The 115,343-nt window shown below is 43.2% G+C and carries 98 protein-coding genes, 1 pseudogene and 1 riboswitch (1 of these 100 only partly in view); of the genes and pseudogenes, 70 read left to right on the plus strand and 29 right to left on the minus strand.

What is annotated here, in order from left to right:
• The 3 genes from NSQ20_RS17180 to NSQ20_RS17190 form a co-directional block, all read left to right on the plus strand.
• On the plus strand, positions 1-928 hold the 3' portion of the coding sequence (locus tag NSQ20_RS17180) for a sensor histidine kinase (RefSeq protein WP_036671421.1). Its footprint begins 296 nt before the window's first position; only the last 928 of its 1,224 coding nucleotides appear in the window; its start codon lies off the left edge, out of view; the stop codon is at positions 926-928.
• Positions 925-1,572 (plus strand): response regulator transcription factor, encoded by a 648-nt coding sequence (locus tag NSQ20_RS17185; protein ID WP_036615473.1) that lies wholly within the window; start codon positions 925-927, stop codon positions 1,570-1,572. Before NSQ20_RS17180 ends, NSQ20_RS17185 begins: the two co-directional genes overlap by 4 nt.
• 112 nt (positions 1,573-1,684) lie before the next feature.
• Positions 1,685-2,959, plus strand: coding sequence for a choline esterase (locus NSQ20_RS17190; protein WP_235193830.1), 1,275 nt, complete (start codon positions 1,685-1,687; stop codon positions 2,957-2,959).
• A gap of 220 nt (positions 2,960-3,179) precedes the next feature.
• Here NSQ20_RS17190 and NSQ20_RS17195 read toward each other — a convergent pair whose 3' ends face one another.
• Positions 3,180-3,539 carry a DUF3221 domain-containing protein gene (locus tag NSQ20_RS17195; protein WP_036671424.1) on the minus strand — a complete coding sequence of 120 codons (360 nt, stop codon included), beginning with the start codon at positions 3,537-3,539 and terminating at the stop codon, positions 3,180-3,182.
• Between the two features lie 173 nt (positions 3,540-3,712).
• Here NSQ20_RS17195 and NSQ20_RS17200 point away from each other — a divergent pair, with 173 nt between their 5' ends.
• The 3 genes from NSQ20_RS17200 (at position 3,713) to NSQ20_RS17210 (ending at position 5,322) form a co-directional block, all read left to right on the plus strand.
• Positions 3,713-4,015 carry an immunity 53 family protein gene (locus NSQ20_RS17200; protein ID WP_340030404.1) on the plus strand — a complete coding sequence of 101 codons (303 nt, stop codon included), beginning with the start codon at positions 3,713-3,715 and terminating at the stop codon, positions 4,013-4,015.
• 41 nt (positions 4,016-4,056) lie between these two features.
• On the plus strand, positions 4,057-4,788 hold the full coding sequence (locus NSQ20_RS17205) for a hypothetical protein (protein WP_036671428.1): 732 nt from the start codon (positions 4,057-4,059) through the stop codon (positions 4,786-4,788).
• A 66-nt stretch (positions 4,789-4,854) separates the two neighbouring features.
• Positions 4,855-5,322 (plus strand): Imm26 family immunity protein, encoded by a 468-nt coding sequence (locus NSQ20_RS17210; RefSeq protein WP_084650243.1) that lies wholly within the window; start codon positions 4,855-4,857, stop codon positions 5,320-5,322.
• A gap of 286 nt (positions 5,323-5,608) precedes the next feature.
• On the opposite strand, the gene NSQ20_RS17215 is transcribed toward NSQ20_RS17210, so the two are convergent.
• On the minus strand, positions 5,609-6,223 hold the full coding sequence (locus NSQ20_RS17215) for a TetR/AcrR family transcriptional regulator (protein ID WP_338706095.1): 615 nt from the start codon (positions 6,221-6,223) through the stop codon (positions 5,609-5,611).
• 176 nt (positions 6,224-6,399) lie between these two features.
• Between NSQ20_RS17215 and NSQ20_RS17220 the strand changes: the two genes are divergently transcribed.
• Positions 6,400-7,137, plus strand: a complete 738-nt coding sequence (locus NSQ20_RS17220) for an SDR family NAD(P)-dependent oxidoreductase (RefSeq protein ID WP_076317783.1) — start codon at positions 6,400-6,402, stop codon at positions 7,135-7,137.
• Between the two features lie 127 nt (positions 7,138-7,264).
• Here NSQ20_RS17220 and NSQ20_RS17225 read toward each other — a convergent pair whose 3' ends face one another.
• Positions 7,265-8,137 carry an AraC family transcriptional regulator gene (locus NSQ20_RS17225; protein ID WP_036671442.1) on the minus strand — a complete coding sequence of 291 codons (873 nt, stop codon included), beginning with the start codon at positions 8,135-8,137 and terminating at the stop codon, positions 7,265-7,267.
• Positions 8,138-8,345: 208 nt separating this feature from the next.
• Between NSQ20_RS17225 and NSQ20_RS17230 the strand changes: the two genes are divergently transcribed.
• From NSQ20_RS17230 to NSQ20_RS17265, 8 genes are all read left to right on the plus strand, one after another.
• The gene (locus tag NSQ20_RS17230; RefSeq protein WP_340030405.1) at positions 8,346-14,729 is read left to right on the plus strand and encodes a GDSL-type esterase/lipase family protein; all 6,384 of its coding nucleotides are present in this window, start codon (positions 8,346-8,348) and stop codon (positions 14,727-14,729) included.
• Between the two features lie 284 nt (positions 14,730-15,013).
• Complete coding sequence (locus tag NSQ20_RS17235; RefSeq protein ID WP_036615449.1) at positions 15,014-16,726, plus strand: histidine kinase; 1,713 nt, start codon at positions 15,014-15,016, stop codon at positions 16,724-16,726.
• A complete protein-coding gene (locus NSQ20_RS17240; protein WP_036615446.1) occupies positions 16,723-18,129 on the plus strand; it encodes a response regulator in 1,407 nt (468 codons plus the stop codon). Before NSQ20_RS17235 ends, NSQ20_RS17240 begins: the two co-directional genes overlap by 4 nt.
• A gap of 253 nt (positions 18,130-18,382) precedes the next feature.
• Positions 18,383-20,119 (plus strand): sugar ABC transporter substrate-binding protein, encoded by a 1,737-nt coding sequence (locus tag NSQ20_RS17245; RefSeq protein WP_036615444.1) that lies wholly within the window; start codon positions 18,383-18,385, stop codon positions 20,117-20,119.
• Between the two features lie 61 nt (positions 20,120-20,180).
• Complete coding sequence (locus NSQ20_RS17250) at positions 20,181-21,095, plus strand: ABC transporter permease subunit (protein WP_036615441.1); 915 nt, start codon at positions 20,181-20,183, stop codon at positions 21,093-21,095.
• A 13-nt stretch (positions 21,096-21,108) separates the two neighbouring features.
• A complete protein-coding gene (locus tag NSQ20_RS17255) occupies positions 21,109-22,002 on the plus strand; it encodes a carbohydrate ABC transporter permease (protein WP_051447395.1) in 894 nt (297 codons plus the stop codon).
• 22 nt (positions 22,003-22,024) lie between these two features.
• Complete coding sequence (locus NSQ20_RS17260) at positions 22,025-23,653, plus strand: alpha-glucosidase (protein WP_036671455.1); 1,629 nt, start codon at positions 22,025-22,027, stop codon at positions 23,651-23,653.
• Positions 23,654-23,705: 52 nt separating this feature from the next.
• Positions 23,706-25,373 (plus strand): alpha-glucosidase, encoded by a 1,668-nt coding sequence (locus NSQ20_RS17265; protein WP_076317780.1) that lies wholly within the window; start codon positions 23,706-23,708, stop codon positions 25,371-25,373.
• Between the two features lie 97 nt (positions 25,374-25,470).
• Here the strand turns inward: NSQ20_RS17265 and NSQ20_RS17270 are convergent, their stop codons facing one another.
• The 4 genes from NSQ20_RS17270 to NSQ20_RS17285 all read right to left on the minus strand — a co-directional run bounded on the left by NSQ20_RS17270 (position 25,471) and on the right by NSQ20_RS17285 (position 29,103).
• Entirely contained in the window at positions 25,471-25,752 is a 282-nt protein-coding gene (locus NSQ20_RS17270; RefSeq protein ID WP_036615433.1) for a GNAT family N-acetyltransferase, read from the minus strand.
• Positions 25,745-25,996 carry a (4Fe-4S)-binding protein gene (locus NSQ20_RS17275; RefSeq protein ID WP_036616061.1) on the minus strand — a complete coding sequence of 84 codons (252 nt, stop codon included), beginning with the start codon at positions 25,994-25,996 and terminating at the stop codon, positions 25,745-25,747. The genes NSQ20_RS17270 and NSQ20_RS17275 overlap by 8 nt, the downstream gene beginning before the upstream one ends.
• A gap of 270 nt (positions 25,997-26,266) precedes the next feature.
• Positions 26,267-28,021 carry a methyl-accepting chemotaxis protein gene (locus NSQ20_RS17280; protein WP_036615431.1) on the minus strand — a complete coding sequence of 585 codons (1,755 nt, stop codon included), beginning with the start codon at positions 28,019-28,021 and terminating at the stop codon, positions 26,267-26,269.
• Between the two features lie 242 nt (positions 28,022-28,263).
• Positions 28,264-29,103, minus strand: a complete 840-nt coding sequence (locus NSQ20_RS17285) for an alpha/beta hydrolase (RefSeq protein ID WP_036671461.1) — start codon at positions 29,101-29,103, stop codon at positions 28,264-28,266.
• Positions 29,104-29,254: 151 nt separating this feature from the next.
• Between NSQ20_RS17285 and NSQ20_RS17290 the strand changes: the two genes are divergently transcribed.
• Entirely contained in the window at positions 29,255-30,118 is an 864-nt protein-coding gene (locus NSQ20_RS17290) for a LysR family transcriptional regulator (protein ID WP_084650246.1), read from the plus strand.
• Positions 30,119-30,136: 18 nt separating this feature from the next.
• Here the strand turns inward: NSQ20_RS17290 and NSQ20_RS17295 are convergent, their stop codons facing one another.
• The gene (locus NSQ20_RS17295; RefSeq protein WP_036671462.1) at positions 30,137-30,541 is read right to left on the minus strand and encodes a VOC family protein; all 405 of its coding nucleotides are present in this window, start codon (positions 30,539-30,541) and stop codon (positions 30,137-30,139) included.
• A gap of 304 nt (positions 30,542-30,845) precedes the next feature.
• Here NSQ20_RS17295 and NSQ20_RS17300 point away from each other — a divergent pair, with 304 nt between their 5' ends.
• Positions 30,846-32,585 carry an ATP-binding cassette domain-containing protein gene (locus NSQ20_RS17300; protein WP_340030408.1) on the plus strand — a complete coding sequence of 580 codons (1,740 nt, stop codon included), beginning with the start codon at positions 30,846-30,848 and terminating at the stop codon, positions 32,583-32,585.
• A 70-nt stretch (positions 32,586-32,655) separates the two neighbouring features.
• On the opposite strand, the gene NSQ20_RS17305 is transcribed toward NSQ20_RS17300, so the two are convergent.
• The gene (locus NSQ20_RS17305) at positions 32,656-33,048 is read right to left on the minus strand and encodes a hypothetical protein (protein ID WP_036671465.1); all 393 of its coding nucleotides are present in this window, start codon (positions 33,046-33,048) and stop codon (positions 32,656-32,658) included.
• Between the two features lie 335 nt (positions 33,049-33,383).
• On the opposite strand from NSQ20_RS17305, the gene NSQ20_RS17310 reads away from it, so the two are divergent.
• The 5 genes from NSQ20_RS17310 (at position 33,384) to tenA (ending at position 41,775) form a co-directional block, all read left to right on the plus strand.
• Positions 33,384-35,342, plus strand: coding sequence for a beta-glucoside-specific PTS transporter subunit IIABC (locus NSQ20_RS17310; protein ID WP_036615420.1), 1,959 nt, complete (start codon positions 33,384-33,386; stop codon positions 35,340-35,342).
• 72 nt (positions 35,343-35,414) lie between these two features.
• Positions 35,415-36,857 carry a glycoside hydrolase family 1 protein gene (locus NSQ20_RS17315; protein ID WP_036615418.1) on the plus strand — a complete coding sequence of 481 codons (1,443 nt, stop codon included), beginning with the start codon at positions 35,415-35,417 and terminating at the stop codon, positions 36,855-36,857.
• Between the two features lie 17 nt (positions 36,858-36,874).
• Positions 36,875-37,726 (plus strand): PRD domain-containing protein, encoded by an 852-nt coding sequence (locus NSQ20_RS17320; RefSeq protein ID WP_036616055.1) that lies wholly within the window; start codon positions 36,875-36,877, stop codon positions 37,724-37,726.
• A 296-nt stretch (positions 37,727-38,022) separates the two neighbouring features.
• On the plus strand, positions 38,023-40,695 hold the full coding sequence (locus NSQ20_RS17325; RefSeq protein ID WP_340030409.1) for an endo-1,4-beta-xylanase: 2,673 nt from the start codon (positions 38,023-38,025) through the stop codon (positions 40,693-40,695).
• A 206-nt stretch (positions 40,696-40,901) separates the two neighbouring features.
• Positions 40,902-40,999: riboswitch (TPP riboswitch) on the plus strand.
• Between the two features lie 113 nt (positions 41,000-41,112).
• A complete protein-coding gene (gene tenA, locus NSQ20_RS17330) occupies positions 41,113-41,775 on the plus strand; it encodes a thiaminase II (RefSeq protein ID WP_083669638.1) in 663 nt (220 codons plus the stop codon).
• Positions 41,776-41,985: 210 nt separating this feature from the next.
• Here tenA and NSQ20_RS17335 read toward each other — a convergent pair whose 3' ends face one another.
• The 5 genes from NSQ20_RS17335 to NSQ20_RS17355 are packed head-to-tail and all read right to left on the minus strand — an operon-like array spanning position 41,986 to position 44,299.
• A complete protein-coding gene (locus tag NSQ20_RS17335; RefSeq protein ID WP_036615415.1) occupies positions 41,986-42,282 on the minus strand; it encodes a spore coat protein in 297 nt (98 codons plus the stop codon).
• Positions 42,283-42,293: 11 nt separating this feature from the next.
• Positions 42,294-42,494 (minus strand): hypothetical protein, encoded by a 201-nt coding sequence (locus NSQ20_RS17340; protein WP_036615413.1) that lies wholly within the window; start codon positions 42,492-42,494, stop codon positions 42,294-42,296.
• Positions 42,495-42,525: 31 nt separating this feature from the next.
• The gene (locus tag NSQ20_RS17345; RefSeq protein ID WP_036615410.1) at positions 42,526-43,662 is read right to left on the minus strand and encodes a zinc-dependent alcohol dehydrogenase; all 1,137 of its coding nucleotides are present in this window, start codon (positions 43,660-43,662) and stop codon (positions 42,526-42,528) included.
• Positions 43,659-44,045, minus strand: a complete 387-nt coding sequence (locus NSQ20_RS17350) for a spore coat protein (RefSeq protein WP_036615408.1) — start codon at positions 44,043-44,045, stop codon at positions 43,659-43,661. The genes NSQ20_RS17345 and NSQ20_RS17350 overlap by 4 nt, the downstream gene beginning before the upstream one ends.
• Positions 44,046-44,056: 11 nt before the next feature.
• Positions 44,057-44,299, minus strand: a complete 243-nt coding sequence (locus NSQ20_RS17355) for a hypothetical protein (RefSeq protein WP_036615405.1) — start codon at positions 44,297-44,299, stop codon at positions 44,057-44,059.
• Between the two features lie 188 nt (positions 44,300-44,487).
• Here NSQ20_RS17355 and NSQ20_RS17360 point away from each other — a divergent pair, with 188 nt between their 5' ends.
• The 5 genes from NSQ20_RS17360 (at position 44,488) to NSQ20_RS17380 (ending at position 50,125) form a co-directional block, all read left to right on the plus strand.
• Positions 44,488-44,772, plus strand: coding sequence for a hypothetical protein (locus NSQ20_RS17360; RefSeq protein ID WP_036615403.1), 285 nt, complete (start codon positions 44,488-44,490; stop codon positions 44,770-44,772).
• A 253-nt stretch (positions 44,773-45,025) separates the two neighbouring features.
• Positions 45,026-46,111: an L-dopachrome tautomerase-related protein gene (locus NSQ20_RS17365; RefSeq protein WP_174806471.1), complete on the plus strand. Its 1,086-nt coding sequence runs from the start codon at positions 45,026-45,028 to the stop codon at positions 46,109-46,111.
• A gap of 344 nt (positions 46,112-46,455) precedes the next feature.
• Positions 46,456-47,916 carry a spore germination protein gene (locus NSQ20_RS17370; protein WP_036615397.1) on the plus strand — a complete coding sequence of 487 codons (1,461 nt, stop codon included), beginning with the start codon at positions 46,456-46,458 and terminating at the stop codon, positions 47,914-47,916.
• A complete protein-coding gene (locus tag NSQ20_RS17375) occupies positions 47,913-49,028 on the plus strand; it encodes a GerAB/ArcD/ProY family transporter (protein WP_036615394.1) in 1,116 nt (371 codons plus the stop codon). Before NSQ20_RS17370 ends, NSQ20_RS17375 begins: the two co-directional genes overlap by 4 nt.
• Before the next feature lie 2 nt (positions 49,029-49,030).
• On the plus strand, positions 49,031-50,125 hold the full coding sequence (locus tag NSQ20_RS17380; protein ID WP_036615391.1) for a Ger(x)C family spore germination C-terminal domain-containing protein: 1,095 nt from the start codon (positions 49,031-49,033) through the stop codon (positions 50,123-50,125).
• A gap of 118 nt (positions 50,126-50,243) precedes the next feature.
• On the opposite strand, the gene NSQ20_RS17385 is transcribed toward NSQ20_RS17380, so the two are convergent.
• Positions 50,244-50,585 (minus strand): nuclear transport factor 2 family protein, encoded by a 342-nt coding sequence (locus NSQ20_RS17385; protein ID WP_036615388.1) that lies wholly within the window; start codon positions 50,583-50,585, stop codon positions 50,244-50,246.
• 28 nt (positions 50,586-50,613) lie between these two features.
• The gene (locus tag NSQ20_RS17390) at positions 50,614-51,408 is read right to left on the minus strand and encodes an SDR family oxidoreductase (protein ID WP_036615385.1); all 795 of its coding nucleotides are present in this window, start codon (positions 51,406-51,408) and stop codon (positions 50,614-50,616) included.
• 176 nt (positions 51,409-51,584) lie between these two features.
• On the opposite strand from NSQ20_RS17390, the gene NSQ20_RS17395 reads away from it, so the two are divergent.
• The 4 genes from NSQ20_RS17395 to NSQ20_RS17410 all read left to right on the plus strand — a co-directional run bounded on the left by NSQ20_RS17395 (position 51,585) and on the right by NSQ20_RS17410 (position 58,697).
• Positions 51,585-52,466: a LysR family transcriptional regulator gene (locus NSQ20_RS17395; RefSeq protein ID WP_036615383.1), complete on the plus strand. Its 882-nt coding sequence runs from the start codon at positions 51,585-51,587 to the stop codon at positions 52,464-52,466.
• A gap of 226 nt (positions 52,467-52,692) precedes the next feature.
• On the plus strand, positions 52,693-52,839 hold the full coding sequence (locus tag NSQ20_RS17400; RefSeq protein WP_200868520.1) for a hypothetical protein: 147 nt from the start codon (positions 52,693-52,695) through the stop codon (positions 52,837-52,839).
• A gap of 395 nt (positions 52,840-53,234) precedes the next feature.
• Positions 53,235-54,827 carry a glycoside hydrolase family 32 protein gene (locus NSQ20_RS17405; RefSeq protein WP_076317774.1) on the plus strand — a complete coding sequence of 531 codons (1,593 nt, stop codon included), beginning with the start codon at positions 53,235-53,237 and terminating at the stop codon, positions 54,825-54,827.
• 66 nt (positions 54,828-54,893) lie between these two features.
• On the plus strand, positions 54,894-58,697 hold the full coding sequence (locus NSQ20_RS17410) for a GH32 C-terminal domain-containing protein (RefSeq protein ID WP_340030411.1): 3,804 nt from the start codon (positions 54,894-54,896) through the stop codon (positions 58,695-58,697).
• Positions 58,698-58,803: 106 nt separating this feature from the next.
• Here NSQ20_RS17410 and NSQ20_RS17415 read toward each other — a convergent pair whose 3' ends face one another.
• Positions 58,804-60,465, minus strand: a complete 1,662-nt coding sequence (locus NSQ20_RS17415) for a PucR family transcriptional regulator ligand-binding domain-containing protein (RefSeq protein WP_339193465.1) — start codon at positions 60,463-60,465, stop codon at positions 58,804-58,806.
• A 202-nt stretch (positions 60,466-60,667) separates the two neighbouring features.
• Here NSQ20_RS17415 and NSQ20_RS17420 point away from each other — a divergent pair, with 202 nt between their 5' ends.
• The 7 genes from NSQ20_RS17420 (at position 60,668) to NSQ20_RS17450 (ending at position 68,549) form a co-directional block, all read left to right on the plus strand.
• Complete coding sequence (locus tag NSQ20_RS17420) at positions 60,668-61,927, plus strand: amidohydrolase family protein (protein WP_051447392.1); 1,260 nt, start codon at positions 60,668-60,670, stop codon at positions 61,925-61,927.
• A 23-nt stretch (positions 61,928-61,950) separates the two neighbouring features.
• Positions 61,951-63,171 carry an amidohydrolase family protein gene (locus tag NSQ20_RS17425; RefSeq protein ID WP_036615378.1) on the plus strand — a complete coding sequence of 407 codons (1,221 nt, stop codon included), beginning with the start codon at positions 61,951-61,953 and terminating at the stop codon, positions 63,169-63,171.
• Between the two features lie 333 nt (positions 63,172-63,504).
• Positions 63,505-64,437, plus strand: coding sequence for an ABC transporter permease subunit (locus NSQ20_RS17430; RefSeq protein ID WP_036615375.1), 933 nt, complete (start codon positions 63,505-63,507; stop codon positions 64,435-64,437).
• A gap of 17 nt (positions 64,438-64,454) precedes the next feature.
• A complete protein-coding gene (locus NSQ20_RS17435; RefSeq protein ID WP_339193470.1) occupies positions 64,455-65,336 on the plus strand; it encodes a carbohydrate ABC transporter permease in 882 nt (293 codons plus the stop codon).
• Positions 65,337-65,392: 56 nt separating this feature from the next.
• Entirely contained in the window at positions 65,393-66,886 is a 1,494-nt protein-coding gene (locus tag NSQ20_RS17440; protein WP_340030412.1) for an ABC transporter substrate-binding protein, read from the plus strand.
• A 16-nt stretch (positions 66,887-66,902) separates the two neighbouring features.
• A complete protein-coding gene (locus NSQ20_RS17445) occupies positions 66,903-67,865 on the plus strand; it encodes an amidohydrolase family protein (protein ID WP_036615371.1) in 963 nt (320 codons plus the stop codon).
• 477 nt (positions 67,866-68,342) lie between these two features.
• On the plus strand, positions 68,343-68,549 hold the full coding sequence (locus NSQ20_RS17450; protein WP_339193474.1) for a hypothetical protein: 207 nt from the start codon (positions 68,343-68,345) through the stop codon (positions 68,547-68,549).
• 147 nt (positions 68,550-68,696) lie between these two features.
• Here the strand turns inward: NSQ20_RS17450 and NSQ20_RS17455 are convergent, their stop codons facing one another.
• On the minus strand, positions 68,697-69,077 hold the full coding sequence (locus tag NSQ20_RS17455) for a hypothetical protein (RefSeq protein WP_076327486.1): 381 nt from the start codon (positions 69,075-69,077) through the stop codon (positions 68,697-68,699).
• A gap of 368 nt (positions 69,078-69,445) precedes the next feature.
• Between NSQ20_RS17455 and NSQ20_RS17460 the strand changes: the two genes are divergently transcribed.
• From NSQ20_RS17460 to NSQ20_RS17515, 12 genes are all read left to right on the plus strand, one after another.
• Positions 69,446-69,595, plus strand: a complete 150-nt coding sequence (locus NSQ20_RS17460; RefSeq protein ID WP_179086457.1) for a hypothetical protein — start codon at positions 69,446-69,448, stop codon at positions 69,593-69,595.
• 891 nt (positions 69,596-70,486) lie between these two features.
• A complete protein-coding gene (locus tag NSQ20_RS17465) occupies positions 70,487-70,654 on the plus strand; it encodes a hypothetical protein (RefSeq protein WP_155985137.1) in 168 nt (55 codons plus the stop codon).
• A 21-nt stretch (positions 70,655-70,675) separates the two neighbouring features.
• Positions 70,676-71,200: a DUF3841 domain-containing protein gene (locus NSQ20_RS17470; protein ID WP_340029327.1), complete on the plus strand. Its 525-nt coding sequence runs from the start codon at positions 70,676-70,678 to the stop codon at positions 71,198-71,200.
• A gap of 329 nt (positions 71,201-71,529) precedes the next feature.
• A complete protein-coding gene (locus tag NSQ20_RS17475) occupies positions 71,530-72,012 on the plus strand; it encodes a MarR family transcriptional regulator (protein WP_017688279.1) in 483 nt (160 codons plus the stop codon).
• Positions 72,013-72,032: 20 nt separating this feature from the next.
• Positions 72,033-72,608: a nitroreductase gene (locus NSQ20_RS17480; protein ID WP_340029326.1), complete on the plus strand. Its 576-nt coding sequence runs from the start codon at positions 72,033-72,035 to the stop codon at positions 72,606-72,608.
• A gap of 17 nt (positions 72,609-72,625) precedes the next feature.
• Complete coding sequence (locus NSQ20_RS17485; RefSeq protein ID WP_340030413.1) at positions 72,626-73,111, plus strand: nitroreductase family protein; 486 nt, start codon at positions 72,626-72,628, stop codon at positions 73,109-73,111.
• Between the two features lie 93 nt (positions 73,112-73,204).
• On the plus strand, positions 73,205-73,354 hold the full coding sequence (locus NSQ20_RS17490; protein ID WP_165789877.1) for a hypothetical protein: 150 nt from the start codon (positions 73,205-73,207) through the stop codon (positions 73,352-73,354).
• A gap of 369 nt (positions 73,355-73,723) precedes the next feature.
• Complete coding sequence (locus NSQ20_RS17495) at positions 73,724-74,590, plus strand: sugar ABC transporter permease (RefSeq protein ID WP_340030414.1); 867 nt, start codon at positions 73,724-73,726, stop codon at positions 74,588-74,590.
• A gap of 17 nt (positions 74,591-74,607) precedes the next feature.
• Complete coding sequence (locus NSQ20_RS17500; RefSeq protein WP_340030415.1) at positions 74,608-75,486, plus strand: carbohydrate ABC transporter permease; 879 nt, start codon at positions 74,608-74,610, stop codon at positions 75,484-75,486.
• 36 nt (positions 75,487-75,522) lie between these two features.
• On the plus strand, positions 75,523-76,680 hold the full coding sequence (locus NSQ20_RS17505) for an RND transporter (protein WP_340030417.1): 1,158 nt from the start codon (positions 75,523-75,525) through the stop codon (positions 76,678-76,680).
• Positions 76,681-76,720: 40 nt separating this feature from the next.
• A complete protein-coding gene (locus NSQ20_RS17510; RefSeq protein ID WP_340030418.1) occupies positions 76,721-78,052 on the plus strand; it encodes an extracellular solute-binding protein in 1,332 nt (443 codons plus the stop codon).
• A gap of 94 nt (positions 78,053-78,146) precedes the next feature.
• Positions 78,147-81,059: a hypothetical protein gene (locus NSQ20_RS17515; RefSeq protein ID WP_340030419.1), complete on the plus strand. Its 2,913-nt coding sequence runs from the start codon at positions 78,147-78,149 to the stop codon at positions 81,057-81,059.
• A gap of 168 nt (positions 81,060-81,227) precedes the next feature.
• Here NSQ20_RS17515 and NSQ20_RS17520 read toward each other — a convergent pair whose 3' ends face one another.
• Positions 81,228-82,172, minus strand: a complete 945-nt coding sequence (locus NSQ20_RS17520; RefSeq protein ID WP_340030420.1) for an NAD(P)-dependent oxidoreductase — start codon at positions 82,170-82,172, stop codon at positions 81,228-81,230.
• 397 nt (positions 82,173-82,569) lie between these two features.
• Between NSQ20_RS17520 and NSQ20_RS17525 the strand changes: the two genes are divergently transcribed.
• From NSQ20_RS17525 to NSQ20_RS17535, 3 genes are read left to right on the plus strand one after another with little or no spacing between them, the layout of a single operon-like run.
• The gene (locus tag NSQ20_RS17525) at positions 82,570-82,725 is read left to right on the plus strand and encodes a hypothetical protein (RefSeq protein ID WP_340030421.1); all 156 of its coding nucleotides are present in this window, start codon (positions 82,570-82,572) and stop codon (positions 82,723-82,725) included.
• Positions 82,685-83,431 carry an ABC transporter ATP-binding protein gene (locus NSQ20_RS17530; RefSeq protein ID WP_340030422.1) on the plus strand — a complete coding sequence of 249 codons (747 nt, stop codon included), beginning with the start codon at positions 82,685-82,687 and terminating at the stop codon, positions 83,429-83,431. Before NSQ20_RS17525 ends, NSQ20_RS17530 begins: the two co-directional genes overlap by 41 nt.
• Positions 83,415-85,043: a hypothetical protein gene (locus NSQ20_RS17535; protein ID WP_340030423.1), complete on the plus strand. Its 1,629-nt coding sequence runs from the start codon at positions 83,415-83,417 to the stop codon at positions 85,041-85,043. Before NSQ20_RS17530 ends, NSQ20_RS17535 begins: the two co-directional genes overlap by 17 nt.
• 266 nt (positions 85,044-85,309) lie before the next feature.
• Here the strand turns inward: NSQ20_RS17535 and NSQ20_RS17540 are convergent, their stop codons facing one another.
• The 3 genes from NSQ20_RS17540 to NSQ20_RS17550 all read right to left on the minus strand — a co-directional run bounded on the left by NSQ20_RS17540 (position 85,310) and on the right by NSQ20_RS17550 (position 88,323).
• Entirely contained in the window at positions 85,310-86,866 is a 1,557-nt protein-coding gene (locus tag NSQ20_RS17540) for a BCCT family transporter (RefSeq protein ID WP_036671491.1), read from the minus strand.
• A gap of 260 nt (positions 86,867-87,126) precedes the next feature.
• Entirely contained in the window at positions 87,127-87,552 is a 426-nt protein-coding gene (locus NSQ20_RS17545) for a MarR family transcriptional regulator (protein WP_036615356.1), read from the minus strand.
• Between the two features lie 132 nt (positions 87,553-87,684).
• Entirely contained in the window at positions 87,685-88,323 is a 639-nt protein-coding gene (locus tag NSQ20_RS17550; RefSeq protein WP_340030424.1) for a nitroreductase family protein, read from the minus strand.
• Between the two features lie 290 nt (positions 88,324-88,613).
• On the opposite strand from NSQ20_RS17550, the gene NSQ20_RS17555 reads away from it, so the two are divergent.
• Entirely contained in the window at positions 88,614-89,549 is a 936-nt protein-coding gene (locus tag NSQ20_RS17555; RefSeq protein WP_340030425.1) for an NADP-dependent oxidoreductase, read from the plus strand.
• 124 nt (positions 89,550-89,673) lie between these two features.
• Here the strand turns inward: NSQ20_RS17555 and NSQ20_RS17560 are convergent.
• Positions 89,674-89,784 (minus strand): annotated as a pseudogene (locus NSQ20_RS17560) (GlsB/YeaQ/YmgE family stress response membrane protein); the annotation flags it as partial.
• 68 nt (positions 89,785-89,852) lie between these two features.
• Between NSQ20_RS17560 and NSQ20_RS17565 the strand changes: the two are divergent.
• The 7 genes from NSQ20_RS17565 (at position 89,853) to NSQ20_RS17595 (ending at position 97,431) form a co-directional block, all read left to right on the plus strand.
• On the plus strand, positions 89,853-89,987 hold the full coding sequence (locus NSQ20_RS17565) for a response regulator (protein WP_340033037.1): 135 nt from the start codon (positions 89,853-89,855) through the stop codon (positions 89,985-89,987).
• Between the two features lie 131 nt (positions 89,988-90,118).
• A complete protein-coding gene (locus tag NSQ20_RS17570) occupies positions 90,119-90,598 on the plus strand; it encodes a HAMP domain-containing sensor histidine kinase (protein ID WP_340030426.1) in 480 nt (159 codons plus the stop codon).
• Between the two features lie 169 nt (positions 90,599-90,767).
• Positions 90,768-91,241 (plus strand): IS200/IS605 family transposase, encoded by a 474-nt coding sequence (gene tnpA, locus NSQ20_RS17575; RefSeq protein ID WP_100529447.1) that lies wholly within the window; start codon positions 90,768-90,770, stop codon positions 91,239-91,241.
• 357 nt (positions 91,242-91,598) lie between these two features.
• Positions 91,599-93,983 (plus strand): collagen-like protein, encoded by a 2,385-nt coding sequence (locus NSQ20_RS17580; RefSeq protein ID WP_340030428.1) that lies wholly within the window; start codon positions 91,599-91,601, stop codon positions 93,981-93,983.
• Between the two features lie 109 nt (positions 93,984-94,092).
• The gene (locus tag NSQ20_RS17585; protein ID WP_340030429.1) at positions 94,093-95,760 is read left to right on the plus strand and encodes a hypothetical protein; all 1,668 of its coding nucleotides are present in this window, start codon (positions 94,093-94,095) and stop codon (positions 95,758-95,760) included.
• A gap of 57 nt (positions 95,761-95,817) precedes the next feature.
• Positions 95,818-97,026: a hypothetical protein gene (locus NSQ20_RS17590; RefSeq protein WP_036613939.1), complete on the plus strand. Its 1,209-nt coding sequence runs from the start codon at positions 95,818-95,820 to the stop codon at positions 97,024-97,026.
• 51 nt (positions 97,027-97,077) lie between these two features.
• Positions 97,078-97,431 (plus strand): hypothetical protein, encoded by a 354-nt coding sequence (locus NSQ20_RS17595; RefSeq protein ID WP_036613938.1) that lies wholly within the window; start codon positions 97,078-97,080, stop codon positions 97,429-97,431.
• 268 nt (positions 97,432-97,699) lie between these two features.
• Here NSQ20_RS17595 and NSQ20_RS17600 read toward each other — a convergent pair whose 3' ends face one another.
• Positions 97,700-97,957 (minus strand): GlsB/YeaQ/YmgE family stress response membrane protein, encoded by a 258-nt coding sequence (locus NSQ20_RS17600; protein ID WP_024630063.1) that lies wholly within the window; start codon positions 97,955-97,957, stop codon positions 97,700-97,702.
• A gap of 154 nt (positions 97,958-98,111) precedes the next feature.
• Here NSQ20_RS17600 and NSQ20_RS17605 point away from each other — a divergent pair, with 154 nt between their 5' ends.
• From NSQ20_RS17605 to NSQ20_RS17615, 3 genes are all read left to right on the plus strand, one after another.
• Positions 98,112-98,819 carry a response regulator transcription factor gene (locus NSQ20_RS17605; RefSeq protein WP_036613937.1) on the plus strand — a complete coding sequence of 236 codons (708 nt, stop codon included), beginning with the start codon at positions 98,112-98,114 and terminating at the stop codon, positions 98,817-98,819.
• Between the two features lie 71 nt (positions 98,820-98,890).
• Entirely contained in the window at positions 98,891-100,255 is a 1,365-nt protein-coding gene (locus tag NSQ20_RS17610) for a HAMP domain-containing sensor histidine kinase (RefSeq protein ID WP_235200814.1), read from the plus strand.
• Positions 100,256-100,356: 101 nt separating this feature from the next.
• The gene (locus NSQ20_RS17615) at positions 100,357-101,061 is read left to right on the plus strand and encodes a hypothetical protein (protein WP_340030430.1); all 705 of its coding nucleotides are present in this window, start codon (positions 100,357-100,359) and stop codon (positions 101,059-101,061) included.
• Between the two features lie 122 nt (positions 101,062-101,183).
• Here the strand turns inward: NSQ20_RS17615 and NSQ20_RS17620 are convergent, their stop codons facing one another.
• Genes NSQ20_RS17620 through NSQ20_RS17630 form a run of 3 tightly spaced genes read right to left on the minus strand, consistent with a single transcriptional unit; the run spans position 101,184 to position 104,113 of the window.
• Positions 101,184-102,491 carry a HAMP domain-containing sensor histidine kinase gene (locus NSQ20_RS17620; protein WP_200868516.1) on the minus strand — a complete coding sequence of 436 codons (1,308 nt, stop codon included), beginning with the start codon at positions 102,489-102,491 and terminating at the stop codon, positions 101,184-101,186.
• Positions 102,466-103,164: a response regulator transcription factor gene (locus NSQ20_RS17625; RefSeq protein ID WP_036613934.1), complete on the minus strand. Its 699-nt coding sequence runs from the start codon at positions 103,162-103,164 to the stop codon at positions 102,466-102,468. Before NSQ20_RS17625 ends, NSQ20_RS17620 begins: the two co-directional genes overlap by 26 nt.
• On the minus strand, positions 103,151-104,113 hold the full coding sequence (locus NSQ20_RS17630; RefSeq protein ID WP_340030433.1) for a phosphatidylinositol-specific phospholipase C/glycerophosphodiester phosphodiesterase family protein: 963 nt from the start codon (positions 104,111-104,113) through the stop codon (positions 103,151-103,153). Before NSQ20_RS17630 ends, NSQ20_RS17625 begins: the two co-directional genes overlap by 14 nt.
• A 347-nt stretch (positions 104,114-104,460) precedes the next feature.
• On the opposite strand from NSQ20_RS17630, the gene NSQ20_RS17635 reads away from it, so the two are divergent.
• Complete coding sequence (locus tag NSQ20_RS17635; RefSeq protein ID WP_340030435.1) at positions 104,461-104,826, plus strand: nuclear transport factor 2 family protein; 366 nt, start codon at positions 104,461-104,463, stop codon at positions 104,824-104,826.
• A gap of 302 nt (positions 104,827-105,128) precedes the next feature.
• On the opposite strand, the gene NSQ20_RS17640 is transcribed toward NSQ20_RS17635, so the two are convergent.
• Positions 105,129-105,698, minus strand: a complete 570-nt coding sequence (locus tag NSQ20_RS17640) for a TetR/AcrR family transcriptional regulator (RefSeq protein ID WP_076327468.1) — start codon at positions 105,696-105,698, stop codon at positions 105,129-105,131.
• Between the two features lie 165 nt (positions 105,699-105,863).
• Between NSQ20_RS17640 and NSQ20_RS17645 the strand changes: the two genes are divergently transcribed.
• From NSQ20_RS17645 to NSQ20_RS17655, 3 genes are all read left to right on the plus strand, one after another.
• Positions 105,864-107,369, plus strand: a complete 1,506-nt coding sequence (locus NSQ20_RS17645; protein ID WP_076327902.1) for an FAD-dependent monooxygenase — start codon at positions 105,864-105,866, stop codon at positions 107,367-107,369.
• Positions 107,370-107,792: 423 nt separating this feature from the next.
• Positions 107,793-109,217, plus strand: coding sequence for a 6-phospho-beta-glucosidase (gene ascB, locus NSQ20_RS17650; RefSeq protein ID WP_340030436.1), 1,425 nt, complete (start codon positions 107,793-107,795; stop codon positions 109,215-109,217).
• Positions 109,218-109,350: 133 nt separating this feature from the next.
• Entirely contained in the window at positions 109,351-110,502 is a 1,152-nt protein-coding gene (locus tag NSQ20_RS17655) for an MFS transporter (RefSeq protein ID WP_340030437.1), read from the plus strand.
• A 113-nt stretch (positions 110,503-110,615) separates the two neighbouring features.
• Here NSQ20_RS17655 and NSQ20_RS17660 read toward each other — a convergent pair whose 3' ends face one another.
• Positions 110,616-111,368, minus strand: coding sequence for a MurR/RpiR family transcriptional regulator (locus tag NSQ20_RS17660; RefSeq protein WP_076250570.1), 753 nt, complete (start codon positions 111,366-111,368; stop codon positions 110,616-110,618).
• Positions 111,369-111,783: 415 nt separating this feature from the next.
• Between NSQ20_RS17660 and NSQ20_RS17665 the strand changes: the two genes are divergently transcribed.
• Positions 111,784-113,646 (plus strand): beta-glucoside-specific PTS transporter subunit IIABC, encoded by a 1,863-nt coding sequence (locus tag NSQ20_RS17665; protein ID WP_340030438.1) that lies wholly within the window; start codon positions 111,784-111,786, stop codon positions 113,644-113,646.
• 456 nt (positions 113,647-114,102) lie between these two features.
• A complete protein-coding gene (locus NSQ20_RS17670) occupies positions 114,103-115,266 on the plus strand; it encodes an MFS transporter (protein WP_076250661.1) in 1,164 nt (387 codons plus the stop codon).
• The last annotated feature ends 77 nt before the right edge of the window (positions 115,267-115,343 follow it).

A 115,343-nucleotide genomic window follows, 5' to 3' on the forward strand; every position in this document is an offset into this window, starting at 1 on the left:
TCATTCTCTCATTTTTGTAAGTCTATTGACGGCTTTGGCCGGTCAGAGTATTGGCGTATACGCTCAACGGATGAAGGTGCTTCTGGTATGTACCTTTTACTGTACCTTGTTTTCTGCCTCCCTGGTTTGGCTCGGGACTACCGAGGATTTGCCATCTACAGTACCATCGCTCTTCTTCATCATGTTTTTCGTAATCGGCTATGCTGCTTTGTTCTATAAACAAGTTCGTGCCAAATTGCGGACCCAGTCGTTTTTACGTGAATTGGAACGAGCGCACAGGAAAGTGGAGGAGCTAACGATTGCCAATGAACGTCAAAGGATGGCCCGTGATTTACATGATACCCTTGCACAAGGGCTGGCAGGTCTTATCATGCAGCTTGATGCCGTGGATGCGCATTTAGAAAATGATAATAACCATCGTGCCCACGAGATTGTTCAGTTGTCAAAAGCCCAAGCAAAGCGCACGCTTTCAGAAGCGAGAAGCGCAATTGACGACTTGCGTTCGTATTCTGCAGAGGTCATAGATATTTCTAAAGCAGTGAAGGAAGAGGCTGAACATTTCTCACATATAACAGGGATTCGTGTTGTCACTCGGTTATCGATGCCCCATCTGGTGGTGCCGAAGTTGATCTTCGAACATAGCTTACATATCATCCGAGAATGCTTGGCCAATACAGCTAAATATGCTAATGCTACGAATGTAGAAATCGTGGTTGCTGCACGGGAAAAGGAAGTCGAGCTAAACATAACGGATGACGGAATAGGGTTCGATACCAACCTCATCGAGAGACAATCCGGTAGTTATGGTTTAATTGGTTTATATGAACGAACTCGAATTATGGACGGGGAGATCGAAATTGAAAGCGGAAAGCAAGGAACCCAAGTTTCTGTTCGCATCCCATTACAGCAGGAGGAAACCAACGCATGACTATCAAGATTCTTATCGTGGACGACCATTTCGTCGTTCGGGAGGGACTTAAGCTGATCCTGGAAACCAATCAAAGGTACGAGGTAATTGCAGAAGCATCTAACGGTAAGGAAGCGATTCGACGGGTAGATACTTACAATCCGGACATAATTCTATTGGATTTAAACATGCCTGAAATGGGCGGCCTGGATACCATGACAGCGCTCAGAGCTAAAGGAATGGATATACCGATCATTATTTTGACTACATATAACGAGGATGAAATGATGATCCGCGGGCTGGCTTTAGGTGCTAAAGGGTATTTGCTAAAGGACACGGGAAGAGAGATGATATTTCGCTCGATTGATGCAGCGATGCGGGGGGAAACGTTGCTACTTCCGGAGATCAGCGAGAAAGTATTTGCTCACAAGACATCAGAAAAGGCGAAAGAGTCATCCTCCGCGAGGATATCTCTTACAGACAAAGAGCTGATCGTGCTTCAAGCAATTGCCCGTGGCTCTCGAAGTAAAGAGATCGGCTTTGATATGGGCATATCCGAACGGACTGTAAAGACTCATTTAACGAGTATTTACAATAAATTGGGTGTGGATTCGAGGTCGCAGGCCGTCGCCGTCGCCGTAGAGCGTGGAATATTGCATTTATAATCAAACATTTCATAGATTTGCCCGATCGTACACTTGGGTCTTGCCCTTTTGTACGATTTTTTATTTTTCTCATCCGTTTATGATAGTTGCATGAATACAAATTGGAGGAGAAATGATGAAAAAAAGACTGACAACGATTCTAGCAACTGTTCTCTCACTGACCATGCTCTCCGCTTGCAGCATCACTAATAGCGGGACTTCAACACAGGAGGAAATTCCGAAACCTGAAAATAACGTTGCTTCCGCACAGAATGAGTTTCCGAAACCAATGGGAAGTTATACGGTCGGGCGTACACAGATGGACTTCAAGTACACAGCATCAGACCAATCAGAAAGAGAACTGACAGCATTATTTTTCTATCCGTCCGACAGCAATGAGGGCAAACCAACGGCAGAGTATGCATTTCCGGAGTTTCATTCACTGAGGGATGAGCTTTTGGTTAGATTAGGGGGCACCGCGGGTGGTGAGCAGCTTTTTGATTCCAATTTCAAGACATGGTCTTACGACGATCTGGCCTTGTCTGAAAAGGAAAAACAATATCCGGTTTTATTCTTTGTTCATGGCGCAGGCGCTTACCCACAGCAAGGCACTTTGTTCGCACAAGACCTGGCAAGCGCCGGCTATATTGTGGTATCCATCGGCCATGCCGAAAGTGGCGTGTACAAACTTAAAGATGGACGAACGATGGGTATGTCAGAGAAATTTATGGACGAAGTAACGAAATACGGAATGGAAGCGGCCACCCTAACCCCACCTGAAATTGTGACAGAGAAGCTTGAGGAAGAAGAAGCTATTGAGATTGCTCGCAAATTAACTTCCGCGCCTGAAGCAGTCAAGTTTGCTAACTATGCCGTTTTACAGAGCGAGGATATTCGATATGTTGCAGATAACTTGTACAAAATGAATACAGGTGACATGGAATCTATGTTTAAAGGCAGATTGCAGCTTGATCTCGGTATGGGTGTGTTCGGACATTCTTTTGGAGGAACGACAGCGGCAATTGTTAGCCGTGACGATGACCGATTTGTCGGCGCTGTAAACCTTGACGGTAATATGTTAGGTGCCTTGGATAGTCATTTTAAGAAACCCTTCATGCAGCTCAGCACTGTACTTGCCTATAATACGAATGCATTTCTTCTTGAATCCAACAGCAAGGACACCTACTTTGCCATTATTGATAATGTAGTCCATGGTGACTTCTCCGATTCCTTGTTTACAACTACGGATAAAGCATCCAGAGGAACCCGGGACGCGATGGAACAGCGCAACATTATCACTTCTTATACAAAGGCGTTCTTTGATAAATATATGTTGAAAAAGGATGCGGATATTGATAGCCTTACCTTTGACGGCGTAGAGATGATTAAAAAACCTCAAAAGCCTTAGTATTGATTTGCCTGAATTTCGGGAGGGTTTATCGCGTAATAAAAGGAGAGAACCGGGTGGTCGGATTTAACTGCACGTGATTCAACTCTGATCTTGAAATTAAAATGATAAAGAGACCTTACTTTTGCTTTAAAACGTTAAGGTCTTTTTATCATTTGGGGAAATATATTTCGAATGAGAGAATGATACATAACTTAAAATAGTTCATATTTAATAAGTTTTAATCATTGATTTGTTCAATACTCACAACCGTTCTAATGGGTGGCGAGGGTTCTAGTTGGTCAAAGCCAGTAGTAATTCTTACTCTTTGCCCTACCTCAATTGTTTCATATGTTTCTCTATTGACCAAATAATACGAAGCTTCCTGGTCTTGTGCTAATTCTATAAAATCCTCAAGATTTCCATTCTCCAGGTCTTCCTTACTTACATTTTGAAGAACAAGGAATTTGTACTTGTCATTTTCATCTGTTTTAAATACTACAGTGCCCTTGAAAACTGGATAATTCTCTTTCTCATCCTTGTTAGAACAGCCCGAAAGTATAATCATACTAATGAAGATAAACAATATTATTTTTTTCATAATGACCTCCTTGATTTGAAATAAAGTTTTCCCCTTGTTTTTAAGTATACCCTACGTAAAAAAAGCAAATTATTACTATAAGGTAATTCATACGAAAAAAGTATGCAACATGGCATGAGAATTCCTTTAAATAATAAGTCCCTAGAGTAGAAAAAACAAAAAAAGAGGTCACGATGATGGATATCCTAAAATGGATTCAAAGCTGGTATTATGAAAACTGTGACGGTGATTGGGAGCATTCATACGGTGTGCGAATTGATACGGTGGATAATCCTGGTTGGTCTGTCGAAATCGATTTGACGGATACCTATTTAGAAGATGTGCCATTTGATTCGATTGAAGAAGAGAGAAATGAAGAAGATTGGTTCTACTGTATCGTGAGAGATGGAGTGTTTCACAGTGCAGGGGGAGCAAAAAATTTAGAAGAAAGGCTTAATTGCTTCAAAAATTGGGCTTCAAGTTTGGATAGAAGTTAATAATGCACTAACCATCGGGAGTAATCTAAGGAGAGAACCAGATGTATCTAAAAGAACTCAATTTGGATTTACCGTATATTGTAGATGATGAAAATATTGAATCTATAATGAAAAAACAAAAATGTGAGTACAACGAAGCAACAAAATTAGATTATGCGTTGAATTGGAAATGGAAAAGACGCTCTTTTAGTTTGGAAACTCGCTGTATTACAGCGATGTATGAACGTCTGTTGGGGAAATACAAAACGAAAGATTGTTGGAAAGTCCTAATAGATTGTGTAGAAAACATTACGGATGAACGTATTGTTAACGATTCTGGTGTGTGTTCGGTACCGATCCAATTTAGTTTGAATGACTTTAGTGGAAAAAATGAGTTGGAGAAAAAAAAGGCTACGCTTCGCCTGCTAATGGAAGGCATAGAGAAACTTGCTCTACGTAATAATTGGGATATTGATCCATTTAGGGAGATAGCTTTGCAAATAGAGGAGTTAGATTATGTAAATGAATGGACTTGGAAAAAAGACGTGAAGAGCCCTAATAAAGAGTACAATGCTAGAGTCATTTGTCATCATAATGTAGATAGCATGGATATATTCCTATCTATTTTACAACGTGATGGTACGCAAGTACATTTAGAGAAGGTCATATCAGAACAACCAGATGAATTTGCCTATGCTGAACATCTAGGTGAACTTACATGGGTATCTGATTTTGAAGTTGCTTTAATTAATAAAACTGGTACTGAAAAGTATTCTGCAACCCTGAATAATTAATACGCTGTTAAAACTTCCACTTAGAAGACTAGGTCGAATAAAAAAGAAATAGTAAAGGATAAAATAATGAAAAAAAGAGTTTCGGTGAAGATAGGAGATGTCTTCTCAATAAAACTAAATCAGGATTTGAATTGTTATGGACAAGTTGTTTCTGAAGGAAGAATATCAGATTGTATGATTGTATTTGATTTGATATCAATGGAACACCCAACAGTAAGTGAGATCACTTCTAATCCAATCATTTTCTTATTACAGACTGTAAACTCCAGGATTGAAGATGGTATCTGGAAAGTGATTGGTAATGCTCCAATACCTAGGATGACATTTCCCATGTACAAAGAGGAAACTGAAGATGGATATACATTGGTAGATCATAAGGGTGATATTGTGACTGAAAATCCCAGTGCTTCACAGATTGAAGTTGCCTCCGAACTGGAGTCTTGGTCACCTGTTAGTTTAGAAAAAGCAGTCATTGCTAGATTTGTAACTGGAGAATGGGACCCGTATTATAATGATTTAATTTATATAGAGTAGTCTATGTTCAATGGTCTAGAGAAAAGGACAAAGTCCGTTTACCGCTTGGGCTTGTATCTAATTAATTTTCACTTAGGCATGCATGTACCTTGAGGATTTTATTCCTCTCGTGTAAATGCATGCCTGTTTTTTTTATTTGTGCTGTAAATCCCTTGTGATTTTGCGTCCTGTTGGTGTCTGGGCATGTCCCTGAGTAATCAGGAGCATCTGCTCCATCTGCAACTAGCCTGTTATCTAAGGCAGACATATCGTTCATCGTGATGTTCACAAATCAACTTACTCGAGATCATGATTCAAACGTGTTACCGACATAATGAAAAGAGTGAATATGCGTTTTGGTGAGTTCAATCACGTTTTTGATAAATGCCTCGCGTGATTCACGATATCCGCTTAATATCCAATTGTTTAGTAGTCCAAAAAAACCGTAGGCGGTATAGTACTTGAAATAGTCCATGTTCACTGGGGAGTTGTTGATCGTCTCAAAGACAAATTGCTCCTGATAGATTTTGAGTATGGTTTGTGGAAAGCCTGTATGTAAACCGGGTAACGTATCATCGTATTGAATCAACTCGAAGAAGTCACGGTGTTCGTAGATATAATCCACGATTTGAAAAGATTCGGCATCCAGCTTGTTTGTTGAAACCTTTTGACCGTGCCAATAAGGTTTGCCTACTGCGCCCCTCAATCCTTCGAGTGTCATAATTAACAACTCTTCGGCGAGAATATATTTATCCTGGTAGTGTAAATAAAACGTGCTGCGATTATAACCCGCCTGATCAACGATGTCTTTGACAGAAACACCATGGAATCCTTTTTTCTTAATGAGCTGAATCAGAGCAGTTTTTAGGTGCTCCTTGGTTCGATTACGATGTTGAGATGTCACAATAAGTTCATTATTCATTCAAAAAAACTCCTATAAATATAGACATAGTTTTATAAAGTGTCTACGAGGTAGACACTTGGTCACATCTTAATGATTGGATTGTTACAATTTTAAGCATAGAATTAGTTTTGTAAACATCATACAGCACTATTTATATAGGCGTTATTCAAAATATTATACTGGGGGATTTATTCATGGGCAAACTTCAAGATAAAGTTGCAGTCATCACAGGAGGAGCATCCGGGATTGGCGCAGCGACAGCTCGCTTATTCGTTTCCGAAGGAGCTAAAGTGGTCTTGGTGGATCTAAATGAAGAAAAAGGCAAGGCGTTTGAGCAGGAACTGAAAGCGCTTAAAGCAGAGGCTCTCTTTATTAAAGCAAACATAACAAGTGAAGAAGAGGTTTCTGAGATTTTCAAACAAACCGTAGAAGCATTTGGTCAAGTCGATATCGTATTCAACAATGCGGGAATCGGACGTGTTCATCCTACGCATGAGCTTGATTATACCGAATGGCGCAATACAGTCAATGTTGATCTGGACGGCGTATTCTTGGTTGCACGTGAAGCGATTCGCGAAATGCTCAAAATTGGTGGAGGTACAATCGTCAACACGGCTTCCATGTACGGATGGGTTGGTTCACCTGGCTCTGCAGCCTACAATGCAGCTAAAGGCGGCGTTGTGAACCTGACTCGTTCGCTCGCGCTGGAGTATGCTGAGCAGAATATTCGGGTGAACTCCCTTTGCCCAGGCTTTATCGATACACCGATTATCCCGGAAGAGAGCAAACAAGCACTTTCAGCGGCAACACCAATGAAACGTCTGGGTCAAGCAGAAGAGATGGCCAAAGCCGTTCTGTTCCTAGCTAGCGACGATTCTTCATATATGACAGGAAATAGCCTGATCATAGACGGAGGATACACCGCTCAATAAGTGCAGCAAATATCGAAGCACACAAAGAACATATTTCCATTAAAAGTCGCTATTCTAGCGGCTTTTTTTATTGTATTGGTATAAGAGCAGTTCCCAATCCAAAGACGACTAGCAAACGGCGGTTCGGTTATTCATAATAGATGGCCTCATAAGGAAACTCTAACTTATTCAAGCGATATTCTTTGGGAGACATGGACATATATTGCCGAAAAACTTTGCCGAAATAGCTGGGACTCTCAAACCCGCATTGTTGACCAATCTGAGAAATCGGAAGTTCCGTTGTGCGGAGTAGTCGGATTGCAACCTCAATGCGTCTGTCTTTAAGATAGGCTAGCGGTGATGTTTTCTCGGATTTCTGAAATAACCTGCACAAGTAGTGTTTATTGATATCGCAATGGCTGGCTAGAAGATCCAACGTCAATGGAGATGCATAATTCTCTCGGATGAACTTTTTACATTTCTCAATCGTTGTTATGGATAGGGCACCGATATCCTTCTCCGCATCCCGACTCGTCTGTACCAGGATAAGCAACCACCGATAGATTTGCATGGACAAGCGATACTTGTCCGTAACCTTCTCTTGATGAATCAAATGGATAATTTGCCATAACTCTTGAATCAAGGGAGAGTCCGCGTTTCGTCGAATGACATGTCCCTCATTATCATGCATCATATCCCAAATTCGGTTAGCTTCATCCCCGCGAATGTTGATCCATATAAATTCCCATGGTTCGTTGTTCTCTTGTTTATAGTAATAGCAATGTTCTCCTGCAATTTTGACAAGTAGGGCATGTCCCTTCGGTAAAGGGAGCGTTTGATTGTCAATATCCAGATAACCCTGGCCATTAAGTGTGTATTGAAAAACGACATGCCCCGGGTCCGGTCTATCATCACTTGGACAACGATATTCCTCGCTAGAAACGATCTGCCATCCAATAGAGTCCAGTGTCATGATTGATGTATCGTCATTACGAAAAGCATAAGAAACCGTATGAACCATCGTTTCATCTCCTTCCTAAAAAAGTCAATTATCTTATATAATACGTCACATTTTTTAGATTGTCTGTCTTTTTTTAGACCTGTAAGATAAATGTAAGCGGTAACATAAAGAGGAGGTGGCTGTAAATTGTGTTCATATGACAACAAGCTGGGCAGGATCGAACTGATGATTCTAAAAATGAATTTTTAGATAAGGGGGAGTTAATCGAATGATCCGAAGAACTGTTTCCATCCAAAAATCGATGTTTGTATCTTTTTTAGCACTCCTTATGGTTATTTCACTGGCTGTTCCTCCGGCGCCGATACGTGCAGAGTCATCAAGCAGCCTGCCGGGTCGCCAAGCAGAGTATCTTAACCGGGGATTGGTTGCGGTTCTTGTAGACAACGGCGTTTTTTTAAGCTGGAGGTATTTAAACAACGATCCAGATGATATCGCTTTTAATATATATAAAAATGGAACCAAAGTGAACGCATCGCCCATAAGCGATGTGACCAACTATGTGGACACCACTGGTTTCGACAGCTCGCAATATCAGATCTCCACCGTTATTGCAGGCAAAGAGCAAATGCAACCGGAGGTTGTATCGGTCTGGCATAACGATTATCTGCCTATTCCGCTCGATAAACCGGCCGATGGCCGGACTAAGGATGGTGGAACTTACTCCTATTATGCAGGAGATGCTTCCGTAGCTGACTTGGATGGGGACGGCGAATATGAAATTGTCTTCCTGTGGAGTCCGAGCAATTCCAAGGACAATTCGCAGGCAGGTTATACCGGCAATGTGTATATCGATGCTATCAAACTGGATGGCACCAAGCTGTGGAGAATTGACCTGGGAGTCAACATCCGCGCCGGAGCGCATTATACGCAGTTAATGGTGTATGACCTGGATGGCAACGGAAAGGCAGAGGTTGTTGTCAAGACCGCGGACGGCACGAAGGATGGCCAAGGCACAGTCATTGGTGATGGCACGAAGGATTATCGCAACGACGGCGGATACATACTGTCAGGTCCAGAATATCTCACGCTGTTTAACGGTGAGACTGGCGCGGCTGTATCCACCGTGAATTATGATCCGCCAAGAGGCAACGTCAACGATTGGGGTGACGGCTATGGCAACCGTGTAGATCGGTTTCTTGGCGCGATTGCTTATCTGGACGGTACGAAGCCAAGTGTTGTGATGAGCCGGGGGTATTATACCCGCACAGTGCTTGTTGCTTATGATTATGTTGGCGGGGAACTCGTCAAACGCTGGACGTTCGACACAAACGAAGCAGGATCACAATATCAATCACAGGGCAACCATAATCTAAGTGTGCTGGATGTCGACAAGGACGGCAAGGACGAAATTATGTTTGGCGCCTTGGCCATTGATGATGACGGCAGCTTGCTGTACAGCACTGGACTCGGCCACGGTGACGCCATGCACGCCGGCCAGCTCGATCCGAACCGGGAGGGCTATCAGGTCGTAAGCGTGCATGAACATTCGGATGCAGCATACGGACTGGAGATGCGCAATGCAGCAACAGGTGAAATCCTCTGGGGTGAGAAAACAGGTTTTGACACCGGTCGCGGGATGTCGGCGGACATTGACCCGAACTATCCAGGTTACGAATCATGGGCCACGACCGTTACCAACGGGCAAAGTGTACCTGTAACCAATACCTATTCAGCAGCAGGAGAGGCTATCTACACTGTGGACGAAGGGCCCAAAACCGCCAATTTCGCCATCTGGTGGGATGGCGATCTTCAGCGGGAGCTGTTGGACCATGAGTGGGATAATGGCACAGCCAAAGGAATTCCGCTCATCTATAAGTGGGATTACCAAAACAAAAAGCTGAATGAAATCTTCCGGGCGACCGGTACGTTAACGAACAACCATACCAAAGGCAATCCGGCACTTCAGGCGGACATTCTGGGCGACTGGCGTGAGGAGCTTCTGCTGCGGAGCGAAGATAGTTCGGAGTATCGTCTCTACACAACGACCATTCCTTCAGACTATCGCATCCCTACGCTGATGCAGGATCCTGTGTATCGACTTGGCGTAGCCTGGCAAAATGTAGCCTACAACCAGCCGCCTCATACCGGCTTTTATCTTGGAGCGGAAGCTACAGCATTCCCTAAAGCCGATCTGGCGCTGACTCGCGAAGCTGAAATGCTGGAGCCGGTCTACCGATTTAATTTCGGTACAGAGACTGTATCAGGAAGTACGAACATACAGGATACGCTCTACGCACAAGATCCGGGATACGGCTTCAAGGATACAAGTGGTGTTACGGTAGGGGCAAATCAGGTCTCGGTCGCTACAGGTACGACATTTGCTGTTGACCTGCCAAATGCAAACTATAAGGTGACGCTGCGATTGGGCAATGATGCAAATGCCTCGAACGTTGGAGTCAAATCCGAATTCGTCCAGAAGCTTGCCTTAACCAATGTGACAGCAGGAGCACCACTGGAGTATTCCTATGATGTTGCATTGGTGGATGGACAGCTTGATCTTCTCTTCACGGGTACAGCCATAGACATCCAAGACGTCATCATCGAGAAATACCCAGAGAAAGCGGCTGGTGCGGCAACAACGATCTATATGGCTGGTGATTCAACCATGCAATCTTACAGTGAAGCGCAGGCTCCTCAAGAAGGATGGGGCCAACAGTTCGGACGTTATTTCTCCAATGGGGCAGTCGTCGTGAACGATGCGATCGGTGGCCGAAGCAGTAAATCGTTTATGGTAGACGGTCGTCTCGATACGACCCTGCAGCGAATTAAGCCGGGGGACTTCTTCTTCATTTCCTTTGGTCATAACGACGCGAGTGCAGGGATACCGGACCGTTACGCATCACCAGAGGACTATAAGATTTACTTGGCTCGTTATGTAAATGGTGCCAAACAGCGCGGCGCTACACCGGTATTGCTCACTCCGGTTGGACGCAGAGATTTCAACACGGTGACTCAAGAATTCAACGTCAGCTTCCCGGCATACGTTCAGGCTGCCAAAGAAGTGGCGAAGGAGCAGGACGTGCCGCTGATTGATCTCAGCAAGTTGAGTATTGCTTACTACGATAAAATTGGAAATACAGCTACGGAAAAAGTGTTCCTATATGCTAATCCGGGTGAATATCCAAAATACCCGAATGGGATCAACGATAATACGCATTTCAGCAGCTATGGTGCACAGAAAATTGCCGGACTCGTTGCTGGTGCAGTCAAAGACATGGAGCTGAGCATTTCATCACTGGTCATCGACCCGGATATTTCCGAGCCAGAACCAGAACCGGAAGCCCAGCTATATGAGGAGGACTTTGAAGGCGACGCTGCCAACTACCAGTATGCGATGGTCAATGCCACGGGTATTGCAGGAACCATGACGGGAACCGTTGTTGAACAGTCTGGAAATAAGGTACTGTCCGTCGCGGGTTCCGGATCGGGCAATCGGGCCAAGGTATTCCGTCTGTTCGATGCCGTAAACGGCGATCAGGTGAACGTGAACTTTGACTGGCAATCCGGTAATGTGAGTGCCTATCCATCAGAAGGTCATCTCACAATACAGGATTCTAACGAAAACGCCCTGTTCACGCTGTATACCAAGACCGGAAGCACCAAAATTCATTATTTTGTCGGTGCATATAACCCAGACTACGGCACAGGGGATACAGCCATACCCGAAGGGGGAACGGCTACAGATATTTCCAAGAACCAGTGGGTCAATGTGGATGCAACCGTTAATTTTGCCGAGAAGACATTGGATCTGACATTAACGAACCTAGCCGATCCGACAGTTACCCAAACGATTGCAGATATCTCGCTGAGTTCCGCCGCATATGCGGACAACGTCAGATCCATGCGGTTCCTGGGAACAAGAAAAGGCGGTGGAGGCACGTTGAACTGGGCTACCCAGATCGACAACGTGCGTATTGAAGGCACTCAGCTCTCTTCAGAGAGTGGCGATCAGACGGCCTTAATCGCTCTGTACGATGAGATTAAAGCACTGAATCTGTCGGATTATACAGATGCATCGAAGGCCGTGGTGAACCGGGCTTTGGCAGCTGCGGAAGCTATATTCAATAAGGAAGCTACCCAAGCTCAAGTTGACCATACGTTTAACATGCTAACTGTTGCGAAGGATTCATTGACAAGTGAACCGAGCGAAGAGACAAGTGAATACAAATTTGACTTTGGTGCCGGCAGCGCAGCCGACGGATACATCAAGGTAGATGCCAAAAGAGCGTACATTGAAGGCAACGGGTACGGTTTTGCCGATACTGCACTCACCAAAGATGAGAACCGGAAAACCGGAGATTTGCTCAAGGAAGATTTCACACGAGTAAACGGTACCTCTTTCCTGGTGGAAATGGAGCCGGCGAATTACCGGGTAACGATGACCATCGGGGATGCGGAGGAATTGACCAGCGCAAATGTCGTTGTAGAACAGATGACAAAGCTGCCGCTTACAAGCATTGCCAAGGGCGAATTCAAAGAAATCACGTATGAGGTTGCCCTGATTGATGGGGTCTTTAACTTCAACTTTACCGGAAATGCACCGAAGATCAATGCGCTGAAGCTGGAGCGACTGCCAGATCACAGTGCAAGTGATAAACCAGTTATTTATTTGGCCAGCGATTCCACGGTGGCCAATTACGCGGAAAACTATCGTCCGCAAGCGGGCTGGGGAGAAACGTTGGGTGAATATTTTGATCCAAATGAAGTCAGTATTGATAACCGGGCAGTTGGAGGTTTGAGCAGTAAAACCTTCCTGGTCGGTGGATATCTCAACGATATTTTACTCGACATTCAAGAAGGCGATTATCTGTTCATGCAGTGGTCTCATAATGATTCCACACCTTCACGTCCAGAGCGTTATCTTACGCCTGAGCAATTTAAGGTATATCTGAAAGAATACATTAACGGTGCTCTGCAGAGAGGTGCGATTCCGGTTCTGGTCACACCAGTGAACCGTCGTGATTTTACCGGAGAGGTGCTGAACAAAAGCTTCCCGGAATACGTACAGGCGATGAAAGAAACGGCGCAGGAAACGGAAACGCTTATCATCGATCTGAACCAAGCCAGTTGGGAGCATTTCCAGGAGCTTGGCACAGAAGGAACCAAATCGATATTCATGTGGGTAGGCACAACGGAAGACAATACACATTTGCAAATGAACGGTGCAATCAAGGTGTCTGAACTCGTAGCACGCCTTGTGAAGGAATTGAATATACCTTTATCTGATTTTGTTACGTTGGAAGGAGAATCTCCGGAGCAGAAGGCCCCGCATACTACGGCAACTGTGGAAGGAGAATTGCAGAACGGCTGGTATACTTCTCCGGCACAAGTAACCTTCACAGCAAGCGATGAAGATTCCGATATCGAAGGGACCTATTATCAAATTAATGGTGGCGAAACGGTGAGTGGCACACAGTTGACCCTAACTGAAGAAGGAACACATACCATCACCTACTGGAGCGTCGATGTTGACGGTAACAAAGAGAGCGAACAGTCTTTGTCCATATCCATTGATCTCGTACCTCCAACCATTGAAATTAATGGTCAAACCGAATACACCATTGATCAGCAGGTGGAAATTGGCTATACAGCCTCCGATTCGGTATCCGGTGTAGAAAAACCAGAGGGTGTGCTTCTCGACACTCCTGCGTATACACTGGAACCCGGACTGAACCAGGTTACGGCAACCGTCTCCGATTTGGCTGGGTGGGAACAGACGGTAGAATATAGTTTTGCAGTTATTACTACATTCGACAGCCTGATTAATCTGACCAACACCTTTGCTGATGAATCGATCGATCCTAATGCCAGCATTCTTGCTGATCAGCTCACAAACACGTTACAGCAGGCCAAACAGGCAGCAAACGATCGTGAAGGAGCAAAAGCGCGTCAATTGCTTGCATCCTACGGTAATGACGTTCAAGCAGTTAGAGGAACCGTATTTACGGATGAGCAGACAAGTGTGCTGATTAAGTGGGAGGAATGGCTCCATCAGACAACGCCACTTGCAAACGGTGCCCCAGGCACTCCGGTGTTATCTGATAATAATGGTTACGACACGGGGCTCAAAGACGGAGACTATACAATCACGATGAGTCTGTGGTGGGGGAATAACGGTAATCAGTTCAAGCTGTATGAGAATGGTGAACTGATTAAGGAAATTTCTCTGGTCGATCAATCCCCGTCCGCCCAATCTGTTCAAGTTGATATTACTGGAAAGAAAAACGGCACCTATATCTATACTGGAGAATTGATCAATGCACTGGGTTCAACCATGAGTGTTCCACTGACAGTCATCGTCACGGATGCTTCCCCGGGGCAAGCTGTTCTGTCGAACGACAACTGGGATGGTGACGGCAACTATAATGTCACCATGAATCTGTGGTGGGGAACAAACGCAACCGAATACGAACTTTACGAAAATGGAGTATTGATTGACACACAATCGCTGCAATCTCATTCTCCTGTTGCACAGTCTGCGGTTACCTCAATCTCTGGAAGGGTACCTGGAATCTACGAGTATGAAGCTGTACTTCGTAATTCTTCAGGGGAAACCAGATCACACAAATTAAATGTGACGGTACGAGAGTAGACTGAAATGTTCGAGCATTCCATTAACAAGAAGTGATACAACTGAAGTAAGGTACGCATACAAAAGTGCTATTCCTCATCATTTTGAGGAGTAGCACTTTTTATATGCGCACAGTATGAAAGCGTTTGACTTATTTGAATATCAATCTATAATGATGAAAGGAAATTGGACTTGGACGAGGCCTATGGAGAAAACGATAACCGGCATAGCTGTATGTATATCCATAGCAAGCTTCCATACGCAGGAGGCTTGCTGTTTCATTTTCAGAAGGAGAATAGGTTCCCATGACACTTAAAAAAAGAATATTTTTACTGTTCTTTCTCAGTGCGTTTATCCCCTTTATCAGTATATTTGCGATTTCTTATTATACGATCGACTCCATTTTCGCAAATAAGATCGATGATGGTATCCGTAGCAATTTACAGCAGGTGACATCCTCATTGGAGAATTCCATCACTAATCTGAATCATGTGACGCAACAATTATCTTACAGGGGTACTTTAGGCAAAAGAATGGATGAATTCTTGAATCCGTCCTCCGATATCTTCGAACTGATTGAGGCCAGGGACGAATTAAAAAACGAGTTAAGTGTTGTGACCTTCACCAATCCTAATATCGGATTGACCCTATATTACTTTCAAAAAGAAGGTACTACTCAGTTCGGCAACTTTCCGATCAAGGATCGTTTCTCTCCTGAGTCTCTGCCTGTGCTCTTCCAAACCTATGGCATTAAGTACTATGGCCCCCATATGAGTATGAACCGATTTGATGATCAACTCGTTCTGTCTGCTATGCGCAAAGTGCAACTATCCGAGAGGAACGACGTGTTCATTTACGTAGAATCAGGCTTTCGCCTCACTCAAGATATCTTGGGTTACAATCAATACAACGGCGCATTATCTCATCTCATCCTGGATGGTGAAGGCAACATTGTGTACAGCGAAATACCGGAAGCCATGAAGGTAGGGGAGAATTTCACCAGCTTAACGGTCGATCCTGCCAAGGACGGAATATCCCGCGGGTATCACTGGTTCAAGGAGGATTCCTCACAGAAATGGAGTGTCGTATCGGTCATTTCGCAGTCTCAATATCAACAGGAGAAAAACCAGTGGTTGCTTCAAATTTTGCTGGTCGCTTTATTTTTCCTCGGCTTTACCGTGTTTCTCGCTTGGCTCCTGTGGAAGATGGTGTACAAACCACTCGGTCTGTTCCATTCGGAGATCAATGGAATGTCCAAAAATCCACAAACAAAAGGGAGCCGAGCTCGCACTCAGATTCCCGAATTTGATTTTCTGTTGGGTGAATTTTCGAACATGCAGCATCAGATTGGTGACCTCTTCAAGGAAGTACAGCAGAAAGAGAAGATTCGTGCAGACCTGGAAGTGGAAAAGCTGCTCTATCAGATCAACCCGCACTTTCTGATGAATACGCTCGATACGGTGCACTGGCTGGCCGTCATGAACGGACAAGGGGAGATCGACAAGCTGGTACAATCGTTGAACAAGCTGCTCTATTACAATCTAGGCAAATTAGGGCAAGTATCCACCATGGAAGAGGAGATCGATGCGTTAAGACAGTATCTGATTTTGCAGCAAATTCGCTATGACTTTGAATTTGACGTCCGCATTACTGCAGATGAACAAGTGCTTCAAATTGCTGTGCCCCGCTTTATTCTGCAACCGCTGGTTGAAAATTCGTTATATCATGGATTAAGTGACGAAGGTTTTATTCAGATTGAAGTGACATGCACTTCAACGTTGAACATTATGATACAAGATAATGGTGCAGGTATGACTGAGGAAACCATTCATAATCTGCTGAACAATCGTGAAGCTGAACAACAAAAAGTAGGGATGGGCATCGGACTCAATTACGTTCACCGCATGTTGAAAGCACAGTACGGGGACCAAGCACAACTGGTGATTGAGAGTGAATTGGGAACAGGGACAAGCATACTGCTCGTATTGCCTATTAAAGGAGAAGATATCTCGGCATGATTAAGGTATTGATTGTAGATGATGATAAGCTGGTACGCAAAGGTATTAGCTCTGCGATGCCATGGAACGAGTTCGACATGGAGGTTGTAGGGGAAGCAAGCAACGGGGCGAAAGCACTGGATTTTCTGAAAACCCAACCGGTCGATCTGATGCTAACGGATCTTGCGATGCCCGTCATGTCAGGGATCGAACTGATGCGAGCTGCGAGGCAGCTCTATCCCGAACTTCATATCGTTGTGTTAACACTGCATCAGGATTTCGATTATATCCAGGAAGCACTAAGACTCGGAGCCATCGATTATATAGCCAAAGTGCAGCTGGAGAAAGAGCAATTCGAACATGTTCTGCAACGAATTCATACCCGAATTAACGGGTTGACAAGCACCATAAGAAAGATGCCTTCGCTGGATGAAATCAATGTCCATTATCGAAATGTGTATGCACTTGTTTCACAGGAGCGGAAATCAGAGCATAAGTGGCCAACGGAGTTAACTGCGCATGAAGATGAGATAAGGTGGGAGGTTGAGCGTAATAGCTGCATGTGGGCTGCACCCCCGTCCGAAGAGGATCAACTATTTCATCAATTGAAGGAATGCCTGCATCAAGTTCCCCAGTGTACGTTGTTAGTTTTGTCTGATGTACAAGAGCGAACATGGTCGCAAATCAAAAACTGGATTATGAGTTATACAGAGTCGTCTTTATTCTATGTTTACAACCCCAATAACCAAGTCATTACCATTTCCATGAATGAGGAAGATACATGTTCAAATGAACCGCAAGATGAGGACCTTGACCGGATTAAACAAAGTTGGTTCCAAACCCCATGGACCCACCATGAGAGTTACTATAACCAACTCATTGACCAGTTTATATCCTTACGATTACATAAAGGTCAGTTGATGGGATTGCTGTACTCAATCGTGATGGAATGGAACCGTATTTTTGCCCAAACTACGCTTGGAAGAATCGCGATGATCCATTCTTTCGAGTCTTGGTACGAGGTTGAAGAATGGATCAAACAGACTGCTGCAAGCATTCGAAAGGCTGATGAACAGACTTCGTACTCACAGGAAATCATCGATGCCGTGAAAAAAGCGGTGATGATCGTGCAGCAGGATTTGGAGCAGGCCTATACAGCTTCAGGTCTCTCCCAACAACTCAATATCAGCCGAAGTTATTTCAGTCAATGTTTCAAAGATTTGATGGGGAAAACCTTTAATGAGTACTCCCGCTTCATCCGGGTAGAGAAATCCAAAGAGTACTTGCTCAATACGAATAATACGATTTTCTGGATTGCGGAGCGAGTGGGTTATTCGGATGAAAAATATTTCAGCCGGATTTTCCGCGAACTGACAGGTCTTCTGCCAAGCGAATATCGGCAGCTAGGTAGAGGAAATAAATAGCCGACAGTCTCCTGTTTTAGGAGCTGCCGGCTTTTGTTTTTTGATCGAGAAGAGGGGTAGATAGACAAATGTTGGTCAGTAGGTAGGGTAAATGATCACAAGTTAACCATACTTCATAATACGGACTGAAAACTGTAACCATTTCTCTATCCAAACGGACGTGTAATCCCTATCTCGATTGGCCTTCACTTCATTTTATAATGAAAGCGCAAACAAATATATTGAACATCAGAATAAAGGGGAATCGAACTAGATGAGAACAAAATGGTCTATGAAAAGCAAGCGGATGACAAAGCGTCTGGCCGTGCTGTCCATGTCCGCCTTGATGGTTGCAGCCCTAGCGGCATGTGGAGACTCTTCCAATCCTCCTACTGCAGAGGAAGCAGGCAAATATGAGGTAACGCCGGGAGATCCGTTCAGTGCCTATAAAGACGAAATCACCGTAACCATGGGACGGGTAACCACAGCCAACCCAAAACTGCCGGCTGGTGATACCTATGAGAACAACGCATATACTCGGCTGGTCAAAGACACGTTTAACGCTCAGATTACAGATCAATTTGAAGCCAATGGTGAAGATTATAGTCGTCAAGTATCGCTTGCCATTGCATCCGGGGAATTGCCTGACATGATGCGTGTTGATTCCAAAGATGAACTGAAAGAACTGGTGGATAACGATCTGATTGAGGATCTGACGTCCATTTACGATCAATATGCTACGGATAACATCAAGCAGATGTACGATTCCTATGATGGACGTGCATTAGAAAATGCAACGATTGATGGACGTTTGATGGGACTTCCGGCGACTTCCCTGGATTCCGCACCAACGATGGTTTGGGTTCGTCAAGATTGGCTGGATCTGCTGGGGATTCAACTGGATGCAGACGGAGACGGTGCCCTTTCACTGGATGAAGTGGAGAAAACAGCGCTGGAATTCCTGAAAAGAGATCCTGGCCAATCCGGGAACCCGGTAGGTATTCCATTTGTGAACACGATGAATACAACAGATTATAATGGATCTGCTTATACGATGCTGGGTGTGGCCTCAACCGAGGGAGCTTTCCCGCAATATTGGATGAATGGTGAAGACGGCAAAATCGTGTATGGTTCCACGACAGAAGAAACGAAGAAAATGCTGGGCACCATGGCAGATTGGTTCAAGAATGGCATCATTGACCCGCAATTCGGAACCCGCACGTTTGATGATATTACCGCACTCTACGCCAATGGCCAAAGCGGTATTGCCTTTGGACCGTGGCATATCCCTGACTGGGGACTGATCAGTGCAAAACAGATGGATAAAAATGCGAAATTTTCGGCTTATACGCTGGAGGATGCAAACGGCAAGGTCAACGTGGCGCATGCCAACCCATCCAATCAGTTTATCGTGGTGAGAAAGGGATATGAACACCCTGAACTGGCGGTTAAGATTGTAAACCTGTTCTACGATAAATTGGCAAATGATAAAAATGCCGCAGCAACCATGCCGGAAGCTGCCAAGTATCAGGAGACCGGGGTAGACGGTTCAACGAGACCGTTTAATATCGAAGTCAATTCGGCTACATCGCTACTGGATGATTACTCTGACGTTGTTCGCGGGATTAAAGGAGAGATCAGCCTGGATGAGGTTCGCACTACAGAATCGAAGAACAATATCGGAAGCATCAAAACCTATTTGAGCGACATGGATACGGATGATGTGACTGCTTGGTCCAAATATCATTCGCGGATCAACGGAGTGGGACTAATCGACAAACTGACACAAGAAAACAAATTTGTCTGGATGACACCTGCTTTCTCTGGCACTACACCAAGCATGAAACAGACGTGGGCCAATCTGACAAAGTTGGAGCAGGAGTCGTTTATCAAAATCGTAACGGGTTCAGAACCGCTCGATTATTTCGAAACATTCGTGAGTAACTGGAAGAAACAGGGTGGTGATCAAGTCATTCAGGAAATTGAAGACGAGATCGCATCGAAAAAATAAACATCCATGAACAGTAGCAGGGCTGCGATACGCAGCCTTTCTTCAGAAAAGGGGTTCATCCATGAAACAGGGGAATTGGAAAGCGCGAGGGCGGCTCGGCCCAGGTGCCATGTACCATATGATGATGCTTCCGGGCATTTTGTTTTTGCTTGTATTCAGCTATGTTCCAATGGTCGGCATCATTACGGCGTTTCAGGACTATATACCGGCCAAGGGCATGTTTGGCTCCGAATTTGTAGGCCTGAAGCATTTTATGTATATGTTCAAGCTGCCGGATATCGCGCAGGTCGTCAGCAATACGTTGGTGATTGCGATTGGCAAGATTCTGCTCGGAACGATGATGGCCATCATTTTTTCTGTTTTATTAAATGAAATTCGTATCAAATACGTTAAAAAATCTGTGCAGACGATTGTTTATCTGCCGCACTTTCTATCCTGGGTTGTACTGGCATCGGTTGTTGTCAACATGTTCAGTTTGGATGGCATTGTGAATCAAATGTTGGCGTTCTTTGGCCTCGAAAATATTAATTTCCTTGGCAGCAACACCTGGTTCCAGCCACTGATTATAGGAACAGACGTATGGAAAGAGTTTGGTTACAGTTCCATCGTTTATCTGGCTGCGATTACGTCCATTGACCCCGGTCTGTATGAAGCCGCAGGCATGGATGGAGCCAGTTGGTGGAGAAAAGTGTGGCATATTACATTGCCAGGCATGTTACCTATTATTCTGCTCATGGGTGTAATGAGCCTGACCAACATTTTGAGCGCCGGTTTCGACCAAGTCTATAATCTGTATAACCCGGTTGTCTACGAGTCAGGCGACATTCTGGATACTTATGTCTATCGGATCGGTCTCGTTGGGCGACAGTATAGCTTCGGTACAGCTGTTGGTTTGTTCAAGTCCGTAATCGGCATTGTTTTGCTCTTGTCTGCCAACCAGTTGGCCAAAAAATATACGGATCGAAAAATATTCTAAGGAGGCCAAACCTGTGTCCTATTCTGCAAACTTCAAAGATCGAATTGGCCGGTTTGCCATCTATGCCATCGTCATCATGCTGGCATTGGTCTGCCTTCTTCCGTTATGGAATATCGTCGCCATTTCATTCAGCAGCAGCGAGGCAGTATCCGCGAACGCAGTAGGTCTCGTTCCGGTCAATTTTACAATAGCGGCTTATAGCAAAATTATTGATGATGCACAGTTCTGGCGTTCCTTTGGCATATCTGTTCTACGTGTCGCACTTACCCTTGTGCTTAACATGATTTTGATTATTTTGATGGCTTATCCGCTATCCAAATCGAAGAGGGATTTCAAAGGCAGAAACATTTATATGAATATCATGATTTTTGCCATGTTGTTCAGCGGAGGCATGATTCCGAGTTACCTGCTGATCAAAAACCTGGACATGCTGAATACGATATGGGCACTTGTTCTGCCAGGCGCTGTCCCCATATTCAGTGTCATTCTCGTGATGAATTTCTTCTCCGCTGTACCTAAAGCGCTTGAAGAGGCAGCATTCATCGATGGAGCAAATCCCATTCAGGTCTTGTTCAAAGTGTATGTCCCTGTGTCCATTCCTGCGCTGGCGACAGTCGCCTTGTTCAGTATCGTGGGTACATGGAATGACTTCTTCAGTGGTTTGATCTATATGACCAAAGTTAGCAACTACCCGCTAATGACCTATATTCAGTCCCTTAACGTGAATATTGCCGATTTGCTTCAAGCCGGCACGAATTCCAGCGAACTCAGTAATCTGACTGAAATATCGAACAAAAACCTGAATGCAGCCAAAATCGTAGTCGCTGTTATCCCGCTATTGCTGATTTATCCCTTGCTGCAAAAATACTTTGTGACGGGCATTGTCGTAGGATCGGTCAAAGAATAACCTTAGAAAGGTTGAATGGAACATGGAAAATAAAAAATGGTGGAAAGAAACCGTTGTATATCAAATATATCCACGTAGCTTTCAAGATCGAAACGGTGATGGAATCGGAGACTTGGAGGGCATAGTGTCCCGATTGGATTATTTGCAGCAACTCGGCATTGGTGCGATCTGGTTATCACCCGTGTGCAAGTCTCCTCAAGATGATTTTGGATATGATATTTCAGATTATCAGGACATCGATCCGATGTTTGGGTCTTTGGAAGATATGGAAACATTAATTCAGGAGGCCGGGAAACGAGACATTCGAATCATTATGGATTTGGTGTTGAACCATACCTCGGATGAACACTCCTGGTTTCAAGAAGCCAAAAAAGGTAAAGACAATCCGTACCATGACTACTACGTCTGGAGAGATGGTGTTGAAGGAACACCTCCAAACGACCTGGGGTCCACCTTTGGTGGTTCAGCCTGGGAATGGGTGCCTGAGATCGGGCAATATTACTTACATCTATTTTCCGTAAAACAGCCAGATCTCAACTGGGAAAACCCCAAAGTCCGGCAGGAGATATACAACATGATTAACTGGTGGATCGACAAGGGTGTGGGTGGTTTTCGCCTTGACGTGATCGACTTAATCGGTAAAGAACCGGATTTGAAGATTACGGGAAACGGACCTAATTTGCATAAATATATCAGGGAACTGAGCAAGGAGACGTTTCAAAAAGCGGAAGACCTGCTAACCGTTGGAGAAACATGGGGCGCCACTCCGGAAATCGCCAAACTGTACAGCAATCCAGACGGCAGTGAGTTTTCAATGGTCTTCCAATTTGAACACATCAGCTTGGATGAACAAGAAGGCAAAGGAAAGTGGGATCTTAAACCTTTGGATGTGATGGCATTAAAAAAAGTGCTGTCCAAGTGGCAGACGGAGCTCAAGGGTGATGCCTGGAACAGTCTATTCTGGAACAACCATGACTTGCCACGTATCGTATCTCGTTGGGGAAATGATGGAGAATTCAGAGTTGAATCGGCTAAAATGTTGGCTACCCTTCTTCATGGCATGCAAGGTACGCCTTACATATATCAGGGTGAAGAATTGGGTATGACGAATTTCCAATACGCTATCGAGGATTATCGGGATATTGAATTGCTCAACTTTTATAAGGAAAGAATGGGGAAAGGTTATCCTGAACAAAGCGTGATGGAGTCGATCTACGCCAAGGGCCGTGATAATGCACGCACACCTATGCAATGGGATACTTCCGATAACTCGGGTTTTACACAAGGGGAACCTTGGATTAAGGTGAATCCAAATTATAAGCATATCCATGCCGAGGAAAGTTTGAATAACCCTGAATCCATATTCCATTATTACCGGAAGTTAATCCAACTCAGAAAAGATCATGAAGTCATTGTATATGGTGATTATGAGCTGATCTTTCCAGAGAACCCAGACGTGTTTGCTTATACCCGAACGTTGAATAGTACGACAATTCTTGTGGTATGCAATTTCCAAGGATATACGACTGAACTTCCGCTTCAGGAGCAATTAACAGGGTCCTATCAGCTTTTGATAGCTAACTATACAGGTGAACTCTCGGAGAGCGAATTGCGTCCATATGAAGCCAGAATGTACCTTATCCATGATTAAAGCAAAATACGTTATATAATGTTCAGTTCTCAAGAAAGAAGGATTGTATTCAATGAAAAGAGTATGGTGGAAAGAAGCAGTAGCTTATCAAATCTATCCGAGAAGTTTTATGGATTCCAACGGAGATGGGGTTGGTGACATCAAGGGGATCATATCTAAACTGGATTATATTCAAGATCTCGGTATTGATCTGATATGGATCTGTCCGATGTATAAGTCACCCAACGATGATAATGGGTATGACATCAGTGATTACTGTTCCATTATGGATGAATTCGGCACGATGGCGGACTTTGATCAATTGCTGCATGAAGTTCATCAACGCGGCATGAAACTCATCATGGACTTGGTGATCAATCATACAAGTGACGAACACCCGTGGTTTATTGAATCCAGAGCTTCGCTGGATAACCCCAAACGGGATTGGTACATCTGGAGAGATGGGAAGAATGGAGACGAACCAAATAACTGGGAGAGCATCTTTGGCGGTTCTGCTTGGGAATATGATGAAGTCTCCGGACAGTACTATCTCCATCTGTTCTCCAAGAAACAACCGGATTTGAATTGGGCAAATCAGGAAGTTCGGAAATCCATATATGAAATGATGAATTGGTGGCTGGATAAAGGGATTGATGGTTTCCGTGTGGATGCCATCAGCCATATTCACAAAGAAGAGGGCCTCTTGGACATGCCAATCCGAGAAGGCGTCAAGTACATCTCCTCTTTTGAAAAGCATATGAATGTGAAGGGAATCCAGAGTTATCTGCAAGAAATGAAAGAGAATACATTATCCAGATATGACGTCGTGACTGTTGGGGAAGCGAATGGAGTTAAGGTGGAGGACCAAGAAGATCTGCTGGATTGGATCTGTGAAGTCAGAGGGAAATTTAATATGGTCTTTCAATTCGAACACCTGGACCTTTGGAAAAACAGTACAGACAGGCAACTGGATGTTCCCAAATTGAAAAACGTCTTGACCAAGTGGCAAAAATCACTGGAAGGCGTAGGCTGGAATGCTTTATTTATTGAAAATCACGATCAGCCTCGTAAAGTTTCATCTTGGGGAAATGATACGGAGTATTGGTATGAAAGTGCCACAGCACTTGGAGCCATGTACTTTTTCATGCAAGGAACCCCTTTTATATATCAGGGGCAAGAGATAGGCATGACAAACGTAGCTTATCCTTCCATAGCGGATTATAACGACATAGCCGACCGGAATTTATATCAGATCAAACGCGATGAGGGGATGTCGCATGAGGAGATCATGAACATCATCTGGGCTTCGAGTCGCGATAATTCCAGAACGCCGATGCAATGGTCTTCGGCCAAAGAGGCCGGGTTTACCAGCGGTGCGCCATGGCTAAAAGTGAATGACAATTACGTCCATATTAATGTAGAGAAACAACTCCAGGAACCAGGTTCCATCCTTCACTTTTATAAACAAATGATTCAGCTGCGAAAAGAGCATGATACATTGACTTATGGTATCTATGAGCTTCTGATGCCGGATCATCCGAGTGTATATGCATATACACGTACACTGGCAGATCAACAGGTGCTGGTAGTAATCAATCTTTCTGAACACATGGTGGAGCTTGAGGAAGATGAGCTTGGCCTCGACTTCTCAGAGATCTGGCTTACCAACTATGAGAATGGCATGCTGCCACTGATGTTGCGACCGTTTGAAACCATTGTTGGATTAAGCGTTAAAGTTTAAGTAGGATACGTAAAAAGGCGCCTATATCATGGTTTGAATGATATAGGCGCCTTTTATTGTTGTGTAATCACATGAAAATCAACTGCGACTATTAGTTTTATTGATGGAGAACATCCGCGTATTCAGAGATACGTTCGAAACGTCCCTTGGCAAACGGACATAGAGGTAAAATCTTAATACCGTTTTCCCGCGCGTATTCCACCATAGCTTTGATAAGTTCATCGCCAAGCCCTTGTCCTCGGTAAGCATTTTCCACCAAAGTGTGATCAATGATGTATAGCTCTGGACTCGAGATTACATAGGTCATCACCGCAGCAATGTCACCGTTATCTTGAATAAGAAATCTTTTATTGGCAGGTTCATGTTCTACGTTATGCATGTTCATCCTCTTTCTTTGTTGAATATTCACCGTCCAGAAGCTTATACGTCAATGCTCCGCTTGGACATGTGTCAATATGCCGGGCAATGGCCTCCGAAGTGTCACCATCAGGATCAACCCAAGGACGCTTGCTTAAATCAAAAACAGCAGGAAGGCCCTTTACACAAATACCGGAATGAATGCAAACATCCGAGTTAAACATAACCTCGATATCTTTACCGTAATATAATTTCTCTTTAACCATAATGCATTCACATCTTTCACTGTTGAGTTTGAGTTTGTTTACAGATCGATATCCCAGGCATCCATGGTAAGTCATGTCTGGCAGGCTCTTAATGTTCGAATTATAAATGAGGAATCATTATTAAGTCAACGTGATGAATCTCCTAATTCGTTGGTGGAAGCTGCTGATCAGAACCCTGAGTCCTCCGAAAAATTAACGCTCCAAGAAAGTTATGTTTCCGGCGGCGATTCTAAATTGTCATCTAACAACACCCTTAGCAAGATTGGGAACTTATTTAGTGACTTCGATCTGAAATTGATCGGAATATGATTTTAGGTTGCCTGCAAGACCAGCGAGTTCCCCGGAGATGTTCGACAGTTCGTTTGCCGATCGCTGCTGCTCCACAGCACTAGCCGTGACTTCTTCGGCCATGGCTGAAGTTTCCTCGGTTGCGGAAGCAATATAACTGAGATTCTGTTCCAACTCCTGACGAATAGAGTGCATGTCCATCGTCCGGCTGTCTAAACTCTGAGCCAACTCATGCACTTCGGTCGATAAGCGGCTAACCTGTCCAAATGCCTGGAGACAATCAGCGATCTGTTTCTCCTGTTCCTTAACAGCTACCATATTTGCATCAAAATGACTGCCCATCCGATGTATCTCTTGAACAAATGAACCCAGGATCTCATCAATCTCTTGGATCGAACGTTCGGATTGTTGAGCGAGCTGTCCCATTTCACCTGCAACGACTGCAAAGCCTTTACCCGCTTCTCCAGCTCGGGCAGCTTCAATTGAAGCATTCAGGGATAGAATTTGAGTTTGTTTTAAAATGTTGTGAATTTGACCGCTAATAGAGGAAGCGAGTTCGGATTGAGTCGTCAGAGACCTGGAAATATCCTGTTGATGCTCAACACGCTTGGCATTCTCTCTGCCCTTCTCAAGCAGAACCTCATGTTCACGTGTAACTTGTACTTGAACAGAAGATAGCTGCTCTGAAGTATAAGTAAACTGTTTCACATATGAACCTACTTCATCCATTATTTTGCCCAGATTCTCTGAATGCTGGACGGAGTGTTCTGTCTCTTCAGCCTGTTTCATTGAACCTATGGCAATCTCCTCAATCGCTCTGGAAAGTTCTTCGCTCTGACGCTGGTTTGTCTGAGCGGTTTCCGAAATATCTTTTGATGACTGCTGTAATGTATTTGAACCTTGCTGTATTCCCATCAGAATGTTCGTCAATTGGGCAACCATGATGTTAATCAAATCACTAATGTCACCGAGTTGATCATTGGACATGTGTGTGGATACGACTTTGAGATTCCCATCAGCAACCTGCTCGAGACTTGACTTAATATCGCGTACTTGTCTAAGAATACCTCGTACTACGAATAACATCATGACCAAAGAAAGAATCAGTACAACCACAAAAATCGGGATAATGGTCTGATAAGCATTATTCACAGATGTCGCGGAGACTTGATTCACTGCTCCAGCAGAAATATCAATGCCCAGATAGCCAATGACAGCACCTTGCGAATCCTTGATTGGTGTAAAGGAGGACAATAGCTGTCCCCAAGTTGGATCATCTACAATGCCTGTTGTGACGACTTCACCGCGTAACAAGCGTTCCTGAATCTGGGGATTGAATTCCATTGCAGTGCCGTAAGGACTATATTCCGTATCGTCCCAATTCGCTCCATCTACGGTGTAGATCCACCCGTCCGAAGTTTTGTTATACATATAAACATACAAGGCTCCCGATTGAAGCCTAACTTTAACGAGTTCGTCCCTAAGACTTTTATATTCGTTGCTCTCCTCTGAAGCAGGAGAAGATAATGTCTTAATTAATTCCGACTCCTGACCTAGTTGAGAGGCGGTATTCACAGCCAGCTGCTGATTGTTATGCTGCATGGTCATTAATGATGCATTTTCACTGGAGTCGATGGTTGCCCATATGATTAGACCGCCCATGGCCAGTAGCGGAACCAGAATAATCAAATACAGTTTGAACCTTAAATCCATCTTTTTTTTGCGAGTCTGTTTCACGTACGGTTCCCCCTTGGATGTAATAAAGTAAATATGGCTATTCGTATAACCCCATACTATTTATCGTAATATTGAAGGGGGAAATGAAGACTAATCCTAAATTTGTATATACATATACGCAGATTATAAACTAACAGTATGCAAGGACACCTTGCCATTAACCAAAAAAAGGCTCCACCAGCTTTATGCCAGTGGAGCGCTTAATTTTTCTCTTAGAGATTCTGTTCAATATACAAACCTACTCACGGATGTTTATTGCAGAAACGGTCGATATAATCAGAACATTGCCCCGGCTCATCTTCCATTACGAAATGACCAGCTTTGGGAATGACATGTAGGCAGGCATGGGGAATATCCTGGACAAGCCTCTTTGCGTACATAAGGGGCTGCCATTCGTCTTCTTCCCCCCATAAAATTTGAACGGGAACTTTCAGCTTGGGTAAATCTGTTCCATAGGATTCAGTATATTTTGCATTATAATGAGCTACCTGATGGGAGAAAAAAGAGGCTTTGCCCAATGAACCTGTATGGGGTTCCAGATATGCATCCAGTGCATTGCCAGTCATAAGCTCTTTATTATACACTGCCATGGATAATTGTTTCTTTAGCATGGTATCAAAATCAGCACGGGACATTTGTTCAACCTGTTCAAGCTGTTCTTCGATAATTTTCTTCCAGGTTGGTGAGGGCCACGAATCATAGCTGGGCATGTTGAGTAACGTAAGCGATTGTACACGTTCAGGCTGTTCCAAGGCCAGTTGGACTCCGACAATTCCACCTAGATCGTGGGCTGCGACATGTAAACGATCCATTCCGAGTTCGTCTAAAAGCTGACTAAACAGCGTATATTGTGCTGCCACAGAAGTATCTGCTTCGAGTGGTCTTTCGGATGCTCCATATCCAAGAAGGTCATGTACGTAGACTTTATACCCTTTTTGAACCAGCGCGGGTATTACTTTTCTCCATTCATAGCTATAAGAGGGTGTTCCGTGAAGGAGCCATATGGGAGAGCCTTCTCCGTATTGCTCATAAGCGATTCGATATCCATTAATCAAGATGGATGACGTTGCTACTGTTTGCATAGTGATTACTCCCTTCCATAAACGATTGAGATTAAAAATGAAATGGGCTCTTAATGAGCTACATTGAATATAAACGATTGCTTTACATTAGTTAAATTGATAGTTTATATGTAAACGATCAGTTTTAATGATGTTACAAAGAAGGGAGCCAATGATGGAAATACGTCATTTGGTCACATTTATTACAATTGTGGAACACGAGGGATTTACCAAAGCTGCTGAACATCTTGGATACGCGCAATCTACAATTACATTGCATATTAAGGCGTTGGAAGAGGAGATTAACTACCCTTTATTTGATCGAATTGGTAAGCGGGTTATTTTAACGGAGACCGGAAAAAAATTGTTGCCACATGCACAGAAAATGCTTGACCTGTATCACATGATTAAGGAAGTGACTGCTGCACAAGGTGAATTAACGGGTAATATCGTGATCAGTATTGGGGAAACGTTGTTGATCTATCGTTTTCCTCCTATTATTGAAGAGTTCAAAAAATTGCATCCCCATGTCAATATCGAATGGCACCAATTAGATTCCGTACAATATAAAGAGAATTTGATGCAAGGTAAAAGTGATATTTCCTTCATGCTAGGGACAGAGGTGCATGATCCCAATCTGTACAGTGAGAAATTGGCTGAGGAGCCCATGATGCTGTTGTACCCCAATTCATTTGAGCTACAACGCGACATCGTACGAAGCAATTTACTTTTTACCGAAAGAGGTTGTGGTTATCGCACATTGTTTGAACAATGCATTGAGGAGTATCAGATAGGGATTACTTCCAATATTGAATTCTGGAGTATTGAAGCTGTGAAACAGTCGATATTGAGCGGTATGGGTATATCCTTGTTACCTCGAATTACGGTAGAGAAGGAGCTGAAGGAGGAAAAACTTTCAGGTCAGCAGTACAAACAAAATCTAGCTACACAGTTGCTGTATCCCAAAAACAAGTGGATCTCTCCCCAAGTAGAAGCATTTATTGAGATCGTTAGAAAGCATGCCTCCCTCTGGTGAGCTCATTTCAACTGTCCTTTATAGCCTACCACTGAACCGTTGGATTGCTTCCTCGGTCACCGGCGTGAAGAGATTAACCAGATTACCGTCAGGATCGCGAAACAGCACAGCACGATTCCCCCACGGCATTGTGGTAGGTTCCTTTACCCACTCATCGACAAACGGCTTCAAGCGCTCGTATTCGGCATCGACATCGTGGACGTGGAACTCAATAATGACAGTACGATTGTTGGCCGCCACAGCGGAACCAGCGCCAAATAGTTGCACCGTCTTGGAGTGGCCGATCGCTAGAGTGCACGATGGCATAACGAGTTCGGCAAAGACAGGTGCAGGGCGTTCTGCAGAAACACCCGTGATTTTCTCATAGAACTCGACGAGACGATCCATGTCATCAGTAATGATACGCACAGAAGCAAAATTCACGAGATATCATCCTTCCTATAATAAGTAATACATTTTGGATCAAAAACACTTCATTTACTTTTACTCCTTTAAAATTGCTTACTCCAACTATACAAATACACTACTGACAACAGTATGTCAGTAGTGTTTTATGAAGTAACCACCGTCCACTAGCCATCATTCTATAGAAAGTATAGAGTTTCAAAGTGAGGGTAAGTGCTAAAAATCGATTGTACTTGGTGGTAAACAGTGTTACTCTAAAAGTCTGTGTTCGACAATATATCTAATATTAGCCACCAATTTAGTTGTAAAGAAAGGTAACACTATGATAAAAGTTGAAAACCTATCCTTCTCATTTCCACAAAAGGAACTATATAAAAACATTTCATTTACGTTTGAAGAGGCACAACATTGTGCTTTTATCGGAACAAGCGGCAGTGGAAAAAGTACATTGATCGATATCCTGATGGATCCGGAACTATATTTGTTCGAGGGCAAGTTAGAGATAGACCCCGATTGCAGAATCGGGTATGTGAGTCAGTTTTTGCAAGTAGACAAAACAAAAGAAATGACCGTTTTTGAATATATCGCAGAAGAATTCATCAAGATACAAGATGAAATTACAGCGATTTATGCGGAGATGGCCACCACATCGGATATGGATTCCCTGATGGAAAAGCTTCAATTGGCTTTGGATGCATTCGAGGCGATGGATGGGGATAATTACGAAAAAAACATCAATAAACAGTTAAACCTTGCCAACCTCATGAAGCTCAAAGATCTTAGTATATCCGCCGTAAGCGGCGGGGAATTCAAACTTATTCAAGTGATGAAGGAAATGCTGAATCGTCCAGACTTCATGATTATGGACGAACCTGATGTATTTTTAGACTTTGAAAACCTGAACGCGCTTAAAAAATTGATTAACACACACAAGGGAATGTTGCTGGTCGTTACGCACAACCGATATCTGTTGAACCATTGTTTCAACAAAATCATACACCTAGAAAACACAGAGCTCCAAGAGTTTGACGGGCGATATATCGATTACAACTTCTCACTGCTTCAGTCTAAGATCGAACTGCAAGAAATCGCAGTTGCTGAAGCTGAGGAAATTGAGAGATACGATCACATCATCGACAATCTTAGAGAGATCGCCACATATAATTCCGAAGCCTCCAGAGGCAGAGCGTTAAAAGCCAGAGTCAAGTTTCAAGAGAGATTGGAAGCACGTCGAATAAAAGAGCCATTTGTCGATATCAAACAGCCGAATATCCGTTTTGGAATCGATAAGGAAATGGAAGACACCGTTGTGGTTAACGTCAATAACTATAACGTTTCCTTTGACGAGTTGCTTTTGGAAAATGTGAACTTTGAGATCAAATCTACAGATAAAGTAGCCCTGATCGGTCCTAACGGTACCGGGAAAACGACTTTACTCCGAGAAATCTTTAAAAATAATCAGGATGCCATTGAAATAAATGCTGATGTTAAAGTGGCCTATTTATCTCAGGTTCAAGGCGAAATGCTAAAAGATTCGAATACCATCCTAAATGAATTCATTGATTCCGGCTTTCAAACGTATGATGAAATTAGATCGTATCTTCCAAACTATGGCTTTGAAGGAGAAATCCTTGATCAAAAGATTGAATCTTTATCTGGTGGAGAAAAAAATATGCTTCAACTGGCTAAAGTTTCTGCCAGTCAAGCCAACGTATTGCTCCTAGATGAACCGACAAGCCATCTGGACATCTATACACAAATCGCATTGGAGAAAGCCATTGAGGACTACAAAGGTGCGATTATCATGATTTCTCATGATTTCTATTCGGTTGTAAATGGTATGGATTATGTTTTAATTATCGAGGACAAAACGATTAGTAAAATGAGTATAGAAGAATTCAGACAGATGATTTATACGAGTCATTTTAATGAAAACTATCTAGAAAATGAACAAAAGAAAAAGTCTGTTGAAATGAAAATTGAATTGGCTTTAAAAGATACTAATTTTGAACTTGGAAAGAGTTTGGTTGATGAGCTAGAAAAGCTGATTAAGCTGCTTTAGACAAGGTGAATATTCCATAAATCTAAATCCCCCTGTATGTGGATTAATCCGCATATAGGGGGATTTACTTCTAGAAACAGCTAAACGAGCTGATTCGCTGCAGATCAATGCCGGTGTATAGCCAGAAGAAGCCATTCCAACGGAAGCCAGCCACCGAATTTCTACCTACAAATACCGGGTACATCCAGAAGCCGGGACCACGATCCGGCCAAATATATGTGTAACGAAACAGGCAGCCGGATATGGCTCTTGGATCTACCGCATATAACGAAGCGGGTTGCTGTGGAATGAATGATGGTGGCGGCCCTGTAGGTGCCTGCACGCCTTGTGGTCCGCCGCCTCCACCCCCGGGGAACGATGGCGGACCAGGAAATCCGCCTGGTCCGCCGGGTCCTCCTGGTCCTCCGGGACCCCCAGGGCCACCGAACCCTCCACCAGGTCCAAAAGGAGGTAAAAATGTCATATCACATCACTCCTGTTCATTAGTCTAATGTATTGTATGTAGGCAAATGAGAAGGGGAATGGGTGGAAGCCTATAGAAGGCTGCTAATAATCAAGTCGAATCAAGCAAATTAAAATGCAGAAAAATGTCGAATAAAGTGATTGCTAACTAATTTATTGTGTGATATTATGATCCAGTAAACGTTTACATCGATAACGAATTGAATATTAGCAGTGTTTGGCTGTTACTGGTAAAGCAGGCATGACCAAAATGATTTTGCATTTTCCTTATGTGAGTAGGGGAGGGCATATCGTTTTGGTCTTTTTTATATCCAAATTCAGAAATGAGGCATTGGTATGGATTATCGCAAGTTGGGACAAGAGATAACGGAATTGGTTGGGAAGAAAGAGAATATCGCTCGGCTTACGCACTGCGCAACTCGACTTCGGTTCGAACTGCACGACATCTCCAAAGCGGAGACAGAAAAACTCAAAGCACTTCCAGGTGTCATTACCGTTGTGAACAATGGTGGACAATACCAGGTCGTTGTGGGCAATGAGGTGCAGCAGGTCTACCGAGTTATCACTCAGCAGATGGGTTCGGCTACCCGAAGTGCGGACTCCAAATCGAATTCTGGCAAAAATAACGGACCAAAGCAAAAACAGAGCTGGATCTCCAGATTCATCAGCGTGATCTCAACAACATTTACTCCGGTAATTCCGGCAATCATTGGCGCAGGTATGATCAAAGCGATATTAGCCGTACTTGTGCTGACAGGCCTCGTAACGACGGAAAGCCAAAACTACTATATCCTTAATACCATTGCGGACGCGGCTTTTTATTTCATGCCTATTCTGCTGGCTTATGGAGCTTCCATTAAATTTGAAACAAGTCCCATTCTGGCGATGACAGTTGCCGGCGTGTTATTACACCCGGGATGGAGCGCCCTGATGGCGGAAGGAAAAGACGTGTTTTTCATCGGTGTGCCAGTTCGACTAACCGATTACGCGGGCTCCGTACTGCCGATTATTATCGTCGTTTGGCTCATGTCCTATATTGAACGTTTCGCGGATCGGGTATCGCCCTCAATGATCAAATTTTTCACGAAACCAATGATTGTACTATTGATTACAGCACCACTTGCATTGGTGGCGATTGGGCCTTTCGGAACGTACCTGAATGATCTGGTTGCGATGGGTGCAGAAGCGATCAATGCCAGAGCCAGTTGGCTGATTCCGTTGTTAATGGGAACTTTGCAACCATTCCTGATCGTAACAGGTACCGCATGGGCCATGACGCCGATTGCAACTAGCCAACTGACCAAAAATGGATATGAAATGATCAACGGTCCCGGAATGCTCGCGTCCAATATTGCTCAAGGTGGGGCCACCCTTGCTGTAGCATTGAAAACCAAAAACAAAAAACTGAAACAGCTCGCTGCTTCATCCGGTTTCACCGCTGTGCTGGGCATCACGGAACCATCCTTGTACGGTGTAACGCTGAAACTGAAGAAACCCTTAATTGCCGCAATGATCGGTGGTGGTGTAGCAGGGATATACGCTGGTCTGACCGGATTAGTACGTTATGCCTTCGTGTCTCCAGGGCTTGCCGCGTTACCTGCATTCATTGGCAGCAATCCGATGAACATCGTTCATGCCATTGTGACTTGTATGATCGCTTTTATCGTTACCTTTGCTCTGACATGGATCATTGGTTTTGAAGATCCAGTGGAAGATGAAGAAGAAGGAACTACCAACGTTAACGATGACAAGACACTTTCCGGGCAGCCTGTTCAAGACAACAGCCCAAGCACACAGTCTTCTACAATAACAAATGCAAATGTACCGAGCCAAAATGAATTACGTCCACTTACGATCGCCAGCCCGATGCAAGGGGAATTAGTCCATCTAGACCGTGTACCAGACGATGTCTTCTCTTTGGGATTACTGGGTAAGGGTGCTGCCATTATTCCTGCCAAAGGAGAACTGTATGCACCAATCGCAGGTGAAGTTACGGCTTTCATGGACTCCAAACATGCGGTCAAATTAAACGGTTATGATGGAGAAGAGGTGCTCATTCATATTGGAGTGGATACCGTCAACCTAAAGGGGAGACATTTTGACTCTTCCATTAAAGTAGGGGATCGCGTACAACGGGGTGACTTGTTGATCCGCTTTGATATCGATGCCATCAAGGCAGAAGGGTATGAAGTCATAACCCCGATCATTATCGCCAATTCGGATCGTTTCTCGGATATTAAGCTGGAGAAGCAGAATCCTGTGGAGGTTGGAGCAACCATTATCCATCTTTCGTAACAAACGTAATACGATACTTCATATGGTCCGTCATATATCATGATCAACATTTAAAATGAAGGAGTGCTTGAGATGTTATATCAACAGATCAAACCATTCCCCAATGAATTTCTGTGGGGAGGGTCTACCTCGGCCTATCAAGTGGAGGGAGCCTGGAACAAAGATGGCAAAGGCCTGTCCGTCATCGATATGTGTGATCATCCGGCTGGAACCGCCGATTTCACGGTTGCGAGCGATCACTATCACCGGTTCAGAGAAGACGTGAAGCTTTTTGCAGAGCTGGGCCTCAAAGCATATCGTTTTTCAATTGCATGGACTCGAATCTTGCCTTCAGGCACAGGGACTGTTAATGAGAAGGGACTCGATTTTTATCACCAATTAATTGACGAATTGCTGCTCCATGGTATTGAGCCCATTGTGACCATGTACCATTTCGACTTACCCTACGAGCTTGAGAAAACCGGAGGATGGAACAACCGGGGGACGATCGATGCCTTCGTCGAGTATGGGCGTATCTTGTTTGAGCATTACGGGCATAAAGTGAAATATTGGTTGACCATTAATGAGCAAAATACGATGATTCTTCATCCAGGTGCTATTGGTACACCAAAAGGCGGGCGTTTGCCATCCAATAAGGAACTGTATCAGCAAAATCATCACATGTTTGTAGCTCAAGGCAGAACGATGCGACTATTTCATGATATGCTCCCGCAAGGTAAGATCGGACCTGCTTTAAACATGACTTCCATGTACCAGGCAACCTCCAGACCAGCCGATGCAGTCGCTGCTCATAACTGGGAGACGATTCGTGGATGGGGTTTTCTCGACTTATCGGTGTGGGGACGGTATAATCCATTATTCTGGAGTTATTTACAGGAACGCGGCATCGAGCCGGTTATTGAGCAGGGTGACATGGAAGATATCCAGTTTGGCCGCCCCGATCTGGTAGCAATCAACTACTACTCGACGGCAACCATTGCCGCCAGTATGGGCGATGCGTCGGATGTTACAGCTCGTGCGGGTGATCAGCAAATTATGCTTGGCGAGCAGGGAGTATACCGGGCCGCGGAGAATCCTTATACGGAAAAAACGAAATATGGTTGGGTCATTGACCCGGTTGGCCTAAGGCTGACATTGCGTAAGGTATGTGAACGATATGGTCTCCCTATTCTAATTACGGAAAATGGTATTGGAGCCCCGGATGTACTTGAGGCAGATAACACCATTAACGATACGTACCGGATTGATTTTATCGAGAAACATCTGGAACAGATCAGACTGGCTCTAACGGATGGAGTAGATGTGATTGGTTATTGCCCTTGGTCCGTTATTGACTTGGTAAGCACACATCAGGGGTATGGGAAACGTTATGGAATGATCTATGTAAACCGCGGTGAACAGGATCTGAAAGACTTGAAGCGTTTGAAGAAGAAAAGCTTCTCGTGGTATCAAGAGGTCATTAAACAGAATGGCAGATGTATCGGAAATTCGGATCAGGCGGTCACGAAAGAATAAAGGATCGTGATGAATGCATGAGAGTAATCAAAATATTAAATAACAGCTTGCTTCTGATCAAAGATGAACAGGGGCAAGAAATGATTGTCATGGGAAAAGGGTTGGCATTCAAAGGCAAAGTCGGCGAGCGACTGGATGAAGAACACATCCAGAAACGATTCATTTTGCAAAATAATCCGTCTGCCCAGGCTTACGTACGAACCATCGAAAACATGCCAGATAAACATGTGAATGTCATAAACAAACTGATTACCAATGCAAAAGAAAAGCTGTCTCTTGACGATCAAATCTTCTTCACGCTTATGGATCACTTGTCATTTGCCATTGAACGATGGAAAAAAGGTGTAGCATTACAGAATCGCATGTTATGGGAGATCCAGAGGTTTCATCCTGTCGAGTTCGAACTGGGGGTTGAAGCTGTTCAGATGCTGAATCTAGAATTGGATATTGAACTGCCGGAGGAAGAAGCAGGGAATATCGCCTTTCATTTCGTGAATGCCCAAACACATGAGCAGAATATGGAGCGCACGGTGCAATCCGTTAAGATGTTAAAAGATATTTTTAACCTGATACAATACACCTTTGATATGCAATTGAACAAAAATTCCATTCATTATGTAAGACTTGTCACACATTTGCAATTCTTCATCCAGCGTTTACAAGAAGGACGTCTGGGCAATTCGGCGAAAGATTTTATATTTCAACACATGGTGAAGGAGCATCCGTTTGAATACAAATGCGCGGAGATGATTAAAACCTACGTGCAGAATATGCTGGATATCTCCATATCAAACGAGGAATTATTATATTTGATGATTCACATAGCTCGAATTGTGCAGGAGGATCAGGGTCACGAGGGACGATTATAAAACAAAGTTTATATGCCTGTTAGCAGACAGGAAAAAAGATACTTTCTAACGATGACCGTTTTCTCGTATTTTATCGGGAAACGGTCTTTTATTTTTGCAAATATGTAGCGGTTTTTTGATATCCCTTGCGAACGAACTCCAGCTTCCTAAACCCACATGAGATTACCAAGTGATAACATTTTATTGTAATTATTGTAAATTTGTTATATGTAAGCGTTATCCAAAGAGCTATAATCTATTTATCTGGATGTTAATCCGTTCAGAAATACTTAGACCAAATCAAGAGGAGGAATTGTATGAAACGGTTAGGTCAATGGAATATAACGGCCTTGGTTCTTGTGCTCGTACTCGCCATGCTTCCATTTACGAATGTCTCACATGCAGCCAAAGCAGTTACGGAAGTGGAGGGAGGTCATTTGAGTACAAACTTTGAAGACGGTACACTTCAGGGGTGGACTCCACGTACAGGTAACGAAAGGCTGACAGTGACACAGCAGGAAGCACACGAAGGTCAGTCCAGTATGCTGGTCGCCAACCGTGAGCGTTCCTATCATGGACCGATGTTATCCATGAAGGATCTGCTTAAGCGTAACCAAGAGTACGAAATTGCGGCATATGTAAGACTTACTCAGGAGCCCACCACGGATCAAACATTACAGCTCACCACATATAAAAAAACAACTGCCGAAAGCTGGAACCCAATCGGTAGCGTGAAAATTGCCAAAGCAGAATGGAATACATGGCACAAAATCACCGGAAAATTTCAGTATAGCGATGATCCCACTGAATTGAATTTGTTCATCGAAACACCCTACATCTCTGAAGATAGCGTAGATACGTTATCGTTCTATGTGGATGATGTATCATTTACTCTGGCCGAGCAACTGGAGATTGAAGAAGGGATTCGGTCTCTGAAAGACCTGTATCAAGATGATTTCCCCATTGGTGCAGCGGTGTATCGCTGGCAGTTGGAAGGCGCATATGGACAACTGCTCACAAAGCACTTTAACAGCTTGACCGCAACCTACGAGATGAAACCGAAGTACATGTCTCCTTCCGAAGGTGTTTATGAGTTCGAGGCAGCCGATCAATATGTTCAGTTCGCCGAGGAGCATGGTATGGGCGTACGCGCACATGCGTTGTTGTGGCATATTGATGCAGCAGAGTGGATGTTCAAGGATCCTCAGGGTAACCCTGCGAGTCGAGAATTACTACTTGCCCGGATTCAGGATTACGTTGAAACCGTCATGACCCGATACAAAGGTAAGATCTATGCCTGGGATGTGGTAAACGAGGCGATTGCGGATAGCAATGGTGATGCCAACGGTTTACGTAAAAGTCCCTTTTATGAACTAATTGGTCCGGATTATATTGAGAAAACCTATGAATTCGCTCGTGCAGCCGATCCGAATGCCAAATTATATTACAACGAATACTTCACGGAAATCTCTGAGAAAAGAGAGCATATGTATCAGTTGGTCAAACGACTGAAAGAGAAAGGGCTCATCGATGGTGTGGGTTTGCAATCCCACTATAACCTGGAATCCCCGCCCATCAAGGAAATTGAAAAAACGATCAGCATGTTCGCCGAACTTGGATTGGATATTCAGATCACGGAACTGGATGTGGATAGCGGAATTCCATTTGGTGAAGAGATGTCCGATGAAGTTGCAGTAAAGCAGGCGTATCGATATAAGGAACTGTTGGATTTGTACAAAAAACACAAAGACCACATTTCTTCAGTTACCTTATGGGGACTCCAAGATGAGAAGTCTTACAACAACCAGGCTATGCTGTTTGATTCAGCCCTGAAGGCCAAAAAGGCATACTGGGGACTCGTGGATGAATCCAGTTTGCCTGTGTTGACGCAGAGAGCCGTCTCACTTTCGGGTAAACCGGATATCAAAAAACAGACACAAGATCCGCTCTGGAACAAAGCGGTGTCTACTCCACTGAAGGGTGACTCTTCGGGATCAGCCAGTTTCCGCACTTTATGGGATCATAGTAACCTGTATATCCTCGTGGATGTACAGGATGCAAAGGCAGATGTGAATGACAGAGTAGATATCTTTGTTGATCTCAATAATGGCAAGACCACTTCATATGAAGCAGATGACCGACACGTAATCATTAAGCGGTCGGGCAAAGCTGAGGGTGTGGAGCAGCGTTCATATCGTGTACGCGAGACAAAAGCCGGATATCAGGTTGAATTGTCCATTCCGTGGGGTGGTATCCAAGTCGGATCAGAATATGAAGCCGGATTGGATATCCGTGTGACTGATGGCGGTTCAAGTGGGACACAACCTTATAATCCACTGTACTGGAATGATCGAACACAATCTCAGGAACAGGATACAAGCAAATACGGCGTGATTCAACTCGCCCCTATGCCCAAATCTGCACAAGCTGTGCAAGGGATTGTTCAGATTGATGGGAAGAAAGACACATCATGGAATAAGGCTGCACCATTTGAAGTAAAACGGTTGAACCAGAGCGAAGGTGCAGAGGCAGTGGCTCGCGCAATGTGGTCAGGTGAGTATCTATACCTGCTGATCGACGTCACTGATCCAAACATCATTACAGATAGTATCAACCCATGGGATCAGGATTCGGTTGAGATTTTCCTGGACGAGAATCACCAGCGCACACCGTATTTTCAATATGATGATGCCCAGTTCAGAATCAGTGCAGACAATGTGGGAACCTTTGCAGGGGGTGCCTCACCTGGACGCCTTGTAAGTGCTGTGAAGAAAACAAATAAAGGATATCTCGTAGAAGCCAGAATTCATTTACAATCATTGACGCCCAAAGCAGGAAATGTTCTCGGTTTCGAGCTCCAAATTAACGACAACCAGGGCGGAGGTAAGCAGAGCGTAGCCAAGTGGAATGATACGACCAATGAGAGCTGGAGAAATACTTCCCAGTACGGAATACTCACTTTTGTCGGAAAGAACAAACTCGGGCATTAAACCATCGGCAGTAGTTGCAAGAATAGAAACCATCATAACAGTGGCTGAAACTCAACCATTGTTGTGATGGTTTTCATCGTTTACATACGTCACCAAAGGTGATGAGGGGCGATACAATCTTCCTTGACTATATTTAACAGCCCTTGATATACTAAATGGATGTTATTTTATCTTTTATGGGAATAGGAAAGTAATCAACTACATACAACCGTTTGCGAGGGAGCCTTAACCGGCTGAGAGGGTGTTAAACCGACCTTACCTGATTTGGATAATGCCAACGTAGGGATGCAACGATGAAACACTGTACTTGGGTAGCTCATGCGAACCCCCTTGTTTTAGTGTATTTGTCTGCGAAACATCCATAGGATGTTTCGTTTTTTTGTTTTTAAATACGTACATTATGAATTGGAGGAACACATGTTGACTATTTCAGAGAGACTATATCAGGCAGCACAGCCTGTGTGGAAGGAATGTCTTGAGCATCCCTTTGTTAAAGGAATCGGAGATGGTTCCTTAACGGTTGAACAATTTCGTTATTATTTGCTGCAAGACTACTTGTACCTGTTCGATTATGCCCGCGTATTTGCACTAGGTATTGTCAAGTCGCACGACCCCAAATTGATGCAGTTTTTTAGTGAAAACGTAGATAACATCCTGAATGGTGAAATGAAAATTCATCGTTCTTATATGGAGCGATTAGGAATTACAGAGGATCATGTTTTCCAGGTAAAACCTGCCCTGAAAAATGCAGCCTATACTAACTATATGCTCTCTGTTTCCCATGCGGGTGGCATAGCAGAAGTACTTGTATCCATTCTGGCCTGCTCATGGAGCTATGCAGAGATTGGTCAAGTCCTTGCCCAAAAGCCAGGTGCAGCTGAGCATCCTTTTTACGGAGAGTGGATCACAGGATATGCTTCCTCTGAATACAACAGCAACAATCAATCCCTAGTGACGTTAACTGATAAGCTATTAGAAGGCTGTAGCGAGGGAACGTACCAACGGATGGAGGATATTTTCGTGATGTGCAGTCGCTTTGAGCTTGATTTTTGGGAAATGTCATGGAAGCTGGAGCCTTAAGTTCACTGTAGTCAATTAAAGTAGAGAGCAGCGGCCATAAACAGTCTCAGGATAGAAATAAGTAGAATACGTAAAGGAACGCTTGCAATAAGCGTGTTTCGTGACGATGCCAAAAAAAGGGCGGATAGTATCCGCCTTTTTTCATTGTTGAAATTCTTGACACAGGGACATTTTGTTCTCTGAAGTCTCTGGCTAAAATCAAAAAGGGTGTCAGGACGGAATGTTCATAGCAGTCTGAATGTTTTTCAGATCGAGCTGAATTTGCTCTGCAATATGGTAAGGGTGGTATAAACCATGCTGCACCATGTAATTTGATATCTTTTCATGAGAATCTATGGCTTCATCGAGCTGTTTCATCAAAATTTGTTTGATTTCGGGGGTGGCACATTCGGTCACAGCCATGGCGTAGTTTCTGACACCGCTCTTGGCGTTCATCAAAAAATCCATTGCGATCACGTCATCGGTCAGCGTATTAAGACCAGTCATGTGTTCTAATATTGGGTTCATTTTTTTATCTCCTATACAGTCGCTTTAGACAGCACTCCACCGAGCTCCTGAAGCTGCTGTTGTGATAAGATCGCATCTTGTTGCAAAATTTGCTTGAGCTCCGGGTCGGTTACCAGAGCTTGCATGGTCTTGGATTTAGTCATACAAACCGTCTTGAACGCAGCTATTTCATGTACCTCGAGAATCTCATGCAAAGCGTATGTGGAATCCATTCAGATTGTCCTCCCATGTATCTATTCATATTTAAGGCTTTAAGATGACTTTAATGCAATCGTCCGTTTTTGTATCGAACACTTCATAGCCCCGTTTGGCCTCGCTGAGCGGAATGACGTGCGTAACAATGTCGCCAGGGTCCACTTTGCCAGACGTAACCAACTCGTACATGTATGGCATGTAGTGAATGACCGGAGCTTGTCCGGAACGGATATTCACGTTTCGCTGCATGATATCACCGAGCGGGAATCCGTTATAACGTCCGCCGTATACCCCAGTGACTTGAATGGTGCCACCTTTGCGAACAGCCTGAGATGCAATGATAAATGCGCTCATGGTGCCGCCTTGCAGTTTCATACCGCTGGCTAGAAATTCAAGATCGCTCATCTTGCCGTCCATTCCTACCGCATCAATGACAACATCGGCGCCGCCTTTGGTCATTTCCTTGAGAGTGTTCCCAATATTCTTATCCTGTTCGAAGTTTACTATTTCCACATTGTTTGTTCGCTTCGCATGCTTTAAGCGGTAATCGACATAGTCGACGGCTATGACCCGCTTAGCTCCTTTCAGCCAGCAGAACTTCTGGGCTAGGAGTCCGACCGGGCCGCAGCCGAGCACAATGACCGTATCTCCATTTTTAACGCCGGCGTTATCTACGCTCCAGAATGCCGTCGTCATGGCATCGGCGATCAAGCTTAGCTTTTCGTCCGGTTGTTCGCAGTTTTCAGGGATCTTAAAGTGGGTAAAATTAGCAAATGGGACCCGTAAATACTCCGCTTGCCCGCCGGGATATCCGCCGGTCGTTCCGGAGTAGCCGAAATATGCGCCCATATCCCCGTGTTCGTTGGAATTGTCACATTGGCTTTCCAGCTGATTTTTGCAAAAAAAGCATTCTCCGCATGCGATGTTAAACGGGATGATTACGCGGTCGCCTTTTTTTACCTTGGTCACGCCAGGGCCCACTTCTTCTACGATCCCCATCGGCTCATGTCCGATGACATAGTTTTCCTGAAGGTTAGGGATCATCCCGTGAATAAGATGAAGGTCAGAACCGCAAATCGCGGTACTGGTGATCTTTACGATCATATCGTCCGGTTTCACAATCTTCGCATCCGGCACCTCTTTGACCACGACATTTTTAACCCCTTGATACGTTACCGCCTTCATGCTTTATGTCCTCCAATATGTTCATCTGGGGTCCGATCAAACATCCCTTTACGTGACGTATCACCCGGGAACAGATTCATCTGCCCGATCATCACCGTATTTTTCGCCGAAAGCTGATCGAGTTGGTACTGTTCGTTCAGCTCATAAGGATGAAACCATTTTTTGCGAATCATGAGCTCCGAAATTTCTTGGTGCATTGAAATTCCCTGCTTCAGATGAGTATGCAACAGGGCTCTTACATCCGGTGAAGCCGTTTCCGTCAGGGCGATGGACAAATTACGTACACCCTCCTTGGCACGAAGAAGGAAATCCATGGCAAAAGTCATATCTGCCATTTCCGGCATATTCAATGAATTAATCGGATCTAAATAATCGGTATTCATCTGAGTTCCCCTTAATGTGTTATAGGTGTCGGATTATTCGGAACGGGTGCTTGAAAAGGAGCTCTTGCGTAGATTGCTTGCAGCTCAGCAATCTGTTGTATGGATTGAATTACGTCTTTCTGCATTAATGCTTTTAGCTCTTGGTCAAAGACCAGGCCTTGCATAAGTTTCGACTTAGCGATGCAGAGCGTTTTGAAGTTTAACGCTTCATGCAGTTCCATCGATTCGTGCGGCGCTAGCGTTGGATTAGCCATTCAGAAATGATCCCCTCCTTTTTCATCAAGATTAGATTTTCCAATGCATCGGATCTTATACTAATATGGATCACCGGAGAGGTAAGATCCGAATATTCCCATACAGTCGCAGGGATATATACAAAATCTCAATCCCATACTTATTTCTGTTTAAATGAATGATCTTACTCATGGAAGGAGGAGTCACGGTGCCCAATAAAAACAAAATTGATCTAGCAACCGAAAACGCAAGAAAACCAGCAGAAGATGCACTTAACTCGAGTGGTAGTAATACGCTGGAGCAGCATGCATCTAACGCGGTTTCTAAGGTGCAGACGGCTTTAAATCAGGCAATAAGCTCGTTAAGTGAATCTAATGCGGCAACAAATTCACAAGCGTTGGAGATTGCCAGGCAGCAATTGACCCGAGCAGAGGAATTTTTAGATCAAGCGATAACTTCAGCCAATGCATTAGGTTTACCGGACCAACAATAAAACGGTTTTGGTACTGATAAGCTTGGCAAAGTTTTGCGTTGACGATCGGAAGAAGCATTTTTCCTAGAGCACATATAGTTAACGTCAACATGCTTCGGCTTACGCCGAAGTTTTTTTGTATTTTTAAATGTATCGGACAATTTCAAAATCGAGGTTAAAAAAGAATGATTAAGGGCCAGGCATTAGAAAAAGTCTTGAACATAATTATAGGTAATATCTATTCAACTATGTTGAGGAGGACATCATACAGCCTATGTTACCTATGGAAGAATATTTTGGTAAGTTAGAACTCGTTCATTCCTTTTACGGGGCTATGCCTACAGGCGTTAGTGTATCCGAAACCGGGCGTACCTTTATTTGCTTTCCAAAATGGGGAGATGACGTTAGATTTACGGTAGCGGAAATTGTTGATGGTCAGATGCAACCTTATCCTAATGAAGAAACGAATTTGATCAACCCATTGAATATCGTTATGTCCTTCATTAGTGTCCAGAGTGTTGTTGCAGATGGAAGGGGAACCCTGTGGGTACTGGACACGGCTGCACCAAATTTTTCAGAGCCTATTAAAGGAGGGGCAAAATTAGTCGCGGTAGATTTAGAAACAAATACAATTAGAAAAGTATATACATTTGCAGATGATGTAGTCTTGCCGACAACGTATCTAAATGATGTCCGATTTGACTTTCGTGTAGGAAAAGCAGGTTACGCATATATAACGGATTCTTCTTCCAATGGTCCAGGCGCTATTATCGTCGTAAATTTAGAAAACGGAAATGCGTATAGACGGTTGCATGGAGCAAGCTCGACCTCACCCGATCCGTATTTTGTGCCGAAAGTGGAAGGTAAAATTTTGATGAATCGAAACGCGGATGGTTCGACATCTCCGTTTCGATTGGCCTCTGATGGTATAGCGATTTCCCCTGATGGAAAAATGTTATTCTATTGTCCATTAACCAGTCGCCAGTTATTCTCTATCTCAACAGAATCGTTAAGAGACAGAACGATACCGGATTTTAAGTTAAGTGATCTTGTGCAGTATTGGGGAGAGAAGGGTGCATCTGATGGGATGATCACAGACGCTAAAGGAAACGTTTATGCTGGAGATTACGAAAACGATAGTATTCGAAAGATATTGCCAAATGGAATCATGGAAACCATCGCCCATGATCCCCGAATTTTATGGCCGGATACTTTTTCTATTGGTCCGGATCAATACTTATATGTAATTGTGAACCAATTACATAGGCAGGCCAGATTTCATTACGGAAAAGACCTGCGACAAAAACCCTATAGTCTACTACGCATGAACATTGATGAATTACCTGCTCCTACCTTTTGATACATCCCACTTTTCAAAGCAGATTTTAATAGCAGATTATTCAGTTCATTTTGCGGGACCGTAGGCCCTTTATCTAAGGGCAATATAGTAATTCTAATGAACTTAAGATAGGGACAGGTATCAGTTGATGCCTGTCTTTTTGTTTTTTGTCGCCCAAGAGGAAAGCCGGAGACAGATACAAAGGGTAGGGTACCATAATACACTCATTCGATTAAGATTAATCTGGTAGCATGTTGTTCCCGATATTGCTGTTAAACTACAAATTGCCGGTCGTATGATTTTTCGATTACAGGACAAGATATTAACCTTATCACCATTTTATTACTTTGATAAAGGAGACGACCATGGTTGAAAAACACGAGCCTCAAATGAAAAATCATCAAAAGTCTACATGGCTTGATGATTTAAAACAGATATTAAACCATATGGAAGATGCCGAAATCATTGAGCACAAAATAGGTACGAGTGCTTCAGTCCATCTTTTATTTATAAAAACATTAATAGATCAAGAGCGTTTAAACGAGGCGATTATTCAGCCACTTCATCAATCAGGCGGAAATTCGCTTCCTTCATGCATAATCAATTCTGATGTTTCAGAAGTTATATCGATCGAAGATGCTGGGCAAAAAATAATGCAAGGATATATTCTTCTATACGATTCAGTCAACGATCAATGGCTAGGCATACAGTTGGAAAATCCTCTTGGCCGGGCAATTGAACCTTCCCAAACGGAAACGGTTATATATGGAGCGAAAGATAGCTTCAGCGAACAAATCGATAATAACATTACAATGTTGCGCAGACGTTTGCCTATAACGACATTAAAAACGGAAAGCTTCACTATAGGATCACTGAGTAAAACAAAAGTTGTGTTAATGTACATAGACGGAATAATTAATCCGGAATTTGTTTCCCTTGCAAGAGAGAAAATTGAAAGTGTGGATTTCGATCAGTTTTTAGACTCCGCACAGCTTGCAGCTTTTATTGAAGATCATAACCATACGGTCTTTCCCCAGTTTCTACAAACGGATCGGCCGGATGCCTGCGCCTTCGCCTTAGGTGAGGGTAAGCTGACTTTATTAGTCTCCAATTCACCGTTTGCTTTAATTTGTCCCATTACATTATTCCATCTATTCCAATCGCCAGAAGACTACTTCCTTCGTTGGCCGGTAGCCAGTTTTTTACGTTTAATGAGGTATGGAAGTTTTATTATTTCTTTGACGATGATTCCTTTTTATGTTGCGTTAACGACATTTCATTACCAAATGGTTCCGCTGCCGATTCTCTTCGTATTATTGGAATCGAGAAGCAAATTGCCCTTTACTCCGTTTGTGGAAGGAATTTTCATGATCGTAACGCTGGAAATCATCAAAGAAGCAAGTTTGCGAATGCCGACCAAAACCAGTCAAACTCTAGGGGTTATCGGTGGTATTGTCATTGGACAAGCGGCTGTAGAGGCAGGCTTTGCAAGTAAAGTATTAATTGTTTTGATGGGTATATCCGCTATTGCTTTCTTTTTAGTTCCCAATTATCAAATGACAAAATCCATGGTTCTGTTGCAATTGCTTCTTCTTATCCTTGCATCGTTTCTTGGGCTGCCAGGAATCGTGGTCGGGATAATCGGCATTCTTGCGCATCTCCATGCATTAACGTCATTAGGTCAACCTTATTTAGCGCCGCTTTCACCTTTTTATGGGAAGGATTGGATTGACCTCTTTATTCGCGGGCCTTTGATTTGGATGAAAACGCGTCCGCATAATCTAAAACCACTACAGAAATGGCGACAGGAGAAGATGAAGAAATGAAGACTTTATCCCTATTCAATCAAACTTCCACCCTTGGCGGCATCCATTTCCTTTTATTAGTTAATCGAACGCAAATGCATTATTTTATTTTAATCATGCCGGTTTATTTGGTTCATTCCTATATGGTTTGGGGAATTGTCGCCTTGGGGCTACTGTCCCAACTTAATTTGATGATGCTATCCAAATGGTTTACTTCCAGTTATGCATCGAAAGGCTATCAAGGATTTGTACAGCTTTTTGGGAAACGGGCGGTTCAAGTTTTCGCGATACTTGGTTTTGTAATAATACTGTTAAAAATTTCAATCATCACACTGGGTTACGTTGAAATGCTCCATAATTTTATATATCCATCAATGAATAAAAAGTGGCTGATCCTAGTTATCCTTTCGATCAGTTTATTTGTGGCTTCACATGGCATGGAAAAAACATTGCGTTTTGTCGTTATCGCCTTTCTTTGCGGGGCGTGGATCTTAATCATGTTTATTCCCTTTTTCTTTCCAACGATTGCAAATTACCGCGATTTGTATCCTCTAATCCCCACCGAATGGTCAGGACATTCATGGCAGGGCTTGTTGTTTATTTGGTCGGCATTTTCCGGTCCAGTATATTTGGCCTTTATGGTTCCATGGTTAAGCTCCAATAAAAAAATATCAAAATATCTTGTCATTGGAAACATGCTGACGATTATGGAATATTCATTATTGTTCATTGCTTCGGTATTGTTTTACGGTTCAAACTTTTTAAGCAAGATCAACTTTCCGGTAGTATATATGGGAAGTTACATTCAAATGAGTGGTTTAGAACGAATCGATTACATCCTTATCTCTTTCCATATGTTTAATTATGTATTTGACATTTCAATTCTTTTGTTGTGTTTATATGGAGCTGGAAGAGTCTTTATGAAAAAAATGAACAAAAGCACAACTCGGCTCGGATTATTGTCGAGTTGGTTTGTCATTTTGATAAGTATTATCATAATGGATCAATGGTTATGGCAAACGGTTCCGGGTCAAAAGATGTTGCTGAACATTCAAATCTGGCTTGGTGCATTCATTTATTTACTTGTTCCTACGATCCTTTTCACTATGGTTAAACGAAAGGAGAGTGTGTAGGCATGATACCATACAAGCATTATGGTTTATTGGCGATTGTAAGCCTTATGTGGATGGCCGGTTGCTCTTCACCATATGCCGAGAACAATATCATCGAAGAGATCGCTCCGGTAGTTTTCTGGTCGGTTGACAAGGGGACGGAGGGGAAGTTTAAAATCAGCACTTTAGTGCCACCACTCATCAAAGAAAAAAAACGCTTTCTCTCCAAGGAAGTTGATCTGTTAAAACAGGGGGGCAAGGAGTTTAATTTAATTTATTATCGGGAATTAAAGCAGGGGCAGCTGCGAATGTTATTAATCAATGAGGAACTGGCAACAAAAGAAGGCATTGAAAAGCTGATCAATACGATATTGGTTGATCCCGATATTTCAATGCATGTCTATTTATTGATTGTCAGAGGCGATTTTGATGAATACATAAAAAATCAATTGACGAAGCAAGAAAACCAAGATTATTTTCTTTATCGGATGTTAAAGCATTACGAGGAACATAACCAAGGTGAAATGAGCATTGTCAATATTCATCAATTCATGAAGATGTTATATTCCCCTCTTAAGGATCCGATCCTGCCGGTTTTTCATGCGGATAAAAACAATTTCAATTACGTAGGAACGGCCTTTTTCCAAAATGATAAAGAAGTAATGGTTACTCAAGACGTAAGTGATGAAATTTTTCAACTTCTGGATAACGATCATTTCTTAAAAGTCTTGGCCATTCCAAAGTTATCTATCAGTTTGGGACGTGTTCGATCCAATATTCGCATGAAACTATCAAGTGACTATTCATCCTTGTCTTTACATGTGGGATTGAAAGGAAGAATTGAGGAATATCAGGGAGAAAAGAATATTCAAAGCGAGGAACAATTGGAACATTTAATTCATGAGATTGAGGTATACCTTGAGGAACAAACGTCAGAATTATTAAAAAGTATGCAACGGTTGAGAGTGGATCCCTTAGAGGTCGGAACACATTCACTTAAGCCTTTTTCTAAACCAATAACGGAAGAGCAATGGTTGAGATATTGGGAAAATATGAAAATTAATGTTGACTTCGACATCAAAATACAGCCTTTGATTAATGTTGAACGGCTGTCGTGATTTAAAAGATGCCCCCTACATGATCAAATACATCATTGTGGGGGCATCTTTTTGTTCAAATCATGTACAAAGAGAGCTTATTACTGCAGCCCGTGGCGGACAAGCCATTTGGATATCTTTAGAAAATGGAAAGTCTAATGATCTTATCGTCAACAATAACAAAATGATAATCCAATAATAGCGGATCGGGTAGACCCGTCTTATCGTAGGTACCATCCAGCTTGCATGTTAACACAATTTCATCACCTATTTTTTTGGCTTTTGTTGGCTCTAACGTTACATTCGCCGCGAAATGGTTTTGATCACTCCATTTCCGAATCGCCTGTTTGCCATTTCGCTTTTTTCCTTCATCCATCACAACGGCATTTTCTGAAAAACAATCTACAAATACTACTGGGTCTGGCTTGTTAGATGCAGTAATGTATTTGGCAATTACAGACGGTAAATGATTGAGATCCATATTGTTCTCTCCCTTTATTAATTAATTATTAGACGGTAGGGATAGTTCCCCCATCTATGACATATTCACTACCTGTAATAGATGCTGCTCGGTCTGAGACCAGAAATGCGACCAGCTCAGCGACTTCTTCAGGAAATCCTGGCCGACCAATTGGAATACCTCCGAGTGAAGTCATAAGTTGTTCAAGGGCACTTTCTCGACTTCCGGTTTCAGTTGCGATCCGATCAATTAATGCGTCAGCTGCTTCTGTCTGAATAAACCCAGGAGACAACGTATTTATGCGAATTCCTTGTGGGGAAAATTCATTTGATAATCCCTTGCTATAATTAGCCAGCGCGGCTTTGGCAGACGCATAAGCCAGTGTAGTTTCATATAAAGGCAAACGTCTCTGGATGGAAGTGAAATGAAGAATAACGCCTGAATTATTTTCTAACATAAGTGGAATTAAGCCACGATCAAGTCGAACTGCTGCGAGTAAATTCCAATTTAATGTATGAAGCCAATCCTCATCACTCAATGCAAGTGCGCCTCCTGGTGGTGTCGTTGATCCACCTACGCAATGGACGATAATATCGATACCTCCAAGTTGCTCTTTTACTGCTGTAATTATTTGCTCTACACCTTCAGGTGTGGCGACATCTGCTTGCACAAATTTGACCGAATTTGGCAAGTCAGCAGATAGGGAACGGGCAGTAGTAAGAACTGTAGCTCCGCCGTTTGCAAGTCTTTTCACAACTGCTTGCCCCATTCCCTTTGTTCCTCCGGTTACAAGCACCCTTTTACCTTTAAATTCTGATACAGAGAACTCAAACTCTTTATGCATAACTATTCCTCCTAGTGATGGTATTCAATGATTAATTTGAAATTGCTCTGTCTCTAAACCTTAATGTGTAGTTCGAGAGGAGCTAGAACTAATACTACACTTGCTACTTTCATAACGTCCAATTTATTATAATAATAGAAATGATGAATATTATTAATATATGGAGGGGTGTTTTAATGGAACTTACACAATTGGAATACTTTATGACCGTTGCACAGCTTGAACATATGACCTTAGCCTCCAAAAAACTCGGTATTACTCAGCCAGCGTTAAGTCATGCAATTGCCAAGCTTGAAAACGAGATAGGAGCTCCTTTATTTGAGAGAAATGGACGAAATATTAAGCTGAACCGCAACGGTACTATGTTCTCTAAATGGATTGGTAGGGCCCTACATAATATTGAAAATGGTCTAAAGGAAATCGAAGAGTGGTCCAACCCGGATACTGGTGTGATTACGTTGTCTTATCTAAATATTCTCGGTGTTGAATTGATCCCTAGCCTAATTCGGAGTTATCAATTGAAGTATCCCAAAGTTCGGTTCGAATTGACACAAGGGAACTTAGGAGATATTGATGAACATCTGGAGCAAGGATTCTCGGATATTATGATTACATCGAGGGAATCTACTTTGGATAATCATCACTGGAAGACGATTAAAAATGTTCCTTTATACATTGTTGTTCCCTCCCAACATCGTTATGCAGATTGTAGCGCTCTTAGTTTGACAGAGCTGTCTGGCGAGCCTTTTATTGGATTGAAAAACAACTGTGGATTAAAAGCAACGATCATATCCCGGTTCCGACATACCGGATTTTTTCTTGCTTCGGCTTATGAAGCGGAGGACCTGATCACTGTAGCCGGTTTTATAAAGTCGGGTCTAGGTGTATCAGTACTGCCTAAGACGCTGGGGTTGATGTTAGATGAATTGGTCTGGATCCCTATCATTGATGAAGGATGGTACTGGGAAATAGGATTAAAGTGGAGAGATGATCATAATATTTCCCCAGCAGCGAAAAGGTTTATTGAATATGTGGATACTTTACATCAAGGAGAATGACCGCCAAATTTTTTAGTTTTGAAAAGAAATTCTGAGAAAACAATCATACTTTATTGTATTTGAACACAAGGAAAAAATCCTTTTACAATCATTGGCAGTGCGTTATAATACAATCACCAGGTAGATAACAAACAAAAAAGTGAAATATTGTAATACCAGTCACACTCGGCTCATCATAGTTCTTTGAGCCGCTTATCACAACATAATAGATATCGGAGGTATGGTTATGGTCAAGAAGAAAATTTCCACAGCCCTCAGTGCAGCTTTAATCGTTTCTATGCTGGCTACTGGCCTAATAGTCACTATCCAAGGTAACACAACGTTAGAGGTAGCGAAGTCAGCAGGGGATAAAAAGGTTGAAGTTATTAAATGAAGGCAAGACGTTAATTAATTAACCTGCCGCGGGAAATGAACATATTCCTATTGAAGTCGCTATTTTAGCGGCTTTTTTTGTTTTATCGGTAAAATTGGGTTTAATACTAACGAATATTTTGTTGAACAAGTAAAGAGAAGTTTAGATGCAACCTTTTTTACATTTGTAAACCATTAGGTTTAAAGCAATAAAAAAATGATTAAGTCAACTTAAATAAAAAATTGTTTTTTTCTATAATCAATCATAAAATGTGCAAATGTAAACTAAAACAGATATATACATAAATAATAATGTTCATTTAAACAAAAATACTTTGACAAATGAAAACGAGTGGCTTATTTTGTTAATAAGGAATGCAAATTACTTTTTTAGATTTTAAATAGCCTTAAGGGAGCGTGAATAAAATTAAAAAAGTACATCTATCAGGTGAAAATAATATCAGCAAAGATCCAGAAAACTTTATTTATAAAAATGAATACCGACCGCAAATACATTATTCCCCTAAGGGAAATTGGATTAACGATCCTAACGGAATGGTTTATTACGAAGGAGAGTATCACCTTTTCTACCAATATACTCCCCATGATACGCAGCCTGACTTCGACAGAATGCATTGGGGACATGCAGTAAGTAATGATTTAGTACATTGGGATGAACTCCCACCAGCCATCTCACCTGGGGAAGATGGAGCGATCTTTTCGGGAAGTGCGGTAGTCGATAAGAACAATACAAGCGGATTCTTCAACGAAGCAGGATCAGGATTGGTTGCAATTTATACTAATAATGGTAACAACGCTCAACCCGGTAAACCGCAGGTTCAAAGCATCGCTTACAGTAAGGACAATGGTCGAACCTGGACAAAGTATGAAGGTAACCCTGTTTTATTCCCCACGGAGACGCTAGACTTTCGAGACCCAAAAGTATTCTGGCATGAAGAATCCTCAAACTGGGTAATGGTTCTTGCTGTAAGTGACCATGTAGAATTTTACACATCTTCGAATCTTAAGGATTGGTTTTTTGCAAGCGGTTTCGGTTCTGATATTCCAGGCATACATCGTGGGATTTTTGAATGTCCTGATGTTTTTAAACTCCAAGTGGATGAGGATCCTAATACCACTAAATGGATTCTGACACTAAGTATCGGAGATAGAAATGGCGTAAATCCAAACGATTCAGAACCACCCGCAGGCGGTTCTGGCATGATGTATTTTATAGGTCACTTTGATGGTAAGGTTTTTACACTAGATGAAACATTGGAATCATTCGATACAATCCAATGGATAGATTACGGATCTGACTTTTACGCGGCCGTGACCTGGGATGGTATACCGAATGAGGATGGGCGAAAGATTTGGGTCGGCTGGATGAATAATTGGCGTTATGCTTCCACTCTTCCTTCTAAAGAATGGCGTGGCCATATGTCCATCCCACGAGAGATTCAGCTCAGGACGTATTCGGAAGGACTTCGCTTAATTCAAGCACCCATAAGTGAGTTAAATCAACTTAGAAGATCAATTCTGTCTCTACAAGACATTACGATTAAACCAGATATGAACGTTTTGTCTGATGTTTCTGCTACAAAGATGGAAATTATTGCGGAATTCGAAATCGGTAATGCAATAGAATTTGGGTTCAAGGTGCGAAAGTCTTCCTCTTCCAACCAGGAGACAGTCATCGGATATAATGTCTTGAATGAGGAGTTGTTTGTCGATCGAACGAAGTCAAACGCTGTTGATTTCCATCCCGATTTTGCTACAAAACACAAGGCCCCTATGAAGCCAGAGCATAGACGGATACAGTTGAGCATCTATGTTGATTGGTCAAGTGTAGAGATCTTTGGCAACAATGGGACAACTATCATTTCAGACACGATTTTCCCCGACTTGGGAAGTAGAGGGCTGGAACTCTATGCCATTGGCGGAGAACTAAAGGTCGTGTCGCTTCAAATCAATGATCTCGTAAGCATTTGGGAAAATCAACCGAACTGAACTGGTTGTCCAAAACCAATTAAATTTGAACCAACTTCACAATATTATTAGAAAAGAGGGTATGGAATGAAAGATAAATCTAAATTCGCAATATGTCTTCTGATGGCAACGGGATTAGCTCTGACTTCAAACGGGATTTTTACATCTAAATCAATTGCGGCTAGTGCTGTACTTGCAGATCAGGAAACAAATAAACAGGCAAAGGAGGAGCTTGATATTTTTGAAAGCGCATCCAAATCAAATACCAATCTGATAGACTGGCAAGTGAAAGGAAAAGGAGGATTAGAGGATACTTCAGAAGGAATCTTGCTAACTTCACAGCCTAAAGAAAATGTAATGGCCATCTCAGAGACAGTGTCCGATGATTTTATCTATGAAGCTGATGTCATGATCAGGGATACGAAGGCGGATGCAACATTGTTGTTTCGATCTAATGAGGATGGCTTTAGCTCGTACATGCTGCAAATCGTTCCGGACGCAGGCCTGATTCGGTTAAGAGATGCAAGAAATGGAGATGGGAAATTAAAGGAGGAGCGTAAAGTTTCTGTTGAAATGGGGCAAATCTATCATCTCAAAGTGAAGGCAGTGGGTTCCTCGCTAAAAGTATATTGGGGCAATCAATATAAACCATTAATTGATGTTCAGGACATTTCGTATCAAAGCGGAAAGCTTGGACTCCATGTATGGGATGGATCCGCCTTGTTTTCGAACATCGTGGTGAGTGATCTGAAAGGTAATTTGGGGCCGGTGATTTCTAGCAAGGGAAAATGGCAACCTGATATCAACGGCAAAAGAGGGACGGTAGAACAGGGGAGCATAGCACAGCAAATCTATAACAAAGAGGCGACTGATATGGTCTATGAAGGGAATATTACCCTTCGTCCTGATTCTATTGCAGCTCTCGCATTTCGATCTTCAACCGATGGAGCTGAAGGATATGAAGCTACTCTTACGAAGGAAGGAGATCAGGTCCGTGTAAGTTTGACGAATACAAAAGGAACAGTAATTGCAAGTTCGCAACGTACTTATCCGAGTCAGATGGGAGCCAAACATCATGTGGAAATCAAGGCAAAGGGAGATCGAATTCAGGTCTTCCTGGACGGATACACTACGGCCGCGATTGACGTGAAAGATTCAACCTACAGGAGTGGAAGTACCGGAATCGTCGTAAAAAAGGGGACGGCTTACTTTCAGGATACTTATGTAACGGAACTGAGCCAATATTACAATGAGATATATCGTCCACAATATCATTACACGCCAATACGTGGTTCAGCGAGTGATCCGAATGGACTTGTCTACTTCGAAGGAGAATATCATCTCTTCCATCAGGATGGAGGAACATGGGCGCATGCGGTAAGTAAAGATATGCTGAACTGGAAACGGCTTCCGATTGCACTTCCCTGGAATGATCACGGACATGTCTGGTCTGGGTCGGCTATTGCGGATATGACAAATGCATCTGGTTTATTCGGAGATTCAGGAGGCAAGGGCCTTATTGCATATTATACTTCCTTTAACCCAGATAGCCCGAATGGGAACCAGCGTATAGGTCTGGCATACAGTAAAGACCAAGGTCGTACTTGGGAGTATTCGAAGGAACGCCCGATTGTGATCGAGAACCCGGGTAAGAGCGGAAATGAAGCTGGGAATTGGGATTTCCGCGATCCGAAAGTGATCCGTGATGATGAGAATAACCGCTGGGTTATGGTTGTGTCCGGAGGAGATCATATTCGTTTCTACACGTCAACGAACTTACTTGACTGGACATTGACAGATAATTGGGGATATGGGGATTACGTCCGCGGAGGCGTATGGGAATGCCCTGATTTGTTCCAGCTTCCGGTAGACGGAACGTCACAGAAGAAGTGGGTTATGATGATCAGTACAGGAGCGAATCCCAAAACAGGCGGATCAGATGCCGAGTATTTTATCGGTCATTTAACAGCTGATGGTAAATTCGTGAACGATAATCCGGCGGGTAAGGTACTAAGAACAGATTTTGGTAAAGAGTTTTACGCTTCGATGTCTTTCGCTAACATGCCTGATCATCGCACAGTGATGATGGCGTGGATGACGAATTGGGACTATCCGTTCGCTTTCCCAACGTCCAATTGGAAAGGTGAACTAACCATTCCGAGAGAAGTATCATTGGTAACAACCAAAGATGGAATTCGGATGACGCAAAGTCCAATCAAAGAATTGGAATCACTGCGTAAACCTTTGTACTCTGCTTCTAACAAGTCGGTGAGTCCTTCTTCCGGGAATCTGCTAAAAGGTATTATTTCAGGTGCTTACGAAATTGAAGCTGAAATTGAAATCCCTGAAACCAGCACAGCGACCGAGTTTGGCTTTAACATTCGTGAGGGTGCAAATCAGAAGACGGTCGTGGGTTATAAGGCAAGCGATAGTAATATGTTTGTGGACCGAACTGCATCCGGTGAAACGGATTTTTCTAACCTATTTAGTAAGAAACATGAAGCGCCTACGCAAATGGAGAATAATCGGATCAAGATGCGTATTCTTGTGGATGAATCTTCTGTTGAAGCCTTTGGTAACAACGGCAAAGTCGTCTTTTCAGATGTAATATTTCCGGATCCTGCTAGTAGAGCGATGAGTTTTTACGTGAAAGGTGGGAATGTGAACGTTGTTTCCTTGAAAGTGCATCAACTTCAATCTGTCTGGAATGAGGACATTCCTTCAAAAGCTCAAATAAAGATGGATACGAGGGTTCGGGAACTGGGGGTAGGCGAGTCGGATACACTGCAGGCGATGGTCGAGTATGGCCCAGGTCTAGGCGTTCAACCGCTGAAGTGGAGTTCCAGTAATAACGACGTAATAGCCATAGACTTGGTAGACAATTCACATGCAGTTATTAAGGCAAAAAAAGAAGGGGAGTCCACAGTCACTGTATCTACTCCGAATGGTAAAGCTTCCAGTAGTGTGCTCATTAAAGTCTCAGGTGGCGAGTTCCGGACAAACCTGAGTGGATGGACTAAAGATCTGTCTGCTGCTTCATGGTTAGTTAGTGAACATGGGATTCGTGGTAAGTATTTTAGCGATGCGAATTATATTGCCAAAGAGAAGGCTGGGAACTTTACGTATGAAGCAGACATGATGCTCGGTGAAACAGGAGGGGCAGGTTCTATTTTGTTCAGGGCTAGCGAAGATGGTCGCAGTGGTTATTATCTGAATCTAGACCCTAACATGAAGGCCATTCGTCTTTTCTATAAAATCAATGGAGGATTTGAAGAACGTCAGGTTCTTGCAAAAGTACCAACGTTCATTCAGCCAGGTCATACGTATAAGGTGAAAATAGAAGCGCATGGTCCGCATATTGTCGTTCACGTGGACAGTCAAAAAGTGATAGATATCATGGATGGTACTTTTGCAGAAGGCCACTTTGGACTCCATGTTTTTGGCGGCTCCGCATCTTATCAGAACGTCAATGTGAGCAACGGTGAACCTGCAAACATCACCAAGTCCAGTCTTATAAATGCCGCAACACAAAAATCCATTTATACCGTGAACCTTGTCAACGGGGAGCCGGTTACCTTGCAAGATACAAGTGCAGCTTCCGTCCAGAAGTGGGTATTTGTTCCGACAGGTGACGAAGAAGGTTCGTATTCGATTCGTACTACGGCCGGTCAGACGCTTGATCTGGATATAGGGCAAAACAAACTTCAGCTGTATCATTACTTAGGGTACAACAACCAGCGTTGGGTCCTTCACGAGAACAAAGACGGATCAGTTCATATTACTTCAGCTCATCATCAAAAAGCATTAGAGGTATCGGAAGATGGGACCGAACTCTTCTTAAGTGAACTGAATCCATCACTTGATCGACAAAAGTGGATATTAGCAAAATAATCAAAGTTTATTCCATAATGGCGTAACTAATAGATATTCCAATAAAGAAGTGTCGTGGGACAGGAACATGTTCAATTCAAGTCGCTATTATAGCGGCTTTTTTCTTTTAATCTTGTCCTAGCAGAGGTTCGATGGCTAGCGCTATGCGGATTCGTAAGCTTTCAGTTGGATCTTTGAGTTTCACACCCAGGATTTTTTCACACTTTTCCAGTCGATACACCACCGTATTTCGATGAACGAAAAGTTGCTTGGATGTTTCGACAAGCTGGCATTGTGTATCGTAAAAAGCGTTTAAGGTGCGCAGCAACTCTTTTTTTTCATGTTCGTCTGCAATCTGCAGCAGTCCGTTTAAGGTCGCGTCGTAAAATTGTTTCAGTTCGTTGTGGGGAAGCATGTGGAATAAATATCCGATGTCCTTGGCTTGGTAAGATTGGACGAATTGCTTTCGTTTTAGCCAGTAGCCGAATTGCAATGCATTAATCGCTTCTGTATAAGAATGACGAACGCCGAGTACATTTGTTGCAGGTTTGCCAATGCCGATAGACAGACTCAGTCCTGTCTCAACATGCAGCTCTTTAAGCATTCCTGACAACTGCTCGGTGATTTTTGCCTCATCCCACCCCGACTCAGGGATAGATAGAAGAAGACAGTAGGTATCATGTTTGGTAAACATGACGAAGGAATGATCTAACCCACCAAAAACACGTTTGATGTGCTCGTACTGCTCCTCTTGCTCCGTGATATTATCTCCTTTCGGAGGCGCCGAACCTTCGTAATTAGGAAATCTTTGATGCATGTGATGCACCTCGTCATTACGCATGGTCAGCAAGACGCTTGCACGCTCCTTGATAAGCCCACATCTCTTGCCGCGGTTCAGCGCCTCCTGCTCAGACGTGATATATCCCTCAATCAGATCGGAGAAAAATTCGTTTTTGTGCCTGCGGGAGCGCTCTTTGACAGCCTGTGATTTAGTCAACTCCATTCCAATGACGTTGGAGGCCTGCTCAAGCGTCAGACCGAAAAGCCCAGTCCATTGATCCGGTGAATGAAATGATAACAAATAGCCTTCGTGGCGGTAAGTTTTTACTGGATATACCAGCATGCAGCAACGCTCTCGGACTGATGGGTTGATGAAGCACAACGAAGTGGGACTAGAAATATCGGACAAGTCTTGAAGTGTATTTACAGCGGCTGCAGTGAGTTCAGCAACACTTGTATTCTGGCTGGAAGCAGAGATAGTTTGCCATTTGTAGTTTAATAGAACGACTGGGGATGAGAACAGTTTGGACAGAGAATCGATAATGCTGGAAATTCCTTTGCCGCGCATGATCATCTCGGAGAATTTTTTGTGGATGCTGAGTGCATATTGCAGTTCGTCACTCTTGTTATTCAGAATCACACTGGTCGATCGCTGCAAAATTTCGCCAAGGGATAGACGGACATCGGAAATTTCGATGATGGGAAATTCGTTCTGATCCGCTTCCCAAAGTATTTCATCAGGGATTGGTAGTTCAAAGCGCTTGGTTTTGATGGCCAACCCCGAGCACTGAAGACGCTGCATGTCCCTGATTAGTTGAATAAACATCTCTGGTTGCTGCTTCATGAAAAAGCCGTTGGTCAGCAAGAGCTCGTTCGGCCTTAGAAAGCGAATGATATCCGGACAGTCCATAATGTTGACCGTTTGAACCTCACGTACTAGCCCCTTATGCCCCGTAATCACTCTAGCATCATCGTAAATGCCGTTTTTCAGCAAATCTGTCAGCAGCACATCGACCCATCCCTTTCTGGAACAAGTTATTTTATTGTTAAGTAATATAACACTACGATCATGTGGAGTAAATATCTTTGGTTTGATCATCCAATATTGCTAATTATTTTTATCCTTTTCATCCAATGATTTCTCAGAAGGAGTGAATTATGCTTAAAGTGTTTCTTGCGTGTAATAAAAGCGTACATGAACGGAGGATGTAATGATTGATCTACTTATCACAGATACGGTGATTTCCGGGGATGAAAGGCGAATGGATGTCGGGATATCCTCAGGCAAGATTGCATTTGTCACGCCATGCGGGGAAAGGAAAACCGAAGCTTCTCGTGTAGTGCAAGGCAAAGGGGGCTTATTGCTACCCGGATTCGTCGAGCCGCATATTCATTTGGAAAAAGCATATTTGCTGGATTCCATGGATCGGGAGGCGGAGTCTCTCCAGGACGCGATTCAGATAACATCCAAACTGAAAAGTTCGTTCACAAGGGAGGACATGTATCGTCGCTCGCTGGTTGTCATTCGGGAAGCCGTCAGGAATGGTGTAACCCATATGCGTTGCCAAGCAGAGGTCGATCCGGTTCTTGGACTCAGAGCTGTCGAATCTGCTCTTCGTCTCAAACAATCCTTAAAACATCAACTGGATTTACAGGTAGTTGCCTTTCCGCAAGAAGGGGTGTTCAAGAGTCCGGGGACTGTTGAGCTGATGGAAGAGGCCGTTCGTATGGGAGCCGATGTGATTGGAGGAATCACTTATCAGGATGCAGACCTGGGGGAGCACTTGGATTTTGCATTTGGTCTGGCAGGGAAGTACGGAAAACCGTTGGATTTTCACGCGGATTTCTCGGTCGATTTCAACGACCGTGCCGTTGTGGAAATTGCAAAAAGGACCATTGCTGCAGGCATGCAGGGGCATGTAGCCGCCGGACATGTAACCTCGCTCGGTTCCCTCCCTGAACACGAAGCTTCGGCTATCGGGGAGCTTCTGTGTCTTGCCGGAATCAGCGTCATTACGCTGCCGATGACGGACCTCTTTTTGAATGGAAGAGAAGGTCCAGAAGGTTATCATAGAGGTCTGACTCCTGTGAAACTGCTCCAGGATTGTGGAGTGAATGTGGCAATTGGCGTCAATAATGTGCGCAACCCATTCACGCCGTTTGGCAAAACAGACCCGATTGAGGTTGCCTGGCTATTGGCGATTACTTCTTACATGGGCGGCAAACGGGATGCGCTCATCTTGACCAACATGCTGACTCATAACGCAGCACAGGCGTTAGGCATTGATAATTATGGCGTTAAGGTTGGCGCTCCGGCTGATATGGTATTGTTCCGAGAGCGGTCGGAGAGGGAAGTGCTGCTTAATAAACCGGAGGCCCGCACGGTTTGGAAATCGGGATTACAGGTAGCTTGTACTGACTCAAAACTTTTGGAATTACCGTGGTTGTCGGATGGGATGGAAACAATCTAATTATGAAGTAAGGGGATGGAGTTATGGAGAAAGGCTTAACACTCGTGAAAAATGTCAAATGGTCGGAAAACCTGTTTGATCTAACGATTGATCAAGCAACTGGACTTATTGTCAGCATTGAGACTGCCGGAACGGATGCGGATCTCACATCTGTAAATATTGCCGGTAGGGCGACAACCGTCATTGACGCGGATGGGCTGCACTATGTACCGCCAATGACAGATATGCATACCCATCTGGACAAGCATTTTATTGGGGAGCCGTGGAAGTCTTTGCAGCCGTTTGTCACGCTGCCCGGCCAGTTGGAATTTGAGAAAAGTATGTTGGGAGAACTACCGACCGGAGCGGGAGAACGTGCGAAACGAATGTTGGATTTAATGTTAGCCCAAGGTACAACGGCAATCCGCACACACGTTGACGTGGATCCGCAAATTGGTCTCTCTCATCTTGAGGAGGTCTTGGAAGTGCGCGAGATGTACCAAGGACGCATCGATATGGAAATTGTGGCATTTCCCCAGCAAGGCCTGCTTCGATCCGACTCCGTTTCCGTCATGCGGCAAGCGCTTCGTGCTGGAGCCAACTATGTTGGTGGTGTGGATCCGGCCGGATTGGACCGCCGAGTGGATGCCAGTCTGGAAGCCATGTTTGAACTTGCGACAGAATTCTCTGCTGGCATCGACTTGCATCTGCATGACCCGAGTCATCTCGGAATATACACGATCAGGAGCTTCGCCGAACTGACAGAACAAGCCGGTATACCCGGCCGTACCGCGGTAAGCCATGCCTATTGTTTGGGCCAGGTTGGGGAAACAGAGGTGCGCTCACTCGCGGAAAGGTTGTGTGCGACCGGCGTAGCCATCATGACGAGTGTGCCCATTGACAGGCCTATGCCCCCCATCAAACTGTTGATGGAAACGGGAGTGTCCGTTCATATCGGTTCCGATAACATTTTGGATTCGTGGAGTCCATTCGGAAATGGCGATATGCTCTCCCGTGGGTCACGTCTCGCTGAAGCATCCGGTTGGGTGGAGGACTTCTGGTTGCTAGAAACGTACAAGCTTATTTCCAATGCGCCATTAACTCCAAAAGTGGGTGAACAAGGCACTTTCTCGTTGGTAAATGCCATAAATGCGATGCATGCGTTGGCTGCAGCACCTCCACGCGAAGCTGTATTTTCGGGTGGTGTGCTTGTTGGTGGTCGAATGTTTCCCAACAGCAGACAGATGGCAGCCATCCATTCGTAACAATCTTTAATTATACATGAAGCAGCGCATCCTTTTTCAGGTGCGTTGCTTTTTGACATGAAAAGGCTGATCACAGGGCTTATAATACGTTGCTTAATGCAGTGAATGTGATAATACATAACATTAAAATTTAGACAGGCTTTTCTTTTGGTGTAATAATCCAAATTAAATCATTTTTTTTAGTGAATCACACCAATGACTGAGGCTTACTTACATCGTATTATTCATATAAGAACAATTTTGAGTCACATAAACTGACATTCATAGAATAGGAGGGATGTTGGAGGAGTTACACAAACCAAACATCATTGTTACGAACAGGGGGAGAGAGACATGCGTCGAGGTTTCCATGCAAACCGCATCCAAAACATCAGAAAGCATGGGCTGTTATTGGTCATGATTTTGCCAGGCATCGTCTATCTGTTCATCAACAATTACTTGCCCATGTTCGGCATTGTGATTGCGTTCAAAGATATCAATTTTGCAAAAGGAATCTGGGGAAGTGACTGGGTAGGCTTCGATAATTTCGCCTATCTGTTCCAAACGCAGGATGCTTGGGTGATTACCCGAAACACGTTACTTTACAACGGCGCATTTATCGTGCTTGGAACAGTGCTCTCTATAGCTGTGGCCGTATTGTTGAACGAGGTAAAAAAGCGATTTGCCTCCCGACTGTATCAAAGCATCATTTTGCTGCCCTATCTGATCTCGATGGTCATTGTCGCTTACTTGGTTCTGGCATTGCTCAACGAGGAAAACGGATTCGTCAACCATTACGTGCTTCCTTTACTGGGGATAGACCCCGTGTCGTGGTATGCGGATTCCGGTAAGTGGCCCTTTATATTAAGTGTCGTATATCTATGGAAAAACGTTGGTTATACATGCATTGTTTATCTTGCCTCAATCGTAGGCATCAGCCAAGAATATTATGAATCCGCTACGCTGGACGGAGCATCCAAGTGGAGGCAAGTCTGGAGCATTACCCTTCCTCTGCTTAAACCCACGATGGTCATTATGGTGCTTCTTGCAGTGGGACGCATCTTCAATTCCGATTTCGGATTGTTCTATCAGGTTCCGCTGAATTCGGGTGCACTGCAAACGACTACCGATGTCATTGACACATACGTTTATCGTGGATTGATGACTTTTGGGGATTTCGGAATGTCATCCGCTGCCGGACTGTACCAGTCCATTGTCGGTTTTCTGTTAGTATTAACGACCAATGCGATCGTTCGTCGCAAAAACCGGGATTTGGCGCTGTTTTAGCTAAGGGGGAGAACAACATGTATTCAAATAGGATATATCAAATGGCTGTTCACCTCGTGCTCATCATGATGGGAATCGCTGCAGTGTTTCCGTTTATACTTCTGATATCCGCTTCCCTAACCGAGGAACAAGCCATTATCAGGGATGGTTATCGTTTGTTCCCGGCTCAATTCAGCTTCGATGCTTATGTGTATCTGTTTAATCAGTATTCGTTGATTCTGCGGTCGTATGGAATTACGACGTTCATCACGGTCGTGGGCACGATCGTTGGATTGTTGATCACAACCCTGGTCGCTTATCCGCTATCCAGAAATGTGCTTCCATTTCGTTCGTTCCTGTCATTCTTCGTATTTTTCACCCTGCTTTTCAATGGGGGGCTGGTGCCGATGTACCTGGTTTATACGGATCTCTTCCATTTGAAAGATACCATCTGGTCGCTAATCATCCCGAATTTACTGACCAACGGGTTCTACATTTTGTTGATGCGCAGTTTCTTTTCCACATCAATTCCCGGCGAAGTCGTGGAGTCAGCCTATGTGGATGGAGCCAACGAATGGGTTATTTATTGCAAAATCGTTCTCCCGCTTGCTCTCCCAAGCCTGGCAACCATTGGTCTGATGCTCATGATCTCGTATTGGAACGATTGGTTTAACGGTCTGATCTTCATCAATGACGGAAGCCTCTACAGCATTCAAAACCTGCTTAATCGAATGTTGTCTGATGTCCAGTACTTGCAGCAAAGCAGTTTGTCTGGTCAGACAGCAGTTGTCTCATCCGTACCTCTCGGCAGTGTGAGAATGGCTATTGCCGTAATCGGCGTGTTGCCGCTGATCGCAGCGTATCCGTTTTTCCAGAAGTTCTTCGTCAAGGGATTGACTATTGGTGCCGTAAAAGGTTAGTTATGCTTCGTATCCAAGATGTCTTATCCAAAAGCAAACATGGGGAGTGAATGAAGATGTTCAGAAAAAGATTGCCTGTGGGTTTCATAAAGGTAATGTCCTTAATTTGTGCGGCCCCTCTATTGTTGACGGCATGCGGAAACCCAGACAGTAAGGAGGGGGCAGAACTTGGAAAAGCTTCAGCAACAGACATGTATGAAGTGGTCATGACGTATCCAGCTTTTGGGGATGTAACAGATGTTAAGGAAATTCAGGAAGCCATCACTGATATTACAGCGGAAAAGGTAGGCGCCACCGTGAAGCTTTTACCTGTTAATGGATCGAACTATGCCAATCAAATGAACTTGATGCTGGCGGGCAGCGAGAAACTGGATCTGGTGTATACCAGCGTTTGGTTCGGCCTTGAATCCCAAATCGGCAGGGGACAGTTACTGCCCATGGACGAATCGTTGAATGAATTTGGTAAAAAGATACTGGAGGCTGTTCCGGAGGAAGCCGCAGAAGCCGGGAAGATGAATGGCGAAACATATGGCGTTCTCAGCATTAAAGCTTGGGCACTTTCCCCCAGTTTTGTGATGGACAAAGAGCTTGCTGATAAACATGCTATTGACCTTAGCGCCATAAAAACCTGGAATGATATCTCTGCTGTATTGCAGCTTATCAAGGACAAGGAGCCTGGTGTCACGCCGATTGTCAGCTATAACTCACAGGAAACACCCGGACAAGCCATGCTGAATTTTGATCCATTGGGAACAGTACCTGGCGTACTGGATTTTGGCGGGGAGGACTTCACCTTGCAGAACCTTTTTGCGACTTCGCGGTTCTCCACAATGGCTGACCTGATGCGTGATTGGTATCAAAAAGGTTATTTCAGCAAAGATGTCGCAACGTCACAGGAAACGGGCTCCAATCTGATCAAGGCAGGCAAAGCCTTCTCGTATATCCGGAATATCAATGAATGTTACTCGGAATCACTTGCGGCTGGGACTGAACTTGTATGCGTCCCCCTTGAGGATTCGTATATGACACGAAATAGCGTAGCTTCCAACATGATGTCTTTGGCAAGGAACAGTGAGCAGCCGGATAAGGCGATTCAAGTATTGGAACTGTTTTACTCGGACGAAGCAGTCATTAATCTGTTTACGAATGGGATCGAAGGCAAGCATTATGTTAAACGGGATAATGACCTAATCGGCAAGCCGGATGGCGTTACTGCAACAGGATACGATTCAAACCAATATGCCGTGGGGAACAATTTCCTGTCCTATATATGGGAAGGGAACGATCCTGACATGTGGGAGCACTTGAGGGGCGAAAATGAGAGTGCCGTAAAATCAAGGGCGATGGGTTTCAGCTTCGACATCAATCCGGTCAAAACACAAATTACCTCGGTGGCCAACGTCCAAAACCAGTATGATGCAGGCTTTCAGACAGGAACTTTTGACCCGTCAGAACTGGGTGCTTATCTCGACAAACTAAAGAATGCAGGCGTAGAGAAAATATTGACGGAAAAGCAAAACCAGTTAAACCAGTGGCTTGAAAATAAATAGAAGGAGCTGATCACGCATGTTTAATCCTGTCATTGATGTTCACCACCATATCATCTCTAAAGAAATGCAACGAAAGCAGCGGGAGCTGGGAATGGAGATTCCAAGTTTTATGCCGAAGTGGACGCCCGAGATCGGGATGCAAAAAATGGATGTATGTGACATCTCGTTTTCATTCCTTTCAGCCCCGTCAGACCTGACGTTCATCGACCAATCTTCTGCCAACGCATTGGCACGTAAAATGAATGAAGAGCTCGCATCGTATGCTCAACTTCATCCTGAGCGGTATGGTGCATTTGCAACGCTTCCACTCCCCGATCCCGCAGCAGCCATGGAAGAAACCTTGTATGCACTTGATGTTCTTGGGATGGATGGTGTTGCAATGCTGACAAGTTATCAGGGTAAATATTTAAGCCATCCGGATTACACCGAATTGTTAACCGAATTGGATCGACGCAGTGCTGTTGTGTTTCTACATCCCATCCTTATACCACAAAAAATCGCTGGGCTTAGTCCTGCATTGCTTGAGGGCACCTTCGATACAACGCGGGCTGTCACTACGATGGCTGTTCATCGCATTTTCGACCAATATCCATCCATTACGTTCATTCTTCCCCATACAGGGGGCATGGTTCCGTATATCAAATGGAGAATTGCGCTTGCCGCTATCGGACAAGATTCGATTCAGGTTGAAACAACACCGGAACAATTTCAAGCTGAAATAGCCAAACTGGACCACCTTTATTATGATTCCACGTTGAACCTCGGCACGATCCAAAAGTTGATTGCGCCTGATCGGATTCTGTTCGGAGCGGACATACCTTGGCCAGCGGACAGCGTCCTTCGGATACAACGGGAGTCGGTATTCCATGAAGCACAGCAGATCAGCGAAGAAAACGCGAAAGCGATCGCTTATGGCAATGCCTTTCGTCTATTTCCCCGCATTTCTAAGCTTTTTGATATAGAGAAAAAGTTAATTTAAAGTGTTAGGAACCGATAACTCAACATTACAAAACAATAGTTTAATCTGTCATGACAATGTAACAACAAAACAATCGTTCTTGAAACGGTTGTTTTGTTGTTAACACCCATTAGTTACATTCTGGTTCCTATCTAATAAAAAGGTGCCTACTTTTCAAGTAGTATGAGACATTTTAAGATTAAACGAAAGGTGGTTAAACAGAGGGCGTATGTAATGAACAAAAGTTATATGCAACGTTGCTTTGACGTAATAGAGATCATCCCGAAGGAGTTGCAGAGAATATAGATCGCACCATTACTTTGTAGAAGATATGCATAGTGTGATCGTCAAATTAACCGATTAAGTGGGAGATTCATTGAAAGTAATTGAGGGGATGGTAGCGCCATGCCAATTGAAATCAAAGACATTGTAGTGTTTTAATGAGTAAGCTTCAAGATCATAGTTTTTAATCTAAGTATTCTTCGAGTTGCTGACGAGTTGAAGACATTAACTGGCGAAACCATCTTTATCGGTGTCTTGAGTGATGATTCCGTTCTTGCCACGCATATTATTCCAGGTAGTTTTCCGACAAGGACACATTATGAAAAAGGAGAAAAATTGCCTGTTATTAAAACGGCGGTGGGAAGATATATCTTAGCCTTTCAATCACCTGAAATTCAGGAGCAAAATCGGGTTTTGCGGTAGATAACGAGGAAGCCGATCAAGGAGCAAAGAAAACAGAATAACCCTTCTCAGAAATGAGGTGGGTATCCTGTTTATAAATGTTGGCATTTTAAAGTGCCCTCAATCATCATGGAGAGCCTTTTTTTGGGGGAGTAGTATAGTTTAGTGTTAATCATCTGAACTAGTGAGTAGAAATTTTCCGATAATATTCTCGTTGCTATCGTACAAGTTTATATACTTATCGAATTTTGGTTCATTCATACTCTGAATTGCTTCTTCGGGAGTTTGTGGCAAATCTTGATTCATATCTGAAGTCTTGATGTAACCTTCAGTTCCGTCTACACCAAAAGCCTTAACTAGATCTAATTCTGTTTCATCATGATAAATAAATGAACCATATGTTTGACCGTTATCATTGATTTTTATTTCCATTTGATCTTTAGAGGGACTAGTATCGGCAGATGCAGCTCCCCAGCCATAAACTCCTATTCCAATCCCTAAAGCACAAGTCACACCAACTGTAATTAATTTTAGTGATTTTGTTTTCATTAGAATATCCTCCTAATGTTGAATGAATGGTGTTTTAGAACCACCGTCATATTCATACTTACCAGACTGTCAAACGGCAAACACTGCCTCAGTTTCGTAATCCCCAGATCCTTAACCCCAGTCGAATCTATTAAATTACTCAATTTCAAATTAATGTAACATTTAATGTCGTAATTGTAAACCATTTTTAGGTTATTTAGATTCTTATGTAACCACGGAAAATTCACTGGCATATTCAGTCGCAATAGAGGGCAACCGGAGGAAGGAACAAATCCTTTTACAATCATTGTCAGTACGGTTATAATACAATCACCCGATGGATTACCCAACAAAGTTAAATATTGTAATTAGACACTGGAGGTATGGTTATGGTCAAGAAGAAAATGTCCAAAGCCCTCAGCGCAGCTTTAATCGTTTCTATGCTGGCTACTGGCGTGATAGTCGCTATCCAAGGTAAAACAACGTTAGAGGCATCATCAGGTGATAAAAAGGTTGAAGTAATTAAAGCACAAGCGTGACCTTACTATGAAGAAGCTTAGGTGCGACTATATCGTCCCAATTAGGGCATATTGAGCACCTGATGCGAAAACCTCAGCTCGGTTAACCGAGCTGAGGTTTTTTCATTATCATTATGAATTGATGTCGAGGGACAAGATCATGGTGCGCAATTACCAATTATACATTGGCACCTCGTGCAGGTACCTGGGCAATTTTACGATGGCATTCAGCCACCACTTGGCATGCCTTACGGATGGATTCGATTTCATAATCACTTTTTAAAATGATCATGTTCGTATCAGGCCTCATTCGTAATAGCTTGCATAGCGAGTCGGGCGAGTCCGGTGCAAAAGTAGGAGGGCACGGCGACGTCCAGGATTTGTTCTTTGCGCTACATACGTATGAGCTCATTTTGTTCTTTAGTACGGATGGACGTGAGGACCTTCTTTTATTAGTACTACATATTTGTCCATATAAAGACAGTAACGCATGGAGCGGAGAAACGAACAAGATCTGTTGTGTTCGATGAAATGAAGAATTAGACCGTAATCATAAAGTTGTAGACCGGGTACAGGCGTTAAGCTAACTGGGAACATGAGATCAATAAAACGAAAAAGGCAGTCGACCAACGTGATCGGCTACTTTTGTTCACAGTTTGTCATGTCAGCTAGAAACCGTTACGATGTGTTATATGGAATTTATCTTTGTGGCTCAATCAGTTATAGAAAAGAGAAAGGACAAGCGGCATGATACAAAGAGAAGGGAATGTAGCTTGGAACGCCAACTCAGAATATATATGGTGAGCAACGGGACTTGTTTAAGGAATTAAGCAAAAAAGATGAGTTATCTGTACTTCAGAGAGATCCAAAACTTATCTTAGTTGAACTATATTTTATAAGGAGACACGTAAGATGGAATTAAAATTTAGGGAAAAGGCTCTGTTATTTTATTTGATCGAGGCTAGATACAATGATTTGGAGTTACGAGAGGAGCAAGTATATCAGGAAATTGAAGATCTATACTTTAAATTTAAAGATGAGTTAGAAAGAGAATATGGGGAAGACTGGCGAGAAATTTAAAGCAAGGAGGTACCCAAGAAAATGATTTATTGGAGTATGCAGACATTAGAGGTTTGGAAACAAGCTCAAGAAACAGGTTACTTGGAGGGAAGCTCTGAACACTTAATGTTTCCAAAACAATACATATGGATGATGGAACAAATGAAAACAAGATTACCTAATTATAAAGGTGAGTATTCAATCTGGCTATGGATCAAAAAGCCGGATATGAGATCTACCGGACATTTTGAGGGAGGAACTAAATGCGTAAGATTGACCATTGATCTCAAGGAGACAGATGTACTAATATCAGATCTTGATAGATGGAACCTGGTACTGAACAATGGATTTTGCTCTGATAATGAACATGAAGAAGATGAGTTTAATAAGGGGATACTAGAAATGACGAAAGAAGAAAGTTGGGAGCGGATTTTTGATTTAAATCGAGCGGTTGATGTTAATTGGACAGGTAATGGTGCATGGCTTCAGGGAACTACGGGACGAATCTACTTAGAAAAAGTGAAGAGAGTAGAGCAATATATTAGTCGTAAATCAAAGTTATACTAATAACAATTATAACAATAAGGTAAATAAGACATATCATGACCTCTTTTCAAATGTTGTTGGGGGAACATTGAAAAATCCTTCCCTTTAATCGTTACTTACAATTCCAAGTTAGGATATGGCCAATAGCCTAAATGTGTGAGGGCTAAAGTCATTAATCTGGTGGTTTAGTACTCTAAACTCATCATTCATAATGTCAGAGAATATAGTTGATAAGCATTATCATTCATGATATATTGTTAACCAGTAAACTAAATATAAGAATTTATTTAGAATAACTCTATTTTTAAAAGAATATTTTTGTTTACAAGTAAATAAGGAGCGATCAAAGAATGATCTCAAAAGATCGAACAAAACAGTTGCTTTATGACCAATTTATCCGTTTTTTACATGTGTATGAGAACCACAAGGATACAGAAATCGAGCATTTCCTAAGTATCGCCCAGCGTGAAAGCATCGAGAAAATCCCTCAGCATTTGACCGCGGTTCATATGATAGATTGCATAGGCAAGCATGAGCCCATTAACAACACGGGTATTGCCGAGGCGATGAACTTGTCCAAAGCAAGTATCACCAAAATTGGCAACAAACTGCTCGAGGAAGGATTCGTCAAACGTACGAAAATGAACGACAACAAAAAGGAGAGCTATTTCCGGTTGTCACCGCAAGGCAAAAAAATCTTTGAATTGCATGAACGTCTGCATATACATGAGGCTGAGCGCTTCTATCGTACTCTTGACAAATATTCGGAAACGGAGCTAAAAGTAATCCATCAATTTCTACAAGACAGCAGTATAAATATTGAATCCAGATAGAACAAAGGAGAGTGAAGCATATGAGTCTGGCGGAATTGATCAGGGAGCGCAGGAGTATTCGTAAATGTAACTCTACGCCGGTGGACCAGGAGTTGGTTGTTGAACTACTGCGTAAGGCTATACGGCTTCAACCATTTGTTGAGTCTGGCTCATGGCGTGTAGTGTATGCCGGAACGCCAGAAGCACGCAAACGGTTGGTGGATTGCATGCTGGAACAGATGTCACAAAGCAAGCTCGGCAAGCTGATTCCTGGGAAACTTCTGGATGTTTTTAAAAAGAGATTTACCGATATTCCTGCGCACGTCATTGTTATGTCGACTGTAGGACCGAATCGTCTGACCAATGACCGTAATTATGCGGCTGCCTGTGGGGTGATGCAGAGCTTCCAACTGCTGGGCTGGGAACGAGGGTTAGGAATGTTGTGGGATACAGAGTCCATGATTCAGCATGAAGGGTTCTTCAATGGAATTGGCTTACGTGAGGATGAAAGATTTGTTGGTATTCTTCATATAGGATATTACGACAAAGCGCCAAGAAGTCGGAAAAGGACACCAGCCGAGCAGAAGTGGACCGTATTGCGAGGACAGTCTACATAGAAGAGGAGGATATGAAAATGAAATTGTCAGATTTGGAAGGAGACATGGACGGACCGAGTGAGTTTTTGGATCAACCGGTATCGCAGGATCTAATCCTTGAGTTACTCAATCATGCCGTATGGGCGCCAAATGATGGCCTCCGAGAGCCGTGGCGATTTATCTTTGCTGATAACCGGTATGGGGACATCATGCAGGGATTACAGAACCAGGCTCCTGCGTATCTTCTGGTCTTGGTGAAGGAAGAGGCGGATCAATATAAGCGGGAAGAGGACTTTGCAGCTGTCTGTTGCCTAATTCAGAATTTCCGCTTGCTGGCTCATGAGCAAAGTCTGGGTGTGCACTGTACCTTACATGACTGGATGTACGACCCGAGCCGTACTGAAATGTTTGGTGTACTGAGTAACGAGCGTATTGCTGCGGTTCTGGAATTGGGTTACGGTGCACATCAGTGGAAAGGAAATACGAAGTTACCTGAGACTCAACTTCATTTTGAACTGCTGTAAGGTGGGGACGATGGGATGAGACTCCAAATGGAAAACCTCGGCTCGTCATCGTCTTGAGCCGCTTATTACATAATAAATATAGGAGGTATGATTATGGTCAAGAAGAAGAAAATGTCCACAGCACTCAGTGCAGCTTTAATCGTTTCTATGTTGGCTACTGGCGTGATAGTCGCTACTCAAGGTACAACAACGTTAGAAGTAGCGAAGTCAGCAGGGGATAAAAAGGTTGAAGTTATTAAATAAAGCATACGCGAGACCTTCTAGAAAGTTAAAAGAACCTCAGCTCGGTTAACCGGGCTGAGGTTTTTTTCTGTATCATTATGCATTGAAAAAATGCAACTCTAGATGAAATAAGAATAGAAAAAAAGTAAAGTGATGCCGCGGGGCAAGAGCTTCTACCAAGTGCCTATTAGGCGTATCTAATCATTATTTTGCCCTTTAATTCGTTAAGCTGCTCACGAAACCGCAAAATCAGTAAGAAACTTTAGAATTTTTTAATATCTTACCACTATTTTCTTAAACACTCTTTTCTAAAATGAGTGGAAAGGGAGGCAAAACAGGAAACAGAATGAAAGACTAAAGTTAACAGTGAAAGGATGAATTTAGAAAACCATGAAAAAATGGCTCCGTAAGGATGCTTCGGCGGCCATGTTCTTCCTTGTGCCAAGCGGCATCGGATTTGCACTCTTTTACCTTATCCCGTTTGCCATGGGCGTGTATTATTCGTTTATGAGCCATTCGGTAGACGGTCATTTTGTGGGACTCGATAATTATCGTGAGCTGCTCGGAAGTGCTTCTTTCCTCAAAGCAGCTTCCAACACGTTATATTTCAGTACGATCAGTGTTCCACTTATGATCATGCTGTCATTGGGGCTCGCGATGCTTCTACATAAAAATGCCTATATCCAAAAATGGCTTCGAACAGCTTATGTGATGCCGCTTGTTGTGCCCACCGCCTCGATCATCATGATTTGGCAGATCCTTTTTGATTGGAACGGGTCCCTTAACGCCTGGCTGGATAGTTTCGGATACGGACGGGTGGATTGGATGAAATCCGAATCGGCACGTATAGTCGTGATTATGGTCTATATATGGAAGAACATAGGTTACAACGTTATTTTATTCCTTGCCGGACTTCAGCAAATACCGAAGGATTACTACGAAACGGCTCGAATTGAAGGTGCTGGTCGTTTACGGCAATTTCGGAGTGTTACACTGGTTTATCTGACTTCGACGATGTTTTTTGTAGTGATTATGTCCATTATTAACTCATTTAAAGTGTTTCGGGAAACGTATCTCATTGCTGGCGGTTATCCCCATGACAGTATTTACATGATGCAGCACTATATGAATAATATGTTCATATCACTCGACATTCAGAAACTAACCGCAGCGGCATCCTTGATGTTTGTCAGTATACTGCTGATCGTTCTAGCTCTGTTTGCGATGGAGCGTCGGCATCGGCAGTACATGGAGTAGGAGGTGAAGCAAAGTCTGTGCGAATAGTCTACATATTGAAAAATGGTGTATTAACATTCATCCTGAGTGTTATTGCCTTGATCTTAATATCGCCAATTGTGATTATATTCACAAATTCGATGATGACAGAACAGGAAATTGGGATCAATTATGGCCTCATCGGGCAAATGAATGAAGCAGCCGTAGGTAGAGACGGTGCATTTGCAAACCTGAAGCTGATTCCGGATAAGGTCTCCTTTGCACAGTACGGGAAGGTATTTATCGACAACCCGAAATTTATGTTGATGTTCTGGAATTCGGTGTTCATGGTCGTACCGATTATTGTAGGTCAGACTCTTGTTGCGGCCCTGGCTGCCTATGCATTCTCCAAGCTAAAATTTCGCGGCCGGGACTCTATGTTTTTGGTATATGTCATGACGATGCTCATGCCATTCCAAGTCACGCTGGTACCCAATTACATTATGGTCGATATGCTTGGGATGCTGAATAGTACGAGTGCCATCATTCTTCCTGGCATCTTCGCAGCTTTTGGCGTGTTTATGCTCAGACAATTCATGCTGGACATTCCCTACGCCTATATTGAAGCTGCCAAAATGGACGGAGCAGGACATTTAAGGATATTTGTTACGATGATTATTCCGATGATCAAGCCGGGATTAGCCGCACTTGTGATTTTACTCTTCGTTGATTATTGGAACATGGTGGAACAGCCTCTTATTTTTTTAGAAGACCCGTTCAAGCAGCCGCTGTCCGTCTTTTTATCCACGATTAATCAAAGCGACAAGGGTATTGCTTTTGCTGCATCCATGCTCTATATGGCCCCGATGGTGATGGTATTTCTGTATGCGGAGTCGTATTTCATTGAGGGTATTCAATTATCCGGAGTTAAAGGTTAACTTTTCAGTGCTGGTTTTGGGAGGAGAAGAAAGGATATGGAGTTAAATACAGGGGCTACTGAGCAAAGACGAAAGCGAATCATTCTAGTCGTGTTCATAAGTTTTATGGGATTGCTGCTGGTCTTCACATTGTTCAGCAATACGCTGCAATCGCTAACCTTACCGAAAGTGACTACGGAGCAGCCTAAAATGGGAGACATCCAGTTAGTTATTGAAGGTAGCGGAATCCTTCAGCCGATTGCTGAAGCCAAGTTATCCAGTTCAACCGAGCGGAAGACTCAGCAGATTCTTGTGAAAGAAGGCGATCGTGTAAAGAAAGGACAGAAGCTTATCACCTATGATAGTCAATCGACAAAACAAGAAATTGAACTTGAAGTAACAAATCTGGATAAGCAGAAGATCGAGCAGCAGAATCTTCAGGACCAGTTCATCCAATCGTCCCTCGAAGAAGATGAACTTAAGCTGCGCAGCGCACAACGTGAAATTGAAAAAGGCAAACTTGATATTGCTGCGCAGGAGCGCAAGATCAACGAAATGAGAGAACAACTGACCAAAGATCAGGTACTGACCGCTCCGTTCGACGGTATTATAACGAAGTTGAACGCGGTAGAAGGACTGGCTTCCACAGGCGAGCCGGATATCATTGTCTCGAACAGCGGGCAAGGGTACAAGTTCGAGGTTAATGCGGATGCAAAGCGTTTGTCCAGGTTAGGGATATCCATCGGAGAGCGGATCAAGGTAGAGGTAGATACAGATCAAGAGCGGCAAGCCAACAGCATGGATGGCATCATTGAAGAAATCATTAATGCGGAGCCACTTATAGAGGGAGCATCTGATGAAGGAGCGGGGATGGTAACCCTCCCTCAAAAGATCCTTCGTATTAAGCTCCTCGATGCCGAACTGAAGGGAGGTGAGCAGGCTCGGGTGAAAATCGAGAAAAGTTCTCTCGATCAAGGGCTGCTTATTTCCAATGAAGCTATTCATCAGGACCGGGAAGGCACTTATGTTTTTGTAGTCAAGGAGCAGCCGGGGGCACTCGGTAATGTATTTGTTGTTCGCAAAGTCAAGATTGAGTCCAGCGAGAAGAATGACAAAGAAACGATGATCCAAACCGACATCATCTATGCAGAGGATAAGATCATTCTGAAAAGTAGCGAGCCTCTGCAAGATGGCGACCGTATCCGCTTGGAATAGTGAGACGTAACAATAAGAAGAGTTCAGGAGGAATTATACAATGAAAAAGTGGATTTTGATCCTTTCTATGGGGGTTCTTATCACGAGTTTAACCGCATACAGTCCAGGGGGAAGTAGTACAGCGGATAAAGTGACATCGAAAGATGGAAAAACAGTCCTTACCTTGTCTGTGACAGAGTCGACCCCATTCTATCAAACAGTGGAGAAAAAATTCGAAGAGAAATACCCGGACATCGATCTTCAGATCAATGCATATAAGACGGGAGAACAATGGGGATCAGGGGACTACGAGAAGTATCGGAATTCTATGAATACAGCCATGTTATCGGGAAAAAGCATGGATATCATTGAAGTTGATGACCTCCCATTCAAAGAATATGTAAGCAAAGGTGTTCTTCTCGACATGAACGAATTGCTCAATAAAGATCAGACATTGGATAAAGACGATTTGCAAATGAATATTTTGGACGGTTTGAAGGTGAATGATGGAATGTATACCGTACCTTTGGGGTACATGTTACGAGCATTTGTAGGAGATGGGGAAATGCTGAGCAACGCTAATGTTAAGTTTGATGATAAGACCTGGAACTGGAAAGAGTTTGAGAAGGTTTCAAAGGAAGTAATCCAAAAGAAAAGCGGTACCGATGAGGTTTATGCGTTAGCGTCCTACCCGCCCGAACTCCTCTTTCAGGAGATGCTTGTTGAGAACTACGCTGCATTTGTCGATCCTTCGGCCAAAAAGGCAACATTCGATTCTACCGAATTTGTGAATCTGTTCGAGCAGGTTAAACAAATGTACGAGGAAAAGATTGTGACATCGGAAGAAGCAAAGCCGGGCAATCAAATGTTCAATTCCACGTCAATTACGTCGCCAATTGATTTTATCGAAGGTCCCTACATGCTTTTTGATCAACCCAAGCTGCTGCAATCACCGCAGGCGGGAGAAATCGGAGATCGAAAAGGCTCGCGAGTAGCTACTATAAAACAGTTCGCAATCCATGCCAAATCGCCCGTAAAGGATGAAGCCTGGAAGTTCATCAGCTTCTTATTGTCGGAAGAAGTGCAAATGTTACAAGATCGAGAAGGATTCTCGATGCTTAAATCCGTGAATGAAAAGAAAATTGATGATCTTCAAGAAAAAGTTAAAAATGGCGAATACAAGCTTCCAAATGGGGAGATGGCAAAAGTATCGGATGAACAGTTCTCCGTGTTTAAACAAATTGTTCAATCCGCCGATCAATATGTAGATCTGGATGTTAAAGTGTTAAATATTGCCGGAGAAGAGTCCGTTGCATTCTTTAGCGGACAGAAAACTGCAGAGGAAGTAGCCAAACTGATCCAAAACCGGGTCACAACTTATCTAAACGAATAGGTAAATGGCGGGAAGCAGCCTGCATTCGTGCGCTGCTTCCTGCTTCACAGAATGAAAAGCGGGCAAATGTCTTTTTATACAGGGAGGTAGATTCATGTATAGGCCGAAAAAAGCATATGTGACAATACTACTCAGTGCCGCCGTGTTGGGTCATTTCATGGCCCTTGACGTATACGGGGCATCCACGGCTGATCATCTCGTTTCCAAATCTGCTGTAGCCGCGTCTGGTCTGACATTAGATCAACTGGGCTCAGTTTCGTTGAAGCAGAGCGTCCATGTAAAGCTGACCGGTACGGATGTTTTTACTCAGCCAGGTGGAAGTATTCTTATATATACGCTTCGTTACAGTAACAGCAGCGGCAATAGGGTGGATCTTATCGATTATTTTTCCAAGATTTCTACGCCGAGTGGTACGACTATAAAAGGAAAAGCAGTGACCCGTGATGCTGATAAACGAACGGTGCCTGCGAACAGCAGCCTTTCTGTGACGTACTATGCAAACATAGGCAACTCGACAAAGGTCAACGGGATCAAAATTTCCATGTTCGGATGGGATTTTAACAGCGCAAATTATCAGAAAAAGCTGGGACAATTCACGATTCCTGTTCAGTACTCATCTATAATTCCGATAGGTAAGAGCAAAAAGATTACAATAAATAATCTTCCTGTCACAGCCAAGGTGGATACCTTGCAGAGGTATAAAATTAATGGAAAAGTGTATGTTCAATTGGGACTAGGGCTCTCGAACGGAGGAACCAAGATGCTAAGTGACCCTGGATATAAAGCATATCTAAGGTCAGCGGGCGGTTCAACATTTGAGCTTGTACCCGATTCAGCCAGCTCCGGCTACAAGCTTCAGTCTCAGGAGAGCAGAGTCATCAATTATTGGGCTGAGATACCCTCCACGATGAGGACACATGGCATGACTCTGCAGCTTGCACAGGAAGATGAAGTATTGAAGATCCAGCTCCCAGTGCAATCGTTCAACCTTCCTGATGCAGCCCCGGATGTTGCTGTAGTGAAGGGCAAAAGCACCAAGATCATGATGAAACAGCAGCCAGTCACGGTCAAGGCGGAACAGATGCAGCGAATGAATCATAATGGAAAAGTATACATGAGAGTGGCCGTTCAATTTGCAAATGGGGGCAAGAAGGTACTAAGCGATCCCGGATATAAAGCACAACTGAAATCGGCCGGGGGCTCAGTATTCGATCTTGTGCCTGAGGATGATACTGGGAGCAACTTCAAGATCCAGCCAGGGCAGAAACGAACGATATATTATTTGGCAGAGGTTCCATCCAACCTTAAAACAGAACTTATGACGATGCAATTTACGCAAGAAGACGAAACGTTGAAAATGATGCTACCAGTAAAAACCTTCAAACTTCCAGCTGTTACCGCTGATAAGCCTGTGCCGGATTATGGCATCAGAAAAATTTCGGTGAACCATCAAACGATTGAAACGCAGCTGAAATATGCTTCTGTATATACTGAGAACAATACTGGCAAATGGAATATTCAATTCCGCATTAAAAATCTCAGTGAAAAATCCGTGAAGCTGCCAGCTTATGAGCTTTCCATCTTTACGGATGAAGGTTATAGCATTCCGGTGAATGCCAAGGCAATTGACCATGTTACGCTGAAACCGATGGAGGAGAAGCTTATCGATCTGGATGTAGATGTGCCATTGCATATGAAACAGAATACGCTGCAGCTGCAATTGACGGAGCCTACTACGGAAGGGAAGATTAGCTTCCCGACGGCCCTTTATAAAATTCCATATGCTCAAGAAGGCAAAAGCCATCCGGGCTTAGAAGATATCATCGAGAATAGTCACGGGACATTTGGCGTGAAGCTTAGCTCATATCAGCGGCTGCCATGGGGAGATAAAGATCAGATCGTAGCCCGAATCAGCATTCGTAATACCAAAACGACGACCGTGCAGCTGCCTGTGCTAAAAGCAGCAATAAATGCTGGAATGCGGGATCTCAGTAGTACAGGCCAAATCGTGGTACAGGATAACCAGACGACCTTGGCGCCCAATGAAACCGTGGAACTCTATGTCCTTGCCAACATACCGTATTCGTATAATTTCAATCAATTACGAATTGAGCTCAAGGAAACAACTGGCGAGGACATTACTAAATTTCTGTCGTTGAACTTTAACGCGTTCAACAACGCTATGAGCCTGGTTCCTGCAGGCGACTCTTATCCCATCCGTACTCCGGGCAAGAAATCAGAAGTCCGTGAACGCTTGACCACCATTTACCATGACGCTAAGTCCAATCTAATGTACACGGAACTGGAAATGACCAACCAGGAAAAACGGCAATCCAAGCAGTCACAGTTAGTTGCTTACTACAAAACACCAGATAACGAGTATTTTGAGGCAGAGGTCAGCCAATCGTCCGCCAAGACCAGTCCGAAAGGGAAAAACCTGGTGACGGTCTGGAGCAAGCTTCCACTAAATGTGAATACTTCGCAGCTTGAACTGTATGTCGGAGAAGGGGTTGCGAATGGAAAGATGGCAGATGTGGGGGATGAACTCACGGGCTCTATTAATACTGTTCGTTTAGCACTTAGCCCTAGAGTTGTACAACCAGCAACGAATCTGCAACATGTGGAATTGTTTCCGTATCAGCTCAACATTACGAGAGGTGAGGGAACGCTTAGCGCAGCGAAAGATATGCTTAATATCGTTATTTATTATGATCTCTTAAGAAATGGAGATTATGAGACAGGTTCTACTGACCATAAGCTCATTATGGAAGTCATTGACCCGAGCGGGAAATCCATAGAGAAGGTATTAACACTTGGTACCGATTTAACCGTTGGCAATAATAAATCATACTTCATGAACTTGAATACCAACTTAAGCAAAATCATAAATAGTGGGACAGTTCGAATCAATCTGTATGATGAGTTCCAAGGACGAAGAATATTGCTCGGAAGTCAAGTCTATCCATTCATATATGAAGAGCAGGCCAATAAACCAGATAGCGAATAAAGATAATAATATACAAGCGGTTGGAGGACAACATCTCTGAAGATATGATACTATATTTTCGGAGATGTTTTTTGTCGACGGACAAGAACATACTCCCATCAAGGTCGCTATTTTAGGCGACTTTTTATTTTATCGGTACACGGGGAAAGGTACCCCTGCACCAAAACATCATAACTGATTGAGTTTGCTTTCAGGCTCTTCACCATTTTCTACACGTCTTATATTCTTTATAAAGAAATCATATCTTGTTTTATGAAATTTCCGACCATCAGGCATTCCTGCTGTATGGGGAGTAAGTATCACATTACCCAGATTCCGGAGCTCACTGTCAATAGGAAGCGGTTCAGATTCAAACACATCCAGGCATGCGCCTGAAATATCCCCGTTTTTTAATGCATCAATCAAGTCTCTTTCGTTGACAATGCCTCCGCGGGCTGTATTGATAAAAAGAGTGGTATTTTTCATTTTTTTGAATGCCGCTTTGTTGATCAGCTGTTTGGTTTGCTGATTCAAGGGTACATGTACACTGACTATGTCCGATGTGCTTACAAGAGTATCGAAGTCCGTCATTTTCACAAAACCATCCGATTGTACAGTGGCATTTCTCGCATACGCCAGCACATTCATATCAAAAATCCTGCAAAACGCAGCTACTTTTTTTCCAATAGCACCCAAACCGATAATTCCAATCGTTTTTCCTTTTAACTCACTCCCTGCGTAGTCCAATTGATTTTCATCCATCTTGTTTTTCATGAAAGTATCAAGAAACGGTATGTTTTTATAATAAGACAATATCAGTGCCATTACGTGTTCTGCCACTGCCTGTGCATTTACTCCTCCAGCATTTGCAACCCAAATGCCGCGCTGTGTACAGGCAGGGACATCCACATTATCAAATCCTGCACCCGTCTGTACCAATTTTAATTTTTTTGCGTTAGAAAGAAGACTGTGATCCACCTTAATATGTTCAGGGATGAGTACCTGGCAATCTTCAATATGATCCAGCATTTCTTTTCCGGGCGGAACAATTACAACGTTCCAGTCTTGCGGAAAACTCCTTGCAATATTTAATTTTGAGGTCTCGCTAAAATAGCCCACTATGAGAATCTTCATTGCTAAACCACCTTTCATAAGCTATACCATTCTTCGAATAAAACCCGTTTGATGCACGTCATTTTATCCTTTTAATACAATTTTATCAAGAAAATCTCACATGGAGAAAGTGAGTTTGGAACAGTTGCATCAAGCTAAATCTAAATTAACGTCTGCGGGAATTAACCCGGAAACTGTTTAGATGACGCATTAATATATTGGGGGGGACGTTTGTAGTGTTGTATCAAATACTCTTTTATATGTAAATACAAGGAATTATATCATTCGAAATAGAATATTAGTTTAGTGTGATTGTCTATTTCCAAGATTAGTTATATTGGTCAAGTGAGACGATTCACCTCTTAAAGGGATATTAATCCTTATCCTTTTATGAAAAAAATCGAAGGGATTGATACGGATGAAAACTAAACAATTATCGGATATGAATAAAAACGTGAACAATGGCATGGTTGGTTTTATTGAATTCTCAGGTAAACAAAAAATGAATTGGTTTGAAAGCGAGGAACAAATAAATGGAATTGGTATTACAAAATGTAGAGAAGAGTTTTGGTGAAAAAAAAGTATTAACTAATTTAAATTTTCAATTTGAAAAGGGAAAGATCTATGGCCTTCTTGGGCGCAATGGCGCCGGCAAAACAACGTTATTCAATTGTTTAGGTGGCGAGATTCGAGTGGATGGCGGCAAAATGAAACTTGTCAACGAATCAAAATCGCGTGACTTGGAAATGGATGATGTAGGATACGTTTATTCATTACCACTGTTACCAGAATTTCTGACGGGATATGAATTTGTACGTTTTTTTATTGATGTTAACGTAGATGTAATTGAAGGACGAGGAAACAATATTGATGCACTGTTTGATATGATGCACATTGCGCAGGATGACCGACATAAGCTCATTAAACATTACTCGCATGGAATGAAGAATAAAGTTCAAATGTTGTTATTTTTACTCATAAAACCTACAGTGATTCTGTTGGACGAACCTTTAACTTCCTTTGATGTCCTCGTTGCGAGTGAGATGAAACAATTGTTACGTGATTTAAAAAAAGACCATATCCTAATTTTCTCGACCCATATATTGCAATTGGCAACGGATCTATGTGATGAGTTAATTATTTTAAATCAGGGGAGTTTAACACGGATTTCACCCGAAATCCTTACTCAACCCGACTTTGAAGAACAGGTAATTGAATTATTACGGAATGAAAGCCAAAACGGAAGTACGAAGGAGAACGCCGATGACGGGAATGATTAGTACAATTTCTCGTATATGGCAGTTACAGATGATTACACTGGTCAATCGTTTGATCTATTTCATGCAAAAGTTACCGTTTGTAGGTCAATTAATCAGTGAACAAACTTATGCTGCTTTTCGGACGAAACGTACAATCAGTGCAATTGCGGTTATTTTATTATTTGTCGCTGGTTTATTGGAAAGCTTATTATATTTCGCGGGAATGTTTGTATTGCCCATGCTCTTATGGACGGAGAATGTTAATCGTACGGAGCATTTTAACCTTCTTCTTCACATGTATTTTTGCATAAGTGGCGTAATGGCTGGGGTAACGAGTGCAAAAGTGTTGGAATCAAACAAAATGAAGTATACATCTGTCCGACTTATGCGGATAATCCCAACCAAATTTATGCGAGCTACGCTATTTTTTCGGTATACGACATTTTTCTTCTATCAAGGGACTTCAATGACTCTGGTTGCGGTACTCTTTAAATTCTCAATTACTCATGCATTGCTGATTGTGGGAATGATGACTTTTTGGCGAGTGATATGTGAATTTTTACATTTGGCATTATTTAAATGGAAAGGCATTATTCTTGTACAGAAAACATGGGCTACGAGTTTGAGCATGTTGCTGGCACTGACTTTTGCTTACCTTCCTTTCACAAAACTTAACCTTCCTCTATTTGGATCTGTGATATTTGATCAACCGGGGCTTTTGATACTGATATCGTTGTCTGGGGTTATCTGTGGGTATATTTTACTAAAACATACGGATTTCACATCTGCAGTGCGCGCAGTAACAAACCACGCTGATCCATTGTTAAATCCAGAAATACGGATGGCTGATCTTCAACAGAGAATGGTTCAGTCAAAAGAACATGATCTTAGCAGGCCTTCTTCGTCTAACCTTCATGTCAACGAGCAGCGCACAGTAGAAAAAAAGGGATATGAGCAATTACACGAAATTTTTGTTACCAGGCATACCGCTCTCCTCCGTGCACCGTTCCACAGACGTTTATTGGCTATTATGATCATAGGCATACTCCTACCTTTGTTGGTACTCATTTTCAAAGATCATCTTTCACTAAATTCAATTGAAAGATTCTCACCTTTAATCATTATGGTCATGCTAAATCTGACAGTAGGTAGCCAGATTTGTAAGGCTCTATTCTACCATGTTGATAAGCCGCTGATGCGCTATCCATTTTACCGCCAGCATGCGAAGCAGCATTTTCTGTTAAGATTTAAATGTATATTAAGGATAAATCTAACGTTAGGTTCTTGTATAGCAGCTGTAATAAGTGTATCTATACTTGTATTAACTGGAGGACAGGATATCAGTTTGCTACTTCCTATCTGGGTTATAACCATTGCACTGGCTGTGTTTTTCTCAGTACATCATCTGTTGTTATACTATGTAATTCAACCCTACACAACGGAGTTGGAAACCAATAGTCCTCTTTTCTCATTCGTAAACGGCCTTGTTTCATTGAGTTTTGTTGTGGCGATGTTTCTAGGTCCTACACTATGGGGACTAACTGCTGTTATTATCGTGTTGACTTTAGCCTATCTATCCAGTGCTGTCCTTCTCGTAACCAAATATGCTGTAAACAATTTTAGAGTGAGATGAGAAGGGGATATAAAGATTTGAGATCGTTATCGTTGTAATTTGTTTTTATCCCCGGGTATAAACGCTAAAAGCATTGAGTCTCAATCCCCACGAGAGCCTACGTAATGTAGGAGGGATGAGATTCAATGCTTTTTTGATTTAGAGAAGGGTTGAATGTTCGGCAAGTTTGGCAACTTGTTGAAATGGTATACACAGCTAAAAGTGAAAACAATGCAGTGACTTGGCCAAACGATCTACTATGATTTTGTTCCAGGGCAAGGCAGATATTACCTGCCGGAAATTTCATTCAGCGAGATTTCCTGTTCCTCCAGCAGTCGTTTCAGCTTTTGGCGCTGCCGTTTTTCCTTCTGACGGCGCTCTTTGTCCTCAGCCTTTAGAGCCTTGAGCAGGGAGAAACACATACCGATAAGGACAATAGCGAACGGCAATGCGGTTACAATGGATGCCGTCTGGAGGCCAGTTAACCCCCCGCTGATTAGCAGTACTACCGCGATGGAGGACTGCATAATTCCCCAGGTTAATTTCACTCTTGTACTTGGGTCCAGTTTGCCATCTGAAGTGAGCATGCCCAGTACAAAGGTAGCTGAATCAGCCGACGTAATAAAGAAGATCATGATCAGCATTGTGGCGATGAATGCCACGATCGTGCCCAAAGGCAGCTGCTCCAGCATAAGGAATAAAGCGGTTGTCGTATCTTCCTTGACAGCCTCCGCCAGATGAGCGGCATTGAACAATTCCATGTGAAGTCCTGTTCCGCCAAAGACAGAGAACCAGATAAATCCGAAAAGACTTGGAATAACCATGACGTAAATTACAAATTCCTTTATGGTTCTTCCTCTGGATACCCTTGCGATAAAAGTTCCGACAAAAGGAGCCCACGAGATCCACCATGCCCAGTAAAATAACGTCCATGCTCCAATCCAGGTTTCTCTTGAGAACGGCGTCAGTCTCAAACTCATGTTAATAATATTCTGCATGTAACTGCCCAAGGTTGTTGTGAATGTGTCAAATATAAAAGAAGTCGGTCCAGTCACCAATACAAACAACATCAATAACAAAGCTATAACGAGGTTGACGTTGCTCAGAATCTTAATACCTTTATCCAGACCGGAGGTTGCCGAGATTAAAAACAGTACGGTTACAACGATGATAATGACAACCTGAGACAGAGTCGAGTTAGGAATACCGAATAAGTGATTCAGACCCCCGCCGATCTGAAGAGCGCCCAATCCAAGCGAGGTCGCAACACCAAAGATGGTGGATATGACCGCCAGAATATCAATAACCTTACCAAGCCAGCCAGCAGCAAGACGCTCACCGATCAGAGGAATAAAGGTGGAACTGATCAGCCCTTTGTATCCTTTCCGGAACTGGAAGTAAGCAAGTGCTAAGCCAATGACGGTATAGATAGCCCAAGGATGTAGCCCCCAGTGGAAAAAGGAATAACGCATTGAAAGTATGGCTGCTTGCGTTGTTTCGGGTACCGCCCCCTCAGGTGCAGATAAATAGTGGGACAGCGGTTCAGCAACTCCCCAGAAAACCAGCCCAATGCCCATACCTGCGCTAAACAGCATGGACAGCCAGGAAACCGTAGAATACTCCGGCTCATCATCGTCATCCCCAAGCCTAATACCGCCAAATCGGCTGAATGCCAGATAGAAAGCAAAGATCAGGAAGAACAGTGTCGCTAGCAAATAAAACCAGCCAAAATTCTGAATAGAGAAGTTGTAGGCAACATTAGCCACATCCGCTAGCTGATCAGGAGCGACGGCTCCCCATATTGCAAACAGTGCAACGATGATAATTGTGATTGTAAATACCATGATGAGACCTCCATTATGTAAGCTTCAGCCAACTGTTTCCTTAGTATGTGCTAGTCCAACTTGTAATATTTCGAAAAGCTAGCTGTTGATAAATTAAAACAAACCGCCATGTAATGAAACACTCAGCGGTTTGTTTTGATCTTGCCTGAATAATATATGGCCTATAATCTCTTGTTAATCTGAGATATTGTATCATCTCATCTAACTAGTTTTATTCATTTATGAAAAGAAATTGTAGAAGGCTGACTGTCATCGTAAATTTACAGATCCTTAAGATTATATTGCATGCGTGTAAGCATGTCGGTCATCATTGCAACTTCTTCTTCACTGAAATCCAGTATCATCTGATGAAGAAACTGGTTTCGATCCTGCTTGAAATTGGCGATATGCGTTAGCCCTTGTTCTGTTAACCGGACGAAGGTTTCCCGATGATCGTCGGGGTTTCTTCTTCGTGAAACCAAACCGTCTGCTTCCAGTTGCTTCAAATGGCGTGTAACAGCAGCACTGTCAATATGAATGGCCTTCTGCAAATGGCTTTGTGTAACTTCTTCATGAAGATAGAGATGATACAGCAGAACGTATCGTGAGGAACTGATCCCCGTACAACGTTCAAATTTAGGTTTCAACTGATTGCTTATATTTTTAAGTAATATTAATAAGGTTTCTTGTTCCAGCGAACAATTCATGTTTGCCCCTCCTTGAATGGTGCAGAATGTCTTGAAAAGCTTCATGTAACAAGGGCAGATTCCTTCCAAGACATTCAGCAACTAAAGGCAAATATATCACAATGTGGAGACTACTCACACTATCGCTTTGAATCATGCCCAAAACGTGGTCTCTTCGGCTGGCATACGGTAGGAGGTGTATCCCTCGCTTGCAGCTTTTCCAATTGTCAGTAGCATGACTGGTACATAGCGTTCTTTATCCAAGCCAAACACTTCGGCTATTTGATCTTTTTCATAACCGCCGACTGGATTGGTGTCATACCCATGTGCACGGGCAACCAGCATCAATTGCATGGAAACCAGACCGGCATCAAGCATAATGACCTCGTTCATTTCAGCATCGGACATGTTGTTATAGATCGGTTTGAATGCCTTCAACTGAAAGTCCTTAACATCTAGTGGCATTAAGCCATGCTCAACAGCTTTTCCATAGATGTTTTCTGCATAATCGAAATTGTTTTTGTCTGCAAACACAGCAATGACAGCAGAAGCTTGAGCGACTTTTTCTTTGTTAAAGCGGGACAGTGGGACGAGTTTTTCTTTTCCCTCTGGAGTATCCACCACAAGGAAGCGCCAAGGCTGCATGTTGATGGAGGAAGGGGCAGTGCTAGCTTCATTGATGATTTGAGTCATTTCTTCCCTGCTGATTTTTACGGATGAATCGTATGTCTTAATGGAGCGGCGTCCATAAATAATTTCGTTAAAATCGTTTGTTTGTTGGTATGGTTTCATAATAGTTACTCTCCCTTTATATTTAGTTGAGCCATCAATGTTTGACTAGTCAATTGTTGATAAGTCAAATATAAACGAACACTAAGTCCATTTCAATAGTTTTTTTATGTAAAAATATAATAATAAAAGCAACATTTCTGACGATTCTAACTTAACTTTTGCATAATTTTATCCTGGTTGTTTAAAAATGAGTAAGGATAATATGCATGAACTCCAGTGACTAGATACAAATAAATAAATAATCGGGAATAACATGTAAAAGGATATTAGCTTAGAGGAGTGATACAAAAATGAAAGCAGTCGTGATTAATCAATATGGAAGTAAAGAAGAGTTAGTTGAGCAGGAAGTGAATAAACCGAGGGCAGAAGCCAATCAAGTGGTTGTAAAATTAGAGGCTACATCCATTAATCCAATCGATTGGAAATTAAGAGAGGGTTACTTAAAAGAAATGTATGATTGGGAATTCCCTATTATCTTAGGCTGGGATGTAGCTGGGGTCATAACTGAAATTGGTTCAAACGTTACCAAATGGAAAGTTGGGGATCGAGTATTCAGTCGTCCTGATACAACACGTTTCGGTTCGTATGCTGAATATACAGCAGTTGATGAGCACCTTCTGGCAAAACTACCTGATTCAATCTCATATGAGGAGGCCGCGGCTGTACCTTTGGCTGGTTTAACAGCATGGCAGGTACTGTTTACTCATGGCGATCTAAAAGAAGGTGAAACTGTACTTATTCACGCTGGAGCTGGTGGTGTAGGTATGTATGCCATTCAATTAGCAAAAAATGCCGGCGCTCATGTTATCACAACAGCAAGTGAAAAAAATCATGAACTTCTTTATTCGTTAGGTGCTGATCAGGTCATTGATTACAAAAAGGAAAACTTTGAAGAGATTCTAAAAGATATAGATTTAGTGTTTGACACGATGGGTGGAGAAGTAGCTGAGAATAGCTATAAGGTGCTAAAGCCAAATACCGGAAGACTGATTACCATTGTTGGTGAACCCAATCATGATACTGCTAAGTCTCACAATGTATTAGCAAAGGGGATTTGGCTACAGCCAGATGGTGATCAATTGCAGAGAATGGCAGATCTGATGGAAGAGAAAAAGATAAAGTCGATTGTAGGGGCCACATTCCCGTTTAGTAGACAGGGGATTTATGATGCACATGCTTTGAGTGAAACTCACCACGCTGTAGGTAAGATTGTCATTACATTTTAAAAAAGGACCGTAAGTGTTCATCTTCCATCGATGAATGCTTTCGGTCCTTTTATGTTTATCCCATACTAATGAACGACGGGATCGGTTTCCGACTCTCTTTGTTAACGTCTTCGGAAGGCTCGGCAAAACCCGCAATAATGCTCCCAAGTACACCACCCGGTACGTCCCGCCCAATCAAGTTGCCGCTTAAACAGCTAATAAATCCACCAACAATGAGTACCCAAAGCAGATCCATGGATTGTTCTCCTTTCTTCGAGTATTACAAGTTATGTTGGGCTGAGTGGAATATACGATGAAATCGCAATCAGAGATTTAATTGAGCTTGTACTGAGAAGAGAAAACTACGTCGTTCAAACGGCTGAGAACGGTAAAATAGCCTTGCAGCTGCTGGATACTTTTGGGCCGGATCTGGTGGTGCTTGATTTGATGCTTTCATAGAGACTGCTCTAATCAGCCCTGCAGAAAAATTACTGAACATGTATTTCCGATTTGATATCATTTCGACTTAAAAATTTCATTAAATCATTACGCAGCTGCACAATCTCATTGTTAGCATTATTCGCATAATCGTGCAGGAATCGGATCGGCTGACACGTTTGATTAATGAACTGTTGTTGCTATCCCGATTCGACAAGGCTGGTTCTAACGAACTGGAAGTCGAGAAGACAGAAATGAACGAACTGATTCAGCAAGTCGCAACGAGTATGGGTGCCAAGGCCAAAGATAAAGGAAGCGAGATTATGTTCAGGGAGAATGAAGCGAAATCGGAGGATAAGCTTCTGACGAAAGCCCAAGCCAACGTGAATCCAATGCTGATGTCCCCTGCGATCGCCAACCTTGTGGACAATGCCATCAAATATTCAGGCAGTCCATCGCTAATCGAATTGAAGTTGAAGCATACGACAAGCGAGATAGTTATACGGATACGTGATCAAGGTATCGGTATCGAGGGCGATGAGCTGGAGAGAGTGCAGGAACGTTTTTACCGGGCGAAAAATGCAAGCACAGCGAACGGTTCAGGTCGATGTAAAAGAACGAATACCCTTTAAAGTCGCTATTTTAGCGGCTTTTTTTGTTATGGCTTTAGCCAGTTGAGTGCGTGAAACGCGCGAAACAAAAAACCACCCGCTATGCGGGTGGAGGGATCGAGGGTTTGACCACCAAGACCATTCCGATAAAATTGAGATGTTCAGGCTCAAAAGAAAGGAATGGTCTTAGATGGCAAACAAGAGCTATAGCCTAGCTCACACAAAGTGGATGTGCAAATACCACATTGTATTCACCCCGAAGTATAGACGGAAAGAAATCTATAATCAAGTGAGAAAAGATTTAATCGAAATTTTCAAACGTCTGTGTAAGTACAAGGGAGTAGAAATTATAGAAGGTCACATGATGCCCGATCATGTTCACATGTTGGTAGCGATTCCACCGAAAATGGCAGTCTCCACGTTCATGGGATATCTAAAGGGGAAAAGTTCACTAATGATATTCGAGAAGCATGCCCAGCTCAAGTATAAATATGGCAATCGAAAGTTTTGGGCAGAAGGGTACTATGTGAGTACAGTGGGTCTAAATGAAGCAACGGTAAGAAAGTATATTCGTGAACAAGAAGCACATGATCAAGCGTTAGATAAGCTGAGTGTAAAAGAATACGAAGATCCATTCAGCAGTAATCGGAGCAAAAAGAAGTAAAACCAGTTTAACTGGTGAGTGAAAGTGACAAATAACACTGAGCCTGAACAGCCCTGCTGTCAGGCTAGCGTCTTTAGGCGCAGTTTGGCAACAGGGGGTTATACCCCAAGAGCAAACCACCCGTTGGACGGGTGGTCCTGATTGTGAAGAAAAGGTACAAGTGCTTTCCAGAGTCAATTAGTTCCCTTTAATGAAAAAATAAAAGCACAACATTAATGGATACAAATATGCGGCACAGAGAAGCGGATGACCAAACCGTTGAAATTGTCGGTCTATAGGAGTGAGAGAAGGATTAGGATATAAGGAATGCAAATTTCTCTCCTGTTCCTAAAACGTAAAGAAAGCGGGGTGAAATAAATGGCCATTTTATCAACTGGACCGATTGAGAATAATACGGTCAGTGGTGTAAGACCAACACAACAGCTGACCATTAATATTGATAATAGAAATTTGGTTACGAATGCAATTGTTTTGATTCAGGGTTATTACCTAAACGGAACCAGAACGGAATATATACTCGAATTAATTAGCGTAAATCCAAATCAAGCCATAAAAAAAGATTATTTTGCAAACCTAGACGTATTTGAATTTGTCTTTACAACGAGCGGTTTAGCAGAACAACAAGTAGAAATTTCAGTTTGGGGAAAAAACTCCATGGGACAGCTCGTAACGCCTCACCGTATTGTATCTTCAGAATTGTTAGAAGACAATGGAGCCACGGGAATCACAGGCTCAACCGGCGCAACTGGGGCCACGGGCGTAACTGGAGCTACGGGGAACACAGGTTCAACCGGTGCGACTGGGGCAACGGGCGTAACTGGATTAACTGGAGCTACAGGGAATACAGGCCCCGATGGAGGTGCAACTGGAGCCACGGGCGTAACCGGAGCCACAGGCATCTCAGGTGCAACCGGCGAAACAGGGGCAACGGGCGTAACCGGAGCCACAGGCATCTCAGGCGCAACCGGCGAGACAGGGGCAACGGGCGTAACCGGAGCCACAGGCATCACTGGCGTAACCGGCGAGACTGGGGCAACGGGCGTAACCGGAGCCACAGGCATCACTGGCGTAACCGGCGAGACTGGGGCCACGGGCGTAACCGGAGCCACAGGCATCACTGGCGTAACCGGCGAGACTGGGGCAACGGGCGTAACCGGAGCTACGGGCATCTCAGGTGCAACCGGCCAGACAGGCGCAACGGGTGTAACTGGAGCCACAGGTATCACGGGTGCTACCGGCGTAACCGGAGCCACGGGGATCTCAGGTGCAACTGGCGAGACAGGGGCTACGGGGGCAACCGGAGCCACAGGCATCACGGGCGTAACCGGCGAGACTGGTGCTGCCGGCGTAACTGGAGCCACGGGCATCACGGGCGTAACCGGCGAGACTGGTGCAACCGGCGTAACCGGAGCCACAGGCATCACGGGTGCAACCGGGGAGACTGGTGCAACGGGGGTAACTGGAGCGACAGGCATCACGGGTGCAACTGGCGAGACTGGGGCCACGGGTGTAACCGGAGCCACAGGCATCACGGGTGCAACCGGGGAGACCGGTGCAACGGGGGTAACTGGAGCGACAGGCATCACGGGTGCGACAGGCATCACGGGTGCAACTGGCGAGACTGGGGCCACGGGTGTAACCGGAGCCACGGGCATCTCAGGCGCAACCGGCGAGACTGGGGCAACCGGTGTAACCGGAGCTACGGGCATCACAGGTACTACCGGCGAGACTGGGGCAACGGGCGTAACCGGAGCTACGGGCATCTCAGGTGCAACCGGGGAGACAGGGACAACAGGTGCAAGTGGAGCCACAGGCATCACGGGTGCAACCGGCGAGACTGGGGCAACGGGCGTAACCGGAGCTACGGGCATCACAGGTGCAACCGGGGAGACAGGGACAACAGGTGTAACCGGAGCCATGGGCACCACGGGCGCAACCGGGGAGACTGGGGCAACGGGCGTAACCGGAGCTACGGGCATCACAGGTACTACCGGAGAGACTGGGGCAACGGGCGTAACCGGAGCTACGGGCATCACAGGTACTACCGGAGAGACTGGGGCAACCGGCGTAACCGGAGCTGCGGGCATCACGGGTGCAACCGGCGAGACTGGGGCAACCGGAGGGACAGGTGCAACGGGGGTAACCGGAGCCACGGGCATCTCAGGCGCAACCGGAGGGACAGGTGCAACGGGGGTAACCGGAGCCACAGGCATCTCAGGCACAACGGGCATAACTGGGGCCACGGGCATCTCAGGTGCGACTGGGCAAACAGGCACAAGTGGGGCAACAGGTGCAACGGGCTCAACTGGAGCCACAGGGAGCACAGGTGCAACCGGGGCAAATGCCACAATACAAAATGGATTATTTAATGTTAGCGTACCTTCTGTTGCAAATGCGACAGCTATTTCGTATACGACTGTATTTATTAATGGCACTAACATATTGCATCCTACAAGTACAACCTTTGTACTGGCAATAGGCCACATTTATTTGGTTTCGTATACGTTTAGAGCAACGAGTTCTGTAGTTGGGAACGTTACGGTCACACCAAGAACTAACCTCGTATTTCAAAGTCGGTTTTCAGGGAGAGCAGTTACAGGAACTTTAGATGCGAATGTAAGTGTATCGGGTACGTTTTTAGCTGATGCTACTTCAACTGCGCTTACAATCGATTTTCTTTATAATGGATCGGCAACAGCTACACTTACAGATGGTTCTGTTTCGATTATTCAGGTTCAGTAGCGGAGTGGAAGATGAGCGCCTAAATTTTTGTTAGTTTAAAACCAAAGGGGTGGAGGTGGATGAATATTTCTACCTCTAATCATTTTGGAAAAAAGGAGAATAAAATTTTATGGCTATTTTATCAACCGGACCGATTGAGAATAATCCGGTCAGTGGTGTAAGGCCAACGCAGCAACTGACAATTAAAATGGATAATCGAGATTTAATCAATAGTGCCGATGTTTTGATTCAAGGATACTATCTAGACGGAGCTCGAAACTTATACGTAAACGAACTCATTAATGTGAATCCAAATGAAGTAATAACGAAGAATTATGATGGGAACTTTAATGCTTTTGAATTTGTCTTTACAACGAGCGGTTTAGCAGAAGATCAGACGGGAATCTCGGTTTGGGGAAAAAATGTAGAAGGGCAACTTGTAATTCCCCATCGTATTGTATCTTCAGAATTGCTAGGTGCAAATGAAGTAACAGGACCCCCAGGAACAACGGGAGCTACAGGAGCCATAGGAGCCACTGGGGCTACAGGGGCTACAGGAGTCACAGGAGCGACGGGAGCCCCAGGTACGATTGAGCCTAATGCGACCATCGTGGGAGTAGGACCAAATGTCAGCTCTCAATTTAACGAATTAAGAACCAGTGAAAAAACGCCGATTATTGAGTTGACTTCTGTATATGGCTTATCCAACCTAAGAGACATTGTTTTAACATTGGGCGATGCTACAGTGGGAAGTAATAATACGGAATTTCAATTAACTACAACTATATCCGGATCTGACATTGCTATTCTTCAAAGCTCGGAGAGAGGAAGGTATGAATCAGGTTTAGCGGGAGAAATAGGAATAGGAGTTCGATTGCCGGCTCCACCGACAGGGGCCCAAGTGGTCAGATGGGGCGCTTTTGACGATCAGAACGGCTTATTCTTTGGACAGAGCGTAGTGAATGGAATATTTGTAGCGATCAGAAGAGCAGGTGTTGACACTATTATTCCTCAAGCATCTTGGAATGTGGATAAATTAGATGGAACAGGTCCGAGTGGCGCAACGCTTAGTTTATCTACAGGGAATATATTTCAAATCGTATTTACATGGTACGGGTATGGAGTAATCGAATTTAGAGTCGTCATCCCTGATCCTGCAACTTTAGCACAAGAAGTAATTATCGTTCATCGCTTTTCCCCCAATGGGCAAACCAGTCTGGCCGATCCTAATCTTCCGCTACGTGCGGAAATCTTTAATAATGGCACAGAATCAGAACTCAATTTATTCGTTGGAGGAAGACAATACAGTATATTGGGTAAATATAATCCCGTTTTCAGGGTTACTTCCGAAAGGAGAACTGTAACTGCAACAGGGTCACTCACACCAATTTTGTCTTTCCAGAGAAAGACATCCTTCCCGCCAGGTTCAGGTAGGGCAAATTCAGTGAGTGTCAAATTAGAAAGTATTGATCTTATAACTACAGATGATATTTATTATCAGATCATATTAGGCGGAACGATTAATGGAGGCTTCGTAAACTTTCCAACAGCAACGACTAATATTCCAACTTCGGAAACAGCTCTTCTAATTAACAACACACTAACGACAATTGCGGATGGTCAAGTCCTATTACAAGGCTTAGTAGCCGGAGTTGCGGGAAGTGTCAGAATATCAGCTTCAGCTTCATTATTGGATTTCCAATTACCTGACTCTGAAATTGTGACTTTAGCCGTAGCGAATTTAAGCGGGGGGACTAATCCTGTTACGGCCACCTTCAGTCTTACTGAAGAATGGTAAAAAGTAATAGGAGAAGGAGGAAATTCACTTTTCCCTTCCTGCGAAGGAGGAACTATCTTGTCGGATATTATAATCTCAAATGTGGGTCCCAATATAAGTTCGCAATTCGATGAGCTAATTGTATCGGAAAAAACCCCAATTGTGGAGTTAACATCTGCATATGGTCTATCCATTCTAAGAGATTCCGTTACAACCCTTGGGGATGGTACGGTTACCAATGATGCAACGGAATTTAATCTAAGCAATACCACTAACGGAATAGATTCAGCCATTCTAGAAAGTGTATTACGAGGTAGATACGAGCCAGGATTCGCAGGAGAAGCCGGAATCGGCGTTCGAATACCTATGCTGCCGATAGGTAATCAGATTGGAAGATGGGGATTCTTTGACGATCAGAACGGGGCTTTTTTTGGAGTAAATAGCACAAATGTATTCGTGGTCATACGGCGAGGAGGCTCCGATACAACATTTCCTCAAAGTTTATGGAATGTAGACCGATTAGATGGAACAGGTCCGAGTGGAGCGACGCTTAGTTTATCTAAAGGGAATATATTTCAAATCGTATTTACTTGGTATGGATATGGAGTAATCGAATTTAGAGTGGTCATCCCTAATCCGTCGACTTTAGCGCAAGAGGTAATTACCGTCCATCGATTCTCTCCAACAGGTCAAACGAGTTTTATTGACCCGAACCTCCCATTAAGAGCACAAATCGATAATAACGGAACTGCAGAAGCTTATACCCTTTTTGTAGGAGGAAGACAATATAGTATTATCGGAAAATATGATCCTACTTTTAGGGTCACTTCGGAGAGGAGAAGGATTACTAATCTTACATCAACACTAACGCCCGTCCTATCATTTACAAGAAAAGCAATCTTCCCTTCGGGATCAGCTAGAACGAACTCTGTTCAGGTGGATCTAGAAGAACTAAACATTATCTCATCCGTAGATCTTAGTTATCAAGTACTTGTGGGTGGAACTCTTGATGGAGCATTTATTAATTATCCAACAGCTACAACGATCATTCCCGATAGTGAAACAGCTTTGTTGGTAAACAATTCGTCTACAACGATTACCGGAGGAGAAGTAGTGTTTCAAGGTGTTACAGGAGGCGGAACAGGTGTTGCCAGAATATTAGCTTCATCAGAACTATTGGACTTCACGCTTCCTGAAAATCAGGTCGTAACATTAGCTGTATCAAATATTGGTGGGGCAGGCTCAAATATAGTTGATGTGGTATTTAGAGTTGCTGAGAGCTGGTAAAACCTCAGGTCATAATGATGCACAATAGATGTTGGGAAGGGGTAAGAGAGAATGATTTTATCCACCGGACCGATAGAAAATAATCCTGTTAATAGTGTAAGGCCGACACAACAGTTGACGATCAAAATAGATAATCGAAACTTAGTCGATGGCTCGAATATCCTGATTCAAGGTTATTATTTGAATGGAACAAGAACACTATATGTACTTGAGTTAATTTCTATAAATCCTAATCAGGTCCTAACCAAAAATTATTACGCAGACTTTAATTCTTTTGAATTTGTCTTTACAACGAGCGGTTTAGCAGAGCAACAAGTTCAAATTTCAGTTTGGGGTAAGGATGCTTCCGGACAGCTTGTCTCGGCGCATCGCTTAGTAGCTTCTGAACAACTTGACGAAGCATAAGAAGCAAGATAAACGGCGGGCTTGAATTAGATAAAACAAACTCGTCAAAACACTTAGAAAAGAAATGAAGAGGATGGTGGATGTGTCTTTTGGCTCAGGGGATGATAACAGCCAAAAACCAATCTTCCGAAAAACACGACAATGGATGAAATCAGTACAAAAATAAAAAAAGGACCGTAAGTGTTCATCTTCCATCGATGAATGCTTTCGGTCCTTTGATGTTTATCCTGTACTAATGAACGACGGGATCGGTTTCCGCCTCTCTATGTTAACGTCTTCGGAAGGCTCCGCCGCGTGCCAGAGCAAAGAAGATGAGCAGGGCAATAATCGAGCCAACGATGGCGGGAATAATATGAAATCCGCCAATTACCGGCCCCCTTGGTCCCAACAATTCCGTTCCTAACCAGGAACCGATAAAACCCGCAATAATGTTCCCAAGTACACCGCCCGGTACGTCCCGCCCAATCAAGTTGCCGCTTAACCAGCCAATAAGTCCACCAACAATGAGTACCCAGAGCAGATCCATGGATTGTTCTCCTTTCTTCGAGTTTATTACAAGTTATGTTGGGCTGAGTGGAATATACCTCACCTTCCAGTTGGTGGAGGAATCTAAAGTGTCTGTGCTAAGATGAGGGTAAATGATGATTCAAGCTGGGGAACAAGGCTAGAAGGGGTGCACATTGAAGAAAATACTTGTCATTGACGATGAAATCGCAATCAGAGATTTAATTGAGCTTGTACTGAGAAGAGAAAACTACGTCGTTCAAACGGCTGAAAACGGTAAAATAGCCCTGCAGCTGCTGGATACTTTTGGGCCGGATCTAGTGGTGCTTGATTTGATGTTGCCTGACTGCTCCGGATATGACCTATGCAAGGAAATCACCGGGAAACGTGCCGTTCCTGTGATCATGCTCTCTGCCAAAAATGAGGTAATCGACAAGGTGTTGGGACTAGAGCTAGGGGCGGAAGATTACATAACCAAACCCTTTGACAATCGTGAATTGCTCGCTCGGATCAAGGTCATTCTGAGAAGAAACGAGAGCAAGGAAGAATCAAGTGAAGGAACAGAAGTGAAATCTACACGCATCATTCATGAAGAACTGACATTTGATCTGGAAAGCCGCAGGGTGCTGAAAAACGGTGTACCCGTGTCTTTAACGGCCAAAGAGTTTAAAATTCTGGAAACGTTACTCAAAAGGCCAGACAAAATCTTTACCCGGGATGAGCTGCTGCAGATCGGATGGGGATATGATTTTATGGGAGACAGTCGCAGTGTAGATATGACCATCATGCGATTACGGAAGAAGCTGGAGGATAACGCCGACGAACCGAAGTATGTCAGGACGATCTATGGATTTGGCTATCAACTTGGAGGTGGCGAGGCCTGAAGTATGCAACCCGGTTACTGCTGAATTATTTATTTTTCTCCGTGCTGTCCTTTGGCATCATCATTTTTGCGGTGAATAAAGCCATCGATTATTACAGCTTCATTACCATTGAGAAACAGATGATGGAGAAAGCAGATCTGTCCGAGTTGTCCTTCCGTGAGGTGTTATCACAGCATAGGTCAACTTCAGGAGACCCCCAGACCAAGGAAATTGTCAGACTTGCTCTAGAGAAGCTGAAAGCTTCGGGCAAGGAAGTACGTATCTATGACAGCTCCAAGCAGTTGCTGGGCTTGGCTGTGGATGGCATCATCATTAATGATGGCAAACCTCTTATTTTCGAAAAAAATATTGAGAAATCCCTGAGCGGCAGTTATGCCTACACCGTAACGGAAGATCATCTGCTTTATTTTGCGACGCCCATTCAGGATCAATTCTACGAGAACGCTTATGTGTATGAGTTCGTGGAGGACATTTCCTACTTTTATGCGATTATGGACCAAATCCGTTATATCTTGTTTGCGGGTGCAGGCGGATTTATTGTACTGATTACGTTATCCAGTCTGTGGATTGCCCGCAACACTACCAAGCCGATTAAACTGTTGCTTAGCGCTACGCAAAGTTTCTCTAGACAGGAGTTTCGGAGAGTTCATCTCAATCGGAAGGATGAGCTGGGCATGCTGGCAGATGGGCTGGATTCCATGGGGCGGCAGCTTCATGATTACATTCAGTACCAGAAACAATTTGTCTCCAATGTATCTCACGAGTTAAAAACACCCTTGGCAGCCATTCGTGGTTTCTCTCAGTACTTGGTTGAAGGGGAGAACGAGGACAAGGAGTTGCAAAAAATCTATGCTCATCTGCTGCAGGAATCGGATCGGCTGACGCGCTTGATCAATGAACTGTTGTTGTTATCCCGATTCGACAAGGCTGGTTCTAACGATTTGGAAGTCGAGAAGACAGAAATGAACGAACTGATTCAGCAAGTCGCAACGAATATGGGTGCCAAGGCCAAGGATAAAGGGATAGAGATCAGAGTTAGTCAGGCGGAGGAAGAACCGGATGATGAGGGTAAGACAAGAGTTTACGCCAACGTAAATCCAATGCTGATGTCTCATGCGATTGCGAACCTTGTGGACAATGCCATCAAATATTCAGGCGGTCCATCGCTAATCCAATTGAAGTTGGAACATACGCCAAGCGAGGTAGTTATACGGATACGTGATCAAGGTATTGGTATCGCGGGCGATGAGCTGGAGCGAGTGCAGGAACGTTTTTACCGGGCGAAAAATGCAAGCACAGCGAACGGTTCAGGTCTTGGGCTTTCTATTTGCAAGGAGATTGTCGAGCGGTTTAATGGTTATATTGACATGGAAAGTCAAATCGGGGAAGGAACAACCGTTACGATTGTGTTGCCCCGTGCGGAAACACGCGGGTAAATAATTAACGTTACAAGATTGGTACATTTCTGTTATGAGACTAACAAATGATTTATTTATAATCACTTCATAAGAACAAATCACACATTTATGGAGGGATCATGATGAAATTGATAAACAAAGCAACAGGTGTTATCGTACTAGGTGCTCTACTAACGGTGGCATTAGCGGGCTGTCAGTCCAATGATGCTACGCCCCCAGCAACCGGACAGAACACAGCGAATGAACAGAGCAAAGGCGAAGGAGCAACCAATTCTCCTGCGCCTGCTTCCGAAAGTTCGGAAGAAAAGGGTACTGAAGCTATTAAAGAAGGTTCGATGGAGAAGGAAGGTAATGTGGTGCTGAAGGAGCTTGCTTTTGTCTATAATGAGCACACCATTGCGATTTCGGATACAGCGAATGAAGATCAGATGGAACAGATGCTGGGCAAACCGGATAACCTGAAATCTCATACGTACAGTGCCGACGATGGAACCAACATGGATACGTTAATCGGTTTTACAGAAAAGGTCTATACGTATCCTGGTCTGGAGATTAAAACAATCAGTATACCAGAGGGAAAACAAGACTCCATCTTTCATATCGAAATTACAGATCCTAAGTACGCGACAGCGCGAAACATTAAAGCAGGAGATAGCCTGGATACACTCAAGAACGCCTACCCTGAGGGGAAACTGCTTGGTGATGGAGCCCCAGATGAAGAGGATGACTTCCGTTACGAACCATCCAATTATGTGGATGTAATGTCGTTTCATATCAAGGATGACAAGGTGGAGAGCATTCAGATCTACAGCCTTCTGGACTAATATTTAGGAATCGATGTTGGTAAGCCATTCATACGATTCACCTTTAGTACCTGATAAAAATGAAAAGTTAACCCTCATACTCCTGAAAAGGAGCATTGAGGGTTAACGTAGTTTTAGGACTTTTAAATTAAGCGCTGCTTGGGCAAATGCAGAATAACGTTGAATTGATCACCATGAATTTCAATTTTGATCTCCCCGCCGTGCAGCTCAACGATACTTTTCACAATGGACAGCCCTAGGCCGGAGCCTTCTGTCTGGCGGGATTCATCTGCTCTTTTGAAACGCTCGAACAACTCTTCCGCAGCAAAATCAATCTCATAAGCAGCAGTATTTTGAATTTTGAATAGCACCAGATCATCAGACTCGTCCAAATAAATATAGATTCTGGTTCCCGGAAGCGAATATTTCTGCGCGTTGCCAATTAAATTTTCGAATACACGCCAAATTTTATTGCCGTCCAAATGTGCATGGATCGGGAATTTCGCAATCCTCTCCCGAATCACAGGCGACGCTTGTCCTATACTGGTGTTGGACTCGGCAATCGCCTGTGTCAACAATGTCGCGACATCGACGTACTCAATATCCAGCTCTACTGTACCGCTGGCCATCTTTGAGATTTCGAACAGGTCTTCAATCAACAGCTTCATCCGTAGCGCCTTCCGGTCCAGGGTTTCAATATAGGCTCGGGTGGTCTCTGTAGACAGATTTTCTTTTTTTAATAAATCAACATAGTTGATAATAGAAGTAAGTGGGGTCTTCAAATCATGTGATACGTTGGTAATCAGCTCTGTTTTTAACCGTTCGCTCTTCATTTGATTCTCCAGCGCGCTTTGATACCCGGCTTTCATATTGTTAATATAACCAGCAAGCTTGGATAGATCATCCTTGCCGGTATCCTGAATTGTGTTTTGAATATTTCCTTCGGCAATCTCTTTGCTCCCGTTGATAATGGCGATGAATCTTCTAAGCTTGGAAAGTATATATGGAACCAAGAACAACACGTAGAGCAACAAATAAAGTAGAAGCCACCCCTGTCCGTAATATGTGACTGCCTGCCAAATACAAATGCCGGCTATCGCGGTTAGCAAAAGCATCATGATGAGGCCAAACGTTAGTCTCCCGTTTTGTAAACTGGCTCTAAGACCGGTTCTCCAAATATGAAAGTAATCCATCAGCAGACTGCCATGCCAGAAGGAACGCCTACTATGGGGTGCCTTAAAATAAAGAAACAGTCTGCTTGCCAGCAGGCAAAGAATAATTAAGGCAAGCAGTGTCTGGATATAACTTGAAGTTGAATAGCTCAGACTCAACCCCGTGTATGAATACCTGTTTATGAGTACGAGGCTCCATAGAATCGCGGCGACAATGATGACAATAAGGTCAATTGGAACCTTCCGATCGGCTTTATTTTTTCTCGATTTTGTATCCAATTCCCCATACCACCTTTAAATATTTTGGGTCTTTGGGATTGATTTCAATTTTTTCACGAATGTTTCTCACATGTACGGCAACCGTATTCTCTGAAGTGAAGATCAGTTCATTCCACACGCGCTCATAAATCTCTTCGATTGAGAAAACTCTGCCCTTGTTCTCCATCAGCAGCTCCAAAATTTTGTATTCTTTCGGGGTCAATCTGACGTCCTCTCCATCTATCTCAACAGTCTTCGAGCTTTTGTTCAGCACGAGTCCTCTTACTTGGATGAGCTCATCCCCGTTTGACTGGAAGGAACCTAAATTCGTAAACCGGCGCAGCTGAGATCGGACTCTAGCGATCAGCTCTAGAGGATTGAACGGCTTCGTAATATAGTCATCAGCCCCAACGTTGAGTCCCAAAATCTTGTCGCTATCTTCTGACTTGGCGGAAAGCATAATGATCGGTATATTTTTGTTTTCACGAATTTTAAATGTCGTTTTAATTCCATCGAGCTGTGGCATCATGTTGTCCATGATAATAAGATGAATGGTTTCTTGTTCAAGAATTTCCAGCGCCTCCAATCCGTTAGAGGCAGTTAATACATCCACATCTTCGCTTTTCAAATAAATAACGAGCGCTTCTCGAATTTCCGGTTCATCGTCTACAACAAGAATGTTATTTATAGCCATTATTTCTCACCTTCATCACGATATTTCTTATACTTACTAATCCGGGACTCATGTATCCCGAAAATTCAACATGGCCGGGGGGAGCGTCTGCAAGCATCAGCTCCTCTGGTGATTTTTCCTGATCCGTGTAAAATCCATGCACCCCGAACCTGGACAGAATCTGCATAACCGGTCTGCTGTTGACGGTGTGAACATAGCTTTTCACCCCAAACTTATGTAGTGTTGGAACTAAATTGGGGTTTAGATACACACGGTATACAGGCATGGCAACCGCTGTCAGTTGTTTGTCCCTTACGAATTCTACAATACTTTCGGCGGAGGCGCCAGTTTTGTAAAGTGAATATATTTTGTTTGGAAAGGGGTGGATTCCCATAACCGTGTCATACATTTCCGGGCTGAAAATTTCAGGTATAATCCGGTTGAGCAGTGCAGGATCCGTACGTCGAACCTCATTGACTAGATGCGCAAACTGCTGCTGAATTTGCTCTTTGATGCCTGCTTTCGTATCCACAATTAAGTCAAAATCAGGATATTGCTGCATCAGCTGCAGTATGTCCGGCAGTGTAAGAGGGTGGAATCTTCCCATGATAAGCGAGTTTGCAAACTGAAGCGTTGTTACGTTTCGTCCGCGATGAGCGGCCAAATCCGGCTGTAGCCTCTGCGACCAATCATGTCTGGCTACAAGCTTCCCGTCCGTCGTCTGCACAAGATCAACCTCGAACAAACGGTACCCTCTATTGTAATTGGATATAAATGCCTCATAAGAATTGGTGTAGCTAGCCCCGTTAACTCCACCAAATGCATGGGCAATAAGCCTATTTTCCTGCCAGTCGCTGGTGCCAGCTGTAGATTCCAGCTGATTCTGACCTGTCCTAACAAGCCCCCAGTTGCACCAGATCATTCCTGCCGTAATGACTATGAGTAAGCTTAACATCATCGTTTTCTTCATTCGTTCTGCTCCTTTGTTATCCCGATGTAAGTCATACTACAGGACTCAAATGAAGAAGGAGTGGTATAAAAACGAAGGAATTTATGAAGTTTGTACATTTCACTACCAAACGAGATTTCTTCACTGAAAAGAAGACATTCACAGTCACAACTTTCCGCCTAGTCACGCCCCCCGTATGCACTGTTCAATGACCCCGAATGAAATGAAATTGGTACTTCAGAGTTTAAGAAGAGTTTTGGTAATCAACAAGTATTAACAGATCTGAATTTTCAATTTGAAAAGGATAAATTTATGGCCTTACCGCTGGCAATACTACCAACTCTCTGAACACCGATGCAAACATCACGATGTTAAATAATTATTTTCGCTTGTTTGATGCATCTCGCACTGACGATCGGGCTATGAAGGACTTGTTATCCCTGTTCACGCAGAATGCTGAAATTGTTTCAAACGGTAGCAGTCGTACAGGATTCGAGGTGGTTATTAAGACTTTTTATGAATACAATAAAGACATTAAACATATGTGGGATGCATGGGTTCTTCAGCCCGACGGCAGTTATCGAACTAACTGGGCAGTATGCGGGCAATCAGTAGATGGCACGGTGTATGCGAAGGCGGGTATAGATATTATGCGTGTGAACGAGTCAGGGCAGATCGTGTATCTGAAGAACGTGCAGACGACTGAAGATGCTTACAATGAATATAACTCGTAAGATGAATATAGGTGGTTGTTACTTCATAGGCCTCTGGTAAGCAACCATTGCTAGTTTGCTACATAGTAACCCATTTTTTTGATCAGTAGACATAATTTTATCGACTTATATTTTAGATTCACAGCATCTGTGGCCTTCAACCGAACTATCCTAAAACTAAAGAAACCGATGGGACTTTACATAAGTAAAATGCCCATCGGTTTTTATTTTATCTCAACAATAAGATACCTTCTTATTCTGGTGGTGAAAATAGGTCAGGCTGGATAACTTGGCTAGGTACGTCGCGTAGAGTGAGCTTCATGCTAATCTAACATGATTTTCTCGTTAACCATTTGATAGTAATACTCATCCATCTGTTCTGCCGTAACATCTTCTTCAAGATGATATATCCACCACGTCACAAGTAAACTAATGACCCCTGAATGATATTCGGCTAAGAGTTCTATGGGAGGTGAAAATGGTTTACCTCTTCTTTTTAATTCCAGAAAATCTCTTCTGGATATATCTCCGATATAGTTTTTGAAAAAGTCAGTAAATCCCTTGTCATTCTTCTGGTTTTGAACAATCGGCTCCAGTAAATTCTCCAACATGAATCTAGATAGGCTTTGCAAGGGCTGCCGAAGCCGATCTTCTATACTCATTTGTAAATAATCCTGAAGAACCCACGTGAGGGTAGCGGATAACAGCGCAAATTTATCCTCAAAATGTTTGTAAAACGTTGTACGGTGAACCATCGCTTTATCACATATCTCATTAATCGTGATATTGCTGAATAGTTTGCCTTGCTCAGATAACAGATCTCTAAAGGCCGTAATTAACAATTTATGAGTCCTGGCAACTCTTAAATCAAGCTTTTTTTCATTGATTTTCATCTACACCACTTCCATATCGTAGTTTAACTATATGCCATCGCTATATTGATTCTTACTATAAAAGAAATTTTGATTATATATTGGTATTATAAGTAATATTTTGATTGATCTACAAGTGTAGATTAAAATCTAATTTCTAGAAAGGATGAATCTTCAGTGTCTGACATGAAAAAAGTTGTGGTGATCGGAGCAGGGATTGCTGGATTAATTACTGCAAGAATGTTAGCTGATTATTATGAGGAAATATGTGTGATTGAGAGGGATGAATTCCCTTCGGAGCCAAATAACCGACAGGGTGTGCCTCAATCTTTTCATCCACACCGTGTACAACCACGCGGCGCGCTAATTATGGAACATTATTTCCCAGGATACAATGACGAATTGATAGCATTGGGAGCGATCTCTTCACACGATGAGAAGCTTATAGTTACTAATCGATACGGTACATTAGTTAACAAAGAGGATCCTTCTTCATTAAAAATTGCATCGTGCAGCAGAGCTTTGCTGGAATGGGTGCTGCGCAAACGAATCCAAAATATCCCTCATATAAGCTTCTTAACAAGTATGGAAGTTACCGGACTCATCGTATCTGAAGACCAGCATGCTGTTACAGGCATTTATACCAAAGAAAGAAGCGGTGAAAAAAGGGAAGACCAACTTCCAGCGGATATGGTTATTGATGCCTCAGGACGTTCTTCCAAATTGATTAGGTGGCTTGATAAAATAAGGTTGAATGTGCCAGAACCAGAAGTGCTAAAGGTATCTCTTGGTTATAGCACTCGTTATTACAAAATAAAATCCTCTATTCCAAATGAATTCGTGATGTCTGATTCAGATCCTGAGCAAGGTATTCGTGCAGGCATATTTACGCGCATTGAAGATGATATCGCTGGACTCATTCTTTTCAATGCTGGAGGGGAGGAGTATCCTTCAACTCAGCCAGAGGAGTTTCAAGAACAACTCAAGCATCTATTTGCTTCAGATAAAATTGTGGAGTTGATGGAACGGTTGGAGCCTGTGCAAGGGCCGCGCGGATATCGTATATCCGAGTCTATTCGTCAGCATTTTGAACTCATGGAAGATTGGCCCTCTGGTTTACTCGTCCTTGGTGATGCATTTTGCAGCTTTGATCCAATTCATGGACAAGGCATCACCGTTGCTGCGATCGAAGCTGAGACTATAGGAAAATGTTTGGAAGCACAGCGCTTGCATCCCGATCCGCAGTTTGAACGGAACGTATTGCTGCGTATGCAGCAGGCCATCGATCCGGCTTGGTGGCTTAGTTCCGTGGCTGACCTGCGTTGGAGAGGGGTAGAACATGGTGGGCCTTATGAACTGAAAGGAGTGGATTTTGCTCAGAAATATATCAACTTATTTACGAAGAAAGCGATGAAAAAAGCGGATCAGGAAAAAGATAACCATCTCTTTTTTATGCAATTCCTGATGAATGCTTTGATCCTTCCTCCAAGTGAATATTTCAAAGCGGATGTCCTGGACATGATTTTGAACGACAATGGTTCAGAAGAAGAAATGGAATTAAGAGCAGCGCTTCGTATCCAGGATCCGGAATTGTACCAGCAAAAATTAGATGAGGTAATTCCATTATTCCAACTGGACTATGATGAAGAGATTAAGAAACTGCTGGAAACTCTTCAGCCTGCGATGAGCTAATAAAACAACTTAAAAGCTGTGTGTAGGGGTGAGTACAACCACCACAACTAATAGTCGAGAAACCCAGGTGATTCATAGACCTTGGGTTTCTTTCATGTTTGAATGAGGACGTACAATTGAATAACGAGGTGACGGTGCTCGCAAGTGAGGAGGCTGCACCCTGTTTGACCGGAGCCATTCCGCTTATTAAAAGTAAAGTTACCCTCGAGCTAGCATGCAGCAACCCTTTGAAACACTGTGTTACTTTTATGTTACAAATGTGAATCTGTGATACCTTGAACTAAATACGAAATAACATATATTTTATGAATTAATCTATGTAGCATAAGTTGTGCAAACAAATACATGATAAAAAAACCGATAAAGCGGGATTCGTTTTTATCCAGATCAGCTGAAGGTTTAAAAGAAAGGTGGGCTTACTAAATGAGTCAAACATTTCAATTTCCTAATGGTTTTTTGTGGGGCGGTTCCGTCTCTGCGAACCAAATTGAGGGTGCATATCTAGAGGACGGGAAAGGACTATCCATTTCGGATATCATGCCGCACGGCATTCAGACACCTCCAACAACAGAACCAACAGAGGAGAATATGAAGTTAATCGCAATTGACTTCTATAATCGATACAAGGAGGACATTAAACTCCTTGCCGAAATGGGTTTCAAAGTTTTCCGCACGTCTATCGCCTGGTCCAGAATCTTCCCCAAAGGGGATGAACTTGAGCCAAACGAAAAAGGCCTCCAATTTTACGACAACCTTTTTGACGAGTGCCGGAAATACGGAATTGAACCTCTAGTTACGATCTCTCATTATGAGACTCCTCTACATCTCGTTAGGGAATATGATGGCTGGGCGAATCGAAAAATGATCGGTTTCTATGAACGGTATGTGCGAGCCATTTTCGACAGATATAAAGACAAAGTGAAGTATTGGCTTACATTTAACGAGATTAATTCTATTCTGGAACACCCGTTTGTGGGCGGCGGGATTAACACGCATGCGGATCAACTTAGCAAACAGGATCTGTACCAAGCGGTTCACCACGAGTTTGTTGCAAGTGCTCTGGCGGTTAAAATAGGGCATGAAATTAACCCTGATTTCAAAATTGGTTGTATGGTCATTGCTATGCCGATTTACCCATTGACTCCTGACCCTAATGATATGATCAAAGTGATGGAAGCTGATCATAAGAATACAGGTTTCACGGATGTCCATGTGCGTGGTTACTACCCAGGCTACATGAAACGTTATTTGAAAGATAACGGAATTACCATTCATTTTGAACCTGGCGATGAAGAAATTCTGAAAAATACCGTTGACTTTATTTCCTTTAGCTACTACCAAAGTAGTTGCGAAACGGCTGATCCAGCCAAGCAAATTAAAGGAGAAGGAAACCTGATTGGTGGTGTTCCTAATCCGCTCTTGACCGCGAGTGATTGGGGCTGGCAGATCGACCCCCAAGGCCTGAGGTACATCATGAATGCGATGTATGACCGTTATCAGAAGCCATTATTCATCGTTGAAAATGGATTAGGAGCCGTAGATGAACTGATTACGGACGGAAATGGTAATAAAACCGTTATTGATGATTATCGCATTAAATATTTGAAGGAGCACTTGCTTCAAGTTGCTGAAGCCATTCAAGATGGTGTTGAATTGATGGGATATGCATCATGGGGTTGTATTGACTTGGTTAGTGCAACAACTGCAGAGATGAAAAAACGGTACGGATTCATCTATGTGGATCGTCATGATGATGGTTCAGGAACATTGGAACGCTATCGTAAGAAATCCTTCCACTGGTATAAGGATATCATTCAGAGCAACGGGAGCAGCTTGTTTCGTGAATAGCAACAGGTGCTGATGTTGGAATACGTATATTACAGATTAGCGTACAGGCCTACAGAATAAATTAAGAAAGGGCCGCCAGTCAGCGGCTCTTTCTTAGTTTAATATTGATATTTGAACGATTAGGGAGCAGAATATGAGAAAAAAAGTGTTTTTAATAATTGCATTATTTGTTGCTACATTGAATTTGCGCCCAGCTATTAATTCTATATCTCCGCTGCTAGATACGATTCGGGAAGATCTGGGGATGAGCGCTGCACTAGCCAGTTTGCTAACTTCTATACCTGTACTGTGTATGGGCGTATTTTCACCTTTTGCCGTCAAAGCAAGTGGGAAATGGGGAATAGAACGAATTATTGGATATTCCCTGATTGTGGTGGGAATCGGAATAGCCACTCGGCTATTTACACAGTCTACGTTCGTTTTACTTTTATCTGCATTAATCGTAGGTATCGGGATCGCTTCGATTGGCCCGTTAACTTCAGGTTTTATTAAAAAATATTTTCCCGATCATGTTCCATCTATGATTGCACTCTATAGTATTGCAATCACTGTAGGGGCTGCGGTCAGTTCAATGGTATCCATTCCTTTAGAAGCATACTTCAATTCTTGGCAGATAGCAGTAGGAGGGTGGGCAGTAATTGCCTTTGTAGCAGCGATCATTTGGTGGATCATGGTGAAGCCGCGATCTGAATCTGCTCATGTGAGTGAACGAAAAGAACGTCCGCAAATTAAACTTCCCTGGGGAAATAGAAGCGCATGGACGCTTACGCTTTCATTTGGATTAATGGCTATGTTGTTTTATTCTTTTACAGCGTGGCTCCCGTTAATGATTCAGGAAATGGGGTATAGCAAATCCTATGCAACGCTTTGTCTGACCATATTTGTTGTCATCCAAATCCCAATTAGTTTTGTACTTCCTGTATTATTGAAGAACTTTCCTTCAAGAAGAGTATGGATGGTTGGTGAATCTCTGTTCATGATTGTTGGTTTGATTTTATTGATGATGAATTTCATACCGATGGTTTCCGTTGTACTCTTTGGAGTTGGAGCAGGGGGCTTGTTCACTTTAAACCTGATGTTACCGATTGATTCTACAACCAATGTGAACGATGCAACTTCCTGGTCAGCGATGCAGCAATCTGCCGGGTATGTTATTGGAGCGATGGGTCCAATATTGCTAGGTTGGATTCATGATGCTTCCAATAGTTTCACACCTGCTATGATTGGAATGATTGTGATCATCATTCTAATGATTATGACGCAAATTGCAGCAACACGAGGATAAAAAGTAATGGAAAGCGTCTAACGTAGTCATCCCATAGAGAGTCATTAAGACTGAAAAGAGAGCCTAGAGGGCTCTCTTTCTGGTGCGTGTTTATAAAAAGATCGGGTTCTCTCTCATAGCTCTAATTCTGTATTTACCATTTCTTTGAAAACCTCTCGTCCCAGCCATTCTAAAAGGAACGCAACAGGAACCTGAGTGGTGATGTTAGTGGATTCATAATACTCTTCTTTTACATAATAAGGGATATTCACATCTGATATTTTAGCCATGGTGGATTGGCGATTGTTTGTTATCGCCACAATTTTATTTTGCTCCTGCTTGATCCGTTGGAGATAAGGTAGAACATACGGGTTTTCACCTCGCGTAGATAATGCAATCGTAACGCTGTCTTTTTGCATTTTGATATGAACAGGATAATGAGGATCTTTTATGTACACGGAGCATATCCCTAGATTTGAGAAAAATCGGGCTCCATACTCACCCATTATTCCAGAGCTCCCGATACCAATAAAAATGACGCTACTGGCTTTAGCAATTAACTTTGCTGCCGTTTGAATTTTTTCCTCCAATTCAGGAGATTGAGAACGTTCAAAAAACTCATACACAGCATGATGTGGACTTTTTAACTCCTGCTTCGTTAGTTTACCCTTTTGGGAAATGAGCATCTTAAGTTTTACTTTAAATTCCGAAAATCCCTCACATTGATTCTTTCTGCAAAATCGCATAATGGTGGCTGTAGATACATGAGTTTCATCGGCCAGCTCTCTAATCCGCATGTACGCCACTTTTTCCATGTTCTGAGAAATATAGTTATATAAAGATAATTCCAATTCATTATAGGATGAGATTTGTTCACTGGTGAACATGGATATACACTCCCTTAGACCATAATAAAAATAATAGGTAACCTGCTTAGGCAGTATACATTACCTATGCGCAAAAAACAACGCGTTACATTTTTGTTACAAAAATCATTTCGTGTCAAAGGAAACTAAACACTTAAACAATATATATTTTCTTCTCTGTTCTGAGTAACATGACGTTATAACATATGTTTCGCACTTCCATTATAACTGGCTAACGCGTCCATGGTCAGAGAACGAAGGTGGCAACGAATAAACCAACCTACCCTTAACTAGTTCCAGTTTCAAGCTTGTTGAGCTTCCTTAGTCTGCTTAAGAATGTCACAATAGCTGTCATATGAAAACATAATGAGTTTGTTTTGCCATCCTCAAAAATTTAGCTTTACTACCTTAATATACGTCGAAGGAGCCTTACATCATGGATAAACAACAATTGTCCAAAGATATTCTCAAACTGGTTGGTGGGGAAGAGAATATCGATCAAGTTACGCACTGTATGACTCGACTCAGATTCAATCTAAACGATAACAATCTAGCAGACAGAACAACGTTAAAAAACACACCTGGCGTTATGGGTGTAACGGAAAACGGTGGACAGTTTCAGGTGATTATTGGCAATGAAGTTTCCGAAGTGTACAAAGCACTAGTGAACAATATGAGCATGAAGCCTAACGGAGAGAGTGCTCCAAAAGGTGGAAAGAAACAAAGAAATCCGATCAGCGCATTATTTGATTTCATCTCGGGCATGTTCACGCCAATCCTGCCAGCAATTGCTGGCGCAGGTATGATCAAAGGGATCGTGTCCATTCTGGTGGCTCTTGGTTGGATGACAAATACAAGTTCAACCTATATCATTTTGTCTGCGGTTGGCGATGGCGCATTCTACTTCCTGCCCATTATTCTGGCCATTAGTGCTGCGAAGAAAATGGGGAGCAATGTTTATGTAGGTGCTGCACTAGCGACTGGTCTCATGCATCCAACCATTACAGCGTTGCTTCAAGAGGGTAATACTTCGTTTGCAGGCATTACGGTTATTGCCACATCCTATGCATCATCGGTTATTCCCATCGTCATTGCAATCTGGATCGCTGCTTACGTGGAGAGAGCGATTGACCGCATCACTCATTCTTCACTGAAACTGATTGTTGTACCAACGGTTACGTTACTCATCATGGTACCACTAACCTTGATCGCGATCGGGCCACTGGGTGGCATTATTGGAAACGGTTTATCTGGGGGTATCAGATGGTTATTTGATAACGCATCCATTTTGGCAAGTATCTTGATTGGTGGCACAATGTCTGTGCTGATTATTACAGGCATGCATTATGCACTGTTGCCGCTTGCAGTTGGTTCGATTGCAACACTTGGTTACGATTTTATCGTTCCGTTAATGTTCGCAGCTAATATGGCCCAGGGTGGTGCTGCATTTGGTGTGGGCTTCAAGTCTAAAAACACCCAAACCAAATCACTTTCATATTCTACAGGACTGACCGCTCTTATGGGAATTACGGAGCCTGCCATGTACGGAATTAACATGAAATTCAAAAAACCATTTATTGCAGCGCTCATTGGGGGCGCAGTCGCTGGGGCGTTTCTGGGAACCTTTTCTGTTAAAGCCTATTTCATTAGCACTGTAGGTCTTCCGGGAGCTGCCTCATATGTCGGTCCAGACATTAGCAACCTGCTCTTTGCACTGATTGCTGCTTTAATTGCATTCGTTGTAGCTAGCGTAATTACTTATTTTCTGGGCTTCCAGGAAGAGGCAGCTGCACCATCAGCAATATCCACAACTACACCTGTAGTAAATGAAGACACTAAATTACAGGATCAACAAATATTCAGCCCCATGAATGGGGAAGTTAAGCCACTTAGCCTAGTGCCAGATCCTGCTTTTTCAGAAGAAATGATGGGTAAAGGATTTGCCATTCAACCTGCTGAAGGACGTGCAGTATCTCCGGTTAACGGCACAGTAATATCTGTGTCCAAGAGTGGACATGCTATTGGTCTCGTAAGTGATCTTGGCGCAGAGATGCTGATTCACATCGGGATTGATACGGTAAAGCTGAAAGGCCAATTTTTCTCGCCCAAGATTCAGGCAGGAGCAAAAGTATCCGTAGGTGATCTATTGATGGAATTTGACCGTGAAGAGATCGAAAAAGCGGGTTACAATATGATTACCCCGGTCATTATTACGAACATGGTTCAATATACCGATGTCCAATCGGCTGGGCGTACCACAATTAATGAAAAAGAATTGATGTACACAGTCAAAGCCTAATTTGGTGTTATTAATAGCGGCAGTGATTCCAAGTTATTTCTGGAACGCTGCCGTTTTTAAATAAAATAAAACACTGCGTTACTTTTGAGTAACAAATGTGATCTCATGTTAATTCAAACTAAAATGCCAAAATGTATATATTTATTTGAATAATAAAAGTAACATAAGTTTTGCAAAATAAAATGTATTACAGACGGATAAGTAGGATTACTCTGAATATGGAGAAATCTCTTACGGAGTTAACACTGAAAGGTGGAACACACAAATGAGTCTAACCATTCGATTAGCGGATGTTTTAATGTGGGAAGGTCTTTAGCTACTAATTCAATAGAAGGGTCTTATATAGAAAATGGTTTTGTCCCAGATGAGTGAATGTAGAATATTTATTTTAGTGAATAGTTAATTAATCTATTTTTCTAGAAATACAGAAATAAGAAGGTGCAATTGTTGAAAAATATGTGGAAAATATATTTATTAGCTGTAATTAGTTTTCTTAATGGCGCATCAGAGTATGTTATTGCCGGGATCCTAGACAAAATTGCTGAATCTAGCAACATTTCAGTTTCTTCTGCTGGACAGCTAATTACAGTGTTCTCTATAGCATTTGGCGTAGGTACTCCTTTTTTAATTGCTTTCACATCTAAATTAGACCGAAAAAAACTCTTAGTTTATGCATTAACTGTATTCTCTGTTATTAACATTTTAATTGCAACGATAACAGGATATGAGATGCTTATCGTAGCTAGAATTATTTCAGCACTTAGTGCCGGTGTTATTCAGGTTACGCTCCTTACTCTTGCTGCGGTTTTGGCTGATCCAGGAAAGCAAGGCAGTTCAATTGCTACAGTTATTATGGGAAATAGTACGGCATTAGTTATCGGTGTACCCATAGGTAGGGTTGTAGCTTCCCATTATGATTGGAACATCATATTTATTGGTCTTGGAGTAATAGGACTTATTCTCTTATTCCTAGCGCTGCTGATCATACCCAAAGTAGTTGCTGAAGAAGTTGTTCCTTTGCGTGATCAGTTTAAATTCATCATGCAACCGCGTATCGCAGCAGCGTTACTGATTACGTTCGTGTGGTTAGGCTCATATTCCATTTTATTTACGTACATTTCACCGTATCTCCTTGATATATTTAGTATGAGTGATCAAGGTGTAACGGTAGCCCTGTTTATATTTGGTATCGCTAGTGCTATTGGTTCCAAAATAGGAGGACTCAGTACAGATAAATGGGGCACATTCCGTACACTAGCTGGTGGCATGGTACTCCACGCCACTGCATTACTGTTGTTCCCGTTTATAGGCCAATCCATATTTCTTCTATATATATTACTTATTTTCTGGGCAATAGCAGCCTGGTCCTCAGGTACGCCGATCCAATTCCAGCTTATAAGTCTCGCTCCCGCTGCTTCAGGCATTGTACTTAGTTTGCATAGCGCGATTGGACAAGTTGGAATGGCTGCCGGAGCTGGTATCGGGGGTATTGCTGTCAACCACAGTTTGTTGAACTACATCCCATGGATCGGCGCGCTTGCCCTTGTGATTGGCATCGTAACAACGTTGCTTGATAACTCTCTACCTAAAAGAAAACAAACGAAAAAATCTTTGCAATAAATAAACACTTGTATCATCTTCGTTTGTTACATGCCTCTTAACGATGTATAAAACCTTCTATAACAATAAGAAAGCAG

The sequence above is a fragment of the Paenibacillus sp. FSL K6-1122 genome (genome assembly GCF_037977015.1).
GTDB lineage: Bacteria > Bacillota > Bacilli > Paenibacillales > Paenibacillaceae > Paenibacillus > Paenibacillus amylolyticus.

Bases quoted from the DNA above. Each gene is read 5' to 3' on its own strand.
- NSQ20_RS17185 (WP_036615473.1), top strand. From the start codon at position 925: ATGACTATCAAGATTCTTATCGTGGACGACCATTTCGTCGTTCGGGAG.
- NSQ20_RS17190 (WP_235193830.1), top strand. From the start codon at position 1,685: ATGATGAAAAAAAGACTGACAACGATTCTAGCAACTGTTCTCTCACTG.
- NSQ20_RS17195 (WP_036671424.1), bottom strand. From the start codon at position 3,539: ATGAAAAAAATAATATTGTTTATCTTCATTAGTATGATTATACTTTCG.
- NSQ20_RS17200 (WP_340030404.1), top strand. From the start codon at position 3,713: ATGATGGATATCCTAAAATGGATTCAAAGCTGGTATTATGAAAACTGT.
- NSQ20_RS17205 (WP_036671428.1), top strand. From the start codon at position 4,057: ATGTATCTAAAAGAACTCAATTTGGATTTACCGTATATTGTAGATGAT.
- NSQ20_RS17210 (WP_084650243.1), top strand. From the start codon at position 4,855: ATGAAAAAAAGAGTTTCGGTGAAGATAGGAGATGTCTTCTCAATAAAA.
- NSQ20_RS17215 (WP_338706095.1), bottom strand. From the start codon at position 6,223: ATGAATAATGAACTTATTGTGACATCTCAACATCGTAATCGAACCAAG.
- NSQ20_RS17220 (WP_076317783.1), top strand. From the start codon at position 6,400: ATGGGCAAACTTCAAGATAAAGTTGCAGTCATCACAGGAGGAGCATCC.
- NSQ20_RS17225 (WP_036671442.1), bottom strand. From the start codon at position 8,137: ATGGTTCATACGGTTTCTTATGCTTTTCGTAATGACGATACATCAATC.
- NSQ20_RS17230 (WP_340030405.1), top strand. From the start codon at position 8,346: ATGATCCGAAGAACTGTTTCCATCCAAAAATCGATGTTTGTATCTTTT.
- NSQ20_RS17235 (WP_036615449.1), top strand. From the start codon at position 15,014: ATGACACTTAAAAAAAGAATATTTTTACTGTTCTTTCTCAGTGCGTTT.
- NSQ20_RS17240 (WP_036615446.1), top strand. From the start codon at position 16,723: ATGATTAAGGTATTGATTGTAGATGATGATAAGCTGGTACGCAAAGGT.
- NSQ20_RS17245 (WP_036615444.1), top strand. From the start codon at position 18,383: ATGAGAACAAAATGGTCTATGAAAAGCAAGCGGATGACAAAGCGTCTG.
- NSQ20_RS17250 (WP_036615441.1), top strand. From the start codon at position 20,181: ATGAAACAGGGGAATTGGAAAGCGCGAGGGCGGCTCGGCCCAGGTGCC.
- NSQ20_RS17260 (WP_036671455.1), top strand. From the start codon at position 22,025: ATGGAAAATAAAAAATGGTGGAAAGAAACCGTTGTATATCAAATATAT.
- NSQ20_RS17265 (WP_076317780.1), top strand. From the start codon at position 23,706: ATGAAAAGAGTATGGTGGAAAGAAGCAGTAGCTTATCAAATCTATCCG.
- NSQ20_RS17270 (WP_036615433.1), bottom strand. From the start codon at position 25,752: ATGCATAACGTAGAACATGAACCTGCCAATAAAAGATTTCTTATTCAA.
- NSQ20_RS17275 (WP_036616061.1), bottom strand. From the start codon at position 25,996: ATGGTTAAAGAGAAATTATATTACGGTAAAGATATCGAGGTTATGTTT.
- NSQ20_RS17285 (WP_036671461.1), bottom strand. From the start codon at position 29,103: ATGCAAACAGTAGCAACGTCATCCATCTTGATTAATGGATATCGAATC.
- NSQ20_RS17290 (WP_084650246.1), top strand. From the start codon at position 29,255: ATGATGGAAATACGTCATTTGGTCACATTTATTACAATTGTGGAACAC.
- NSQ20_RS17300 (WP_340030408.1), top strand. From the start codon at position 30,846: ATGATAAAAGTTGAAAACCTATCCTTCTCATTTCCACAAAAGGAACTA.
- NSQ20_RS17305 (WP_036671465.1), bottom strand. From the start codon at position 33,048: ATGACATTTTTACCTCCTTTTGGACCTGGTGGAGGGTTCGGTGGCCCT.
- NSQ20_RS17310 (WP_036615420.1), top strand. From the start codon at position 33,384: ATGGATTATCGCAAGTTGGGACAAGAGATAACGGAATTGGTTGGGAAG.
- NSQ20_RS17315 (WP_036615418.1), top strand. From the start codon at position 35,415: ATGTTATATCAACAGATCAAACCATTCCCCAATGAATTTCTGTGGGGA.
- NSQ20_RS17320 (WP_036616055.1), top strand. From the start codon at position 36,875: ATGAGAGTAATCAAAATATTAAATAACAGCTTGCTTCTGATCAAAGAT.
- NSQ20_RS17325 (WP_340030409.1), top strand. From the start codon at position 38,023: ATGAAACGGTTAGGTCAATGGAATATAACGGCCTTGGTTCTTGTGCTC.
- tenA (WP_083669638.1), top strand. From the start codon at position 41,113: ATGTTGACTATTTCAGAGAGACTATATCAGGCAGCACAGCCTGTGTGG.
- NSQ20_RS17335 (WP_036615415.1), bottom strand. From the start codon at position 42,282: ATGAACCCAATATTAGAACACATGACTGGTCTTAATACGCTGACCGAT.
- NSQ20_RS17340 (WP_036615413.1), bottom strand. From the start codon at position 42,494: ATGGATTCCACATACGCTTTGCATGAGATTCTCGAGGTACATGAAATA.
- NSQ20_RS17345 (WP_036615410.1), bottom strand. From the start codon at position 43,662: ATGAAGGCGGTAACGTATCAAGGGGTTAAAAATGTCGTGGTCAAAGAG.
- NSQ20_RS17350 (WP_036615408.1), bottom strand. From the start codon at position 44,045: ATGAATACCGATTATTTAGATCCGATTAATTCATTGAATATGCCGGAA.
- NSQ20_RS17355 (WP_036615405.1), bottom strand. From the start codon at position 44,299: ATGGCTAATCCAACGCTAGCGCCGCACGAATCGATGGAACTGCATGAA.
- NSQ20_RS17365 (WP_174806471.1), top strand. From the start codon at position 45,026: ATGTTACCTATGGAAGAATATTTTGGTAAGTTAGAACTCGTTCATTCC.
- NSQ20_RS17370 (WP_036615397.1), top strand. From the start codon at position 46,456: ATGGTTGAAAAACACGAGCCTCAAATGAAAAATCATCAAAAGTCTACA.
- NSQ20_RS17375 (WP_036615394.1), top strand. From the start codon at position 47,913: ATGAAGACTTTATCCCTATTCAATCAAACTTCCACCCTTGGCGGCATC.
- NSQ20_RS17380 (WP_036615391.1), top strand. From the start codon at position 49,031: ATGATACCATACAAGCATTATGGTTTATTGGCGATTGTAAGCCTTATG.
- NSQ20_RS17385 (WP_036615388.1), bottom strand. From the start codon at position 50,585: ATGGATCTCAATCATTTACCGTCTGTAATTGCCAAATACATTACTGCA.
- NSQ20_RS17390 (WP_036615385.1), bottom strand. From the start codon at position 51,408: ATGCATAAAGAGTTTGAGTTCTCTGTATCAGAATTTAAAGGTAAAAGG.
- NSQ20_RS17395 (WP_036615383.1), top strand. From the start codon at position 51,585: ATGGAACTTACACAATTGGAATACTTTATGACCGTTGCACAGCTTGAA.
- NSQ20_RS17400 (WP_200868520.1), top strand. From the start codon at position 52,693: ATGGTCAAGAAGAAAATTTCCACAGCCCTCAGTGCAGCTTTAATCGTT.
- NSQ20_RS17410 (WP_340030411.1), top strand. From the start codon at position 54,894: ATGAAAGATAAATCTAAATTCGCAATATGTCTTCTGATGGCAACGGGA.
- NSQ20_RS17420 (WP_051447392.1), top strand. From the start codon at position 60,668: ATGATTGATCTACTTATCACAGATACGGTGATTTCCGGGGATGAAAGG.
- NSQ20_RS17425 (WP_036615378.1), top strand. From the start codon at position 61,951: ATGGAGAAAGGCTTAACACTCGTGAAAAATGTCAAATGGTCGGAAAAC.
- NSQ20_RS17430 (WP_036615375.1), top strand. From the start codon at position 63,505: ATGCGTCGAGGTTTCCATGCAAACCGCATCCAAAACATCAGAAAGCAT.
- NSQ20_RS17435 (WP_339193470.1), top strand. From the start codon at position 64,455: ATGTATTCAAATAGGATATATCAAATGGCTGTTCACCTCGTGCTCATC.
- NSQ20_RS17440 (WP_340030412.1), top strand. From the start codon at position 65,393: ATGTTCAGAAAAAGATTGCCTGTGGGTTTCATAAAGGTAATGTCCTTA.
- NSQ20_RS17445 (WP_036615371.1), top strand. From the start codon at position 66,903: ATGTTTAATCCTGTCATTGATGTTCACCACCATATCATCTCTAAAGAA.
- NSQ20_RS17455 (WP_076327486.1), bottom strand. From the start codon at position 69,077: ATGAAAACAAAATCACTAAAATTAATTACAGTTGGTGTGACTTGTGCT.
- NSQ20_RS17460 (WP_179086457.1), top strand. From the start codon at position 69,446: ATGGTCAAGAAGAAAATGTCCAAAGCCCTCAGCGCAGCTTTAATCGTT.
- NSQ20_RS17465 (WP_155985137.1), top strand. From the start codon at position 70,487: ATGGAATTAAAATTTAGGGAAAAGGCTCTGTTATTTTATTTGATCGAG.
- NSQ20_RS17470 (WP_340029327.1), top strand. From the start codon at position 70,676: ATGATTTATTGGAGTATGCAGACATTAGAGGTTTGGAAACAAGCTCAA.
- NSQ20_RS17475 (WP_017688279.1), top strand. From the start codon at position 71,530: ATGATCTCAAAAGATCGAACAAAACAGTTGCTTTATGACCAATTTATC.
- NSQ20_RS17480 (WP_340029326.1), top strand. From the start codon at position 72,033: ATGAGTCTGGCGGAATTGATCAGGGAGCGCAGGAGTATTCGTAAATGT.
- NSQ20_RS17485 (WP_340030413.1), top strand. From the start codon at position 72,626: ATGAAATTGTCAGATTTGGAAGGAGACATGGACGGACCGAGTGAGTTT.
- NSQ20_RS17490 (WP_165789877.1), top strand. From the start codon at position 73,205: ATGGTCAAGAAGAAGAAAATGTCCACAGCACTCAGTGCAGCTTTAATC.
- NSQ20_RS17495 (WP_340030414.1), top strand. From the start codon at position 73,724: ATGAAAAAATGGCTCCGTAAGGATGCTTCGGCGGCCATGTTCTTCCTT.
- NSQ20_RS17505 (WP_340030417.1), top strand. From the start codon at position 75,523: ATGGAGTTAAATACAGGGGCTACTGAGCAAAGACGAAAGCGAATCATT.
- NSQ20_RS17510 (WP_340030418.1), top strand. From the start codon at position 76,721: ATGAAAAAGTGGATTTTGATCCTTTCTATGGGGGTTCTTATCACGAGT.
- NSQ20_RS17515 (WP_340030419.1), top strand. From the start codon at position 78,147: ATGTATAGGCCGAAAAAAGCATATGTGACAATACTACTCAGTGCCGCC.
- NSQ20_RS17520 (WP_340030420.1), bottom strand. From the start codon at position 82,172: ATGAAGATTCTCATAGTGGGCTATTTTAGCGAGACCTCAAAATTAAAT.
- NSQ20_RS17525 (WP_340030421.1), top strand. From the start codon at position 82,570: ATGAAAACTAAACAATTATCGGATATGAATAAAAACGTGAACAATGGC.
- NSQ20_RS17530 (WP_340030422.1), top strand. From the start codon at position 82,685: ATGGAATTGGTATTACAAAATGTAGAGAAGAGTTTTGGTGAAAAAAAA.
- NSQ20_RS17535 (WP_340030423.1), top strand. From the start codon at position 83,415: ATGACGGGAATGATTAGTACAATTTCTCGTATATGGCAGTTACAGATG.
- NSQ20_RS17540 (WP_036671491.1), bottom strand. From the start codon at position 86,866: ATGGTATTTACAATCACAATTATCATCGTTGCACTGTTTGCAATATGG.
- NSQ20_RS17545 (WP_036615356.1), bottom strand. From the start codon at position 87,552: ATGAATTGTTCGCTGGAACAAGAAACCTTATTAATATTACTTAAAAAT.
- NSQ20_RS17550 (WP_340030424.1), bottom strand. From the start codon at position 88,323: ATGAAACCATACCAACAAACAAACGATTTTAACGAAATTATTTATGGA.
- NSQ20_RS17555 (WP_340030425.1), top strand. From the start codon at position 88,614: ATGAAAGCAGTCGTGATTAATCAATATGGAAGTAAAGAAGAGTTAGTT.
- tnpA (WP_100529447.1), top strand. From the start codon at position 90,768: ATGGCAAACAAGAGCTATAGCCTAGCTCACACAAAGTGGATGTGCAAA.
- NSQ20_RS17580 (WP_340030428.1), top strand. From the start codon at position 91,599: ATGGCCATTTTATCAACTGGACCGATTGAGAATAATACGGTCAGTGGT.
- NSQ20_RS17585 (WP_340030429.1), top strand. From the start codon at position 94,093: ATGGCTATTTTATCAACCGGACCGATTGAGAATAATCCGGTCAGTGGT.
- NSQ20_RS17595 (WP_036613938.1), top strand. From the start codon at position 97,078: ATGATTTTATCCACCGGACCGATAGAAAATAATCCTGTTAATAGTGTA.
- NSQ20_RS17600 (WP_024630063.1), bottom strand. From the start codon at position 97,957: ATGGATCTGCTCTGGGTACTCATTGTTGGTGGACTTATTGGCTGGTTA.
- NSQ20_RS17615 (WP_340030430.1), top strand. From the start codon at position 100,357: ATGATGAAATTGATAAACAAAGCAACAGGTGTTATCGTACTAGGTGCT.
- NSQ20_RS17625 (WP_036613934.1), bottom strand. From the start codon at position 103,164: ATGGCTATAAATAACATTCTTGTTGTAGACGATGAACCGGAAATTCGA.
- NSQ20_RS17630 (WP_340030433.1), bottom strand. From the start codon at position 104,113: ATGAAGAAAACGATGATGTTAAGCTTACTCATAGTCATTACGGCAGGA.
- NSQ20_RS17635 (WP_340030435.1), top strand. From the start codon at position 104,461: ATGTTAAATAATTATTTTCGCTTGTTTGATGCATCTCGCACTGACGAT.
- NSQ20_RS17640 (WP_076327468.1), bottom strand. From the start codon at position 105,698: ATGAAAATCAATGAAAAAAAGCTTGATTTAAGAGTTGCCAGGACTCAT.
- NSQ20_RS17645 (WP_076327902.1), top strand. From the start codon at position 105,864: ATGAAAAAAGTTGTGGTGATCGGAGCAGGGATTGCTGGATTAATTACT.
- ascB (WP_340030436.1), top strand. From the start codon at position 107,793: ATGAGTCAAACATTTCAATTTCCTAATGGTTTTTTGTGGGGCGGTTCC.
- NSQ20_RS17655 (WP_340030437.1), top strand. From the start codon at position 109,351: ATGAGAAAAAAAGTGTTTTTAATAATTGCATTATTTGTTGCTACATTG.
- NSQ20_RS17660 (WP_076250570.1), bottom strand. From the start codon at position 111,368: ATGTTCACCAGTGAACAAATCTCATCCTATAATGAATTGGAATTATCT.
- NSQ20_RS17665 (WP_340030438.1), top strand. From the start codon at position 111,784: ATGGATAAACAACAATTGTCCAAAGATATTCTCAAACTGGTTGGTGGG.
- NSQ20_RS17670 (WP_076250661.1), top strand. From the start codon at position 114,103: ATGTGGAAAATATATTTATTAGCTGTAATTAGTTTTCTTAATGGCGCA.